Below are 115,343 nucleotides of genomic sequence, written 5' to 3'. Positions count from 1 at the left end.
GATACAATCGCTTCCATTGTTGGTTTGCTTTTGTGCAAATTCATATCGGGAAAGCCATACAGTGTCTGCTTTAGACTTGACCATACCCTGAGCCGTTGCCAGAGTATGACCAAGAATAAATAATAAGAGAATCTGAAAGCGGAGTTTACCGCTACAATTAGCTTGTTTGACACTGAATGCTTGCCTCAGCATCATTTTGAGCATTGGTAATGTTGGTGATGGTAACTGTTGAACCGCCAAAATCACCAAAAGCTGTAACTACGATGTTTGGAGAATTGGGCTTCAAAGAATACACCCCGTCGAAAGGTGTTGTCGACTGACCTGCATTGTCTACAATAATACCACTTGCCGGAGCTCCCGAAATAGCAAATTTTAATACATTACTTCTGCTGGCGTTAGCAATGGTGATGGTAGAGTTTGTACCGTTTGCCGTATTCCAGGTACAGAATTGACCTGATTTAATACTTGCACTTCCACTTTGGTTGATTACTGGATTTTGTGATGCCATAATTATTAGTTTTAAGGTTTAAAAAATATTTTAAAATTACTTATGTCAAAGAAGTCAATTATTAAAAAAATATCACAGTCTGGCTTTTTAAAATTTGCCTTGTTGATGTAATAGAAGATTCATTAAAGAACAACTCAAAGTAAAGAAAATAAAATAATACACCATTAGGTGAAAATACTTAATTTATAAACTGCGTATTTATACTTAACTGATTATCAGCGTTATGCAAACGTATAAAAACACGTGCATTTAAGGAACTGAGCTTCCTGTAAATAAATATTAGAGGTAAATAAACCTAATAATCATAGCGGTCTGGCAGGAGATTCAGTATATCTTTTTTATGTAATTAATGGTTTTATTCGGTTAAATATTTTCAGATAACAGACAAATTTTATATTTGAAAATCTGTTCTTTACAGTTGTTTAAGAAGAAAAAAAGCAATTTCTTTTTACAGCAATAAAAAAATCTATATATTTGCACCAGTTAAAACAAGCGCTCTTTATCTTACTTCAAAAGTTACTCATTTGGTAATATTTTGAATATAACAGCAGCAAAAGCATACGGATAAGTATTTTTCTGAAAAGTATGAATTATATCCGCATAGCAAAAGTTTTATCAGTTTACTTTTAAAAATTGATCCGGTAGTTCAGCTGGTTAGAATGCCGCCCTGTCACGGCGGAGGTCGCGGGTTCGAGTCCCGTCCGGATCGCAGAGAGTCTTCTAATTTTAGAAGACTTTTTTTATTTATATCATTTTATATTTTCAGATTAATCCATAAAGAGTTTTATATAATTTTCTGAAAATAATTCCCGACATTTATACAGAATAAACCCTAATTTTTTAAATTTCCATTAGCAGAAATATCAAGATTAAAGAGAAAATAGCGGATGATTACATTAAACTTTGATTGGAACAATAAGGAAGAACTGAAAGAAAATCTTCTGATATGGGCTTATAATGAAAGTTTAATACTGTTTGAAGATGATGAAGATGTTCTTTTTTTTGATAATGAATGGATGGGAATCATTTTTCCGTACATATTTGATGAAAAATGTGCCAAAAGAGGCTTTATAATTCTTATTCTTAAAAACTATATCAGAGATTGTTTTTTACGGAGAAGATCATTATCGGAATTAGAAACTATTCAGAAATTGTTTGTTAGCGAAATGCAGACTTATTGTTCTGTAAAAAAAGATTCTCTCATTCAGGATTGTATAGAGTACTTTATGGTTTGTAAAAGCAAATTAGAAAAAGGTCATAAACACACAAAATAATTCTGAATTTCTGTTTTACCCGTTTTTCAACATTAAACTTTCCGCCAATCATTTATAAACAAAACGTTACAAGGTATTTAACAGCTTATTTAATATTTACCACTTTTTATATTTATATTTTTTCGATAGAATTTAGCTAATTGAATTATTTATTAAAAATTAGTAAAATTTTAAAATTATTCTTCTTTTATTTTAAATAAATATGTATATTCGTTAAATAATCACAAAGTTAGATGAGAATTATTCAATTAATCACACAAAGTTGAATAATGTCATTAAAATTATTTCGAGAAACCTGTAAGTAGTTGCTGTTCTGCAATCTATTCCAAATACATTTTAATGAACATTTAACTTATTAGAGTATAATAATAAGTAATAAGCCTTAAAGCTATGAGGTTAATGTTTATTGTATGTTCAGTCCTGATTTCACCACTGCTTTTATCTCAGGTAGGGGTGAATACTCCTAATCCTGATCCTTCAGCGGCACTTGATATTGTGGCAAAAGCATCAGATAAAGGAGTTCTCATTCCGCGCGTTCCTCTTCAGAGCGTTACGGACGTTTCTACCGTTCCTAATCCTGCAGTCAGCCTGCTTGTTTATAATACAACGACAAACAGCGGAATTACCAAAGGCTACTATTATTGGGATGGCAGCAAATGGCTCAGATTTAATGACAGTTCAAAAATTTTCTACGGAAACTCAGATCCTGCTATTCCTACGACCAACTCTACGGGAGATATATTTGTTAATAATTCTACGGGAACTCTCTTTGTGTATAATGGCAGCAATTGGATTTCGCAAATGTCCGGAACGGAGATTCTTTCTGTAAAAATTATTGCAACAGATGGTCAGACGGAATTCCCGACTCCCTGGAATGTAAGTTCTTCTAATACAAAAGTCTACAGAAATGGCGTAAACATAGATTTTCAGGTTCTTTCTTCATTTAATATAAAACTGGAACCCGGAGTATCCTGCTATGCTAACGATGAAATAAAAATTTACAAATTCTTATAAAACTTTAAAATTACTTATCATGAAAAGGTATCTACAAACTTCAGCAATCCTGGTATTCATTCTTTCATCTTTCGGAATGGTAAATGCGCAGCAAACGACAGGCGATGTAACCCAAAATTCGGCTAATGGTGCAGCACAGGCTCTTAACGGAACAATAAGAGTAATAGACAACAAGGGGACAATTAAATACCTGCAGGCTAAAAACGGGATTACAACGCTTACTAATACAACGAATAATGTAACAACTACAACCTGGCAACTGGGAGGTACGCTTACAGATGACACAACTATTGATCTTAACGGCAAAAAGTTCGGATTAGCGAAAGTCCTTCAGAACACCAATGCAAATCAGGCAGGATCTAATGTTCCTTCAACTTCTGCAACATTGGGAACTTCAGGGTACACAATTCTGGTAAGAGATGAAGCTACAGGAAATGTTTTAAAAATGCTTGCAACAGATCTTGTACAAAGCGGACAGGAAAAATTTACCTCTGCGGCTGGCCAGACTTCTTACAATTTAACGGGATCTCCTGCATTGCCTGCTTATTCACAGGTATGGGTATACAGAAACGGAGCAAAATTAATTGCCAATGAAGATTATACAGTCTCAGGATCTGTGGTAACTCTCGTTCCGAACAGTACTGCTCCTAACAACTGGTCTGTACTGGCGGGAGACATTATCGAGGTTCAGTATCTGAAATAAGAGATTTCTTTAGAATAATAATTGATCAAAATTTTATTGATAACATGAGACTGGCAAATTTTTCAATTTTATTTTGTTTGTTTTTGTCTTTTTCACTCTATGCACAAGTGCGGGTAGTTGATAACAAAGGTACCCTTAAACAGATTGATGAGTCAAAATGGACTTTATCCGGAAGTAATATTTACAATAAAAACTCTGGGAATGTGGGTATTGGTGTAACCAATCCTACTGAAAAGCTTGACGTTAATGGAATCGTAAAATCTGTCGGAGCTGCCTATACCAGTGCAGGTCTTATTAATAAAATTTTATATGCAAATGCTTCTGGTAATGTAAGTCCTCTTTCTTTAGGCTCAGGACTTACATTCTCCGGCGGTATTCTTAATACCGTTAATAACGGAACTGTAACAAGTGTAGGGCTCAGTATGCCTGCTGCGTTCAGTGTCTCAAATTCTCCCGTTACCGGATCGGGAACCATTACTGTTTCGGGTTCTGGTACAGCTGCACAATACATCAGAGGAGACGCAACGTTAGGAAACTTTTTATTATCAGGTTTAAATGATGTTACTTTGTCTGGTCTTACAGCAGGACAGATTTTGCAGTATAATGGTTCAGTCTGGGCTAATATATCTCCAAATTCTGCTCTTACCAGAGGAAATTTAACGACAACCACTACTGGATTGTCCGTAAGCGGAGGTACTAATGCTGTTTTAGGAAGCGGAGCAGCAGTCGATTACAATTTAGTGACTGGTATCGGAGGGCTTTCCGCAGGAGCTCAGGGAGTCTTGGGAGGAATAGGAAATACAAACACGTATATTGGTGCGGACGGACAGAAACATTTGCTTCCTTCGGCATATTCTTTACCAATTGCAAGTTCCACAACTCTTGGAGGGGTAAAGATTGGTTCAGGAATTAATGTTGCGGCAGACGGTACAATATCGGCGGCGAATACGGGGACAGTTACAAGTGTAGGACTTAGTATGCCTTCTGCATTTAGTGTTTCCGGCTCTCCGGTTACCAATTCGGGAACGATTACCGTTTCCGGTTCGGGAACAACTGCTCAATACATTAGAGGAAACGGAACTCTGGGAAATTTCGCATTGTCAGGTTTAAGTGATGTATCTCTTTCCGCTATTGCAGCAGGGCAGATTTTACAATATAACGGATCTGGCTGGATTAATACATCACCAAATGCAGCGCTTACAAGAGGTAATATAACGACATCAACAGCGGGATTAACTCTAACAGGCGGTACCAATGCTGTATTGGGGAGCGGAGTAACTTTAGACTACGATTTAGTTACTGGCATCGGTAACCTTGTTTCAGGAACTCAGGGAGTCTTGGGAGGGACAGGAAATACAAATACCTATATTGGTGCAGATGGGCAGAAACACTTGTTGCCTTCAGCATATTCTCTGCCTGTTGCAAGTGCCACAATTCTTGGAGGGGTAAAAATTGGCTCAGGAATAAATGTTGCTTCGGACGGAACGATTTCAGCCTCAAATACAGGAACTATAACCAATATTGCCACAGGAACAGGACTTACGGGAGGACCCATAACCACTACAGGAACCATATCTTTGAGTAATACTGCGGTGACTGCAGGGGCTTACGGAACCGCTTCTACTGCTGTTCCTACATTCACGGTAAATGCACAGGGACAATTAACTGCAGCAGGAACTTATCCAACATCAGGAATTTCTATAGCAGGTGACGTTACCGGAACTTTAGCAGCTTCCACAGTTACGAAAATTCAGGGACGAAATGTTGCTAATACGGCTCCTGTAAACGGACAGACATTGGTTTACAACACCACTACCAGCCAATGGGAACCCAACAATTATACCTTTCCTCAGTTGCTGGTAGATGCTTCGAGAACCACAACATATACTCCCGCTGTTGCCTATGTTGTTATCCCCTACAATACAACAGCAGTAAATGTAGGAACTTCCTATAATACAACCTCAGGAAATTTTACGGCTCCGGCGACAGGAACGTATCAGATTATCGTAAATAACAGTTTTAATGCAAATACAGCTGCCAACCATGCAATTACAACCAGAATTGTTGTAAATGGCACAACAGACACAGAATCATCCTGTTCGGCATCTCCATACGCAGGAAGTGGCGTTAACATTACAAGTTCACCATCAACTGTGGTTAGTTTAACATCAGGACAAACTGTTACCATTCAGGTCGGAGGGCTGGTAGGAAATGTTACGGCTTTAACAGGTACCGGACAGCACAGATTGAAAATCATCAGATTAAATTAATTTTATGAATTAGTCTTTTTCATTGGCTGTCTATATTTTATGGAGTGAGTTCTCAGTTTATTTCCTGTATAATAGTTTTTTAGTTACATATCAGTGAATTATCAGATAAGCTTGAAAATAATGAGCTTTCAGAATGGATTATCTGCTCACCGTATTTTTACGGTAAATGAACGCTGTATTTTTTTTATCCGATTTTAGGTCTGATATTTGTACTGAGTAGAAAAAATTATCTGCCATTTTTATTTATGAAAAACAGACTTGTGAAAAAATCATTTCTTTACGCATTCTTTATTACTTTAATGATGGTTTCCTGCAAAAAGGAAATTGAAAAAATCAGCGATAAAATCAGTGATACAACATCATCAATGAGTGAACCCGATTCTGAAAAAGATTCTATAATTGTAAAAAAAGATTCTGTAATAGAAAAAGAATCTTTACCACCCGCAATGCAGGAAGATGGTTTTTATAATGCTTTTATTTTCCCAAAAGACAAAAAAATGAAAGATTCTCTCTTCGGAATCTTCAATGAAAAGTATACTGAAAAGGAGCGTTATGCTATTTTAGCTTTAAACAGGCTGGATTCTAAAAATAAATGGAATGCCGATACTCTGGTTGTTCCGGCAAAAATTGATACCACATTGATGGAGTATTCTCCTTTCCCGATGCAGCTTGATGTACTGAGTCCGGTGAAAAAGTTTGTAATATTCTCTTACCCTATTCAGGCTTACGGAGTATATTCAAACGGAACATTGGTAAAATGGGGTCCTACAAGTATGGGGAAGAAAACCGCCAAAACAAAGACAGGTCTTACTTTTGCCAACTGGAAAAAGCAGCTGGCAATTTCAACTGTAAGCAGCGAGTGGAAGTTACCCTATAATTTCAACATCTTTAATCTCGACGGAATTGGATGGCATCAGTATGATCTTCCGGGTTATCCTGCATCGCACTCCTGTTTAAGATTATTAATGAAAGATGCAAAATGGCTTTACGGTTATGCAGATACGTGGGTATTAAATCCGGGTGGTGCAACTACAAAAGCAAAAGGAACTCCCGTAATGGTGTATGGAGATTACGGCTGGGGCAAAAGAAAACCTTGGAGAAAACTTCTGAACGATCCGAATGCAAACAGCGTTTCTGTGGAAGAAATGACTAAGATGATAGAGCCAAACATCGAAAAAATACTCAAAGAGCAGGACAACAGAGAAAAAGTGGTGGATTCTATAAAAGCGGCAAAAGCTGTATTGGAACAGATGCCGCAAACAACCAAAACTGTTGCTCCTTAATCGATCTTTTCGAATTGCAGTGTAGATTCTTCGGCAAATCTTCTGAGCTTCTGCATTTCATCCTTCCCTTTATACTGACCGAAACGTGCTGCTGTATACGTCAGTGCAATGCAGAATAACATAATAAAGGATGCGGTAAGCGCCCATGGAAATTCCTGACTGTTGATTTGCTTTTCAACATAATACATGGAAATAAAAACCATCCAGAGGATCGAAAAAACAAAATATAAAAACATAAAAAACGTCCAAACTGCGGAACTGGGTCCGAAAACGCCCCGTATCGCAGTTTTTTCGTCTTCAATTTCAATCCTTAAAGACAACCTTGGTTTCCAGTAGGTTTCATAATCTGTTTCCACACAGATGGTTGCAACTTCTTTATTAATGTTGCCGGAAAATTCATCTTTATGCTCTTTAAGGTATTTTTTCAGATTTTCTGCATATTCTTCTTTGGTTAAATGAGTGAACATCTTAAATCGCGGTCTGGTTCTTATTTTGTCCAGTGTAGTTTCTTCGGTTTTCATATCATTCTTGTTCTTGGTAAGGTATCGGATCTTCGAGAGTAAAGCTCAAAGTCATTTGTTTATTTTTTCTTTCAATCAGCATGTCAATGGTTTTTCCTTCGTCAGATTTCATCAGTTCCATAATTTTATTCAGAGTCATATCTTCTGTTTTTTTGCCGTTAATACTAATCAGGCGGTCATCTTTCTGAAGTCCTGCTTTAGCTCCCGGAGAATCTTTACGGACTCCGGCAATGGAAAAAATAGGTTTTAAGACAAAATTATACTGCAGATTGTTATTAATGATTTCAATGCCATTGGAAGGACTTTCTTTGCTTTTAGCGGGAAGATTCACCACATCTTTTGTCCATTCCATTCCGTCCTGCTTAAAATCCAGACCGCTCATATTGAAATGAAAAGGATCATCGTAATTACCGTTCTTTTTTAAATACATTTTCTGATCAGAATAATCGAATGCAACGGTAAAACGTCTCATGATATCTCCGCCAATTGAGCCTTTTCTGTTTTCCACCATATTTACGTGCTGAATGGAGTATTCATCAGGCATTGCCGTTAATGGCTTTTCAAATTTAAAATCTCCGAGATACAGGTTGTGAATTCTGCTTCGTTTGCCATACACATCACCATTAAAACCTCTTCCCAGATAATCATCAATATTCGGTCTGTTGTATACAAAATCTTTAATGAGGGCAGGAAATAGCCACATCGGATCACTATTTCCCAGATCAATCAGCAATTTTGAAGGTTTTCTTTCTCTGGTCATTTCAACATCAGCCACAACATAAGGCTTGTTTTTTTCGATGCTGATATCCATCTCTCTGAAATTTTTTATCTTTTTTTGAAATAGATTTTTATCGTTGTAAATGGTAATTTTTTTAGATGCATAATCAATCAGGACAGGATGGTCTTTAAAAAAATGATAGCCGATAATTCCATTCACCGGAATTCCTACATGTGAGGAAATATTAAAATCCTGATCGGTAATGATATAAACCGTCATTGAATAATTCACGAAATTTTTTCCGATTTTCGCAATATTATTGTCGGAACGTAATCCGTCGATGCTTGCACTGCCTCCTAAACCTGCAAACTTTATCTTTTCAACATTCTGAAGACTGATTTCTTTATTTTCCAGACTGAAAATTGAAGTTTCTGCCACTCCCGTATCCAGTAAAAAAGTAAGATTAACCCCATTAATGTTAACGGGAATAAAGATTAAATTGGCAATAAGCTTAAAGGGAATAACTGTTTTTTTGGCATCCTTTATTTCAAAAGAGTTCTGAGCATTCATTAAAATGCTGAACAGCAACAACACAAAAAGATACCTCAGTTTCATTTACTGAATTTACTGAATTTATCAATATCAGCAATAAAAAAACATTCCCAAAATGAGAATGTTTGTATTTTGTTTAATAATTTAAAACGAATGTTTAGATTTCGATAATCTATTTGGAGAAAAAATCCATCAGATCCATATAATTTTTCTGGTTCACTCCATGACCGCTCATATATTCTCTGAACGTAAAATAACAGCTTAAATCATACAAAAGATCTGCCGCTTTTCTTCCCCATTCCAAAGGAATTACGGCATCATCTGTTCCGTGAGAAATAAAGAAGCGCAGTCTTTCCAGTTTTTTCTTATCCCTTACAATGTCGGTGAGTAATTTTTCTTCCGGATAAGTGCTTAAACACGCCACAAGATTAAACATTTCAGGATATTTCAGAGCCAGAGCATAACATAAAATTCCTCCCTGACTGAAGCCGCAAAGGTGAGTCTTTCCTTTGGTAATTCCATAGCTGTTTACAATTTTAAGAATGCTTTCCGTAACGCTGTTTAAAGATTCTGTAGCCTGCGGAACATCAATAAAGTTGTCAGGATTATTAAAATCGATATCATACCATGAAAAGCCTTCAAACTGGGTGTTTCTTGGAGCTCTGAAGCTTACGATAATCCAGTCTTTAGGAAGTGTTTCCCTGAAGCTGAAAAGATCCTGCTCGTTGCTTCCATAGCCGTGAAGCATGAAAAGAATCGTGGTGTCGGAATTAATATTTTCGGGTTCTCTTACAATATAATCTAAATTCATAAGGCAAAGATAATTATTAATGATGTATTTATCCTTAGCAGCATCAAAATAAGACCATTTCAGAGACACGGACAAACTGTCTTAAAAACTATTGTCCAGTCATTCAATATTCAGGCAAAAACAACGGTGTAAATATTTATTGAATTGATATTATTTGCAAATCATTGTTGGAAATTTTTCATAAAAGTTATTTTTATATTGATAAAAAACCTATATTTGGAACATTAAAAATCTATTTGGAGAAATGAAGCAATTTTACAAATCAAAAAGTTTACTTAGACTTTCTTTTTTATTCGCTGTATTATTTTCGGCAATTTTAGTTGTTAATTCTTGTAAGAAAGATGACGAGGACGGATTTACAGATCATATTATTCAATTTGAAGCTAAAATAAATACAAAAGGTCCAAATCCACCTGCAAATCCACCAGTTACAGGAACTTTCAAAACAGTAGTTACACAAATCGGAACAGGGCAGAGTACTACTTTCAATCCTACAGGAACTACATGGTCCAGCGGAGAGCAGTTTGTAAGCTCAAGCCAGGCTCAGCTAAATTTAGCAGCAAATGCAGTTCTTCCTTATTCAGATTCTGAGCTAATCATCAATATTTATGTAGACGGTGAAGTTGCAAAAACTAAAAAAGTAGTAGGATCGGGTACGCAGAGTGCATCACTTTCTTACAGCTTCTTAGAATTATAAGAAAAAATTATTCAAAATACCAAGACCATCTGAAAAGGTGGTCTTTTTTTATTGACATTACCTAAAAAATCGGGGGCGCAAAATTGAAAATTTTGCGCCCCCGATTTATACTATATTATTAACTTTTAAATTACTTTCACAATAAAATAGCTCTTCTTTCCTTTTTGAAGAAGTAAAAACTTGCCGTCAATCAGATCACTTTCATTGGCAGTGTAAACATCATTAATTTTCTGTTTGTTTACGGAAATAGAATTTCCTTTCAGCTCTCTTGTCGCTTCGCTTTTCGATTTTAAAAATCCTGATTTTTCAGATAAAAGATCTACGATATTTACGCCTAAAACATCATTCTTCACCACTTCTTTTTGCGGAACTCCGTCAAATACTTCCAGAAAAGTTTCTTCATCAAGACTTACCAGATCTTCTGCGGTTGAACGTCCGAAAAGAATCTCAGATGCTTTCAATGCCTTTTCGTATTCATCTTTTCCGTGAACCCATACCGTAACTTCCTCAGCTAATTTTTTCTGAAGTTTTCTTTCGTGAGGAGCCGTTTTATGATCTTCAATTAAAGCTTCAATTTCTTCCTTCCCTAAAAATGTATAGAATTTAATGAATCTTTCTGCGTCTTCATCCGTTGCATTCAGCCAGAACTGGTAAAATTTATAAGGAGAAGTCTTCTTTTTATCCAGCCAGTAATTTTCTCCGCTTTCAGACTTCCCGAATTTAGAACCGTCGGCTTTTGTAATCAGAGGAACCGTTAATGCAAAAGCTTCACCCTGCGCTTTTCTGCGGATAAGTTCAGTTCCGGTCGTGATGTTTCCCCACTGGTCAGAACCTCCCATCTGAAGTTTAACGCCGTTATTTTGATACAGATGTAAAAAATCGTATCCCTGAATCAACTGATAGGTAAACTCCGTAAAACTCATTCCTTCTGCACCCGATTCTCCCGAAAATCTTTTCTTCACAGAATCTTTCGCCATCATATAGTTTACGGTAATATTTTTCCCTACATTTTTGGCAAAATCTAGGAAAGATATATTTTTCATCCAGTCGTAATTGTTTACCAGTTCCGCTTTATTCGGCTCGCTTCCCGAAAAATCCAGAAATCTGGAAAGCTGATTTTTAAGACAGTCTACATAATGAAGCAAAGTATCTTCATCCAGAAGATTTCTTTCCGCAGACTTTCCTGAAGGATCCCCAATCATTCCTGTTGCGCCACCCACCAAAGCAATCGGTTTATGACCGTGCTGCTGAAAGTGAGCTAAAATTTTGATCTGAATAAGACTTCCGATATGCAAAGAATCTGCGGTAGGATCAAAACCGATGTAAGCTGTTGTCATTTCCTTATCCAGTTGTTCGTCCGTTCCGGGCATCATGTCGGCAAAAAGCCCGCGCCATTTCAGTTCTTCAATAAAAGAGTTCATTATTTTCTGATTTAAAATTTTAATGTGCAAAGATAATCATTTCAGAGCAATAAGGCGAAGACAGAAACTTTCAATTCAGGATGAAAAAGAAGCTAATTTTTTAGGAGCTGTTTCCTGCTCTCCGCACTCGCTATTTTGATTGATATAGGTTTCGGCGGCAAAGCCGCCGAAACCTATATCAATCAAAATGAGCTCAGACAAATGCTGCGATCAGGGCTAAACCTCGGTCGGTAATACCATTTTTACCAAAAAATCATTTGATTTCCTGCATTGTATTTTCAGCGAAAATCAGTTATATTTGTTACTAATGAACGACGAACAATTATTTCCTCTCATTCAGAAAGCGAAGGAAAAAGACCAGAAAGCCCAGACAAAGCTCATCAACATTTTTTGGGTTGATGTTTTTTCTTTTGTAATGAAAAAAGTTCATGACGAAAATGATGCTGACGAAATCACCGTAAATGTTTTTTCAAAAGTCCTTTCAAAGCTGGAAATGTACGATCCGCATTTTCAGTTTAAAACATGGGTTCTCACCATCGCGCAGAATACCATCATCGATTTTTGGCGGAAAAAATCTAAAGAAAATCAGGACCCTACAGAAAATCTGGATGAAGTAAAAAACCAGTATGCCAAATCTCCTGAAGAATTAATGATTTCCGAAGAAGAACAAAAGAAAATCATAAAAACAATAGAATCTTTAGATGTCAATTATCAGGAAATCATTCGTTTAAGATTTTTCGAAGAAAAAAGCATCAAAGAAATTGCTGAAGAATTAGGCATTTCTGTCGCCAATACAAAAGTTAGGGTGATGCGCGCAAAAAAAGTTCTGGCAGAATTACTGAAAAATAATGAGTTTGAGGATCAGTAATCACAAAATCTCCATCTTCAGTCATAAAACATAATGCACTGAGGTTTATCATATTCTGAATAAATTTTTAATAATTGCTAAAAATCATATATGATTAAACGTTTACATTTTCTAAATTCGTATGAAAATTAAGAAATATGACTTTTGGAATTGAGGCTGCAAGCTATTATGTACCTTCATTATATTTGAAAATAAAAGATTTAGCAGAAAAAAGAGGAATCGAACCTGCAAAACTCGAAAAAGGATTGGGATTGCATAAAATGGGCTTTCCCGATGTTCATGAAGATGCCGCAACATTTGCAGCAGAAGCATTATTTAAACTCATACAGGATTATAACATCAATCCGAAAGAAATATCAAGAATCTATTTAGGAACAGAAAGCGCTTTGGATGCCGCTAAACCAACCGCTTCTTACGCTATGCAGATGGTAGAGAAAGTTCTGGAAAAAGAATTCGGAGAACGGGTTTTCAGAAATTGTGATGTGGTAGACATGACTTTTGCATGTATTGGAGCAGTAGATGCGCTTCATAATTCTTTAGATTTTGTAAGAGCAAACCCTGATAAAAAAGCGGTAGTCATTGCAAGTGATTACGCAAAATACGAACTGGCTTCTTCCGGAGAATATACACAGGGTGGAGGAGCAGTTGCGGTTCTAATTTCTTCAAAACCTGATCTCATTGAAATTGAGAACAATTGGGGAGTTGCCACAGAATCAGTGTTTGATTTTTTCAAGCCGCGTCGTCATTTCAAAAAAGAAGATTTAACGAATGCTCCCGAAAGTTTTCCCGAAAAAATAGAAATTTTCACGGATGAACCTGTTTTCGACGGACAATATTCCAACCAGTGTTATCAGGACAGAATTAGAGAAGCCTACGATCATTATAAAGAAATTACAGGACTTAATAAGCCTTACGAAAACTGGAAATATCTGATCTTCCATCTTCCCTACGCCTTCCACGGAAAGAGAGTTTTCACAGAAATTTACAGCTTAGAAAACGGTTTGTCTTACGAAACTCCTGAAGAGCAAAAAGCAGTGGCAAAATCTGATGGTTATATTCAGTTTATTAATGATAAAATTGAAAAATCTCAACGTGCATCTTCGGAAATCGGAAATATGTATACCGCTTCCATTTTTATGGCTCTACTTTCCGCTTTACAGACATCTTTTAACGAGAATGAAGAGTTGGCAGGACAGCAAATCGGATTTTTAGGATACGGAAGCGGATCAAAATCCAAAGTTTTTGCCGGAAAAGTTTCAGAAAACTGGAAAAAGGTGGCCGAAAAATGGAATTTATTTGAAAGCTTAAAAAACAGAACAGCAATTGATTTTGGGACTTACGAAAAACTCCACAGAAAGCAACTGCGAAATTCAGTTAACGAAAACTATAAAGGTTTCGGTTTAACATCAGTAGAATTGGAAAATCCTGTTTTAAAAGGAGCGAGATATTATGATTATCAAAAATAAAAACTTAATGAAAAACACTCTATCTTTGGGGTGTTTTTTTATTATAGCGTGAAAATAGAAAGAGTTATTGAAGAATTTAATCAATTGGATGAATATCTTAACAGAGAATATATTCTAAATATTTCTCCAGAAGAAATTTTAGCAACTTTGGATGATTTGGTGTTATCAAAAGATGATTTTCCACATGAAATATATAATTGTTATGATCTTAATGAAAATCAAATTCAAAAATTAAGACCATTTTTAACGGAAGAAATCTATCCTGATTTTGATAAGTATACGTATCAATTATCTTGTTATGAAGATAGATATTAAAATTAATCCCAAAGCCCGATTTTATCCTGATAGCTCTTCGGAGTTACTCCCACTAATTGCTTAAATACTCTCGTAAAATAATTCGCATCCGAAAACCCTGTCTGATAAGCTGTTTCCTTAATGCTGTTCTGGTTCGCCAAAAGTTCTTTTGCCCGATTGATTCTTTCCTGCAAAATAAACTCATTCGGAGAAGTTCCCAGTTCGTCTTTAAACATTTTAAAGAAATTAGATTTGCTAACATATGCCATTTTTGCAATGCTGTCTATCGATAATTTCTGATGAAGGTTTTTCTTAATATAATCTACGGCAAAACCAATTCTGGATTTATTTTTTACAATATTTTTCTCCACCATGCTTCTCGCTTGTGTCTGCATCAGGCGGATCAGAAGTTCCTTCAAAGCAAAATCTGCCATAATATCTTTCTGTGAATTGTCGTCCATCGCAATTCTCATGATATTATTGGTTGCCGAAGCCAAAGACTGATTATTAAACAGAAAATATTCATCCAGTTCAATATTCCAGCGCGAAGTTTCGTCTACTTTCGGAAGATGATAATTGAGGTGATTAAGAGAACTCTCTATGAATTCAGGATTCAGGCTTAGAGAAATACACTGGGAAGGTGTTTCATCGGCTTCAGGAAAATCGATCACCATTGTTTCTCCCGGCGAAACCAGAACACTTTCTCCCGGATAATAATCGAAATATCCCGTTTTATGATCTATTTTCATGTGCTTTTTGCCTCGAAGCATTGCCGTGAATGCAATCGTTTCAAAATGCAGTTTTACATCGAAAGCAGCCTTATGCGTTTCGTAGATACTGAATTCACAATTGTTTAGATTGAATTTTGTCTGATTTTCAACCAAGTGCATAAGCTGGTTTTCCCTTTTCAATTCAGGAGCTTCTAATAAAATCTTGTTATTGTTCATTTCTAAACATTTTTAATAGCCTGTTTACTCAAATATAGAAAATAATCGGCTTATAATACTGTTAATGAAATAATAAAATTCTCAGTCTGCACGATTTTGAAGTTTTTTTGTACGATTGTGCTATCCGAATCTCTAAGGGAAGTGTAATTTGGCAATAAATAAAAATTAAAATTGTACGAATATGAGCACTACAACACAACAACAATCAGGCACACTATTGCAATGGCCTGAATTTAAAAAAAGATATGACAACTACATCAACGGGCAATTTACAGCTCCGGTCAACGGACAGTACTTCGATGTAGTTTCCCCCGTTGACGGTAAAAATTTCACACAGGCAGCGCATTCATCCAAAGAAGATCTTGAACTGGCGGTAAATGCGGCCGAAAAAGCATTCCAGACATGGAAAAACACTTCTTCCACAGAAAGGAGTATCATCTTAAACAAAATTGCCGACAGGATCGAGCAGAACTTAGAATACATCGCAACCGTTGAAACTATTGATAACGGAAAAGCGGTAAGAGAAACTTTGGCAGCAGATATTCCTTTGGCAATCGATCATTTCAGATATTTTGCGTCCGTTATCAGAGCAGAAGAAGGTTCTCATAACGAACTGGATAAAGATACCGTTTCATTAATCGTTCACGAACCGCTTGGAGTAATCGCACAGATCATTCCGTGGAATTTCCCGATCTTAATGGCAGTCTGGAAATTAGCTCCGGCTTTGGCAGCAGGAAACTGCGTTGTTTTAAAGCCCGCAGAAAGTACTCCGATTTCCATTATGGTTCTTATGGAACTCATCGGAGATCTGCTTCCGGCAGGAGTGGTAAACATTGTGAACGGTTTCGGAGCAGAACTGGGAAGAGCTTTGGTAACCAACCCGAAAGTAGCAAAAGCAGCCTTTACAGGATCTACAGCAACCGGTAGACTGGTCATGCAGTACGCAACAGAAAATATCATTCCTGTAACCTTAGAATTGGGAGGAAAATCTCCAAATGTTTTCTTTAATTCGGTAATGGATGCGGACGACGAATTTTTAGATAAAGCCATTGAAGGCGCAGTTCTTTTTGCTTTGAATCAGGGTGAAATCTGTACATGTCCGTCAAGATTACTGGTTCAGGAAGACATCGCAGATGCTTTCATTGCCAAAGTGATCGAAAGAGTAAAAGCCATCAAAGTCGGAAATCCTTTAGATAAAACCGTAATGATGGGAGCACAGGCTTCACAGATTCAGAAAGACAAAATCCTTTCCTACATCAAATTAGGAAAAGAAGAAGGTGCAGAAGTGCTTGTTGGAGGCGATGTAAATCACGTCGGAGAAGGTCTGGAAAACGGATATTATATTCAGCCGACCATCTTTAAAGGAAACAACAGAATGAGAATCTTCCAGGAAGAAATTTTCGGACCTGTTCTGGCGTTCACCACCTTCAAAGACGAAGAAGAAGCATTAAAAATTGCAAACGACACCATTTACGGTCTTGGAGCAGGAGTTTGGACAAGAGATGCCCATCAGCTTTATAACATTCCGCGTCATATTGAAGCAGGAAGAGTTTGGGTAAACCAGTATCATGCATATCCTGCAGGAGCACCATTTGGAGGATACAAACAGTCGGGAATCGGTCGCGAAAACCACAAAATGATGTTGGATCATTACCGTCAGACCAAAAATATGCTGATTTCCTACAACAAAAACAAACTAGGTTTCTTTTAATCTTAAATATTAGGGCGTGCCCGTTTTCCCCGTCTCGGCAACGGGGAAAAACGGTCGGGCTATTCAGGGCTCCACTTCGTTTCGGTGCTCCGTTTCACTCCGCACCGGCTCGTTCCTCGCCGCCCTTCCTATCCCTCACGCGAACAACCATTCGTCCTGATCCGGAATTTTCGGGTGAGCAGGAATGTTCATGTCATTTAGACCCTTATCAGGAATTTAAAAAACCAGACTAAACTTAAAACCAACTCAAAAAAATAAATAATGATTCCAAAAACAATGAAAGCAGCAGTTGTTCAAGGCTATGGACAACCCCTGAAAATAGAAGAAGTTCCCGTAAGAGAACCCGGAAGATATGAAGTACTCGTAAAAGTAATCGCCTGTGGCGTTTGTCATACAGATTTACATGCGGTGGACGGCGATTGGCCTGCAAAACCGAAAATGCCTTTAATTCCGGGACATGAAGGAGTAGGGATCGTGGTTGCATGTGGTCCTGAAGCTTTTGTAAAAGAAGGAGATGCAGTGGGAGTTCCGTGGCTCTATTCCGCTTGTGGATGCTGCGATTACTGTATCACAGGCTGGGAAACACTTTGCGAAGCCCAGAAAAACGGAGGATACAGCGTTGATGGAGGTTTTGCCGAATATGTCATTGCAGATTCACGATATGTAGGACACCTGAAACCGGATGTTAACTTTTTAGAAATTGCACCGATCCTTTGTGCAGGAGTTACCGTATACAAAGGCTTAAAGGAAACGGAAACAAAACCGGGAGAATGGGTTGCCATTTCGGGAATCGGTGGATTGGGACACGTTGCTGTTCAGTATGCAAAAGCAATGGGAATGCATGTCGCCGCCATTGATGTTGCAGATGATAAACTGGATCTGGCTAAAAAATTAGGCGCAGATCTGGTCGTGAATGCCAAAACAACAGATCCCGGAGAATACCTCCATAAAGAGGTTGGCGGAATGCATGGTGCGTTAATTACAGCAGTATCTCCGATTGCCTTTAAACAGGGAATTGATGTTCTTCGAAGAAAAGGAACCATTGCTTTAAATGGTCTTCCGCCGGGATCATTTGAACTTCCGATTTTTGAAACCGTATTAAAAAGAATCACGGTGCGCGGTTCCATCGTAGGAACTCGAAAAGATCTTCAGGAAGCACTGGATTTTGCAAATGAAGGACTGGTGAAAGCAACGGTAACCCCGGCAAAATTAGAAGATATTAACGATGTTTTTGATAAAATGAAAAAAGGGCAGATCGATGGCAGAATCGTTCTCGATATTGCAGGAAGTTAGAATTAAACAGAATTTAAGGTTTCGGCGAAATGAAATTTCGCCGAAACTTTTTAACTTTATGTAAGAAAAATAATGACGAGTGAAACGGAGGCGTTAAGAACATGATTTTTGCGAATGGATCAAAGAAGAGATAATGACATTCTGAAATACCGAAAATGTCGTCATTCTGACGAAGGAAGAATCTAAACCTGATGTTATAAAGATTCTTCATTCCACTTCTGAACTACGTTCGTAGACCTTTAATTCAATAAAAATAAAGAAAAATGCAAACAAAAATAGCAAGACTCTCAGCAACCGAAAAAGCTTTGGAAGTCATTTGGGAACTGGAAAAAAAATATGGTGACCTGATGTTTTATCAGGCAGGAGGATGCTGTGAAGGAACGCAGCCGCAGTGTTTTGAAAAAGGAGGATTTTACCCGAGAATGAACGATGCGATGATCGGTACGATTAACAATCATGAATTCTGGATCGACCGTGATCTCTTCGAATACTGGAAATACTCACATTTTACACTCGATGTTGTCGATGGTTTCGGACCGGGCGGATTTTCTTTAGAAACGCCTCTGGGAAAAACATTCAAAGTCATTTACAGACTTTTCAAGCCGGAAGAACTGGAGAATTTAGAACCGGTGAAACGGAGTGAATAATTATCGTGTATTTTTTAACATATTATTTTTCTGAACTATAAAATTTAATTCTCTTTCAAAATCGTATTTTCCCCTAGTAATATTTCTTTTTAGAGTAAAATAATAATTTATAACTCCAATTATTGGTATAATTACTATAAAAGACATATCAGAACTGCCTTGGAAAGGAATATTGAAAAATATAATTAAAAAAATTATCAGAAAAATTAAGGATATACCGGAATATTTTATGGGAGTGAATTCCATTCTAATGAGTATTTTTCCGTTATCATCATTTATCGTACCTCTTATATAAGGATTTGGAGAACTCATATCAAAAAGATGTCTTCTTCTCATAATCAAAAATTCGTTTTTATTCAAATATCCTTTATATTCATATCTTTTTGGAATTAAATATTCTGAATTTTCAAAAAAACTAAAATTACTATGATAAATAAGCTTTTTTAATATATACATGAATTCAGCTTTATCCATTGTAGTTTCAAAGATTAATTCATCATATAGCCCGATACTTTTGTAAAAAGAATTCATACAGAAATCAATACATAAAATTATTTAGAAAACATTTGTGCAATTCGTGAAAAAACATTCGTGCAATTTGTGTTCAGATAAAAAAATCAAACCTTCACAAACCTGCTCACAAACATAGAAGCTACCAATTGTCCGACCGCATTTAAAACCGTTGCCAAAGGATCAACCAGAGTTCCGATAATCATTACTGCCGGAATTGCTTCTTGCGGTAATTTGTATACCGAAATCATCAGCATTTCTCCGATATATCCTCCGTTCGGAATTCCTCCTGCAACAATGCTTACAAACACGGTAATTCCTAAAGCTAGAAGAAGATTCATAGGATCAAAAAAATCCCTTCCGATGATTAAGAATGCCACATAAATCTTAATGATTGACGACATGGAAGAACCGTTTTTATGTAAGGTTGTCCCAATCGGGATTACAATATTTGAAATCTGGCTCGGAATTCCGATTTTTGAAGCTGCCAGTAAATTGGCAGGCATCGTGGCGAAGCTGCTGCAGGTACTCAAAGCGGTTAAAGTAGGGAAAACAGCATTCGTCCAGAAACTTTTAATTCCGTTCTGACCTTTTGCCATAAACGCATAGAGTGAAAAGAAGACCAGAAAATAGACTACTCCTGCAATATAATACAACCCTAAAGGTTTCGCATAAAATCCGAAAAGCTGAGGTCCCAGCGTAGCAACCTGATACGCAAAATAAGCGCCCAAACCAATCGGGGCGACTTTCATAATCAACAAAAGCAGTTCTTTCATCACTTCATAACCCGAAGCGATAAATGAGCGGAAAGCCTGTCCTTTTTCTCCCGCTTTTCTGGCGGAAAATCCTGTCATGAAAGCAAAAATTAAAAGAGCCAGCATATTTTGTCTTGAAAAAAGCTGTGTAAATTCTCCTACCGTAAAAAATCCTACAATTCTGTTTCCCCAACTGTCATTACTCGTTGCTTCCTCCACGATTTCCGAGCTTCCCGAAACTCCGGAAACGGGAAAAAGATAAACGGCACAAATTGTGAAAATTGCAGCAGTTAAAATAAAAAACAGAAAGGTAAAAGCCATGGTTACCATTATCTTTCCGAACTTAGACTGTTGCTCCAGTGAAGCAATAGAATTGGAAACGGCAAAGAAAACCAGCGGAACTACACTTACAAACAGCAGGTTTAGGAAGATATCTCCCAAAGGTTTTATATAATCCACAATATCGGGAGCAACAATTCCGATGATGCTTCCGACAATGATTCCCAAAAGTAAAAGTAAAATTCCCGAATAGTTTTTCAACACTTCTTTCATGCGTTGCTTTTTAACCAAAGATAGCTTAATTTTTAACATTCCGTTATATAAAATTCAGTCATAAAATCCTTAAATTTGAGTAAACATCGTTTCTATGGCTTATATAGATTACTATAAAATTTTAGGCGTAGACAAGAACGCAACGCAGGAAGATATCAAAAAGGCATATCGTAAACTCGCAAGAAAATTACATCCCGATCTCAATCCTGATGATAAGGAAGCCGAAAGACAATTCAAAGAGCTTAATGAAGCCAATGAAGTTCTGAGCAATCCCGAAAACCGTGCAAAGTATGATAAATACGGAGAACACTGGAAGCATGGCGAAGAATATGAAAAAGCCCGGCAACAGCAGCAAAGACAATATCAAAATCAGGGAGGAAACTTCGGAGGAGGATTTTCGGAAGCTGATTTCGGCGATGGGGAAGATTTTTCAGATTTTTTCCAGAGTATGTTTGGCGGAGCAGGAGGAGGTTTCGGAAGGAATTCAAGGGGAAGTGCGTCGGGAAAATTTAAAGGACAGGATATTCAGGCAGAATTAACTTTAACCTTGAAAGATGCCGCAACAACACATCCTCAGACTTTTGATATCAATGGCAAAAAAGTAAGAATTACGATTCCGGCAGGAGTGTATGACGGTCAGCAGATTAAATTAAAAGGTCATGGAAATCCCGGTTTCAATGGCGGTCCAAATGGAGATTTATACATTACTTTCAACATTACTCCTGATCCGAATTTTGAAAGAGCCGGCAATGATCTGAAATCTAAAGTTTCGATTGATCTGTACACCGCGGTTTTAGGAGGCGACGTAAAAGTAAATACTTTCGACGGAAGTGTAAATCTGAAAGTAAAACCTGAAACACAGAACGGAACAACGGTGAGACTAAAAGGAAAAGGTTTTCCGGTGTACAAGAAAGAGGGCGAATTTGGTGATCTTTTTGTGACGTATGAAGTGAAATTACCGACCAACCTGACTGAAAAGCAGAAAGAACTTTTTGAACAACTTAAAAATTCCTAAGCCATGAGTGAAAGAATATCGCGGGAAGAACTCGTAAAAATATATAACGTAGAAATTACTTTTTTTGATGAATTGGTGAACTCAAGATTGCTTACTATTCACACAGAAAATGAAATCCGTTATCTGATGTATGAAGATTTGCCCATGTTTGAAAGATTTACAAACTGGCATTATGATCTGGAAATCAATCTTCCGGGTTTGGAAGTGATCCATGAAATGCTGAAAAAAATGGAAGATCTCAGACAGAGGAACCGTGAACTGATGAATAAACTTTCGGCGGTTGGAGATAAATATGAGGATGGGTAATTTAGTTGATAGCTGAGGCATCATGATTGATAATTGATGATTGGAGTTATGAAAAAACAAGAGATCAATGAAGAGATCATCATTTAATTAAATTTTTCATTTAGCTTTGCATCAGAAATTACTGTTTATGACTGAAGAAAAAGTTATTGTTTTAAAACCTAAAAGGAAAGACTTCGAAGAAATATATTTCAGCGGAAATCAGGGAAGTTTGTTTTTTTCATCGACTACCAGAGGAAAAACGATTACAACGATTGTAGTTGCCGTAATTTTACTGATTGTTTTTATTTTCAAAAATGATTTTACCAAAGAAAAAGCGGGAATTTTATATTTTGTAAGTTTTTTGTTTTTGCTGTGTGCGGTTTTTCTTTCTGTAAGCATTAATAAAGTTTCGAGATGGAAAAAGCAGGTAAATAATTACTTAAATAAGCTTGAAAACTGTAAAATCTACGAAATCCGGTTTGATGAAAATTTCTTTACCGTAAATATCGATGGCGAAAAAGAAACCAGCGAGTGGAAAGATTTTACTTATTTTGACAGCAATAATGAATTCATTACCGTTGAAGGAAAATACAGCTATATGTTTCCCAGAAAATCAATGAGCGAAAAAGAATACAGCTTTCTGAAGCAGGTTTTAAAGAAAAATATTTCAGAATAAAACAACAAAAAACTCAGAGTGCTTTGCTCTGAGTTTTATTTTATCATGAAAAGCTGATTAATCCAGCCAGCCCATTTCCTTCATCCAGTCGTCGTTGTAAATTTTTCCGACGTATCTTGAACCATGATCGTGAAGAAGAACCACAATCACATCATCTTTCGTAAACTGATCTTTCATCTGTACCAAAGCAGAAATCGCGCTTCCCGCAGAATATCCGCAGAAAATACCTTCTTCTTTAGCCAGTTTTCTTGCATACACCGCTCCGTCCTTATCCGTTACTTTTTCGAAATGATCAATTACAGACATATCGTAGTTTTCAGGAAGAATATCTTCGCCAATTCCCTCTGTAATGTAGGTATAAGCATTTCCTAAATTGATTTCCCCCGTTTCGTGGATCTCTTTTAAGATCGATCCGTAGGTATCTACTCCGATTACTTTAATGTCAGAATTTTTCTCCTTAAAGAATGTTCCGCAGCCTGTAATCGTACCTCCTGTTCCTGCTCCTACAACGAAATGCGTTAGTTTTCCTTCTGTCTGTTCCCAGATTTCAGGCGCGGTAGATTCGTAATGAGCAGCTCTGTTGGATAAATTGTCGTATTGGTTTACATACCATCCGTTTTCCGTTTCTTTAGCCAGTCTTTTGGAAACAGAATAGTAAGAACGCGGATCGGTAGGTTTTACATCTGTCGGACAAACGATAACTTCTGCTCCTACGGCACGAAGAATATCACATTTTTCTTTAGACTGTTTAGAGTTAGTTACAAAAATACATTTGTACCCTTTGATGATCGCGGCAAGAGCCAGTCCCATTCCTGTATTTCCGGATGTTCCTTCGATAATCGTTCCTCCGGGTTTTAATCTTCCATCTTTTTCAGCATCTTCAATCATTTTCAGAGCCATTCTGTCCTTCACAGAGTTCCCCGGATTGAAAGTTTCCACCTTTGCCAAAACCAGTGCCGGAAAATCTTCACCCAAAACTTTATTAAGTTTTACAAGAGGCGTATTTCCGATGGTTTCGAGGATGTTGTTTGCGTATTTCATAAATGTCTTTTAAAGCGTTGCAAAGATACGGCTTTCAGATAATTAATAATTAAAAATGAATAATTAATACTGTTTTCCCAATTTCAACCCCAAAACATACACTCTCTTACCCGCAAACTCTCTCATTTTCAAACTTTCCTATACTCCACTCTCATACTCTCCAACTCAATAAGGAGCTGTTTCCCGCTATCCACTGTATCTTTTTTGTTACGGCTTCCGCTTCACTCCAGCCGCAACAAAAAAGGATGTCGTTTCTATCGGGGCTAGGAATTCAGGATTTCAAACAGGAATTACACGCAAAGAAAATTCCACTCCTTTGGAGGGGTGGCGAAAATTTCAGAGAAATTTTTGACGGGGTGGTCTGAAAAGTATGATAATAAGCCAATTGTGAATCGTCAAAGAGTCAATGTAATGGCTTTACAAAAATTCAGTGTTAAAAAAATTCACCATTCACTTGCGCAGTAAAATTCACCATTCAATTTATTAATTATACTTAATCGCCTTCACCGGAGAAATCTTACTGATCAGATAACTCGGAATTATTAAAGCCAACCCTGAAATAATCAGAATTCCGGCAGAAATTGAAATAATGGCAATCGGATTAAGATCTACCGGAACTGTACTTACGTAATAATTTTCCGGATTTAAGGTAATCACTCCAAAAACTTTCTGAATAAAAAGCAGTCCGAGACCAATCGCATTTCCATACAGCAATCCCGGAATCATAATAATTAAAGTATAATTGATAAAAGTAGCCCTGATCTGTGAATTGCTTGCTCCTAAAGTTTTCAAAAGACCGATAGAATTGGTTCTTTCAATAATCAGAATCAGAAGAACCATAATGATATTAATAACCACAACGATTAACATGATGATTATAATCAGAGCAATATTCGTATCAAAAATACTGATCCAGTCCGTAATCTGAGGATATTTTTCAGTAGCTTTCTCGGCATAATTTTTATAACCGATCAGTTTTTCAATCTCAGGAAAATCACGGTCAATATCATTTACATTTTTAAAGAAAATATCCAGTCCGCCCATTTCATCAGGCTTCATATCCTGAATTTTTCTTACATGATTAATTCCTCCCAGAACAAACTGATCATCGATCATTTTAATATCCGTTTTATAGATTCCTACCACTTCAAATTTTCTGTAGATAGGCTTTTGATCTGCTTTTGAAAACACTGTTACAATGCTGTCTTTCACTTTTAGATGAAGATCATTGGCAATTTTCTGGGAAATGGCAACACCGTTATAATAGCCTACTTCCGTTACTTTCGGAGAAGTTCCGGCTACCAGAAATTTTTTAAATCTAAGACTGTCGAAATCTTTTCCTACTCCCTTGAAGATAATTCCGGCAAAATTGTGCTCATTTCGCATGATTCCGGTAACCGTAGCATATTTCTGCACACTTTCCACATCCGGAAGCTCTTTTATTTTCTGGATATTCAGTCCCTGATTATCAAGAACAGAAGTGTTGTAGGAAGAGTTTGATCTCGTTGATCTTACCGTAAGGTGTCCGCTGAAATCTGCAAGTCTTTCCTTAATGGCTTTCTTCGAACCGAATCCTGTGGAAACCGTAATGAGGGAAACTATAATTCCCAATGCCACAGAAAGTCTGCCGATGAAGATGATAACCCTCGAAAGGTTATTTTTGTTATCTTTGGAAAACGCTATTTTTTTCGAGAAATATAAAGGAAATTTCAAACTTATGAATTTAGATTTCAAAATTAAAAATTTACTTCTTATTTGCCTAATTTTTTTAGGAGTATTCAATCAATATTATTCTCAGACTCAAGATAAAAAAGATTTTAGAACGGGAGCAGATCAGCCGGAGCTGTATCTGCCTTTGCTGAAAGGAAAAATTGTAGGAGTGGTAACCAATCAGACCGGACTGATGAGCGATAAAACGCACGTTGTGGATTTTTTAGTAAAAAACGGGATCAGAATCCGATCGATCTTCGCGCCTGAACATGGTTTCAGAGGTGATGCAGATGCAGGAGAAAAGGTAAAGAACGGAGTAGACGTGAAAACCGGAATTCCCATCGTATCATTATATGGTAAAAACAAAAAACCTACTCCGGAACAACTGAAAGAGATGGATGTTCTGGTGTTTGATATTCAGGATGTTGGAGTGAGATTTTATACTTACATTTCAACACTGACCTATCTTATGGAAGCAGCCGCTGAAAATAATATTGAAGTGATTGTTCTGGATAGACCCAATCCGCATGACGGTTATACAGACGGTCCTGTTTTAAAGAAAAAATGGACAAGTTTTGTGGGAATGCACGAAGTTCCTGTTGTATACGGATTAACAATAGGAGAGTACGGGAAAATGGTAAATGGAGAAAAGTGGCTGAAAAACGGAGTTCAGGCAAAATACACCTTGATTCCGATGAAAAACTATCATAAAAAGCTGCGATACCAGATTTCAGATAAGCCGTCTCCAAATTTACCCAACGATAAAGCCATCAATTTATACCCGAGTTTATGCTTTTTTGAAGGAACGCAGGTTTCCGTGGGAAGAGGAACAGATTTACCGTTCCAGATTTACGGATCTCCATGGACGAAAAATCTTCCTTACCAGTTTACTCCGAAACCAAGTGCAGGAGCAAAAGATCCTTTCTTAAACGGAAAATTGTGCTACGGCGAAAACCTTTCAGATTATAGAAAAGATTTAAGAGAACTGAATCTGGAATGGGTAATAAAAGCGTACAAAAACTATAATAATCCTGATTTGGACTTTTTCCTGAAACCAACCACAGGAAGTAATTTGTGGTTTGATACTTTAGCCGGAACTGATGAATTGAGAAAACAGATTGTTGCCGGGAAATCAGCTTCGGAGATCAAAACATCGTGGAAGTCGGATTTGGAAAAGTTTGAGAAAATCAGAAAGAAATACGTTGTTTACGAAAACTGATGAAATGTGAATCGTCAATTGTCAATTTAGATTCACAAATAAAATGAATTCACTATTGACAATTGACAATTGAAATTTTTTAATCAAAATCCTGCGGCGGAGTTTTGTCATTTTTTCCTTTGTTCATGATGACAAGACCGATCGAGAGACCGATAACGCCTGCTGCACCGATCATTAAAGCTCTTTCCAGCTTATCTGCCTGATCGTTTCCAAGATAGTTCATCAGAAAAAGAATCCCGAAAGTGATGATGCAGATAATAATATGATTTTTACCGAATAGTTTCATTGTTTTATTTTAGTTTATAAGAAATCATGACGCCGCCTCTGTAAGGAAGAATTTCCCCGCTTTTGTTAAAGCCTTCCGCTACATCGTAACGTGCGCCGGTTGAACGGACATAGCCTTTGTAAAAGTCCTGAGAAGTTCCGATTCCTGCATAAATATCCATGTTCCAGTTTTCAGCAAGTTTAAACTGATAGCCTCCTGTAATTCCCAGTATTATTGAATATCCTTTCTGGTAAACATCTGAATATTGATAGACATTTCCATTTTTTTCATCAACAAAAGTACTGTCACTCCAGTAATTCCATTTTTGTGCTATAAAGCGGGAACCTGCAATATTTCCTCCGATATACCAGTGTTTAAAAGCTTCATCAAAGTAATATCTTCCTTCCAGCGAAACGGAGTAATACTGCAATTCATGCCCGGCAAAAGATTTCCACGGAGAAATTAAAACATCGCCCTGTACTGTGAATTTTTTATTTAACTGATGTTCTAATCCCAGGTTGATAACTCCTACGGGTATTAGTAAAGCATTTCCTTTCAGATATACACTTTTTTCAGAAGTCTGTTGTGGTTCCTGTTCCTGTGCATGGAGTGTTCCTAAAAAAAACAAGGTCAAAATCCCTGCAATCAATCTTATTTTAAGCATTCTATTTTATTTGTTTTAATAACTCATCAGCTAAAGTGGAATCTTTCTGAGCCTGAGCAGCCATATTTTTAGACATTTCTGCGTATGTTTTTGCCATTTCTTTATTTCCGGTTAGAAAATAAAGCTTTGCAAGAATATAAGTATTTTCAGAACTTTCGCCTCTCATTACGGATTTCTCAGCCCACTCCGCCGCTTTTTTCAGGGATGACTGAGTTTTTATATGTTCAGCAAATACCCACGCTGCTTTTAATAATTCATTAGGTTCAAACGCTTCTGAATTTCTGTAATAGGCTAAAGCTGCTTTCTCGTATTCCGGAAAATTCGAATTTTGCTCATAATAGCCAAGTTTCATCTGGTTGAGTTTCACTTCCGCATCATGCTTTCCTACAAGAGGTTCCGCATTTTTCATGAAGTAATCTTCATTGATTTTTTTATTCTGCTGATCAATAGACTGTTCTACAATTTTGCCAAGCTTGATCTGATTGTCAAATTCTTTATACGTTTCTTCAGGTAAAAACTTTATGATTTCCGCTTTTCTGTCTGCGAAAACTTTGTAATTTTTGTCTTCAGTAGATTTTAAGAAATACAGCAGCAGTCCAACGTCATCTTTTGTAAACTCTTCAGTAGGTTTTTTATTTTCAAAATACCTTTCAGATGCCTGTTTTGCAAAATTAAAGTCAGAAGAGGAGTTCAGTTTCATAATATTAATGAGGAACTCTGGATCTTTTTCACCTTTTGCAAAACGTTCCTTCAGTGAACCTTTTTTATTGTTGGGAGAATTTACATCCTGCGCCATCGTCAGAAACATGCTTCCTTCCATATATCCGAAATTCTGGGAAACAAGCTCTCCGTCGCCATTCAGAAAAAGATAAGTAGGATAGGAGCGTACTCCGTATTTTACAGCAATATCTCTTCCTTCACCTTTTTCCATATCAAATCTTGCATTTACAAAATTTGCATTGAAATAATCTCCCACCGATTTCTGCGTAAAAACATTTCTTTCCATCATTTTGCACGGACCGCACCATGAAGCATAGGCATCCAGAAAGACAATCTTTTTTTCTTTTTTTGCCTTTGCAATAAGGTCTTTAAAAGGCAGTTCTTCAAATTTAATGGCTTCCTGAGCAAATGCCGTAACAGCAGAAAATAACAATAAACCGGAGATAATCTTCTTCATTTCCAATTAGAATTTGTTGGCGAATATAGTATATTTTGGCTGTATATCGATAAAATAGTATGCTAATTATATTATAAAAAAAGAGATTGCCATGTTTCGACAATCTCTCGTTTTAAATTTAAAGCTGATTAATTTTATCTTATGAAAATTTATCTTGTTTACTCAGTATATTAGTTTTGTTGATAGGATAAAATCTTTTACTCATGTTTGCTTTTGGTTTTAGCAATTCTGACTTAAAGGAACATAGCCGCAGCAACCTTTATTATTGTAGAACCCTTGTAAATCGTCACATTGCTCTTTGGTAATTTCACAGGTTCTTATATAACAGGAAGAACTTCCTCCTAATATTGAAATTTGCTCATTTCTGGATAATTTTTTTGCGTTTTTTAGTTTTAAAATTGAATTTTTCATAATAAATTAATTTTTAAGATTGTTATTGTTTAGAAATTTTGGTTAATTAAGCTGTTTTACTTTTAGTCACAGATGTAATAGGCTTCACATCCTGAAAAAGAATCATATGGTGGAATTTCTCCTTTATAACAGCATTTGTCATAGCCTTTTATAGCTCCGCCATGGATTTTTTTCAGTTCTTTCGCCTTCAGAGGCCGCAGATTCTTAATTGTCTTTTTCATAGTAATTTTAAGATTTTAGTTAAGAGATTTAATTGTTTTTCTGTATCAATATTACAGTTATTCCGGCTGCTGCGTGTTTTATTTCTACAAAAAACAGCTTACCGTATATCAATTACTATTTGGCATGATAAAAGAGTAAATAATGAATCTGTAAACGTGATAAAAGGGAAAAATTAATTGCTAATGAATGGTCTGTAAGTTCTTCCGATCGGCAGCTTTTTTCCATTAACTGTAATTTCGCTGGCAGACATTACTTCAATTTTGGATCTGGAAACAATATAAGATTTATGAATTCTAATGAAATTATTTTCGTCAAGATCTTTCTCAAATTTACTGATGGGCATTTTTACCGTGTAAACTTCCTGTTTTGTATGTATTTTAATGTATTCTCTGATGCTTTCAATATAAAAAATATCCTGAAGAATAATTTTTATTTTTCGTTTTGCAATATTGACGAAAATAAAATCCCGGTCTTCTATTTCGAGAATGGCTTTTTCTGCATTCATCAGATGCTTAAATTTTTCTATTGAATCCTGAAATCTGGTGTAAGAGATTGGTTTTAAAAGATAATCTACAATATTCAGCTCATATCCTTCCAGTGCATATTCGTGAAAGGCGGTTGTTACAATAACGTGAGGACGATTTTTGAGTCTTTTTAAAAATTCAAAACCTTTTATTGCAGGAAGATGTAAATCCAGAAATATCAAATCTATCTGATGTATTTTAAGAAGACTGTTGGCATAAATTGCATCCGAACATTTTCCAACAATGTGGAAGTCTTTATTTTGAGAAATGAAATGCTCCATGATTTCCATGGCAATAGGTTCATCTTCTATAATCAGACAATTGTATTTTATTTCAGGAATCATTTTAATCGAATAATATTTTCAAAGTGACCGAATAGAGGTTGTTGCTTTCATTAATTTCCAGACTATGTTTGGGATATAACAAATCCAGCTGTCTTTTAATATTTTTTAAACCAATCTTAGTGCTTTCTTTTTCCGGATTTTCTTCTTTGGAATTTTCAATACTATAAACCAGAACTTTATTTTTAAGTTCAAGATTAATGGTGATAAAAGAGTTGAATCTGCTTTCCGAAGCACCATGTTTGAAGGCATTTTCAACAAATTGCAGAAGAATTAACGGAGAGATTTCCTGCAATTGATCGTCGATTGAGTCATTGAATTCTACCTTAATCAGTTTGTGTCTTATTTTCTGTATATCAATAAAATCCTGAATATTCTCTATTTCCTGATTGAGATATACTTTGCTTTGGGCGGAATCAAAGATATTGTACCGCATTATTTTTGCCAGTTTCAAAATAATTTGGGGTGCTTCATCTGATTTTTTAAGCGAAAGTCCGTAAATATTATTAAGTGTATTGAAAAGAAAATGGGGATTTATTTGGGTCTTAAGCAATTTTAGTTCTGCATCTGTTTTTTCTTTCGAAATTTCGATTAATCTTTTTTGTGTTTCACTTTGCTGAACAAATTTTTCAAAGCCCAGCATGATGGCGATGGCAAAAACGATATTCATGGCTGCAACAAAAATTCCGCCTAATGAAAATCTTGTGGTGTCTTCCGGAACAGAATAATAGTAAGGAAATATGAGATCATGGGATATTATTCTGAAAAAAACTACTGAAAATGTTACAATTATAATTACAGCAAAAATCCGTAGTGCTTTATTTCTGAGAATTTTTATTTTACCGTCTATCATTGTCAAAACTAAATATGCTGCCGGAATTTCTGCAAAAAGAAAAGTGAATTCTGAGATTACAGACAGATAGAGTGTTTTTTGCCATGAAAATTGTTTAAAGCTTTCATGTATATACACAAATGATGCATTAATCTCAAAGAGATAATAGGCAAGCCAAAAGAAGATATGATATTTGTTTTTCTGAGTCAGTTTCAAGATTCTAAATTATTTTAAAATAAAAACAGATAAAATTCAAGTTTTTCTTTTAAAAATAATAATAAAATCTACGAAATGCTTATTTAAATCTACAAACAAAAAAGAATTTTTTAATTGAAAACAAAAAAAGTCATCCCAGATGAGATGACTTTAAGTGGTTTCTCCAGGAATCGAACCAGGGACACATGGATTTTCAATCCATTGCTCTACCAACTGAGCTAAGAAACCATTTAATTTTTGCTTCTTTTTTGAAGTGGTCAAAAGTAATAATAATTATTAATCTTGGCAAATTTTATTTAAAACTTTGAAAATAAAACCACCTTTTTACAGGTGGTTTTTTAAGTGGTTTCTCCAGGAATCGAACCAGGGACACATGGATTTTCAATCCATTGCTCTACCAACTGAGCTAAGAAACCATTCTTGTTACTTCGTTGTTTTAAAGTGATGCAAAAGTAGTAAGTTTTAGTATATGAAGCAAGTATTAACAAGACTTTTTTTAACAAAACTTAAAAACCTACTGATTTTCAACTGAATTATTTTCCTGTTCGCGTCTTATCTGTTCGCTCATTTCCTCTAATACAGGCTTAATCGTGCTTTCCGGAAGATCACTTATTCGTATGTACATCAGTCCGTCGATCGCATCATTAAAGTTGGGATCTACGTTAAAGGCGATAACTTTAGCATTTTGCTTAATGTATTTCTTAATTAAAACAGGCAATCTAAGTTCCGGTTCCAGATCATCAATGATCTTATCAAGCTTATTAAGATCAGATTCCATTTCCTCAAAAAACAGATGTTTATCCCTGTCGCGAAGTTTTACTTTGTATTCGTTTCTTGGAGTAATATACTGTGCAACTGCGGAATCATAATAATTCGAACGCATAAACTCGATCATCAGAGATTTGGAAAATTCTGAAAATTTATTGGAAATACTTACACCTCCCATCAAAAATTTATGATCAGGATTTCGTAAGCAGACATGTACAATTCCTCTCCATAAAAGGAAAAGCGGAAGTGGTTTCTGCTGATATTCCTGACAGATATACGCACGTCCCATTTCGATTACTTTCTTGAAAAAAGGATGGATATCCTGTTCAAATTCAAATAAAGAACTTGTATAAAACCCTTTAATTCCTGATTTTTTCATTACTTCTTTTCCCAGAGCCATTCTGTACGCTCCTACAAGTCTCTCTGCAGCACTGTCCCAAAGAAAAAGATGGTGGTAATGTTTGTCGTATTCATCAAGGTCGAACGGAAGATTACTTCCTTCTCCTACTGCACGGAAGGTAAGCTCTCTCTGTCTTCCGATTTCCCTCATTATTGAAGGAATTTCTTCGTAAGTGGTAAAATAAACTTCATAATTTCCGTTGCTGAAAAACATCTTATCAGTTCCTTTCAGCTTATTGATGTCTTTTAAAATATCTTCTTTCGGAGTTTCGTCGATGATATTCTGAACAATATTTTCTTCTTTTAATAAAGGGAATTTTACCGAAAGATTTTTAAGATTAATGCTCTGCGCCAAAGATTTTCGCTTCTCGTAGTAAGATTTCATCATATACACCTTACGTTTCAGAAATTCTCCCAGTTCCTCAATGGTTTCCATATCGTCCATTGCTTTTACAGAGATAGGTTTTCCGATCCTTATCCTGATAGGTTTTTCCCGGTCATTCATCATTTCTGCGGGCAGCATTAAAGTCTGCAGATTCGGGTGTATTTTTGCTACCTGATAAAATATTCTGCTGTTTTTTGCATGAAAATACATAGGAACAACCGGCACTTTTGCCATTCTTATAAGCTTTAACGCCGGTTTTTCCCACTCCTTATCCAGAATTTCGCTGTAAGGATTATTTTTATTAGAGACCTCTCCTGCAGGGAAAATTCCTACACAGCCTCCGTTTTGCAGATGTTTTAAGGTCTCCCGCATCCCGGAAGAGCTGCTGTAAGCTTCTTTTCTGCCCTCAAAAGGATTTACGGCAATTACGTACGGTTCCATCGGTTTGATTTTTTCCAGAAGGAAATTTCCCATTACCTTAAAATCCGGACGTACTTCCGACAATACTTTACACATTAAAATCCCGTCAATCGCACCAAGCGGATGATTGGAAACCAGAATGAACGGTCCCGTCTTAGGAATTTTTGCCAGATCTTCTTCAAAAGCGATGTAGCTTAAGTTGCGCTCTCTCACAAATGAGTCGAAAAAGTCTTTGCCTTCCTTATCTTTTAGTTTGTCGTATAATTTATTTACTTCGTTGATTTTAGCAATGCTCATCACAGCAGATGCTACAGGATTCTTCAGAAATCCTATTTTACTTAAGCCGGAAGCCTTAATCAGATCGTTTTTCGAAATTAAACTCATATTGTGTTTAGTCGCAATTAGTTTTTATTGTGTTACCATTTGAAGCGTATTTTTCGCAATCTGCTCCAATAATACACTTTTTTCCTGGTAAAATTTATCTATGTTCTCTATTTTCGCATTTCTTACGGTAAATAAAGATACATTTTTTATAACTTCTGTTTTAAATACTTTTTGAAGTTCTTCATTTAATTCATCCACGGTATTAAATTTATCTTCAAGACATAAAGCCAATGAAATTGCAGAGTTCTGCATCAGGGAAACTTTAATTTTATACTTGGATAAATACCCGAATATCAGACTCATATGGTCTTCTGCGATAAATGAAAAGTCTCTTGTGGAAATTTTCAGCAAAGTCTGGTTTTCCTTTAAAATATAAGATTCTTCGCTTTGGTTCTTTTCCGAAGCACCTACTTTTGTTCCTTCCTTCGTAGGATCTACAAAAGATTTTACGTAAAAAGGAATGTTTTTCTGCTGTAGCGGCTGTAATGTTTTCGGGTGAATCACACTTGCGCCGTAATAAGCCATTTCAATTGCCTCTTCGTAAGAAATATGAGAAAGTAACGTTACATCTTTGAATTTTCTCGGGTCTCCCGTCATTACTCCCGGAACATCTTTCCAGATCGTCATAGCTTCTGCATTTAAACAATATGCAAAAATTGCAGCAGAATAATCAGATCCTTCTCTTCCCAAAGTCACCGTAAAATTATTGCCATCCGAACCGATGAACCCCTGCGTAACGTAGCAGATTTCTTTATTTAAATTAGAAATAAATTCTTCCGTCTTTGCCCAGTCTACAACACCTTCTCTGTAAGAATTGTCTGTCTTTACATAATCTCTTGCATCAAGCCACTGATTGGTAAACTGAATTTCGTTCAAATATTCGCTCACAATTTTTGTAGAAATCATTTCCCCGCAGCTTACCACCTGATCATAAACAAAATCGTAGTTCGGAGATTTGTTTCTTCTTAAAAAAGAATCAATATCATCAAAAAATAAATTGATTTCCGCAAACACCCCATGATTTTCAGGAAATAATCCTTCCGCGATCTCAATGTGTTTTCGTTTTATCTTTTCAATTTCAGTTTGATAGTTTTCCTTCTTGAAATAAAGTTCTACAACTTTCTCCAACTCATTCGTCGTTTTGCCCATTGCTGAAATTACCAGCAGACATTTGGCAAATCCCTGGCTTTTTAAAACCATGGCTACATTTTTTACACTTTCAGCATCCTTTACCGATGCTCCACCAAACTTGAAAATTTTCATTAAATTGTTAATAATAAAATTGTTAGATAAAATTTGTGGGAATATTTTACGGGTGACAAAATTATGCATTTACAACGAGATATGAAAGAGCACAATATCGCTACGGGCTTAAGATTTTATTAAAATTATCAATTCACAGAAATTATTCCGATTGCTTCAATAAAATGGGATTGGTATTTTAAGACAAATATTTTTCAAGTCAGATTTTTGCGATTGTATTTGTTTGATAGACAGGTAATAAGGTCTTTTATTAATTATTCTTTTAAATTGTAATAAATTTTACGAAATTTGGAGAAAACGTAAAAAGCAAAATATGTCAGAGCAACCATTACAGACTTTAGGAGAGTTTCTTATTGATAGACAGGATGATTTTCAGTACTCCACGGGAGAGTTTTCCCGCCTACTCAGCGCGATAAGACTGGCTTCAAAAGTAGTAAACAGAGAAGTAAATAAAGCAGGAATTGTAGACATCGCCGGTGCTGCAGGAAATCAGAATGTACAGGGAGAAGAACAGCAGAAACTGGATGTAATTGCCAATGAAATTTTTATTACCGCTTTGTCTCAGAGAGAGGTTGTCTGTGGAATTGCTTCCGAAGAAAACGACGATTTCATCGATATCAAATGTGGCGAAAACGGACATTTAAGCAAATATGTGGTGCTGATTGATCCTCTTGACGGTTCTTCAAATATTGATGTCAATGTTTCGGTAGGAACCATTTTCTCAATCTACAGAAGAGTTACAGAGCCCGGAACTCCGGTCCAGTTGGAAGACTTTTTACAGAAAGGAGTTAACCAGATCGCAGCGGGTTATGTAATCTACGGATCTTCCACAATGATTGTGTATACAACAGGAAACGGTGTGAACGGATTTACACTGGATCCTTCTTTGGGAACGTATTATCTGTCTCATCCGAATATGACTTTCCCAAAAACAGGAAAGATTTACTCCATCAACGAAGGAAACTATATCAAATTTCCTCAGGGCGTAAAAAATTACCTTAAATATTGCCAGATGGAAGAAGGTGACAGACCGTATACTTCAAGATATATTGGTTCTTTGGTTGCAGATTTTCACAGAAATATGTTGAAGGGCGGAATTTATATTTATCCGTCTTATTCACAGGCTCCGAACGGAAAACTGAGATTATTGTACGAATGCAATCCTATGGCTTTCCTTGCAGAACAGGCAGGAGGAAAAGCAACAGACGGTTTCAGAAGAATCCTTGAAATTGAACCGACAGAGCTGCATCAGAGAATCCCGTTTTTCTGCGGAAGTATTGATATGGTGGAGAAAGCGGAAGAATTTATGCGAATTGACAGTGTAAAATAATGAAAGCAGAATATTCAAGATATTTATTAGAATTCAAACGCCCGAGTGGAACATCTCGCGGCGTTTTGCTTGAAAAAGAAACCTTTATTCTCAAAATTTCAAAAAACGGAAAAGAAGGAATAGGAGAGTGTGCAATCTTCAGAGGTCTGAGTTTTGACGACAGACCGGATTATGGAGATAAATTAAAATGGCTTTGTGAAAATATTCAGCAGGATTCCGAGTTTTTAAAAGAAGAATTAAAAGAATTTCCGTCCATTTGGTTTGGTTATGAACAGGCTGTTCTGAATTTGAAAAACGGTAAGAATCTATATTTTCCAAGTGAATTTACAGAAGGAAAAACTCCGATTGTTATCAATGGTCTGATCTGGATGGGCGATATCAATTATATGGAAGAGCAGATTCAGGATAAACTGGAAAAAGGTTTTCACTGCATTAAACTCAAAATAGGAGTCAACTGGAAATCCGAACATGAAATTCTTCAGAAACTGAGACAAAAGTTCTCAAAAGACAGGCTTGAACTTCGGGTAGATGCAAACGGAGGCTTTAAGAAAGAAGAAGCAAAAATTGTTTTACGGCAATTAGCCGATCTGCATATTCACTCCATCGAACAGCCGATAAAAGCAGGAAACCGGAATGATATGGCAGAATTATGTCTTGAAACGCCTACGCCGATTGCTTTGGATGAAGAACTGATCGGGATTACAGATTTTAGTGAGAAAAGAAAATTACTCGAAACCATAAAACCTCAGTATATCATTTTAAAACCTGCTTTAGTAGGAGGTTTTTCCGGATCTGACGAATGGATTTCTCTTGCGGAAAGTATGAATATAGGATGGTGGATTACATCAGCACTGGAAAGTAATATTGGGCTTAACGCAATTGCTCAGTATACTTTTACAAAAAAAAGTCCGATGCCGCAAGGATTGGGAACCGGAGCTTTATTTGTTAATAATTTCGAATCGAATCTCGATCTGAAAGGAGAATTACTGTGGTTTAAAAATTAGATTTCACAAACAGGATTGTTGTAATGTTCTTCATCCCATGTTCTGCAGCATCTTAATTTAGGATTCCAACTAAGGCAGCCGATAGGAACTATACCTCCTTTAATTGTTTTTAATTCACTTTTTTTAAGTTTTTTTAGATTTTTCATAGAAACATTTTTTTTGGTTTGTTATGTAAATATGAAATTCTTTTTTGTGATGTGCAACACTTTAACATATATTAACACACATTAAAGTGAATTAATATACCTCGGAAAATATATTAAAAGTTTTCAAAGCTCAGATGAACTTTGTTTGTCAAGAAAATGATTTTGAAGTTTTTATGTAGTAATTTTCAGTCGTATAGTTTTGGTGTTTATGGTTTAGTGATTGGCGATTAAATGACATCTTTTACAAAAATCGCTTTCTTAATGTATTCTAAAATTAAAGAAAACTTACTTTTAACTTTTTCCATAATATAAAATGTTAATATTTTTGTGGTAATAAATTTACAATCTTTATGCCAGAATTCAATGCATAATTTTTACTTTTTTAACATTTTTTTTCAATAATATATAAACTGTTGTGTAAGAGGTGTTTGTAAATTTTTTTTCCAATATTTTAAATTTCGCAGGTATAAAGTTCTTTCAATCTCCCAATTCATAGAAAGTATTAACGTTATGTTCATTTAAAAATTTGAATCTTTTAACAAAAAATGCTCTTCAGGAAATAAACGTTCAGAATTATACTTTTACATTATTATTTCCATAAACCCTGAAAATTTTATAAATTTGCAAATTGTCGTATTCTACGGCATTTAAAAGCGAATTTTAATGGAAGAAGAAAAAAAATCACTCAATTTTATTGAGCAAATTATCGAAGATGATTTGGCAAACGGTCTGGGAAAAGATCAGCTCCGTTTCCGTTTTCCGCCTGAACCAAACGGTTATCTGCATGTAGGTCACACCAAAGCCATCTGCATCAACTTCGGTTTGGGTGAAAAATACAATGCTCCCGTGAACCTTCGTTTCGACGATACGAACCCTGAAAAAGAAGAACAGGAATTCGTAGATTCTATTATGAAAGACGTTGAATGGTTAGGTTTCAAATGGGATAAAGTTTTGTACGCCTCCGATTACTTCCAGCAGCTTTACGATTGGGCAGTTCAGTTGATAAAAGAAGGAAAAGCTTACGTAGATGAGCAGCCGTCTGAAGTGATTACCGAGCAGAGAAAAAATCCGGCAGAACCGGGTGTGGAATCTCCATTCAGAAACCGTCCTGTAGAAGAATCTTTAGATTTATTTGAAAGAATGAAGAACGGTGAATTCGAAAGCGGTTCTATGTCTCTTCGTGCAAAAATCGACATGACTTCACCGAATATGAACATGCGTGATCCTGTGATGTACAGAATTCTGAACAAACCTCACCACAGAACAGGAACGGACTGGAAAATTTACCCAATGTACGACTGGGCGCATGGTGAATCTGATTATATTGAACAAATTTCTCACTCATTGTGTTCTTTAGAGTTTGAAAACCACAGACCTTTGTACAACTGGTACTTAGATCAGGTGTACGAAGAAGGAAAAGTGAAAAACAAGCAGAGAGAATTTGCGAGAATGAACGTTTCTTACATGATTACTTCCAAAAGAAAACTACAGAGGCTGATTGCCGAAAATGTAGTGAACGGTTGGGATGATCCGAGAATGCCTACCATTTCCGGAATGAGAAGAAAAGGATTTACTCCTGCTTCCATCAGAAATTTTATTGAAAAAGTAGGAGTTGCCAAAAGAGAAAATCTTATTGAGCTTCAGTTACTGGAATTCTGCGTTCGTGAAGACCTGAATAAAGTCGCAAAACGTGTAATGACGGTTGTGGATCCTGTCAAATTAGTCATTGAAAACTATCCGGAAGGAAAAGAAGAATGGCTGGAAACAGAAAACAATCCTGAGCAGGAGAATGCAGGAACAAGAGAAATTCCGTTCTCCAGAGAATTATATATTGAGCGTGAAGACTTTAAAGAAGAAGCTAACAACAAATTCTTCAGACTAAAGTTAGGCGGAGAAGTTCGTCTGAAATCTGCTTACATCATTAAAGGTGAAAGAGTAGAAAAAGACGAAAACGGAAACATTACGACCATTTACGCAACCTACGACGAAAAATCCAAGTCAGGAAGCGGAACAGAAGAAAGCTTAAGAAAAGTAAAAGGAACCATTCATTGGGTATCTGCGAAACACGCAATTCCTGTGGAAGTAAGAAATTACGACAAATTATTCACTGTGGAACAGCCAGATGCAGAGAAAGATGTAGATTTCCTAAACTTTATCAATCCGGATTCTGTAACTACCATTCAGGGATTTGCTGAACCAAGCTTAAAAGATGTGGCAGTTGGAGAACCTCTTCAATTCCAGAGAATTGGCTATTTCACGAAAGATCAGGATTCTACGGATACAAACTTTGTATTCAACAGAACTGTGACGTTAAAAGACTCTTATAAGCCGGAGTAAAAATTTATTATACATATAAATAAAACAGGGCTTAATTTTTAAGCCCTGTTTTTTGTTTTTAACCCTAACGAAACAAAAACGATAACCAAAAAAATAGGGCTATCCGTGAAAAGCATTTGCGTCATTCGTGTTTAAAAAATAATTAAAATTAAAAATTGTGAAACTTATATATCTATATACCAACTCATTCAAAGGGCTTTCCAAAGAAAGCTGGATGCTTGCTTTGGTCATGCTCATCAATCGGGCAGGCTCCATGGTGCTTCCTTTTCTGGGAGTTTACATGACCGATCATTTAAAATTCAGTATCGAAAATACAGGAATTGTACTCAGCTTTTTCGGAATCGGTTCGGTAATCGGTTCTTGGCTGGGCGGATTTATTACAGACAGAATCGGGGAGTACAGAGTTCAGTATCTCAGTTTATTGCTCAGTGTGCCTTTATTTTGTATGATTCCTCTATTTAAGACAGAAATAGGAGTGGCGACCATTATTTTGCTGCAAAGCATTGTAAGCGATTCCTTCCGTCCTGCAAATTCGGTTGCCATTACAAAATATGCGAAACCCGAAAATATCACCAGAGCATTTTCCTTAAACCGGATGGCAGTCAATTTAGGATTTTCCATTGGTCCCGCTTTGGGCGGTATTTTATCGGCAATTTCCTACGAATTTTTATTTTTAAGCAATGCTTTTACAGCTTTGGTGGCGGGAATTTTATACATCGTCTTTTTCAGAAAACGAAACATTCTGGCAAAATTAAAAGCCCGAAAAGTACAGGAAGCCATAGAAATTAAAAAAGAAAATTCCCCTTACCGCGATGGTAAATTTCTGGTTTACTGTTTCTTCTGTATGCTTTTTTCAATCTGCTTCTTCCAGTTGTTCAGTACGCTGACTATTTTTTACAAAGACACGGCGCATTTAAGTCAGCAAAGTATAGGATATATTTTGGGATACAGCGGCTTTTTAGTCGTTTTACTCGAAATGGGATTGGTACAGGTTGCTGAAAAATATTTCAGCCTTGCCGTAACCATGCTTTTGGGAACCTTCATCTGCGGATTTGCTTATGCCATGCTTGGTTTTGATTACAGTATCCTGACTTTAGTGATATCCATGAGCCTTCTCTGCGTAGGAGAAATTTGGGCTTTGCCATTTATGTCAACCATCACAGCATTACGCTCCGGAAAAAACAACAAAGGAGCTTACATGGGCTTGAACGGAATTTCATTCTCCATCGCCTTTATTGTAACACCTACTTTGGGAACGTTCATCGCCGAAAGATTCGGATTTACCATATTATGGATCGGGACAGGAGTTTTAGCCACAATCATTGCCATTGCATTTTATTACATTGTTCCCTGGATGATTGGCGACAGAAAACACGCAGAATCTTAAATATTTTGGGCGTGTCCCTCATTCCGGAGCTAAGCCTCATAGGTTTTTAAAACCTATGAGGCTTCCCATAGAATTCGGGTCGGGCTGCTTTGGGGTCCGCTTCGCTTCCGTACTCGTTCGTTCCTCACTCGCACCGGCGCCTTCGCCGCCGCCCGCCGCATCCCTCACGCGAAGGAAGACACACCCTAAGAAATTCAGTCCGTCACAGAAAATGTTGACGGACTTTTTATTGTAACGGAGTAAGAAACAAATTTGGCTTTAGCCAAAACGCATCATCAATTTCGTCTGAAGCCCAACTCACATTATTTTAAACAAATCTTCTGCGAATTTATATTTTCCGATCAGAAAAGTATAGTTTTTGCTTCCCTTCATTCGATGACAAAACTCTGCTTTCTATTTTCATTTTGTTCCGTTTCCCTGCTGTTTTCTCAAGAAAGAGATTCTGCAGCACTGATTTCAGAAGTCAGGATCGATGCCTACAAGAAACACACAACTTTTATTTCGTCCACAAAATCGGTTGCTGTAGTTTCAGAAAATCTGCTTAACCAGAATACACCCGAAAGAATGCTCGAATCCATCAATCAGATTGCAGGAGCCAGAATGGAAGAGCGTTCTCCCGGAAGTTACAGGATTTCCCTTCGCGGAAGCACTTTGCGATCCCCTTTTGGCGTTCGGAATGTGAAAGTTTATCTCGACGATTTCATCCTGTCCGATGCTTCGGGAAACACCTATTTTAATGTTGTTTCTCCTGAACTCATCAACCGGATGGAAATATATAAAGGCCCTGAAAGCGGAGATTACGGCGCTGTAACAGGCGGAACTGTTTTGCTTCAGACCAAAAAATCAGACCAGATTTCCGCAAATCTGGCAATTGGAAGTTATGGAACTTTTAACCAGAGTTTTGATCTTTCCAAACACATTGGGAAACACTTTTTTCAGGTTTTTCAGAACTATTATCAGACCGATTCTTACCGGCAACAGTCGAAGGTTGAGCGAAAGCAGATTTTTGTAAAAGACCATTTTCAATATTCAGAAAATGGATTGCTCAAAGCCATGATTTTGTACGCTGATCTCGATTATCAGACTCCGGGAGGACTCACGTTAGAACAGATGCAGATCAACCGAAAACAGGCAAGACCTGCAACCAAAACAGTTTCGGGTGCAAAAGAACAGGAAGCCGGAATCCGCAATAAAATGATTTTGGCAGGAGTTTCAAATGATTATCAGTTCAGTCCGGAATTCTCCCATTTTATTTTAATTCAGGGTTCTTACGTAGATTTTGAAAATCCGTTTATCACCAATTATGAAAACCGTTTTGAAAAGAATTTTGCACTAAGAACACACCTCAATTATGAAAGAAACTGGAAGACGATTTCATTATCTTACCGATTGGGATTTGAAGGCGGAATCAATGATATTTTGGTCAGAAATTACGATAATAACAGAGGAACAGAAGGAAATCCGCAGAATTTTGATCAGATTAAAAATACTTCGGGGTTTTTCTTTCTTTCTCAGAAACTGAATGTCAGCGAAAAATTATTCACCGATCTTTCCATCAGTTTAAATTCAAATTCTTACGACTGGAATCGGATATATCCCCGAAATGAAGAAGGAATAGTTCATTTTAAAAACCAATGGTTGCCCAATTTCGGGTTTACCTATCTTTTGGGAAAAGGCTTTTCGGTACGCGGAAAAATAGGGAAGGGGAATTCTGCACCGACGAATGAAGAAATCCGCTCTTCAAATCAGCAGTTTAATACAAATTTAAAACCCGAATTCGGCTGGAATAAGGAAATTGGGATTCGAAAACAATTTGGCAGCTCCGTTTTTGTGGAAGGAAATTATTTTGATTTCCGGATGAAAGATGCAATTGTGAGAAGGCAAAACGAAACCGGACAGGAATACTTCGTCAATTCCGGAAAAACCGTTCAAAAAGGGGTTGAAATTTTAATGGAATCGAAGAATTTCAATCTGAAAAACAACTTTTTAAGCCATTTTAAATTCAGATTTTCGGGAAGTTTTTACGATTTTATATTTAAAAATTATCAGCAGAACGGAAATGATTTTTCAGGAAATGAAACCACCGGAGTTCCCAAAACAACAATCAACAGCTTGCTGAATTTTACGTTTTTCAGAAAACTTTCGGTAGATTATTCCCATTTTTACACCTCAAAAATTCCTTTGAATGATGCCAATTCTGTTTGGTCTGAATCAAATTTAATCGGAAATATTCAATTCAGATTTCCTATAGATTTTGAAAAAACGAGAGTCAATGTATATCTTCAGATTCAAAATTTATATAACGAAGAGTATGTTTTAGGTTTCGACATTAATGCTTTCGGAAACCGTTATTACAATCCGGCTGCCAAAAGAAATTTTGTATTGGGAATGAAGGTTGATTTTTAATGTCATTGCGAGAAGCGAAGCGACGAAGCAATCTCACGTTATTGTCCGCAATTTGTAATCATTAAAAAAACTTTGGATTCTTTACTGAGTGAAAAGTTTATACTGAGCTTGTCTAAAACTAAACAGATGCTTAATTAAAACTAAACAATAAAATAGATAAAAATTGCTTCGTCACGTTGTTCCTCGCAATGACATTATTTCGAAAGAATGTTTTTCACAATCATTTCCGCATGAATTCTCGAATTTTCAATAAACCAGAGATGTGTATCTTTTCCTCCGCAAACCACACCCGCCAAATACATATTCGGAACATTGGTTTCCATGGTTTCAGGATGATAAAGCGGGTTCAGACAATCGCCCTGCAATTCGATTCCGGAATTTTTTAAAAAATCAAAATCAGGAAGATAGCCGGTCATTGCAAGAACAAAATCATTTTCAATTTCCTGCAATTCACCTTTTTCATCTTTAAAAACAACGGAGTCTTGTTTAATTTCCATCAATTCGGCATTGAAATGAGCAGCAATACTTCCTTCCGCAATTCTGTTTTCAATGTCCGGTTTCACCCAATATTTTACACTTTTTGAAATTTCGGAATGTCGGATAATCATGGTGACTTCCGCACCTTTTCTGTAGGTTTCCAAAGCGGCATCGACTGCCGAGTTGCTCGAACCGACCACAACAATTTTCTGTTTTGCGTAAGGATAAGGTTCTGTATAATAATGTCTTACTTTGGATAAATCTTCTCCGGGAATATTCATCAGATTCGGAATATCATAGAATCCTGTTGAAATAATAACGTTTTTCGCTAAATATTTTTCTTTCGAAGTTTCAATAGTGAAAATGTTATTCTCTTTGGAAACTTTTTCTACCTTTTCATATAAATTGATGTTGATATTCCGCTGTCTCGTAATTCCCTGATAATATTCCAATGCTTCCTGTCTTCCCGGTTTTGGCGCTGTTGAAATAAACGGAATTCCATCGATTTCCAGTTTTTCGGAAGTCGAGAAAAACCGCATATACAAAGGATAATTGTACAGAGAATTAACGATGGTTCCTTTTTCGACAATCAGATAAGAAAGATTATTTTTCTGTGCTTCCAGTGCACAGTTCAGTCCGATTGGTCCGCCTCCGATGATAAGAATATCTAAAATTTCCATACAACAAATGTAAGGAAAACCCATCAACAAAGGCTTTTTCAGTAAAAGCAAAAAACTATTCTTTTCATAATGACCATCTATTCGAAAAATATGAAATTCCTTCAACAGTAAACTTTCAAAACGATTCTAAAAGCATGGCATTTATTTTGGTAAATGATAATCAGACATTAAAAACATGAAAAAAATAATCATTTCCTTGCTGGTTTTATCTGTGGTTGCGTGTAAGAAGAACCCTGAAAAATTCGTTAATGATGAGGTTAATGCTAAAGGCAAAACCATTACGGATAGTTCAATCAGTAGTAGAACGAAAATTACCAAAGATCAGGCTTTAAAAAAGATCAATGAGGACATTATACAGGCTTTAAAGGATAAAAACTTTAAGAAGTTTGCGGAATTTATTCACCCTGAAAAAGGAGTCCGTTTTTCGATGTACGCTTTCGTGAATCCAAAAGAAGACAAGAAATTTTCAAAAGCAGATTTTATCAGATATCAACCTATCAAAACACTTTTCACTTGGGGAACAATGGATGGTTCCGGAGATCTGTACAGAGCGACTATCCATGATTATTTATCAGACTGGGTGTACTCCAAAGATTTTGCGACAGCGCAGGTTTCTTTAAATGAGTTTCAGGGAAAAGGCAATTCTCTGAATAATGTAAAGGAAATTTATCCAAATGCAGATTTTACGGAAAATTTCATCAAAGGCTCAGAAGCCAACTCCGAAATGGACTGGGAATGCCTTCGTCTGATTTTTGAAGAATTTCAGGGAAAATATTATCTGATTGGTGTTGTTAACGATCAGTGGACGATTTAGAATAAATTAAAAAAATTCGACAGATCTAGTTCGATGTTGCAAATACTCAGTGCAATATTTAAACAATGTATAATTGTTGAATGTAATTTTCATTTAGAAAGAAGTTCAACGATCCTATGTCATTCTGACGAAGGAAGAATCTCATAAATAGCTGTTTTATAAGCAACTGAATTGTTAATAACTTATTCCGGTAGAGACCCTTCGACAAGCTCAGGGTGACATCTCTAATACTAACATAATATGATGTCTATACAGTAGCGTTAATATGTAAAATTTTCGTGATTATAAAATTTCCGCTAATTTTTTAGTTAAATTTTTTCTTGAAAACTGTTCAATATTTTGTGTGTTTTCCGAGAGATTTTCGTCTTTCCAAAGTTCAAATTTTTCTAAAATAAATTCTTTAATTTTCCCGGAATCATCATAACTGAAATGTTTTCCAGCCTTTGTTTCATTTAGAATTTTAGAAACATCTGCATCTTTGGGTCCAAAAGAAATGATTTGCTTTCCTGTTGCCAGATATTCAAATATTTTTCCGGGGATAATTCCTTTGGAAGAATCGTTCGGAAAGTTGGTGATGAGCAGGATTTCCGAAGTCTGCATTTCTTCAATCGCTTTATCGTGAGAAAGATATCCTAAATTCAGAATGTGATTTTTCAGGTTTGAATCTTCTAATGAATTCAGAATTTTATCATCAACTCTTCCTGCAAACTTCAAGGTAAATTTTTCAGCAAATTCAGCATTTTCTGTAACCAGATCATTAAGAACTTTCCAGAGATTTTCAGGGTTTCTCAACTGTTCCAGAACTCCGATGTAACTTAATGTGAATTTTGCTTGAGTGTTGGAGGATTTAAGTGTTTGAGTGTTTGAGTCTGACTCGTCAAAACCATTCGTAATGCAAAGTGCATTGGCTCCGTTTTTACGGAAATTTTCAGCATCGGTGTAGCTTGTTGCTAAGGTAATGTCTGCATTTCTGAACACTTCGCTTTCCAGTTGACGGTGCTTTTGATCGGAACTTTTGGTCAGTTTTAGGTGTTTGTAATAAGAGATTTCTGTCCACGGATCACGGAAATCGGCAATCCATTTCAGGTTGGGAAGTTTCTTTTTTAAATTTAAACCAATTAAATGTAAAGAATGGGGTGGTCCCGAAGTTACCACAACCTCAATCTGATTCTCTTTTAAATATTGTTCCAGAAATTTTACGGAAGGTTTTACCCAGAAAACTCTCGCATCGGGAATGAAAAAATTGCCTCTTACCCAAATCGAAAGCTTAGATTTCCAGCTTTGATTTTTACCGACATCAAACTGTCCCGCTTTAAATTTTTTGTTGCTTTTGTTCAGCTTTTCAGCCAGTTGGTAAGGTTCCCAGATTTTTGTTTTTACAATTTCCAGATCTTTCGGAACATCTTTCATCAAACTTTCATCCAGCAAAGGATAACTCGGGTTTTCCGGTGTATAGATTACAGGTTTCCATCCGAATTCAGGTAAATATTTTGCAAATTTCAGCCATCTCTGCACACCGGGACCTCCCGCCGGAGGCCAGTAATAGGTGATGATGAGTATTTTTTTTGGTTCCATTAATAATGAATTCTGTTGTCATTCTGAATGAAGTGAAACGGAATGAAGAATCTCATTTAATTTCATTATCCAGCAATTTTCAGATCTGATTGAATTTCTAAATCTTTTCCATTTGTCTTTTGTCTCTTTTGCGGTAAAGAAAATAAATTCCGACGCCACTCAAAAGAACAAACAAACCAAAACAGATAAGCGAGATCCATTTTCCTTTTTCGATAACTTCCGGTTCGAAGACCATTCTCACATTGTGATTTCCCGCAGGAACGTGAACGGCACGAAGAAGATAATCAGCCTTAATGTAAGGAACTTCTTTTTCATCGATGAAGAATTTCCAGCCGTGAGGATAATAAATTTCAGAAAAAACTGCCAATTGCGGAGTCTTGGACTGTGATTTAAATTCCAGTTCGTTGGGTTGATATTTCGTTAAATTGATGAAGGCTGTTGAGTCTGCCTGAACAGGTTTTCCGTCAAAGTATTTCTTATCGTCTATTGAAATAACAGCGGTTCTTTTGCTGTTGATGGTTCCGATTGCTTTAATTTCCTGATTGGGAGATTCTACGAATTTAAGATCGCTTACAAACCATGCGTTTCCGTTGGCTTTTGGATTCGGCATTGCCTGAGGTTGTTCAGGACCGCCTAAAACCAAATATTTTGCATTCAGAAGATTCAGGATATTCGGAACTTTTACAGAATCCATGATCTGGAAATATTCGTTGATTACATCATCGTATCTTCTCAGTTTTACCGCGTGATAACCTCCGATAGAAGATTTGAAATAAGAAGTGTTTGTTTCGCTGAATGTTCCTAAAATATTATTGAAAATTCTGTAATGCGTCTTATCTTTTTCGGCGATGGTTTCTAATGTTTTGTTCACATTTACATTCGCTAAAATAGGTTCCAGATTTGGATTTCCCTGAACTTTTTCAGCCATCAGATCGGAGCTTTCTGTCTGGAAAGGATTTTCAGCAAAGATTTTATCAACATAATTATCATCGTTCAGATAACGTTTGTTAACTGTCCAAAGATCGAATAAGCTGACTACTCCGATAATTACCAGAGCAATGTTCTGATTCAGCTTTTGCTTTAAAACAAGGAATAAAGCAGCAACTGCAATAGCAACATAAATGAATGCTTTAATAGCATCGATTCTGAATAATTTAAATCTTTCGTCTATAAGATAATCCAACAGGAAGGGAGGAAGATAAGTTTTTTCGTTTTCGGTATGAAATCCTAACAGAGATTTTCCGAAAACCAGTAAAATCAATACAAATCCTAAAGTTCCGCCGCCTACGTAAAGAAGTATTTTTTGTTTGTATTCCTGTGTGAGTGTTTGGTCTGTGAAGAATCTGTATAATCCGATGATCGCAATTAAAGGGAATAATAATTCTACAACCACCAAAATAGAAGAAGGTGCTCTGAATTTATTATAAAACGGCACGAAATCGATGAAAAAGTCTGAAAGTGCCATAAAATTACTTCCCCAAGCTAAAAATACGGTAAGAATAGAAGCTCCTAAAATCCAGTAGCGGTATTTTTTCCATGCGATGAAGAATCCTAAAAGCGCAAGAAAACAAACAATAGCTCCCTGATAAGCAGGCCCCGAAGTTCCCGGCTGATCTCCCCAATAGGTTAGATTCCCGAAACCTTTGGAAATTCTGTCATATTCAGCTTGTGAACTTACGTTTTCCTGAACCAATTCCTGAATTTTAGCCATCATTTCCTTTCCTTCCGGTTCCTGACTTCCGCCTCCCATTAATCTCGGGATGAAAAGGTTTAAGGTTTCAAGCTTTCCGTAGCTCCACATCAGCATGCTTTCTTTATCCATTCCGGAATCTCCGCCTGTATTGCTGCTGTTTGTAAGAATCTGCTTTCCACGAACGGTTTCTTTGATGTATTCTGAATTCGCCATGATTCTCTGAGAATTCATTCCGACTCCGATTAAACATGAAGCGGCAACAATTCCGGACGAAATCAGGAAGTGTTTCATTGGCGTTTTTTTCAGGATACCTCTTATCAGCTCAGAAAGGAATAAAAATCCGAGAGCCAAAAAGAGATAATACGTCATCTGAGGGTGGTTTGCAGCAATCTGAAGCCCCATAAATAGAGTAGTGACGATGAATCCCCAAACGTATTGTTTCCGGATGTAGACGAGTAAAATTCCGGCTAAGAGCGGTGCGAAATATTCAATGGTATTGATTTTTCCGTTGTGTCCCGCTGCAATAGCAATATAAAAATAGGTGGAAAGTCCGAAAAAAGTAGCTCCTAAAAGGGCGTATTTCCAGTTTCTTACCACAACCATTCCCAAAAGGAAAAATCCTGCGGAAAGAAGAAAAAGATAATTAACCGGTCTTGGCAGAAAATTCAGTTTGGAATCGATTTTTTTGATGATGTCTCCGTTAAACTGACTTCCCATCTGATACGTCGGCATTCCTCCGAACATGGAATCGCTCCAGTAGGTTTCTTTTCCGGTATCGGCTCTGTAATCGAGAAGCTCTTTTGCACCGCCCCGATATTGCACGATATCATGCTGGAAAAGCTGCTTTCCCGTAAAAACAGGAGTGGAGTATAAAAATGCTAAAACGATAAATACAACTAATGAAATTGCAATATAAATCAGGTTTTTATTTTTCGCCATGTTGATGGTTATTATCTAAATATTTTTCGGAATTGTTACCTTTTGCTGTTGTTTTCTTTTACCTCTTCATAATCAACGGTTTCTGCGTCCCAGTTGATTTTTTTCTTCGTATTGTCTGAGTTTTTAATGTTCTGCTCCCCTCTGTTTTCATTTCTGTTCTGGTTAAACAGATAGCTGTGAAATTTTTTGAAAAAGATTCTCTTCAGAATATTCCACACAAAATAAATAATAATGGTTGCGAGTACAAACTCAAAAATATGTTTCATCATAATAAAAATATTTAAGGTTTAATGTTCAAAGCCGTTATTACGCTCCGACATTTCAACTTTAAAAAGTTCTGCTTTATTTAGCAGAAGGATTTACCATTACGGAAGAATTGGAAACGCTCGTCATAGACTGGGTTTCTTTTCCGTTTGAAATACTTTCAATCTGTGTCGTTTTTACAGAAATATTCTGGTTTTTAATCCATCCTGTATTCTGGTCAAACGTAATCGTTCCGTTCTGCGTAAGTTCCGTGCTTAAGCTGTGGGTAACTTCTCCCTGATTCTGTTTATTAACTTTCTTTGGAATTCCTCCGGTTACCGAAATTTCTGCCACACCGTTTCCTACACTTTTCAGAATGTAGTGAGAGGTCACTTTAATATTTCCCTGTGCATCAGCATTTTCGCTGTTCGTCCATTTTTCGCCGATTTTTGCACCTTTTTTAGGAATAATCGTTAGATTTTTGTTGAACTGATCTCTGAGAACTTTTTCGTTAAAAGATTCCTTAAGACTTGCAACTACGCTTTCTTTCTGGTTTTTATCTTTGATCAGTGATCCTACAGAATTGGCAACTTTAGTGTAAACAGCATCAAAACCTGTAATTGAAATTACATTTCCTTTGGTGTCCATCTTCATGTTCAGTTTATTTCCGGTCAATGCTCTGTTGATATTCCAGATCATCTTCAGATCATCCTCTTTCGGGATCGGCAGTTTGGTATCCACTACGATTGTTTTTCCCTGTGCTGTCTGAGAGCTTCTTTTAGCGATTAAATTTAAGGTAATATCATAAACATTTCCTTTAATATCATTCACTGTAAAAGACATTTCGTCCGTAGATTCGCTCGTTCCGTTCAGAGTTTTCCCTTGAGGATCAGTCATTGTTTTCGTATCTCTCTGATACGTTGTTAAAGGATAAGTTTTTCCTTTTTCCAGTTTAAAAGTCTGCGTATACACTCCCGCTGAATCTTTAATCGCCGGATTTTCCTCTACTTTTGCTACAGAATCTGCCGGAACTTCCACTGTAATTGTTTTTCCGGTTTTAGGATCTACTTTTGTAATTTTTGCCGTTTCTTTTTTGTTGCATGAAACAATGGCTATGGTTGAGATAAGCGCTAAAGCTGCTATGTTTTTCATTCGATTTTTTTAATTTATTTTACTGCTGTTTTTTAATATACTTTCTACAATATCCTGTAGCTTTCCCTGGGATTCTCCGTCGGATTCATTGGATAATATAACAACTCCCATGTTTTTTGAAGGATAAATTTGAAGAACACCGGAAAAACCAAATGTTCCTCCTGTATGATAAATTGTTTTTGTCCCGTCTTCATAGGTATGGATTCTCCAAAATAATCCTGTCTGATCGCCTTCAGTTTTTACAACAGGAGTATGTGACAAGGCTACATATTTATCATTTTGACTGAGGTGATACTGCATATATTTTACCAAATCTTCTGTGGTAGAAAGAATCCCTCCTGTCGGAGCCATGATTGTTGTAATATTTCTGGGCATTACTTTACCCTTTTCATTATAACAGGTCATGAGCTTTACTGAATCTGTACTAATTATTGTATGATTCATTTTCAGAGGTTTGGTTATATATTCCGAAAGTAATTTTTCATAGCTTTTATGATATACTTTTTCCAGAATATCGCCTGCGATCTGTGTTCCTGCGTTGGAATATTTATAATCTGTTCCGGGCTTAAATGCCATTTTTGCTTCGTAAAGATTTTCATAAAATTTCTTTTTAGAATAATTTTTATAAAACTTTGACAAAGCAAAAGCTACAGAATCCATTGGTTTTTTAAATGTTTCCGACTGATCGGGCAAAAACTGTGGTAATCCTGAGGAATGATTGGTAAGATGTGCAATTGTTATGGGTTGCTTATCAAACTCAAGATTTGTGTAGTTGCCATTTAAATATTTGCGGATATCATCATTCAGTTTAATTTTTCTATCTCTCAGTGCGTGCGCGAGAAGTGTTCCTGTAAATGTTTTGGTTATTGATGCAATTTCATAAACACTTTTTGAAGTCGGAAGTTTTGACTTTCCTAGTTCTGTTGTCCCATAATTGTAAAAATAACTTTTACCGTCTTTAAAAATCCCTATGGAAATCCCAACACGAGCCGGATCTTCCATATAAACAGATGCTTCCCTTTGAACCAGCTTATCGAGATTGGTTGTCATAGGATTATCTGTAGGGATATTTTTGTTTTGAGCATTACAAGCTATTGCAAAACAAAAAGGTAAAAGAATTTTAATTTTCATATTTTACGCTTTCGAAGCGGTAATCATTTTCTGTCTCACTGCTTCATATAAAATCGCTCCGCACGCAACAGAAACATTTAAAGACTGTGTTTTTCCCTCGATCGGAAGTTTTATTTTTTCATCAGAGTGGTGAAGAACTTCTTTGGAAATTCCTGTTTCTTCATTTCCCATAACGATTGCGCAGGGTTCTGTAAAATCAATATCATAAATTAATTTTTCAGCCTTTTCGCTTGCTGCAAAAACAGAAATTCCGCTTTGCTGAAGAAAATCTACCACATGAGCCAGATTCGGAGCTTTACAGATTTTCACATTATAAAGAGCTCCAGCTGAGGTTTTTATCGCATCGGAATTAATCGGGGCAGCTCCTTTTTCGGGAATAATCACCGCATCTACTCCCACACATTCTGCGGTTCTGCAGATGGCTCCGAAGTTTCTTACATCCGTTAATCTGTCCAGAATCAATAAAAAAGGAGTTTTTCCGTCCTCAAACAATTGAGGAACCACATCTTCCACTTTATGAAAAGGAACATCCGAAATAAAAGCAACCACTCCCTGATGATTTTTTCTCGTAAAACGATTCAGCTTTTCTACCGGAACGTAATTGGGACGGATTTTATTTTTCGCCAGTATGGCTTTAAGTTCAGCATAAATAGGTCCCTGTAATGCATTCTGCAAAAACACCTTGTCAATTGTTTTCCCCGCTTCTATAGCTTCAATTACGGGACGCAGCCCGAAAATAAAATCGTCTTTCATTGAATAAATTTTATGTTAAAGGTTCAAAGTTCAAAGTTCTATGTTTAAAGTTTAATGTTTTGAGTTCTCGGTTTTAAAGTGAATCCGGTTCATATCAAGAATTTTAAACTTTAAACCAGAAACAATTATGTTTTGTACTTTGTTCCTTTTAAATCTGTTATATTTAAATATTTAATAAATGAGCCAATTTTTCGGCTTAATACTTCAGTCTGTTCTCTTAATGTTTCAAATTTTTCCTCAGAGATAAAATTTCTGTCAAAAACCCGGTATAACTGTGATCTTGTTTCGCCACAAGAAGCTTTTGCTATTGAAAGAAACTGAATAAATTCTCTGTTCCCGTTTCTTTCAAAACCTTCTGCGATATTATCCATTACAGAACCCGAAGAACTATCAATCTGATTGCAGAGTTTAAAATTATTTTTAAGATTAGTAGATTCAATAATTCCGTAAATTTCTTTACACAATTCGCGCGATAATTTCCAAATTTCTAAATCTTCGAATCTATTTACTGTTGCCATGAACCTTAAACTTTAAACTAAAAACCTTGAACCTCTAATATTTTTCCCCTAAAATAGCTCTCTTCTGCGCCAAAGCATAGCCATAATGCAGACCTTCGTGCATATTGTTAAAAATAATGGCATCCTGAATGCTTTTCAGATCCAGCCCAAAACTTGTGGTGTAAGGCGTATAATCCGAAAAGAAATCACTGTCATAATCTTTCATCAGGATTTTTGAAGTTTCGGTTAATAAAAACTCCAGATCTTCCACTTCAGATTTCTGCACATCCAGATTCGGAAGCGTTCCTTTTTTATAAGTTTCGATCCAGTATTTATCAATTCTGAAAGGATTTCCGCTTAGGTAATAATGCAGCAACTGCTGTGTAGCAACCGTATGAGCAATGTTCCAGTAAAGATTATTATTGAAACCGTCCGGAATCAGTAAAAGATCTTCGTGAGAAGTGTTTTGCAGAATATCCAGAAGGTTTTTTCTTACTTGTCTGTGCGCTTGAAAATGATAATTCATTTTACAAAAATTTTAATCTCCAAAAATAGTTTAATAAACTGGAAATGACAATTTTTGAACGGTGGATTAAAGCAAAATTTATATATTTTTAAGAAAAATAATATTGATTGTATTGAGTTTTAAGCCTTCATCTATTCAGGATCCTGCATCAATGCCGGAATATTTAACAAACTTTAACTCAAAAATGGCATTTTTTGTGTTGATTAATGCAAGTATTTATTGGAAATTTACCCATTATTTTAAATCAAGATATGTCAGAGATCAATCAAGCTGAAGATATTCGTCAATTGACGGAGCAGGTAAAAGAAGCAAACTACTTTTTTTCTCTTTTGAGACAGGAAATCAACAAGGTTATTATTGGACAGGAATATATGATAGACCGTCTTCTGATCGGTCTTTTAGGCAATGGTCACGTTCTTTTGGAAGGTGTTCCGGGACTGGCAAAAACTCTGGCGATAAAAACTCTGGCTGAAGCGGTTCACGGAGAGTTTTCCAGAATTCAGTTTACGCCGGATCTTCTTCCTGCGGATGTTGTGGGAACAATGATCTACAATGTAAAAGACAATGATTTCTCCATAAAAAAAGGGCCCGTTTTTGCGAATTTCGTTTTGGCGGATGAGATTAACCGAGCGCCTGCGAAAGTGCAGTCGGCTCTTTTGGAGGTGATGCAGGAAAAGCAGGTAACCATCGGAGACGAAACCATGAAGCTTCCAAAACCGTTTTTGGTATTGGCAACGCAAAACCCGATCGATCAGGAAGGTACTTATCTTTTACCGGAAGCACAGAGCGACCGTTTTATGCTGAAATGTACGATTGATTATCCAAAACTGGAAGACGAAAGAACCGTAATGAGAATGGTTTCCACTTCACATCAGCCAACTGTAAAACCTGTGATTTCACTTGAACATATTGTTGCGGCGAAAGAATTAATCAATCAGATCTATCTTGATGAAAAGATTGAAAAATATATTCTGGACATGGTTTTTGCCACCCGTTTCCCTGAAGATTACGGACTGTCTGAACTTAAAAATTACATCAGTTTCGGGGCTTCTCCGAGAGCATCAATAAATCTTGCGATTGCTTCCAGAGCGTATGCTTTCTTAAAAGGAAGAGCATTTGTAATTCCGGAAGATGTAAAATCGCTGGCAAAAGATGTTCTGAGACACAGAATCGGATTAACTTTCGAGGCTGAAGCGGAAGAAATTTCTTCAGAAGAGATCATCAACAGAATTCTGGCTAAAATTCAGGCTCCGTAATGAGTGAAGTAGTTATTAGAAAGGCAATTCAGGAAGATTGTGAACCAATGCTGGAATTGATTAAAGAACTGGCGGATTATGAAAAGGCTTTGCATGAAGTTACCTTAACTTTAGATCAGTTTATTGAAGACGGATTCGGAAAATCTCCTGTTTGGGGCGCTTTTGTAGCAGAATTTAATGGGGAAATTGTCGGGATCTCTTTGTATTATGACAGATATTCGACATGGAAGGGAAGAAGGTTGTACTTAGAAGATTTGGTGGTGACGGAAAACCTGAGAGGAAAACAGATCGGCAAGAAATTGTTTGAAGCTACCATAGAATACGGAAAATCTAACCAATACAGCGGAATGGTTTTTCAGGTGCTCAACTGGAATGAACCTGCCATTAATTTCTACAAAAAATACAGCCCGAAATTTGATGACGAATGGCTGAATGTATCTATAGAATTTAAATAGTAGGGAAGTTGTAAGCATGATGATGGAAGTTTACAAAATCTCAAAAAAACGCTCATACACTAAAACACTCAAACAAAGGAAATGCAGATAAAAGATATTGTAAAAAAAGTTAAGCAGATAGAAATCCGGACCCGAAAGAAGACGGAAGCTACTTTAATGGGGCAATATCACAGTGCTTTTAAAGGACAGGGAATGACGTTTTCGGAAGTTCGTCCCTATCAGTTTGGAGATGAGATCCGCAGGATCGACTGGAACAAAACAGCTCGTTTCCGCGAACCTTTCGTAAAAGTAATGGAGGAGGAACGTGAACTGACGATGATGCTGGTTGTGGATATTTCTGCTTCAATGGATTACGGAACTAAAAATCAGCTGAAAAGACAATACGTTGCAGAAATTGCAGCAAGTTTAGGTTTTTCAGCAGCAGGAAATAATGATAAGGTAGGTTTAATTTTGTTTGCGGATAAAGTATACAAAGTAATTCCGCCACAGAAAGGAAGAAAACATATTTTATCCATTATCAGTACCATTCTAACAGCAGATTATGTTCCTGCCATTTCAAAAATTGATAAAGCAATGGAATACATGATGGGAATTTTCAAAAGAAAATCTTTGGTATTTCTGTTTTCGGATTTTGAAGATGAATATGACTCTAAAATGCTGAGAGTGGCTTCCAAAAAACATCAGTTGCTTGGAATGAGAATTTATGATGAAAAAGACAATGAAATTCCGGATGTGGGATATACTTTATTATATGATGCGGAAACCGGAAAGCAGGTTTGGGTAAATACTTCAAGTGTAAGATGGAGATATAATTTTGCTGAAGCCAAAAAGCAGAAAATTAAATCTTTAGAAGAAGATTTTGCCAACAGCTCGGCAAGTTTTATGAATATTAATACAGGTTCGGATTATTCGAGATTGCTGTATAACTATTTTCAGAAAAAATAAAAATAGACACTTTTTGTCATTACGACGAGGAACAACGAAGCCATCTTTTTTAATACAGATTCTTCCTTCGTCAGAATGACAAAAACGACGTTAAAATTTAATAATAAAATTGAAAAAACTTTTATTTATATTTTGTTTTTTAATCTGTGCAAATGTCTTTTCGCAGATCCTTTCTTCCAGTGTTGAGAAGAAAACCATTGCTTTGGGAGAAGTGAACCACATCGTGATCACCATTAATAACCTGAACAATGAAAAAGTTTCTGCAGCTCGCGAGAATGAACTGCTGCCTTTTCATTTCGAAGAAATTAAAGACAGTATCGCACAGACTCAGGATGTTTATTACAGAAGGATTGAATTTGCTGTTTTTGATGAAGGAAAATTTACCATTCCCGAACTGGAATTCAAAGTCAACGGAAAAATTCTGAAAACAATTCCTTACGAAATTGATGTTATTAATACGGCTCAGAAGACCGATCAGATTAATGACATTATGAACAACAAAGAGGTAAAACTTGAAGCCACCGATTATTGGGAACTGTATAAATTTTACATATTAGCCGCCATTGCGGTGATTTGCCTCATCATTGCGATTATCATGTTCATAAAATACGGACGAAAACCAAAAGATTCGCCGGTTGTCGCCACAAATCAGACCCTGAAGGAACTGGATTCCCTTAAAAAGAAAAAATATGTGGAGAACGGAAATTACCGTTCATTTTATGTTGAACTGATCGATATTTCCCGAAAATTCATCGCAAAACAATACCGCGTTCCGGCAGATGTTTTGTTAACGGATGACCTTATTGATGTGATGAAGAAGAACAATACCATTTCTCAGGAAAATGAAAAAATAGTGGAAGACGTATTTTTAAGAGGAGATCTGGTGAAATTTGCGAAAACATTTCCGGATCAGGCAACCATGGAAAAAGATTTTGCCGACATCAGAGATTTTGTAAAAAGATCATCAAAAGATCTTGAATTTGAAAACTTGAGAAAGGATGCCTGATTTTGAATTTTACAGTCCGTGGTTTCTGTTGCTTTTTGCGCTGTTTATCCCTTTGTTATTCAGGGATGCAAGCCGGCAGAAAAGAAAAGGGATAAAAGTTCCTACGGTAAAAAATATGGACGAAAGCGGCGGGATTCATTTTATTATGTTTATCCTGAGAATTTCGAAGTATATTATTCTTTCTGCGCTCATTATTGCCATGGCAAGACCGAGAACTTTTACGGTTTCTCAGGACAGAGACGATACAAAAGGTATTGATATTATGCTTTCTGTGGATGTTTCCCTGAGTATGCTGGCAAAAGATTTAACACCCGACCGTTTAACGGCATTGAAGGATATTGCAATTAAATTCGTTAATAAAAGACCGAATGACAGAATTGGTCTCGTTGCCTATTCCGGAGAGGCATTTACGAAAGTTCCGGTAACTTCCGATCATCAGGTTGTTGTGGATGAACTGAATAATCTTAATCCTTTGGAATTGCAGCCGGGAACTGCCATTGGAGAAGGACTTTCCGTTGCGGTTAACCATTTGAAAAACAGCAAAGCAAAAAGTAAAATCATCATTCTCATGACGGATGGTGTGAATACCATTGAAAATGCAATGCCTCCTGCAATTGCTGCGGAACTGGCTAAAAATAACGGAATTAAAGTATACTCCATCGGAATCGGAACGAACGGATATGCTTTGATGCCTACACAAACCGATATTTTCGGAGATCTTGTCTTTACGGAAACCGAGGTGAAGATTGATGAGCCTGTTTTAAAAGAAGTAGCACAAATGACGGGTGGAAAATATTTCAGAGCCACATCAAATACAAGTCTTGAAGAAGTGTATGACGAAATTAACCAACTGGAAAAATCTGATGTAAAGGTGGCGAAGCTTTTCAATTATCAGGAATATTTTAAAATTTTCCTGTGGATTGCTTTGGGAATGCTGTTTTTAGACGCTTTACTGAGATGGGTGTTTTATAAAATTTTAAGTTAATGGATTGGTATTTAGGAAATTATTGGTTTTTATTATTGCTGTTGCTTCTGCCGCTGTTAGCTTCCTTTTTAATCCGTTTTCTGAAATGGAAAAAAAAGAAAAGAGAAATTTTTGCAGACAGCCAGTTTCATGAGCAGTTATTTGAGAAAAAATCAGGTTTTACCAAGTTTTTTCCGGCACTCTATCTTTTGGGGACCCTGTTTTTAATATTTTCAATTATCGATTTATTAAGCGGCTCGGAAGAAGTGAAATCCAGTCAGAAATTAAACAATGTAATTTTCATGCTGGATGTTTCCAATTCGATGAATGCGGAAGACATCAGTCCGAGCCGTTTAACGGAAGCAAAAAATCTCATGCTTCAGACGATGCAGAAAATGAAAAGCGATAAAGTGGGAATGGTGATTTTTGCAGGACAGGCAACCTCCATTATGCCTTTAACCACAGATTATAATTCAGCAGAAACCTATATCAGCGGAATCGAAACAAACTCCATGCAGATTCAGGGAACAGATTTCCTTAACGGAATGAAGATTGCGGCTGAAAAATTTAAAAACGTAAGCAAAGACGGACGAAAAGTTGTTTTGCTTAGTGACGGTGAAGATAATGAAGGAAATGATGATGCAGCGATACGACTGGCTAAAAAAGAGGGAATTATGATTACTTCCGTCGGAATCGGTACTGAAGAAGGCGCTCCGGTTCCGGAATATGTTTTCGGACAGTTAATGGGATATAAAAGTGATATCAACGGACAGACTGTTATCTCCAAAAGACAGACGGAAGCGCTGAAAAAAATGGCTGATGCAACCGGAGGAAGCTATATTGACGGAAATAACATCAATGAAGCTCCGGACAGAATTTTAGACGCTCTGAAAAAGAAAACAGGATCATCTGAAACGATGGTGAAATCACAAAATGCGAATCATTATTACCAGTATTTTCTGGCAGTTTCTCTATTTTTCTTCTTTCTGATTTATTTATTTAATCCTAAAAGAGATTTTAATGTTTAATAATCCGGATACATTGTCTCAGAATCAGACTATTACTTTAACCCAATTTTAACAAATAAGACACTGTTTATTAACATTTAAAGGAATAATTTTGCACATAATGAATACTAAAATCATTTTTTTATCGTTTATAATTGCTTTCATCTTCCCGGGAAATCTTTTCGGGCAGAAAAATTACAGGACTTTAGTCTATGAAGGCAATGAAAAATTCAACGGTAAAGATTATGATGGCGCGTCTGTAAAGTATCTGGAAGCAATCAGAACCAACAGCAAAGATTTTACAGCGCACTACAATTTAGGAAACGCATTATATAAAAGCAAAAAATACGAAGAAGCAAAAGCAGAATTCGAGACGGCTCAGAAGCTTTCTCAGACGCTTCCGGATAAAGCAGCCGCTCTTCATAATTTGGGGAATACCTATATGCAGATGAACAAGCCTGAAAAGGCAGCAGAATTTTACAGACAGTCCCTGAAACAAAATCCATACAGCGAGGTAACAAGAAAAAATTACGAGATTGCCAAGCTGAAGGATAAAGAAAACCAACAGAAAAAACAACAGCAAAATAACTCCGGTAAAGGAGGCGGTGGTAAAGACCAACAGCAAAATGATGATCAAAAAGGAAAAGATCAAAAGCAGGATCAGGGACAAGGTCAGCAGAATAAAGGAGACGGACAGGGAAATGATCCCAACCGTAACCAGAATAATGAAGGCAAAATCCCTAAAGGTCTCGAAAATCAAATACTCAACAAAGTAAGCGATAAGGAAAAAGAAACCGCCAGAAGAATTTTGAATAAAAATTCTTATTCGATGCCCGAGAGCAACGAGAAAGATTGGTGATGCAGAACAGAATTATTTACATATTACTTTTAATGTCTTCCGTAATTTCTTACGGACAGGTAAATCTTTCTGTAACTCCTGACAAAACAACGTATAACGGTAAGGAAATAGTAAATCTGAATATTGTCCTTGAAATGAATGGTGGTGAATATAATCAGCAAACACCATTACGTTCACCGGACTTGTCAAAATTCAATATCATAGGAAGCGGTTCTGCCAGTAACGGTTATGTAGATCCTGAAACCAATACCGTAATTTCCCAATCTATTACAAGATTAGCTCTTGAACCCAAACAGAAAGGAAAAGTAAAGATCGGATCTTTCCTGATTACCATCAATAATAAAATTTATAAAACCGAACCTTTTGACATTTTTATTAAAGATGTAGAAAAGAAACCGGTTGCAGCCAACAATGCTTCAAAAGACGTTTATCTCAATATGGAGATTGACGACCGTGAAGTGTATCAGGATCAGCCAACAATTGCTGTTCTGAAAGTGTATTCAAAAAACATGGATAACTTCAGAAGAGTAAGAAACATTCATCTTCCTGAGCAGGAAAATCTGGATGTTTTTCCGGTAAGTTTTACCAAGTCTGAGATTGATCCTTCCGATGCAGGAAATATGGCGTCGCAGATTCTTGCCGTATTTATGGTTTTTCCGAATGAAGCCGGTTATGTAGATATTCCGGGGGTTTCGGCTTCGCTGAATTCTTATGCTAACAAAAATAAGCTCGTTTCCAATAAAGTAAAGATTAATGTTAAAAAGCTTCCTGAAGGTTCTCCGGAATGTTTTAAGAATGCAGTCGGGAATTTTAATGTAACCGTTGTTAATACTTCAAAAGAAAAAATTGAGGTTAAAAAACCGATGAATGTTCTGGTAAAAGTAAGCGGAGAAGGGAATCTTAAAAGCATGGAGCTTCCTAAAATTGCGCAATCTCCGGATTATGAAGTTTTCGCACCTAAGATCATTTCACGCGTAACGGTAGGAACGGAAGGGATGAAAGGAGAGGTATTAGCCAATTATCTTGTAATTCCTAAAAAAGCGGGAGAAATTAATATTAAAACAGAACAGTTTGCCTTTTTCGATCCTTCCAGCAAAGAGTATGTAGATCTTGGACAGCAGTCTTTAGCAGTAAATGCTTTTTCTCATGATCAGATTCTTGAATCCCGTACAGCGGTTGAAAAAGTGAATGAGTATACCAATACTTTTTTAGAAACGGTAAATACGCCTGTTTTAAAAACAACTTCATTTAAAGTAAAAGAAAAAAAGAAATTCCACTGGAATGTTCTTTTTATCAATATTGCTATTTTATTTTCCTTATTCGGAATGTATCTTCTGTTTAAAACATGGCAGAAGAAAAACAAATTATCTAAAGAAATTCAGGCTCCGATGCCTTTAGGTTCTGTTGCTGAAACGGAAAATGAAATCCGTGAAAAGTTTAAAACCGACATCAACGATTATTTTGGCTATTTGGAAAATCTTAAAGATAATGAAGATTATCAGAAGTTTTTTCAAACCTTTGATGAACTTGATCAGGAAGTGAAAAATCAATATTCTGTAAATCCTGCTGATCATTTAACAGATTTGCTGGAAAAAGAAAAAGGCTCGTCAATTGCCGAAGAATACAGGAATCTTATTCAGAGAGTACAGGTTGAAAAATATGCTCCGATAAAATCTTCGGAAGGAATGGATGAACTTTTGTCCTCCATTGTTAATTTGTATTCTAAGATTAGCAAATAATCAATTTATTTTCATATTTTTGCGAAATTATTAATTGCAAGGAAATGGAAATATTTAATGATTTTTCGATAAAAGAGATTATTACCTGTTTTATGGTTCTTTTTGCAGTGATTGATATCATTGGTTCTATCCCGATTGTGGTAAGTTTACAGCAGAAATTTGGGCAGATTGAAGCTGAAAAAGCATCCATTACCGCAGGAGCCATTATGCTTGTTTTTCTTTTCGTGGGAAACAAAATTCTGAAATTTATCGGTGTTGATGTTAATTCGTTCGCCATTGCGGGAGCTTTTGTGATTTTTATCATAGCCCTGGAAATGATTCTTGGAATTGAGATCAACAAAACGTCTGAAGCAAAGGCTGCATCCATCGTTCCCATCGCATTTCCGCTGGTTGCAGGAGCAGGAACCTTAACGACAACGCTTTCTCTGAAAGCCGAGTTTCATGACATTAACATTATTTTTGGAATTATTCTCAACACAATTTTCGTATATTTGGTGCTGAAATCTGCAACGTGGCTGGAGAAGAAAATGGGCGATGCAACACTTGCCATTTTACAGAAAGTTTTCGGAATTATCCTGTTGGCGATTTCAATTAAATTATTCACCGCGAATTTTGCGCAATTGGTGCAGAATTACATTAATTTTTAAGAGTTATGCAGAAGTTTTATAAAGTATTTTTGGTACTGTTCATCGTGTTTATCGCAATTAATCTTTATGCTTTAGACTGGCAATCGGATATTTTATCTGAAGATAACCTGAAGTTTGTTTTCTCAATAGCTTCAGCAGCGATAGGTCTTATTTTGCTTTTTGTAATGAATACATGGAGCAAGATCGGAGTAAGAAAATAATTGAATTACAATTTTATATAAAGCCTCTTTCAGTCTGAAGGAGGCTTTTTTTATTTCTGTTTCTTGTTGAATTTTAGCTCTCAAATAATAAAAATCTAAACTAAAGAGCTTTGCTCCTTTAGGAGCAGAATCTGTGTAGAAATAAGAATAAGTCTATCAATCAATCCATAAGATTGATATCTATGATACGATACATTTTCTAAAGATAGCGTTCCTACGGAACGCAAAACGTCCTCCTAATATGATTTCTACACAGATAAAACTCTATAGAGTTTTCTGGCATTTTACTTTAAACAAAATGTTGAATCTTTTGCCTTTTTTCGGTCAAATAAAATTTAAAGAAATTTATTATTTCAAAATCACCAGATTTTTCAGAACAGCTTCCGATTTTAGCTCCGTTTCTGTCCATTCTTTTTCGGTATTGCTTTGTGCGGTAATTCCACCGCCTACAAATAAATGAACCGCATTTTTATAAAGTTTTGAACAGCGAAGATTAACAAAATACTGTACCGTTTCATCAGTCTCAATTTTAATATATCCTGCGTACAGTTCGCGCGGAAATTTTTCAATCTTCTGAATTTCTTCTTTACAAAAATCTTTCGGAATTCCGCAAACAGCAGGAGTGGGGTGTAATTCCTGAATAATCTGATCTAAGTTTTCAGGCTTAATTTGGGCTTTAAAATCGGTTCGGAGATGCTTGATATTTCCTGAAATATGATCGTAGGTTTCAGATTCCGTTACGTTTTCAGAATACTGATTTAAAATATTTCTGATGTATGACGTTACAGGTTTCTGTTCCTCAATTTCCTTTTCCGACCAGTTTTCAGAAACGGGAAGCGTTCCTGCGAGACTCATCGTTTCAAATTCGTGCGTTTTTTTACTAAATTTTCCTAAAACTTCTGAAAAAGCACCCATCCATGAATGTTCGTCATTGATAAAAATATATCGGAATGCATTTGGATAGGATTGGCAAAGATGATTAAAGCTTTCTTTCAGATTAATTTCTTCAAAATCAGTAAAAATTTTTCTTCTTGAATAGACCAGTTTCGGAAGCTGATTTTCTGTGATAACCTCAATTACTTTTTCAAGATTTTTTAAATATTCTTCCTTCGTTTCGGCAACAAATCCGCTTTTATCCTCAGGTAAAATATCACTTGAAATTGCTGTCTGATTAAAATTTTCAGGGTTTAATTCAATAATTTTTCCTCCAAAATCCAATCGTTCCAATCCATCAAAAGAATAAAAACTGATAGGGTTTTCGCCGGAATTTTCATCTGTGGAATACAGTTTTTCGTCGAATGGAAATTTGAAATAAATCATTGTTTGAAGCTTTTTAGAAAATCAGAGTCGGGAAATAATATAAGAAATTCCAACGTTGATTTTTCTTTCTGCAAAGGTATTACTAGTCTTAAAAATCTCAAAATCAAAGTCAGGATTTTTTAAGGAAATATTTTTGATGCTGTAATGCTGATATTCCGTAGAAATGATGAAACGTCGCAGTAATCTGTACTGAAGCCCCAAAGAAAATCCGAGATTGGTCTGGGTACTTTTAAAATCTTCCAGTTTGGTTAAAGCGCCATTTTCAGGAGTCAGAAACTGCATTTTATAAGTCTGATTATTTAGCAGAATTCCTGCAAACGGACGGAAGTTTTTCCAGTTATACATCAATTTACACTGAAGAGCAAATTCAAAATGTTTATTGTTAAATTGTTGAAATAAAAGTGCCTGATTATTTTTTGTAAAATAATATCCGTTGAGAAAAGTGCTTTCTTTATTGGCATCAAGATCAAAAGATGAATTCCAGTGATACGCATTGGCAGAAAGCCAGACTAAAAACTGAGAATCGAAGAAACTTTTGGAAGCCCAGATTCCGATATTTTCTCCGAACTGCGGTTTATTTTCTAAAGACCAGTTTGCACTTTTTATGCCAAATCCGCCTTCAATTCCGTACTGAAAGGTCGCCGGTTTTCGCAATCTTGCTCTTCTTGAAGCCCTCTGTTTGTCGATTTCCTGTTTGTAAGCATCCGTCACAAATTTCGTTTCCTGAACGGTTGGTGTTTTCATCATAACATCATTCAGCCTGAATTTTAAAGGTTTCATGAGATATACGGTATCATAAACGACTACTTTTTCGTAAACGTAAACCGTATCTATTTTCTTTTTCCTGATTTTCTGTGCAAACGAAAAGTTAACACAAGCAAGGAGAAAAAGAAGTATTATTTTTTGGAAGAACATATTCTGCGTTTCAATTTATTTTTCAATAAATACGGTGTCTCTTTTAATGATTTTTTTAACGACAATTATTTTCTGCGGAGTTTCTTCAATGGTGTCGTTTGCAGTCGTTTTTTTTAAAACCGGTCTGCTTTTCAATCCTGTTTCATCGTCGTTTATTTTTGTTTTTGAAGTGTTTTTCTCTTCAATTATATTTGTTGCTGAATGATTTACAGCATTATTGTCTGATTTTTCTTTTGAATCAGAATTGGTATTTACAAAGTGGTTTTTTGTCTCTTCACCTACTGTTTCATTATCCGTAAAAGTTGGTAAAGCTGAATTCTGATTCGTTGAGAAAAAAGAATTCTTCGGATTTATAAAAAAAACGGACAGAACGATGATGATTAAAAACGTTCCTCCAATTATTATTTTCTTTTTCAGGCTTTTACCGGATGATGAAAATGCAACATTATTAATTTTAAGATCGGAAGGAATCTGCAATTTTTTTGATGGCTGAATGGTAAAATCTGCAAATTTACTTTTAAAAGTCTGCGCCCAAAGTAATCCGCCAAGTCCGAAAACAACAAGCAGTTGCGCCATTTTTTTCTTCGGTGTATTTTGATTGACAAAATTCTTCATCAGGTAATTCTGAACCGATTTTTTCGCTCTCAAAAGGTGAGATTTTGAGGTGTTTACGGTAATTCCCAATAAACCGGAAATTTCTGCATGAGAATGATTTTCAATAAAATACAGATTGAAAACAGATTTGTGATGCGGTGGAAGACTGTCGATGGAAGACAGCAGTTCTTCACTGGTGAAGTCGTAAACGAAAACGTTTTTTTCTTCTGATAAATGATGGTCCATTTCTGAATAGGTATCTGGGATTTCCGTAGGTTCTGTAGTTACAAAAGTATCTTTGCTGTGTTTGCGGATGTGTTGCAGTGCATTGTTTACCACAATTTTTTTCAGCCATGCAAACAGAGCTTTTTCATCATTCAGCTGATCGTTTTTCTGGATTGCGGTAATGAAACTGTCCTGCACGATGTCTTCCGCCGTGTAAATATCATCGACATATCTTCGGCATATTCCCAGAAGTTTCGGGGAATAATCGAGATAAATTTTCTGCCAGTTGAAGTTGCTGTTTTGCTTCATAATTTAATTCGCGACAAATAGTAAGTTATTATTTACCGGAAGTTTTATTAAAATTTAGACCTTTTCAAGATAAAGTTAAATCTTTATATAAATGAATAAGGTCAGTAAAAATAAATTTAAAGTTTTCATGGTTATTATTTTAATTGCTTGTCCTTAATTCATCATAATGCTTTAATTTTAACGCAAAGATCGCTAAGATTTTTTTATATACTAACTGTTTTTAAGCTCGCAAAGGTACTTCGATAAACTCAGCATAAACTATTCACTCAGCAAAGAACCCAAGTTTTTTTATCATAATGAATTTCGGACAACCACTTTATTTTCTTATAAGATGCAGAAAAAATAAAAGGTTGCAGTAAGAAAATAAAAAAAGCTCAAATTTTTTTTGAGCTTGATATTTTCAGTGAAAATTAAATCTTATCGGTTGATGATATTGTTCGTCATCGTGGTGTGATTGATGAGCTGACCTTTTTCATCGCGGATCTCTATTTCCGAAACGTGCATCGTTTTTCCTTTTCGGATAAATCTTGCAACGGCTGTTACGATTCCGTCTTTTTTACTTCTTAAATGGTTGGAGTTGATGTTGGTTCCCACTCCGAAGTATTTTGAACCATCAATAAAAATATTAGACAGGCTTGATCCCATGGTTTCTGCCAAAACACAGCTCGCGCCACCGTGCATAATTCCGAACGGCTGATGAATTTTTGGTGAAACAGGCATTGTTGCAGTCAGTGTTTCATTTTCAACATCAATATCTGTGAACTTAATATCCAGAGTTTTTGCAAATGTTTCTCCGCCCCAGTTGTTGATGAATTCTAATATTTCTTCCTTGCTTTTATCTTTTATATACATATTTTAATCGGTAATAAGTAATTGGTAATGAGTAATTTTGATAACATCTAACATCTAACATCTAACATCTAACATCTAGCATCTAGCATCTAGCTTCCATCTTCCTGCATCTAGCTTCTATCTCCTAACCTTTAGCCTCAGAATCATTTCCCATGATATTCGGATTCCAGTTTTCCGGGATTTTAGGAACTATATCATTTTTTATGTAATAATCCTGAATTTCCTGCATAATTTCGGTAAACGGTGCAGATGCAATTCTTTCGTAGGGAATGGTATACCCAAGATAAATGATTTTTCTTTTAAAATCTCCCGCCGCAAGAACGATAGGAACTTTTGCTGCTAAAGCCATGTGATAAAAGCCTTTTCTCCATTTCGGAACCCAGCTTCTTGTTCCTTCGGGAGTGATGACCAGACTGAAATCGTCTTTTTCAAACTGTTTGGCTACGAAATTCACCAGATCATTTTTCTGGCTTCTGTCGATCCCGATTCCGCCCAGACCTTTTACAACGCTTCCGTACCATGCTTTGGTGTGTGCATCTTTGATGATGATTTTTAATGGTTTTTTCAGAGACCAGTAGGATAGGTTTCCTAAAATATATTCCATGTTGTGCGTGTGAGGCGCAACTACAAGAATACATCTGTTCAGAACGTTTTCGTCGCCCTGAAGAACGACTTTCCAGCCCATTAATTTTAGCAGCAGTTTGCCGATCAGCTTTCTCATATAGTTTAGATTAAAAACAAAAAAGTATAACCAAAGTGGTTATACTTTACAAATATATTGAAATATTATCGCTCTTAAAACAGACTGCTGATTAAATCAACAATTTTCATTACAATTTCTAGTGCCAGTTGTACCATGATTATTGAATTTTTATTGAGTGTTTTGGTTTTAATTTTTTACTACACAAATGTAAAGATTTTTATTGAAACAGCGAACAAAATCTTTATATTTTTTCGTTTTCAGTGAGAGAAGAAGAGTGTGAATTTCAAACGGTTGTGTTATTCATTCACACCTTCTGCCACTCTCTGCAGTTTAGTTATTTGGTTTGTATGGAAATTTCGTTTTTATCTTTATCCACTTTGAAGTCGATGTTGGCTCCTTTCATCTTTTTGATGCTGCTTTTCATGGAGTCGATTACCTGATCCGCCTTATTGCTCGGAACTTTTTTTCCGTTAACGATAATGCTGTCTTCATCATCAGAATTGTATTCGATCGTAGAACCATTTACGGTAATTTTATTTTTTTCGATTTTAATTTTTCCGTCTTCGTCTCTTTCCTGATCGTCATCATTAATTCCGTCTGCGTTAAGATCTCCATCGAAGCTGATTCCGTCTTTTTTCACAGGGATCACTACGGTTTTCAAAGGGAGTACCAGTTCATAATCTATGCTGTAATCTCTGAAACGGTGTTCGTAAGGATATTTAATGTAGTTCGGAAGAACAATTCTGTTATTCACTACTTCTACAGGAACGCTTACATTTAATGGAAGATTGTATCCTTTAGCTTCTTTTTTAATGATTAAATAAGGTGTTTTGATGTCTGCTTTTCTCGTTACATCCACATGCATCCAGTCTCTTTCGTATACAGAAACTTTGTCTGAATAAAGATCATCATCATATCCTTTAAAGTTTTGAGGAATAGAAACCTGTTTGAAATCTACATAAATACTGTCTGATTGTGTATTGATCGCAATTTCTTCCGTATCTTCTTTATGACCTTTCAGGAACATTTCTCTTTTTGCCATGCTGAATCCGAAATAAGTACCTAAACTGATGAGTGCAAGGAACAAAGCTCCGATTACCCAGCCTGTGTTTCTCAGTTTTGTTTTAGGCGAAATTAATTTGATGCTTAATAATCCGAATAACATCGCAGGCAATAAACTTCCTAAAGTAATAAGTGCCATAAGAATGTATTTCATATTATCGTTATCGAAATAGAAATTCATCTGGCTTACCGGAGGGAAATCGCTGTCTGCTCCCATGAAACCGAATACTACAAATACTCCGATGAGACAAGACAAAGACATAAACCCGAAAATACCTCCTAAAATATATCGTAATACATTCCAAAGTCCGCTTCCGGCGTTATTGATGTAGGGTTTGTTTTCGATATAGATTTCTCCGACTCTCTGAGTAGATTCATTGGCAAACTGTACCAGTTTATTAGACTCATTCTTAAGATTGTCGAAGTTCATAGGCTTTCCCTTCATTTTCAGGAAATCTGATGCGGTTTCTGCTTTTGGCAAAACTGCCCAAAGAATAACGTAAAGTAAGAAAACCAAGGTTGAAGAAACGGCTGCTGTGAAGATTCCCAGGATGAAAACACCAAGCCAGATCGCTCTCATCGCAGTGATGTCCATTCCTACGTAATGTGCCAAACCTGCGCAAACACCGGCAATTTTTTGTCTTTCAGGATCGCGGAACAACTGCTTTTTATCAGAATATCCGATTCCGGAAGTTCCTGTTTTCTTTGCATTTTTTTCAGAATAATATGCTTCTTCCTGCTCTTCGATTTTTTCCGGGCTTCCGATCTGTGCAATTACTCTTTCTACATCCGAGTCGTTAATTACTTCACGTTTTGCCATAGAATCTTTGAAGATTTCTACCATTCTGATTTCTATGTCATGCATTACCTCATCTGCTTCCGAAGCGTCCAGAGAGCTTCTCAGAGCATTCAGGTAATCGCTAAGTTTTATATATGCGTGTTCTTCTATGGTAAAAGAAAAACCTGCGAGTCCTATTGAGAGTGTCTTGTTCATAGCTTTGTTTTTAATTTTTTTGAGTGATTTGGTTGACTGAATTGGTTAATTCGTTCCAGGTATTTTGAAGTTCATCTAAAAATAATTTACCTTTTTCTGTAATCTGGTAATATTTTCTGGGTGGTCCTCCCGTAGATTCTTCCCATCTGTATGAAAGGAACTCACCGTTTTTTAATCTTGTTAAAAGAGGGTAAAGTGTTCCTTCTACGACATCCAGTTTTCCTTTTTTCAGTTCATCTATTAAGTCGGAAACGTACATTTCGCGATGATTGATGAGACTTAAAATACAGAATTCCAGAATTCCTTTTCGCATTTGCGCTTTGGTATTTTCAGTATTCATCTTTAATAAGTTTTGTTAATTAGTTGTATAATTTTCGAAACCCGGAACCTAGCTAGTTGTACCAGTTTCGATTTTACATTACAAAGATATGTAAATAAAATGGTATTATGCAATACAAAGTAGTGAAAAAATTTAAATTAAATATTTAACTAATTGATAATCAGTTTAATTATTTTTTTAATGGAAAATTTTGGAAATATGAATTTTTGGAAATTCAGGTTAAATTTTTAATAATTTTACCTTTTAAGCTCACTGTTCTTAACGTAACCAAAGCTTTTTTCTGTAATTCTTTATGATATGATCTAAAAGTGTAGCTTTTATAGAATCTACGGACGATAAGTGCCATTTCCATCATGGCAAAGTGTTCTCCGATGCAGAGTCTCGGTCCCGCTCCGAAAGGATAATAAGCGAAATTTTTAGCATTTTCATCATCAAAACGTTCCGGAATAAAAGAATTCGGGCTGTTCCAATATTCTGGATTCCTATGAAGTCCGCTGATGTAAAGAATAATGAAAGTCCCTTTTTGCCATGAATAATTTTTAAAATGATCATCTTCTAAAGCCTGTCTGTCGATTGCCCATGCCGGAGAATGCAGCCGCATTGCTTCTTTGATAATATTTGTGGTATAAGATTTTTTCATTAAGCTTTCTGTCCCGAAAGCGTTTACTCCTTCTGCGACAATTTCAGCCTTTAGCTTTTGTTCAGCTTCAGGGTTTTGACTGATCTCAAAAAAGATAAAGCTTAATGCATTGGCTGTTGTTTCGTGTCCTGCAATGAAAAGAATGAGCATTTCATCAATAAGCTGTTCATCAGACATCGGAAGCTGCGTGTCTTCATATCTCGCCTGAATAAGCATATCCAGCAAATCATTTTTTTCTTCCTTCGAATTTCTCCGTTTATCCAGAACACCCTGAATAATATTTTTGGCTTCAGTACTTTTCTTGATCATTTTATCGATAACACCAATACTTTTCAAAAACTGTGAATAGAAAGGTATTCTTACTTCTTTGGCAAAAACTTCCTGAACTTCTGTAATAATTTTCCCAAGTTCTTTTACGCTTTCTTCATCAATATCTGAACTGAAAAGTGTTTTTGCAACAATATTAAAAGTAAGGGTGTGAAAAAAATCATACAGATCAATTTCAGGTTCATCAGGAAAAGAGGTAAAAGCTTTATTTATTTCTTCGTTCATGATAGAGATCAATTCAGCAATTTTAGCTTTACTAAAACCGGGCTGTATAAGTCTCCTTTGTTTCAGCCAGTCTTTACCATTGTTGGTAAGCAGTCCTTTCCCGAGATATTTTCTTAAGGTAACAGACTGGATATCAGATTTAAAATAATTTTTCTGGTTTTGTTTTAAAATATATTCTACGAGTTCCTTATCCTGAGAAAAGATAAAATTCTTATTCGTTAAAGTAGCTTTAAGATAGTAAGTATCTCCTGCAATGGCATGATTTCCACTGATTACTTCCAAGGGATTATTTACTCCGTAAAAAAGAGAATACAGTTTTCGTTTTCCTTTGATTTCTGCAGGATAATTGTAATTTGGCGTCATACATAATATTTAAATAAATGTAATACTAATCTGTGAATTAAAATAGGTTTAAAGTCAAAAGTCTTATTTTTGTACAGCTTTTTTATCATCAATCCCGTAAAATGGATGATGAAATTCTAAACAAAATAAATATGAAGATACAAAAGGAAATCGATTTTATTCTGGCTGTTGATGCCCTGAAAAATGTACAGCGAAGAAATTATAATGCAGATGATTCCAGAAGGGAAAATACGGCAGAACATTCGTGGCAGATTATTATTCTGGCACAGATTCTGTTTCCTTATGCGAAAAACAGAGCGGATATTGATCTTTTGAGAGTGATCAGAATGCTGTCGATTCACGATTTGGTTGAAATTGAAGCAGGGGACACCTTTATATTTGATGAAGCTGCCATGGTCGGAAAATTTGAAAGAGAGAAAGTTTCGGCTCAGAAGATCTTCGGAATTTTGGATGAACCGCTGCGCTCTGAATTTTTTAACCTTTGGCTGGAATTTGAAGAAGAGCAGACTCCCGATGCTGTTTTTGCCTGTGCAATTGACCGCATTATGCCTTTTATCTTAAATTCCCACACTTCAGGAAAGAGCTGGACAGAAGCCGGAGTCACGGAAAAACAAATCAGAAATATGCTGGAAAATGCCATTGTAAGGGCTTCCGATGAACTGGGAGAAGCTTTTCAGATGTTGTTAATTAAAAATCTTGAGACCGAAAAGGTATTGAAATAAAGGTTTCGGCGGGCAAAGCCCGCCGAAACCGCTTTAAAGAACATTTTGAAAATATTGGGTTCCGGCGACCGAAGGTCGCCGGAACCTTTTTATAATATTTGAATTGGCTTCTTAAATTCATCAATCGCTACAAAAGTAAAATCTCCTACAATGGCTCTTTCCCTTTCATAAGAATACATCTGTTCCGTAAAAATTTCTACATTTACTTTCATGCTTGTTTTTCCTACATGAACAACTTTTCCGATTAACTCCACAATCGTTCCTGCGGGGATCGATCTTTTAAAATCAATTTTATCGCTGCTTACGGTTACCACGCGTTTTCTTGCAAATCTTGTTGCTGCAATAAAAGCCACTTCATCCATTAGCTGCATCGCCGTACCTCCGAAAAGAGTATCGTAATGATTGGTTGTGTTCGGGAAAACCGCTTTAAAAATTCGGGTTTCGGATGCTTCAATTCTTTCTTCTGTAGTCATATATCATTATTATTAAAGCGAAATGAAAATATCGGAACAACAGAAAAAGCAGAGACAGAAATCTCTGAGTATCCATTAGATCAATAAACTTCAAATCGCGAAAGTTTTTTTGTTGTTAAGAAAAAGGCAGGTCTCCTGACTTGTAACCTCTTTATTTCCTTCCCATGACCCTGCACAGTGGATTTTTAATAAAGAATTCCGTTACTTACAGTTGCGCGACAGTTCGTGATTTTCACACGATTCCCTTTTAATCTGCAGTTAAGCAAAACCAGTTTCCTGAAAAGTGATAAGCTTATAAAATCTAAAGTCACACTTTTCGATGACAAAAATAATGATTATTGACGAATTATTCAGGAGTTTTATAAATGATCTGGCTTTCAGCTTTTCCCTGCTTGATTGTCCAGATCGTTGTATAGCGGTTTTCGCCCGAACCGTTAATCATATAAAGAAAAATATGATCGTTATCGATAGCGGTTACGCCCACGTTTTCAAAATCCATGGCAGGCTGAAACATATTTTTAATGGCATCTCTTACAAAAACAGAACCTCTTCCGGGTTGCTGAACGCGTACAGATTTTATTTCCATTAAACCTTCCGGCAATTCTTTTCCTACGCCCCAGGCTTTTACCTTATCTATTTTAACGATGTTTCCGTTAGAATCTTTTTCCTGCTTTTTGATTTGTGCATAAGAAGGATAAACATCAATGATAACTTTTGTTCTCTGGTTTCCGGGAATTTTAGGATTGGTATCATCGGTAAAAATCAGAGACTTTCCGTTTTTCGATTTAGAAGGCGTAAATTTTGGTAAATTATCAACGAAAACAATACGGTTTTTATTCACCATTCCTTCCTTGGTGATGCTGTCATATCTTACGAAAGGTTTTTCAGTATCTTCTTTTTCAGGATATTTTATCCAGATCCATTCTGTTTCTCCCGGCGCAGGCTTTTCGTAAATAAAAACATCTCCGGTTTTCATACGGATCTTGTCAATTATTTTTCGGTAATAGTCTTTATGGACACGCACCATGGCATAACCTTCTTCAGCTTTTACCACGCCGAAAGGCACTTTATTCTGTCCCTTCGCAAAAGCAAAAGAAAAAATACTGAACACTGAAAGATAAAAAGCTTTTTTTCCGGAAACCATCATGAAAATTTGTTTGAAAGTTCAAATATATAAATTAAATATTCTTCGGAAGATAATTATACTGCTGTAATTCCTTAAAATCTTTAATCTGCTTCAGATACGAATCAGAAAGCAGATAAATTTCATCTGAAATATCCAAAACCTCCTGATAACGGTGATCTGAAATAATAAATCCCTTATACTGAGACTGTTCTTTGATCAATTTTTGAATTTCAGAAATCATTTTCGGTGATAAAGCGTTAAAAGGTTCATCCAGAAGAACAAATTTCGAATCGGAATAGACCATTAAAATAACCTCAACAATTTTTTTCTCGCCGCCGGAAAGACTTCCTGAAGTTTCATTTAAAAAAGGTTTTAACAAATCTGATGCAATGAGCTGATCTGCATTTTCTTTAGTACAGAAAAGAGAGATCAGGTTTTTTATTTTAATACCTTTCGGAAGAAATGAGTATTGAGGTAAATAAGCAATTCTTCCTTTCCTGTCCATCTGATTTTGCAGAACTTTATCATCCACTCTGATAAACTGAGAATCGCCTTTCTCTGTTCCGAAAATAATTTTTAAAAGAGTAGATTTTCCCGTACCGTTTCTTCCCAGCAAACCGATAACCTTTCCCGTTTCACAACTGATGTAGATATCTCTTAGGATTTTCTTTTCATTAAAAGATTTTGTGAGGCTGTCAATATGTAATCTGCTCATATCAGTTTTGTAAATATATTAATGATTACACTTAATGAAAAAGTAAAGATCCAGAGAAATAATCTTGAAAACCCGAAATTGGCAAAGAAAGAATATTCTTCTTTTAGCCTCAATTCATAGATGAGGTAATGAAAAACCGGAAGAAATAATAAGAAGCATAATCCAAAATTGACAGTGGTAAAACCAAGCAGGATATTCATCAGCAAAGAAAAGAGAACAGCAGGAATCAGTAATTTTACATAGAAAATCCAGAGAATCCTTATATTTTTAACCATATATCTGTTTAAATTAATTTTGAATTCAACCAAAGTTACAAAAGACAGTTACAAAGCTTTTATTAAAGCATTGTAAGCTCTTAAGTTTTTTGGTATGTGTGCCAAATGTTGCTAAATTTTCTCTATATCTTTTTTTGATAAAAACAAATAAGAATAGATTCCAAAGAAAAGAAAAACAACTGAAAATAAAGCGGCGGCAATATAAAAAGCATCTCCGAAACTGTACGCAATATTTATTTTTCCATCCATTCCCATTCCTGTAGTATGTTCCATATCTTCCATCTTTGCTTTAAAACTGAGATAAAATCCCAAAAGACCAAGAAGTCCGGCTACAGAAAATCCAAGATGATAAAGATATTTGTTTCGTAAGGTTTTCATCAATTGCACAGCAATTCCGGCAACTGCCATTAGAAAAGAAAGAATAACAAACAGATTCGGCGAAATATCTCCTTTGTCACTTTCTTTCTGAGAATCATCGGATGAAGACGGACGATCCTCCTGATTGCTTACGGAAGATGCGTAAGGAGAACTTTTTTTAATGCTTTCTCTCATTCTTTCGTCCATTTTTTGCTTAGAAACTCCCGTTATCAGATCAGTTCCCTTTACAGACATTAAAGTAACATTACCGCATTTCACAAGGAAAAAGGGAAATAAAAAACAAAGGATAACTACAGTATAGCTCGGTATCGGCAGAAAGTCGGACAGCATTTTTAAGGTCTTCATAAATTATTGTTTGGGGTAAAAATATAAAATTTAAAATAAAAGAGCGTCCTGAACAGACGCTCTCATGAGATATTTTGTAAGTACATTACTCTTTTCTGAGCTTTGCTTTTACATTATTTTCTGTAATCATTCTTCGCAATCCGGTAATCTGCTCCTTTGTAAAATACTTTTTCGGGATCATATTCATCGTCTGTGCGCTTTGGTAGATCAGAAACCATTCTTTATTTTCCTTCACTTTATAAACCGTATTCCATGCAAATTCTGCATCAAAAGTTTCTCCTTCCGTACGGATTTTCTCTTCCGTAAAAATGTACGTAATGTTTTCCTGAATCTTTTTATTGGAGCTGAAAGCAAATCTCAGCCGCAAAAAAGACCGGATCACGATAAACAGAAACATAATTCCGAGCCACATTGAAGCCGAAAGCAAAATTTCCTGTTCAGAATTGCCATCCGCAAACAGTTTTACAATAAAGAAAAGCAAAATCAGCAAAGGAAAAGCAATAAGCCTTATTAAAGAACTTTTGAGATGAAACATCAGAAAATCCTTAAAACTGATATGAGTTTTTACCGTTATCATTTAAATTCTTTCCAGTTCGTCTGCGTCAATTGTTGTTTTGAATGTTCCGTAATTTACGATCACTTTATTTCGTGAAATTTTTTCAATCGTTCCCACACTTGTGCTGCCGGAAATACGGACGCGTTGCCCGACTTTCATCCAAAGAGCGCGGTCGGTTTTGCGTTTTTCTTCCAGTTTCTCATTGGTTTCCGTAATTTTTTCAATCACTTCTTCCTTTTTAAGCTGTTGGGTAATCTTCCTTTTTACAACCTGCAGACGTTTAGATTCATCTTTATCTGCACCCAGTTTTCTGAATTTTTCCTGCTCAAGAATTTTTACAAAATCTTTTACCACATCTTTTCTGGATTTCCCTTTTACGTAGCTGTCGATAAAAGCCTCAATTTTGTTCCCGAACTGCAGTTTACGATGCTCTTCTTCATATAATTTCTGGAAATTGAATAGCTTCTGCTGAAGCTGCTCATTCAGTTTCTGAAGGTTATCGCGTTTGTCTTCTACAGATTCCTTTCTTTCGGCAAGATCGGTTTTAAGCTTTTCCACTTCATATTTTTCCTGCTGAAGCTTTACAATCGTTTTATCCAGATTTACAATATCATGTTCCACCTTTTTCTTGGCAGAATGAATAATAAATCTCGGAATTTTATTCTTTTCCGCCACCTCAAAAGTAAATGAACTTCCCGCTTGTCCCACTTCCAGTTTGTACATCGGTTCCAATGTTTCTTCATTGAATAACATTGCTGCATTCTGAGCATTCGGAAGCTGTTCCACAACAAGTTTAATATTGGTGTAATGCGTCGTAATGATCGCAAAACTTTTTTTGTCATAGAAAAACTCAAGGAAACTTTCTGCTAAAGCACCTCCCAGTTCAGGATCGGAACCTGTACCGAATTCATCAATCAGTAAAAGCGTATTGGCTTCTGCTTCACGGATGATTCCCGACATTTTCTTCAATCTGGATGAATACGTTGAAAGATGGTTTTCAATCGACTGATTATCCCCAATATCGGTCATGATTTTATCAAAGAAAAACATTTCCGATTTTGGATGGGTAGGAACCAGAATTCCGCTCTGGATCATGAGTTGAAGCAACCCAACCGTTTTCAGCGTAATGGATTTTCCTCCCGCATTCGGTCCGGAAATACAGATGATTCTGTTGTGTTCCGTTAAACTCAGCGTCTGAGGATAGATCGTTTTATTTTCCGCTTTATTCCTTAAAAACAGCAAAGGATGGAACGCTTCTCTTAATCTTAACGTTTTATGGCGGTTGATTTTTGGTAAAACACCATTGATGAGTTCTGCAAATTTAGCCTTCGCTCTCGTTAAATCAAGATCGAAAATATACTTCTGATATCTCCAGAGCTGAGGTTGGAATTCCGCCAGTTCTGAGGTAAGCTGTCTTAAAATCTTATCAATTTCTTTTTTCTCTTCCTCCTCGCTTTCACGAAGTTTGAAATAATGCTTTACTACGGAATCCGGCTGAATATAAGTGATGGAACCGGTTTTTGAAAGTCCCAAAACTCTTCCCGGAACTCTTCTCTTAAAACCCGATTTTACCGCTAAAACTCTTTGGTCATCAATAATCGTTTCGCGGATATCATCCAGGAAATCACTCTGTCCGTAAGTTGTTAACGCACGGTTGAAATTTTCCTGAATCGCTTTTTTCGCGTGCTGAATTTCACTTCTTAACCCTTTTAAAGCAGGAGAAGCTTCACTTTTTACCTCACCGAAACGGTTGAATACTTTATCAACTTTATCAATAATTTCTTTTCTGAATTCCAGAACAGAAGCATCTTCCATGAGAGTAGGGAAGGTTTCCGGCATGGTCGGGAAGAACTTCTGCAGTTTCCCGATTTGCTCCGTGATGGTTTTGATTTTGATGAAAGCGCTGTTTTCCAGTCGGTAATTTTCGATCAGCATTAGCTTCAGCTCACTTTCGATATCTTCATATTCATCAAACGGAATTGCATTTGAACTTTCAAAACTGGAAAGATATTCGGAAGTTTTTTTCAATGAAAGTTCTGCCTCGTCTATTTCCATCGGACGAAGTTGAAGAATTTTTTCTCTTGTTTTCGGAGAATACGCAAAGGGAGAAATTTCCGCGAGCAATTGCGGAAACTCTAATTCGTTTAAATCTTCTTTATTTATATACACACTGCAAAGATAATTAATTTGAAAATGAAATAATTTGAGAATGTGAAAATGATTTATTGATTTGATCTCTTTTATCAATATAAGCTTCGGCAAGTTTAGTTTATACTTTTAACGCTTCGATTGTATTTGAAATGTTACCATTTTGTAAAGCTTTTCTGAAATCATTAATGTGCTGTATAATTAAGTAATGGCTGATTTAATTTTAAACCTCACAGGTTTCAAAAACCTGTGAGGTTTGTTTATCACTATTTAACAATTAGATTTAATTTGAACTTTAGGCTGACTTCTTTAATAAAATTTTTTGTGATTTTTGAGTCAGAAATTAATGAGTTTGATTACTAAGTTTATTTTAAAACCTCACAGGTTTCGAAAACCTGTGAGGTTTACCACTGTTTAAGAATTAGATTTAATTTGAACTTTAGGCTGACTTTTCGAATAAAATTTTTTGTGATTTTTGAGTCAGAAATTAATGAGTTTGATTACTAAGTTTATTTTAAAACCTCACAGGTTTCGAAAACCTGTGAGGTTTACCACTATTTAAGAATTAGATTTAATTTTTGAACTTTAGGTCGATTTCTTTTAATAAAATTTTTTGTTATTTTTGAGTCAGAAATTAATGAGTTTAATTACTAAATTTCTTTTAAAACCTCACAGGTTTCAAAAACCTGTGAGGTTTGTTTACAACTTTTTAACAATTAGATTTAATTTTTGAACTTTAGGCTGACTTTTCGAATAAAATTTTCGTGTTTTTTTGTCGAAATTAATAAGGTAATTTACTAAATTTATGTAAGTTTGAAATATGAAGCTAGAAACCGAAAGATTAATTCTCAAACCCATCGACGAGAGTTATACAGAAGACATTCTAAAGATCAGAAGCGATGAAACCATCAACCAGTTCGTACACCGGAATCCTCCTAAAAATAATTATGATGCGCTTCAGTTTATTTTAACCATTAAAGAAAATACCCGAAATCAGAAATCTTTTTACTGGGGAATTTCTTTAAAAGACCAACCAAATCTGATTGGAACCATTTGTCTTTGGAATTTTTCCGAAGACCGAAAAGAAGCAGAAGTCGGTTATGAATTATTACCGGAGTATCACAGAAAAGGAATCATGTCGGAAGCCTTGGCTGTAATCGTGGATTTTGCATTTAAAAATTTACATTTGCAGGAAATTGTTGCGATGACGCACAAACTCAACGAAAATTCAAAAGGACTTCTTTTAAAACATGATTTTGTATTGCAGGAAGATAGGAAGGATGAAGATTTTCCGGAGAATCTGGTTTTTAGTTTGAAGAAGAAAAAAAAGAATTATTGGTTTTCTTATCGAAGAGGATAATGTATCTACCGTGGGTTTAGATTATTCTATAATAAATTTTATGAAGAGAAAAACTTGAAGACTCATTAAACTGGCTTAATCAAAATTCTGCTGGAAATGATAGGGTTGTCTTGAGACTGGATAATGGAGATTATGTTGATGTTTTAGGGTAGTATTTTCAAAGAATTGATAAGGTTCTTTGAATAAAAAAAGTATGATTAATAGTTGATAATTAAATAAATTTCTTTGTCATTTCGACGGAGGAGAAATCTCTTTTTATTTTAATCATTAAATTTGCATAGATTCTTCATTACGCTTTGCTTCATTCAGAATGACAGGTTGGCGTAAAAATTGAATTTTCAAATTAATTCATTCTCAAATTTTCAAATTAAAAAAATGACCTGGACAGAAATATTAGCCCCCATAAAAAACACCCCATACTTTACCAACCTTTGGGAAAAAGTAAAGCAGGAATATGCAGCCACTAAAGTTTTTCCACCAAAAAATCAGATTTTCAGAGCGTTGGAAATTACGCCTTTTGAAGATATTGAAGTAGTGATCATAGGACAGGATCCTTATCATAATGATTATCAGGCAAATGGTTTGTGTTTTTCCGTTTCTGAACAGGTTGCCGCGCCGCCTTCTCTGAAAAATATTTTTATTGAATTAAAAGATGATTTAGGTATTGAAAGAACTTCAAAAGAATTGGACGATTGGGGAAAACAAGGGGTTTTACTGTTGAATGCAACATTAACCGTTCGTGCCCATTCTCCGAATTCACACAAAGATTTAGGCTGGGAAAAATTTACAGATTTTATCATCAAAGAAATTTCAGATAAAAAAGAAAATGTGGTTTTTGTTCTTTGGGGCGCTTTTGCACAAAAAAAAGCCGAACTCATTGATCCGGCTAAACATTTTATTTTAAAATCTGCGCATCCTTCTCCGTTTTCCGTGTATAGAGGATTCTTCGGAAGCAGACCTTTTTCAAAAATTAATGAATATCTTGTTTCAAAAGGGAAGAAACCTATTTCATGGTAGGATTTTCTCCTCCTTTTTTAATGGTAATTCCTATTTTGTACTTTCCGTTCAAAGCTTTTGCCCCGTCTTCTGAAGAAGGATAAGGCTGAACATCCGTTAAAGAAATGGTATATCCGTTAAATGCAGCCGACTGATGATAGTTTCTGCCTTCATTATCCATAGTAGCTAAATTAAGAACCATTGGTCGGGTTGCAGTTCCCATTACTTCAACCTGCGCTACGGCAACTCCCGCCCAAATGCAGTTTACTCCTTTTGGACAGCGGCTGTCTTCCGATATTCCTTTAAAGGTTACATTCATTTCATATTCTTTCAGAAATTTATTTTCTCCTTCATTGAAATAAATGATTTCGCCATCTTTATTGGTTACTTTTGTAACGCCTGTTTTATCCGTATTCACTTTTAATTTATTTTTCTTTTGAGCATTGCAGTTCATTAAAAATAACGAACCTAAACTCAGGATAAGGATTTTATGAAACATAATTTTTTATTTTAGATAATATTAAGCATATTAAATAATACCACCAAAAACATTGCCACACCTACCACGAAACTAAATCCTGTTCCGTAAATAAATCCTATAAATGCTCCTTTTGTAGACTTCAGAGCTTTGTTTATATCCTGACTGTCGTGAAGAAGCTCTCCCACAAAAACTCCTGCAAACATTCCTACCAGAAATCCTAAAGGAATCGGTAAGAAAATTCCTACAATGGTTCCGATAACCGAACCAATGCTTCCCCAGCGTGTTCCGCCGTATTTCTGCGTGGTTTTTGCCGGAATAACGTAATTTAAAACAACAGAAGCCGCAGTGAGCATTACAAATACCCATACATAGATCATAGACAGATCTGCATCTGTACCGTATTTATAAATCAAAAGTCCGCAAATGCTTAATAATAACCCCGGCAAAACAGGAAGAAACGTTCCTACAATACCTAAAACCAAAAGAATAAGACAAAGGATATTAATTAATGTTGTGTCCATAAGTTGAAATTTATTGACAGTATATAACAAAAGTGACTCCAAAGAGCCACTTTATATAATAATGAAAAAAATGGATTAAAGATTCAGGATTACGTACTGTAGAATAACACCTGCATTGCCGATGTTTCCTGCAGCATGGTTGTGGAAACTCGTATAATAAATAAAGCCACTGTTGGATGATCCGGAGCAAGGACCTACAGTTGCTCCTAATGCAACAAGATAAGGAACCAGAGTCTGCGGAACTGAAATCGTGATCTGGATATTAGTTCCCGGAATTGTAACGCAAACCGGAACAAAAGTGGTGTTCGGTGCATTTCCGATTGGAGTTACAGGAATTCCTGTAGCTGTAAAATGATTCGTTCTCAGCATCAATGCCTGATTGGCTCCGTCTTTTACCAGAACTTCCCAGTATGAAGAATCATAACTGGTAATTTTTTGCCATGCTCCCAAATCAAAATCAATATTAAGATTGCTGAAACCAAGAGCAGAAGACAATCCTGCGTTGCTTACCACAGCCGGAACAATTCCCGAACTTCCGTTATTCACAGAACATAGTTTTGAATCAGGAACAAATCCTCCCGCTGGAGCGCAGCCTGAAGTATTATCTGTTCCGCCTACCAGATAAGAAACATCCCAGTCCGAAGCATAGATACTTCCTCCATTAGCAACGAAAATAGCAAGATTTGCATCAATTGCAGGGAAAAGTACCTGATTGGTGGAATACTTTCTGGAACCGCAGTTCAGGAAGATAATATCATATTGTGCAATGGTATTTAAATTCGTAAGATCATTATTCGTGATTTCTGTTGCGGTATATCCTAAAGAAAGAATAATATCTTCAATTTTATCATACGAGCCTTTTACATAAGCAATTTTAGCCACCTGATTCAGTTTGGTCTGGGACAGATCAAGCGTTAAAGTTTCGTTATTTTTTACAGTCGCAGCAACTTCTGTACGGAAATTGCTTCCATTCCCTGTCTGAATGTGAATGGTGTGATTGCCGACCGGAGCGTCCAGTGTAAAATTACCATCCGCATCGGAAGTTGTGTAGTAAATCTTATATTTATCATCGAAAGTAAAAACAGAGGCACCACCAATGGCTTTTGCGCCGTTTTGAGACATTACTTTACCGGTTACCTTTCCGGTTTTTACTGTATTGTCTGCCGTTGCTTCTGTGGGAGAAGAAGAATCTGAGTGACAGGAACCCAGAGAAAAAAGAATGATAAAAATAAAGAAGAGGTTAAATTTTTTCATAAATTACAGTTTTTAATTAAAAGACTAAATTAATGATTTTATTATTAAATATGTTTTATTTTTAAAATAATTTTAAATAATTGTTAAATAATTTTTGATTGTTTTGTGAAAAATTCTTATTTAATCGGTGTTGGGAGGGTTTAAAATTTTATTAAATTTGTTATAATGAATGATCAGTTACAGGAAACTAAAAATTTTATACAGGATTTAAGCGAACAGCTTTATATATACATTACCAAAATTTCTCCGGCGGGTCTGGACTGGGTTTTTCATGCCTTTACAAAGCTTGCTATATTAGTTGTTCTATTTTTGCTGGTTGATTTTCTTGTAAAACCTGTGATTAATCTTATCTTCCGTTTTTTTCATAACGAAGAAAAATATCCGGTTGTAAAATCAGTTTACCAGTCCAGAGTTACCAATTCTGTGGCTCATCTTTTTGCTCTGGCTATTGTTGTAGGAATTCAGACTTCTATATTTCCGCCAAAAGCGATTCCTAGAACCAACGTCTTTATTATACGCGCCATCAATCTGGGATTTGTTTTAATTCTGGCGGGGATGCTTTACAGAGGATTAACGGCCTTTAGAAATTATTTTGCCATCAAACAGGATTATTACAAGATTATGGCATTGAATGCGATTTCTGAAACAATGAAAATTTTAGGAATCTTCATTTTTTCTATTGTAGGAATCTGTGTGATTTTCGGGATTAAAGGAGCTACGATTGTTGGAAGTTTAGGGGCAATTACGGCAGTTCTGGTACTGGTTTTCCGCGATACCATTCTTGGATTTGTAACCGGAATCCACGTTTCAACTTCTAAAAGTCTTAAAGTAGGGGACTGGATCAGTATTCCCAAATACAATATCGAAGGAAATATTTCAGACATCAGTCTTTTAACGACGAAGATTATGAATTTTGATAAAACCATTTCTTCGATTCCCACCTACGATCTTTTAACCACTGAGATTAAAAATCTTCAGGTGATGTCAGAATCAAACACCAGAAGAATTAAAAAATCAATCTACTTTAATATCAATTCCTTTAAATTTTTAACGGAAGAAGACATTGATCGCCTGAAAGACATTAATCTGATTTCAGAATATCTTGAAGGAAAAAGTATTGAGCTGAAAAAAGAAAAAGAGACTTTGAAGCACAGTGATAAAATAGTGAACGGAAGACAGCTTACCAACATTGGTGTTTTCAGATACTACGCAGAAAAGTACCTGCAGAATGATCCCGATGTGGATCAGGATGGGGCGATGATGGTTCGTCAGTTGGATATTACTCCTCAAGGTCTGCCTTTGGAAATCTACTGTTTCGCCAATGATTCGCGTTGGGAACATTTTGAGCAGATTCAGGCGGATATTTTTGATCATTTACTGGTTGCTTCAAAGGAATTTGATCTTCAGGTGATGCAGATCAGTGTTAAGGTGTAATGAAAGCTTATTATTTGAATGTAAAATTTCATGAAATAATAAACCCACTTTTAAGTTGGGTTTTTTTATTTTTGCAGTATGACAAAACTAAGTGTAAACATTAATAAAATTGCGACGCTGAGAAATGCAAGAGGAGGAGAAACACCCAGTGTAACGGAAGCAGCCGTAAAAATTCAGGAATTCGGAGGACAGGGCATTACCATCCATCCAAGACCCGATGAAAGACACATTACAAGAAAAGATGTTTATGATCTGAAACCTCTGGTAACCACGGAATTCAATATCGAAGGAAATCCTCACCGTTCTTTTATCGATATGGTTCTTGAGGTAAAACCGGAACAGGTAACGTTGGTTCCCGATGCAGATGATGCCATTACTTCAAACGCAGGTTGGGACACGAAAAAACATCTGGATTTTCTGACGGAAATTATCGCAGAATTTAAAAATGCTGGAATCCGTACTTCAATTTTCTTAGATCCGACTCCCGAACTGGTAGAATATGCTGCCAAAACAGGAACCGACAGAATTGAACTCTACACCGAAGCTTACGCTAAAAATTATACCCAAAATAAAGAATCTGCCATAAAACCTTATTATGATACGGCGGTTGTTGCTACAGATTTTGGATTGGGAATTAATGCAGGACACGATTTAAGCTTGGAAAATTTAAAATATTTCGCCGATACCATCCCGAATTTGCTCGAAGTTTCCATCGGTCATGCCTTGGTTTCAGAAGCATTATATATGGGAATGGAAAATACAGTTCAGGCTTATCTGAAGAGGCTGGCAAAATGGTAAATAGGCTGGAAGCTGGATGTGTAAAGCCAAAGGCTTGATAAGTGTTGTCTGAACTATCTGCTTCCGGAACCCACTTCTATCCTAAAAACAAAACGTATGGAAATTTTAAATTCAAAAATATTTGGCGAAAATCTTTCGCCGACACCGCTTTTGGTATTTCACGGTTTATTTGGAATGCTGGATAACTGGGGAACTTTCGGGAAAGATTTCGGAGAGTTTTTGCCAACGCACCTTATTGATCTCCGCAACCACGGAAGAAGTTTTCATTCGGCTGAGATGTCTCACGACGATTTAGCGGATGATATTCTTCGGTATATGGAGCATTACGGGATACAGAAAGCTCATATTCTGGGACATTCTTTAGGTGGAAAAGCAGTAATGCAGTTTGCTATTAAATATCCTGAAAAAGTGGAAAAGCTTATTGTTGTAGATATTTCTCCGAAAGCATATCCTCCACATCATCAGGGGATTATCAAAGCTTTGGAAACCGTGGATTTTAATACGGTAAATTCCAGAAATGATGTGGAAACCGTTTTAAGCCAGTATATTCCTGAAAGATCAACAATACAATTCCTTACAAAAAATCTGTATTGGGATGATAATAAAAAACTGAACTGGAGATTTAACCTGAAAACCCTTTCTGAAAAATACAATCAGTTTGTTTCCAATGCGATAAAATTCGGTGTTTTCGAAGGAGAGACATTGTTTATTGCAGGCGAAAAATCAAATTATATTCTTCCTCAGGATGAGTTTGCTATTAAACAGCAGTTTCCCAAAGCTCAGTTTTCAACAGTTAAAAATGCAGGACATTGGGTTCAGGCTGAAAATCCTGTAGATTTTGCTAAAATTGTAAAAGAATTTTTGAATATTGTGTAACATAATGCGTTTATTGAGGGTTATTTGTTAAAATTTTCTTAAAATATAAATTTATTCTACTTTGTGTGATATTTTTTAATATTTTAGTCGAAGCTAAATCACTAAATATTAATATCATGGAAAATAAGAAAAACAAAAAGCCGTTTTTTGCATCATTTTTAGAAAAACAGATCGCAGAACCAGAAAAAATCAAAGGAGGATCTGAAACTGTTGCGACAGCTCCATTGAGAGATAATGTTACAACGGCACTTCAGGACAGCGTTACAAAACCTTCCAATGATAATGTTACCATGAAGTATCCTTCAGACAGTGATGAAGGGGGTACAGAAATCTAAAAAATGATTTAACTGTATAAACTCTAATCACAGACATTATGAAAAGAAGCGACAAGAAAAAACCGTTTTTTGCTTCGTTTTTAGAGAAGCAGATTCAGAATCCTGAAGAAGTTCAGGGCGGCGGCGGAATAATAACAGGATTAATGGATGATTCTTTTACGTTACCCGCAAAAGATTCTGTTTTTACCTTAAAAACGCTGGACGGACCTGTAACCACAACACCCATTAAAGACACTCCTGTCACACTGAAATATCCTTCAGACAGTGACGAGGGAGGATTTAATCCAGGTAATCCTCCGGGAATTGAATAGTCATAAAAAATACCCAAAATAAACAACTATGAAAAACAAAGATTCAAAAAAGAAGCCTTTCTTTGCTTCATTTTTAGAAAAGCAATTACAGGATCCTGAAAAAATTAAAGGAGGTGGAGATGTAACTATTGCATCACAGGACAGCATTACAAAACCCGCTGTAGATACAGTTACAAAGCCAATCTATGATATGGCGCAGACTATGAAATATCCTTCCGACGGAGATGATGATTCTCCATCTGTTTAATGGATTTTTATTTTCAGATCGCATTAAAAAATCATATTAAAGGAAACTTACGCTCTAAGTTTCCTTTTTTAATAAAAAACGACAGATGATTCTTTGTATAACGCATTCTCAGGACTTTTACAATATTGATATCTTTTTTGAATATTTAAAATCTAAAAATATTCCGTGTTTCCGACTGAATTCAGATAAAATCAGTCATTACCAGAAAATCAGCATCAACGAAAGCTGTTTTGAATTAACTGATGAATCCGGCAATACCGTAAATTCAAACGAAATTAAAGCAGTATGGCACAGAAAATCGTGGGGAATCTCTGTTCCTGATGAACTGGATGAAAGCTATACAAAAATTTTCCTGAAAGAATATGCTGCCCTCAGAAACAATCTTTTCACTTTACTGGAAAACATTCCGTGGATCAATCCGTTTGAAAATGAAAATAAGATTGACGGCAATAAAATGCATCAACTAAAGATTGCCAAAAAAAACAATCTTACTATTCCCGAAACTATTTTTTCAAACGATTCAGAACAAATAACCGAGTTTTTCCATCAGAAATGTAACGGAAAAATGGTGGCAAAACTTCATGGCGCGCTTTCCAAGTCGATGAACGCAGAAAATTTCCTCTCTACCAATATTATCGATGAAAATTCTCTCGAAAATATAGACGATATAGAATACTGTCCCATGATTTTTCAGCCCTACATTGAAAAAGAATATGAACTGAGAATACTTTATCTTGACAGAGAATTTTTTACCGGAAAAATCAATAACAGCGAAAATGCCGACTGGAGAATAGCCAATAAGAATTATTTTTGGTCAGAATATCACTTACCGGAACATATTAAAATCGGTCTCACCTCAATGATGCAGGAAATGGGATTGTACATCGGAGCAATCGATATGATAAAAAGCAAAGACGGAAACTACTATTTTCTGGAAGTAAATCCGCAGGGAGAATGGGGAATGCTCCAGAAAGAACTCAATTTCCCAATTGCGGAAAGAATTGCCGATAACCTTATAAAAAGAATGAAAACCAATGAATAAAATTTTAATAATTACCCATACAGGAGATAATTTTTCCATAGAAAAAGTAACGGAATATATTGCTGAAAACCATTGTGAAGTCATCCGTTTCGACGTCGATTTATACCCTTTGCAAAATAAATTATCTACCCGTTTTGAAGACGGAAAGTGGATCAGTATTTTAGAAACTCCTGAAAAAAGACATCGTTTGGACGATATTTCCGCGGTCTGGTACAGAAGAGCCTACAATATTGGATCTGGTCTGAAAGAAGAGCTGGATTCTAAATTTTACGGTGCAGCCATGGGAGAGATCAGAACGACACTATTTGGGTTTTTAGAGTCTATTGATGTCTATGCATTAGGGAAACCAAGTGTTTACAGAAGAGTAGACAGCAAGGAAGAACAATTGAAAATAGCTCATAAAATTGGACTTAAAATTCCGGAATCCTGCCTTACGAACAATCCGGAAGAAGCGAAACAGTTCATTGTAAAACATAAAAATGTAGTTGCCAAAATGCAGACCGGATTTGCTATTTATGAAGACGGTGTTGAAAGTGTTGTATTCACTAATGTGGTAAAGGAAGATAAACTGGAAGAACTGGATACGCTTTTATACTGTCCGATGCAGTTTCAGAAAAAAATTGAAAAGAAAAAAGAGCTCCGCATTACCATTGTAGGAAGAGAAGTTTACGCTTTTGAAATCGATTCCCAACAGTCGGAAGCCGCAAAAATAGACTGGAGAAAAGACGGGGTAAATCTTATCGATAAATGGATTCCTGCGGAACTTCCGACAGACATCGAAGCAAAATTGCTGGAACTTTTAGACGTTTACAATATCGATTACGGAGCTATTGATATGATCGTTTCGCCCGAAGACGAATATTATTTCATCGAAATCAACTGTGCCGGAGAATTCTTCTGGCTGGATAATCTCACCGAAGGAAACCTTATTTCCAAAAGTATTGCCGATATCTTATGTGATAAAGCTCCAAGAAGAAACAATATGGTTTTGGTCTAAAATTCTTCTAACACAAGATGATACAAAAAACGGGCGAAAGTCCGTTTTTTTATTTAATGATCATCTTATTTATTGCTCAAAATGGAAACACCAAAACTTTTGCTGTTTTTATCCATTTAAAAAACAGAAATCTCCCTTAAAAATCGCAAATTTGCATAACGTAGAATATTATCATAATTTAGTAAGCAATCAAGTAAAAAAAATTGATGGTTTTTGTAACGGGAGCAACCGGAATTTTAGGCAGAGTAATCGTTTTGGAACTTCTTAAAAAAGGAAAAAACGTTCGTGCAGCAAAAAGACCGACGAGCAATTTAAACGAAGTAAGGCATTCCTATACATTTTATACGGAAAATCCCGATGATTTTTTCAACCGAATCGAATGGATCGATGTAGATTTTGATGATATTCTCTCTCTTCAGGAAGCCTTAAAAGGAATTGATGAGGTGTATCACTGCGCTGCTAAAGTGGGTTTCAATCCCAAAGACAGCAAAGAAATTTACCACACGAACATTAAGGGAACAGAAAATTTACTTTATGCCTGTGAAGGTGCTGAAGTGAAGAAATTCCTTCATGTAAGTTCTATTGCTGTTCTCGATAATTTTAATGAAAAAGGTGAGCTGGATGAAGAATCCGATTTTAACCCGAAAGAAGACCATTCTGCTTATGCAATCTCAAAACATATTTCTGAAATGGAAGTCTGGAGAGCTTCTGCTGAAGGGTTAAACGTCGTTATTGTAAATCCGGGAATGATTATCGGAAGCGGAAACTGGGGAAACAGCAGTGGCGATATTTTTCCCACTTTCGAAAAAAACAGTTTTACTTTTTCAGGAGGAACAAGCTATGCGGACGTGAGAGATGTTGCCGCAATCTCTGTTGAACTGATGGAGAAAAATATTTTTGGAGAACGGTTCATCATCATTTCCGAGAACAGAAGATATACAGAATTAGGAAAGCAGATCCGAAAGAAACTGGGGCTGAAGGAAGCGAAACTCCTGTCACAATTTCAGCTGAATATAGGAGTTTTGGCAAATACATTATTCGGATGGCTGATTCCGGCTTTAAGAATGGCGACAAGATCCAATGTAAAAGCAATTTCTGAGATGAATATTGTTTCCAACGAAAAAATAAAAAGCAGATTGAATTATCAGTTCATTCCTCTTTCGGAAAGTATTGATTTTCATTTAAATAATTATATCAACGATAAAAAGATAAAGCAATGAATCTTGCAGAGGCAATTATCTTAAAAAATACAGAAAAGCATCCCATAAAATCTGCTATCGGATTTAAAAAGAAAGATGCGGGCTGGAAAGAACTGAGCTGGAAAAAATTCAGTGAAATTGTATATAAAACAGCCAATGCGCTTAAAAATGCAGGCATTCAGGAAAATGATAAAGTAGCCATTTATTCGGATAACTCATCGGAATGGATGATTTTTGATCTCGCAGTGTTAGCAATCGGAGCCATTACGGTTCCAATCTATTCTACTAATAATGCAGAACAGGCAGAATATATCATCAACGATTCGGAAGCGAAGGCTATTTTGGTGGGAGATCAGGCTCAGTACGATGCGTGTCTGGAAATTTTGAAAAAAGAAAGTACAAATCTACAGACTATAATCATTTCTAAAAAAGCAGTCTGGATCAAAAAAGAATTCAGCAGTTTTTATCTTGAAGATTTTATTGCCAAAAGCGCTCCCAAATTAGAATTCTGCAAGAAAGAATATGAAGATATTGCCACGCTTATCTACACTTCCGGAACTACAGGAACGCCGAAAGGAGTCATTCTCACGCACGGAAATTTCATAAAAGCTTTTGATGCCCATTTTGAATTTTTTAAGTTTAAAAACTTCGAAGAAGAACTTTCTCTGGCATTTTTACCATTAACCCACGTTTTCGAAAGAAGCTGGAGTCTTTTGTGTCTTTACGGAGGCGCAAGAGTTTATTTCCTTGAAGATCCGAAGAATATCGCCAATGCTTTGGAAGAGGTAAAACCGACCATGATGTGCGCGGTGCCGAGATTTTTCCAGAAAGTCTACGCCGGAGTTTTGGAAAAGGCAGAAGAAGGTTCATCGCTGAAGAAAAAAATCTTCAAATGGGCTTTGGAAACCGGATCGCAGACCGCAGAATTAAGAAGAAGAGAACAGCCGGTTCCGTTTGGATTAAAAATAAAAGAAAATATTGCCGAATCTTTGGTTTTTAGTAAAATTAAAGAAAAAATGGGCGGAAGATTATGGTTTCTGCCTTGTGGCGGAGCTTCATTATCTCCTGAAGTGACGAAGTTTTTTGAATCGGTTGGAATTCATGTGACGGTTGGCTACGGTTTAACGGAAACTACGGCAACTTTAACCGCTTTTCCTTTGACGAATTTTGAACACGGAAGCTGCGGAAAACCTCTTCCGGGCTTGGAGATCCGAATCGGGGAGAACGACGAGATTCAGGCAAAAGGAAACGGAATCATGAAGGGATATTACAAAAAGCCTGAAGAAACGCAGAAAGTTTTCACCGAAGACGGCTGGTTTAAAACTGGAGATGCCGGAACCATCGACAGCAAAGGAAATCTTACCATTACAGACCGATTGAAAGATCTCATGAAGACTTCCAACGGAAAATACATCGCGCCGCAGCAGATTGAAAATATCTTGACCAACAACAATTTCATTCAGCAGATTTTCCTGATTGCGGAAGGAAAACAGTTTGTTTCCGCGTTGGTTGTTCCAAACTTTGAATTTTTAAAAGAATATCTTAAGAAAAATAATATTGCTTTCACCAATTGGGAAGAAATTGTAAAAAACGAAAAGATACACGATTTTTACAAAGACAAAATTAAAGAGCTGCAAAGCCATTTATCCGATTACGAAAAAGTGAAAAAATTCACTTTGATGCCTTCGGAATTTGATATCAATACAGGAGAAATTACTCCGACATTGAAGGTAAAAAGAAATGTAGTGCTTAAAAAATATGCAGATCTTATTGAGAAGATGTATTAAATTTTTAAGGCTGAGTGAAGATAGAGCTGTAACAGCTGTACATTAAGCAGATCTCACCTTGCAAAAATTGAAATTATGACAACACAGGAATTTTTAGGAAAAAAAGATTTTACAATAAACAATCAGACGGTTTCAGAAAGCTGTCCTTCCAATATTGCCTTAATTAAATATTGGGGGAAATACGACAATCAGATTCCCGCCAATCCAAGCATCAGTTTTACATTAAATCATTGCAGAACGAATACTTCGATGGAGTTTTCTGCCAATGAATCTTTTTCTGTGCGGACTTTTCTTGCCGGAAATGAAGAAGTAAAATTTGCTGAAAAAATTGAAAAATATTTCAGAAATATCGAACAGTATCTTCCATGGATTTTACAGGGGAAATACATCATCAGAACCGAAAATACTTTTCCTCACAGCTCAGGAATTGCAAGTTCGGCTTCCGGTTTTGGGGCGATAGCTAAATGTCTGATGAATCTTGACGAAACATTTTCAGGAAAAACTTCGGATGAAGAATCGTTGAGAAAAGCCTCTTTTTTAGCAAGATTAGGAAGCGGAAGCGCCTGCAGAAGTCTTTACAACGGATTGGTTGTGTGGGGCGAATCTCAGGTAAAAGGAAGTTCTGATCTTTTTGCAGTACAATATCCGAACGAAGAAATCCATGAAATTTTTAAAGATTTTAACGATTGGGTTTTACTCATTCATGAAGGGCAGAAAAGCGTTTCTTCCACCGTTGGTCATGGTTTGATGAATACCAATCCTTACGCAGACAGAAGATTTCAGGAAGCAAGGGAAAACTTTGGTCCGATGAAAGAAATGTTAGCCAGCGGAGATTTGCAGCGTTTTATTAAACTGGTAGAACACGAAGCATTAACACTTCATGCCATGATGATGATTAGCGATCCTGCATTTATTTTAATGAAAACAGGAACTTTGGAAGTCATCAATAAAATCTGGGATTTCAGAAAAGAAACCGGTTTGCCACTGTTCTTCACGTTAGACGCAGGAGCCAATGTTCATCTTCTCTTCCCGAATGACGGCTCAGAAGGAAAAATAAAATCTTTCATTGAAGCCGAACTGTTACAGCATACGCAGAATAACGGAGTGGTGAAAGATGTGATGAAGTTTTAGAAGTAATTCAAAATATCAGGGTTAAAGACATATTTAAAATCTTTAACCCTATTTTATTTCTCCAAAATTCCTCTTATTTTATTCGCGTTGGAAATCAGCTCTTCCAGATATTCGAAATTCTCTTTTTCCAGAGCGGCTTTAAACTTTCTTAGCTGAGCAATATGTTCATTTAATACATCCAGAACATTTTCTTTATTTTGTTTAAAAATCGGAACCCACATTTCCGGATGAGATTTTGCCAGACGAACAGTGCTGGAAAAACCGGAACTTGCCAATTGAAAAATGGTTTCTTCTTCTTTCTCTTTTTCTAAAACCGTATTGGCTAATGCGTAAGAAGTAATGTGGGAAATATGCGAAATGTAAGCGGTGTGAACATCATGATCTTCCGCATTCATGTAAATCAGATGCATATCAAGACTTTCGACAATTTTTTCAACCAATTCTAAAGCATCTTTCGCAGATTCTTCTTTATCGCAGATAACGCCGGCTTTTCCGGAGAAACTTTCTGAAACTGCCGATTTTGGTCCGTTATTTTCCGTTCCCCACATCGGATGGAAAGCTACAAATCTCGATCTTTTCGGATGGTTTTTTACCGCATTTACAATTCCCGCTTTGGTAGATCCTGCATCCATTACCGTCTGATTTTCCGAAATCAGGTCTAAAATATTCGGTAGTAATTTTCTCGCGGCATCTACAGGAATGGCAAGAATCACCAGATCAGAATTTTTGATTCCGTATTCCAGATCTACTTTTGCATCGATTATTTTGAGTTCTAATGCTTCATTCAGATGCTCATTGCTGTTATCAATACCGTAGACGAAATCGGCAATTCCTTTTTGTCTTAATTTTAATGCAATCGAGCCCCCGATTAATCCTACACCAATTATACTTATTTTCATCGTTTAAATTTTAAAATAAAAAACCCCGCCCAAGGACGAGGTTTTGTTTTATCTATATGAAATCCTTATCCCAGATCTGAGTTAAAAATTCCGTAATAATATGTTCCGTTGTTTGTAATCACGAGACAAAGGTAAATAATTTTTTTTTAATCAGGACTAAAAAGTGAATTGTGAATTTTGCTTCATGAGTCAAATTTTTTACAGGTCAATTAACTGCGTTGTCAATTCGCTGTGTAGTTAATTTATTTCATTGTGAATTTAAGAATTAACCATTGCTTGTGTAGCAAAATTCACTATTCAAATCATTAAGGATTGCTGATAATCAATGTTGAAGGAATATCCGATAACCAGATACTTTTCGTATCGATGAGGTTTTTCCAGCTTTTGCTGCTGATGAGCATTAAATCCTGTGAATTCAGAAATTCTTTCTCAATTTTTTTCTCATTGTATAGCGTGATGTGATTCGGCGCAACCTGTTCGATGCTTCGGATGAGTTCTTTCACTTCAATATTATTCCGGATCTGTCCTGCAACATCTAAGATAATAATTTGGGAATTGTTATTATTGATGAGTCTTTTCGCATATTCAAGCAGATAAAAATCACTTAAATTAAAGATCGGGACAAAAACTTTGTCTGCGGACGTGAATTCTTTTTCCACCAGAATCCCAACAGGAATATGGGTTTTATCCAGAATCTGTAACGTAAAATCGTCAAAAGGCGAGTTGTTGAAAATGTTGCCTTTCCCTTTTACCGTATTTAAAAGTTTTTCCGGATTAATAATTTTTGTCGTGAAACCAAGCAGTCTTCCCAGTAAACTTCCTTCATACATGGATTTTCCGAGCATGATGAGAAGAAGGTCATAATTTCCTTTGTTGGTAATATGCGTAAGGTCGTTTTCAATATCATTGGAAGCTTTAAAAAGTGTGGTAACTTCAAGATTCAGATCATTGGACGTTTCTATTACATTTTTAAACTGCTCATTTTCGTATTCATTAATATCATAAGCGTGCATTTCGTTCACAGGAGCAATATTCATTGCGGTTATGCTTTTATTGCCGTTCATTTTATTGGTAAAATCATGAGCCAGTTTCAGCAGCGTACTTCCGGATTCCGGATGGTCAAAAGACAATAAGACTCTGTATTTCGCATCATTTTCCGGAGATTCGTCTTCATCTTTTTTAGATTTAAAAATAAAATTGATGAAATCCAGTGCCGGTCCTGTCATGAAAGTTGTAAACAGCGCCATAATTACCATCATCGCAAATATCTGAGGACTTAAAACGCCCAGATCATAACCGATATTCAGGACAATAAGTTCCATTAAACCTCTGGTGTTCATTAAGGCTCCGATCGTTAAACTTTCTTTCCAGTTGATGCCTAAAAATTTTGCGGTTAATGCACTTCCTGCAAACTTTCCGATTACTGCGGTTAAAATAATGAATCCTGCCGTAATCCAGAGATGACTGTCATTCAGTAGCCCGATTTGGGTACGAAGTCCTGTAAATACAAAGAATAATGGAAGCAAAAGCACTAAAGCGACATCTTCCACTTTATCAATAAACAAAGTTCTGAATTTTGCATTTTCAGGCATGATCGCTCCTGCCATAAAAGCTCCGAAAAGCGCATGAATCCCAATAACTTCCGTAGCATAAGCCGAAAGAATCAAGGTTAAAAAGAAAATCGCAACCATGGGTTTGTTGATGGTACTTTTTCCTGCCTGTAAGTCACCGATTCTTTTCAGGAATGGTCTTACGATTTTAATCATGAAAAATACATAGGCAATTGCCATCAGAATTACATAGAGTGAACTTTCGAACGATCCTGCTTTTACGATAGCAATTACGGCTGCTAAAATACACCATGCCGTAATATCATCGGCTGCAGCACAGGTAATAACCACAGTTCCCAGTTTGGTTTTCTGAAGATTTCTTTCCTGAACGATTCTTGCCAAAACAGGAAATGCCGTGATGCTCATGGCAATAGCGATAAAAAGCGCGAATGAGGTAAACTGAATTCCTTCCGGCGCAAATTCTTTATAAATGAAATAAGACAGACCAATTCCCAAGGCAAAAGGGATTATAATACTTGCATGACTAATTACAACGGCATCATGTGCTTTTTTTCTTAAAACACTTAGATCCAGTTCCATTCCCACAATGTACATGAAAAGGATAAGCCCGATCTGGCTTAAAAACTGAAGATTTCCTAAAGATTCTTTCGGGAAAAGAAATGCCGAAAATTCCGGGAAGTACATTCCTACAAGGGAAGGTCCCAGAACAATTCCTGCGATCATTTCACCGATCACGGAAGGCTGCTTGATCTTCATACAAATCCAGCCGAAAAGTCTTGCAACAAGAATAATCGTAACGATTTGCGCCAGTAATAAAGCTAAAGGATGGTGAAGATTGGTCTTGAATGATTCTAAAAAGTTGTCCCAACTGGAACTGTTGTTTGTTTTTGTAATGATCTTTTCTCCGATTTCCAAAGTCTGCCCTTCAATGATGAAAAAATACATCAGTGATGAAAAAACAATAATGGTGGAAATATAAAAGATGATATTTCTGTATTTTCCCCAATTCATGATTCCAAATTTTAGACAAAATTGCTAAGAAAATCGGAAAAAAAAGATGATTTTTAATCAAATGTAATGAAAAGAAAGAATTTTGCAGTGAAATCTAATGTCCCAATAAATCGGAAAGAGATTTCCTGTAGGTTTCCCCGATCTGAAGCTTTAAAAAGCGGTCATTTCCCAGAGAAACAGTAGTAATAATTTCGTTGGTAGAAAATACTTTTACAGCAGATAAAGCGATGATTTCTTTTTTGTTGACCTGCGCAAAATCTTTTGCAGGAAGCATTTCCAGAAGGTTTTTGAAATTCAGGTTTTTTAGAACAATATTGGTTCCGTCCTTAAGAAGGATTTCCTTATCACGACTGTCGATTTCCGAAGTTTTGATGTAGGCGATCTGGTCCGTAAAAATTACGGTTTTGCCGATGTTGGTATTCCACTCGATAAAATCTTTTTTATGGGTTTTCCGGAGCAATTCTGCTGCTTTTTCGAAAGCCTGGGTTAACCTTTCTTTTTTGATGGGTTTTCTTACATAATCCACAACATTCAGGTCGAAAGCTTCGGCTGCATATTCTTTGTAAGCGGTGGTAAAAATGATTTTTTTTGAGCCTGAAATGGCTTCTGCAACCTGCAATCCGTTTATTCCGGGCATTTCGATGTCTAAAATGCAGACGTTGCAGTCGATGTTTTCAATTTCGTTCAGAAAAATTTTAGGATCATTAAATGCTTTTACAACTTCCACATTTTCAATCTGTTCGCATAGAAGTTTTAAATAGCTGATTGCCAGTAATTCATCATCAAGAATAACGCATTTTATCATAGAAATCTCCCAAATTGATTGTTAATTCTGCCGTGAAGATACCGTTTTTTGAACTTTTCTGAAGCGTGTAAAAATTATTGTAGATCATTTTCAGCCTTTGATCCAGAGACTGGCTTCCGAAGCCGCTTTTTTCTTTTTCGAGAACATTTTTCAGAGAAGCTTTATTACTAACTTTCATCGTGAAAACTCTTTTTTCAAGTTCAAGCTGAATGGAAATAAAAGAGTCTGAAGCAAGGAAATCGGTGTGTTTAAAGGCATTTTCAATCAAATCTACCGAAAGAAGAGGGGCAAAAACTTTCTCTTCGTAAATTTCATCCGATTTGTTGATTTTCGATTTAATTCTGAAATCAAAAAGAGGATTTACTTTAATTTTGTTGATCTCGATTAAGCTTAAAGCAAAATTTAATTCTTCTTTTGGGCTTACGAATTTGTTGTTGCTTTCGTATAGAATATAGTCTAAAACATTCGCGAGCTTATCGAGCGACATATACGTCTGATAAGCATGAGACTGCACCGAATTCAGGATGTTTTTAAATAAATGCGGGTTCAGTTTTGTTCCGATGTGTTCAAGCTGTACTTCATTGAGTCTCTGCTGAATCATTTTATTGGCAGTCGAAAGCTTGGCATTTTTTACTTTAAATTTCTGATTTTGGCTGAATAAATAAATGCTTACCGTTAAAAAAAAGAAAACAGCAAATACTCCGATGAATATCCAATAATCATGAATCATGTAGTAATTGCCTTCCATGGATTGAAAATTTATTTACTTCTTTTTATTTCTATTTTAAACCAAAACTCGGTATTTGTGACATGTCATGCTGAGCTTGTCGAAGCATCTTTATTTTTTATTTAAACGCAAAGTTTTAATAAAGATAATTCTAATTTCAAAGGGAGCAAAGGCATAAATGCTTCGCAAAGCGGACTGATAATTTATTTCAGTTTCTTCAAAGAATTCACCGTTACGCTTTCCTCACATTTTTCAAAAGTGATTTCATAAGCGGGATTATCTTCAGGATAGGTGAGAAGATAATCAGGACAGGGTTTTTTCTGTGCGTGGCTTCTGTCGAAATCAATCTTTCCTTTGGTGATGATACTGTCTTTCAGAAATTTTTCATCAACTTTTAATGTCGCCATTTCTGCTTTTGCTGTTTCAGAATATTTAAAATCTTTAGACAGGGTTTCTGCAATAACGCGGCTGTTGGGAAGATAACCGCTGCAGCTTGCGCCTTTTTTGTTTAAGATAAAAAATACAATAATACATCCCGGTACAAGACCGATTGCATAGAATTTCAGTTTTTTCATTAGAAAATTAAAAGATTGATATCGTGATAAGTAAGTCCGAAACGGTCGCAGATGATTTTCTTCGTGTGTCTGCCTTTGTACATATAAAGACTTTGCTTCATTTCGTTTTTGCGAACCAGCATATTTTCGAAACCGCCTTCTTCGTCGTAATTTAAAATATAGGAAAGAAAGAAATTTGAGATCGCTTTTGTGGTGGTTCTCGGCATTCTTGAAGTAAGATTCGGAAGTCCGCAGTGGATTACGCCGTGTTTGATGATGTACGGATCTTCCATGGTGGTAAGTTCGGAAGTCTCAATTACTTTTCCGTTGTCGATGGTAATATCGATAATCACACTTCCTTTTTTCATTTTCATTACCATATCTTCGGTAACGATGGGCGTCATATTCAGTCTTGGAAGGGCTCCGATCACAACATCGGCTCTTCTTAACGCTTTTTTCAGCTCTTTCGGATCGATAATGGAAGTCGGAACTCTGCTGTCAACCAAAGTATGAAGTCGTCTTAATTTAGAAAGGGAATTATCGAAAACTCTTACACTTGCGCCTAAACCGATGGCTGCTTTTGTTGCAAATTCTCCAACGATTCCTGCTCCCAAAATAACCACTTCAGCGGGTCTTACTCCTGTAATTCCGCCCAACATTAAACCATTGGATAAAGCTAGAAGTTCGGAAGCATAAAGAATGGAAACCGTTCCTGCAATTTCGCCGACTAATCTTACTAAAGCTAATTGTTTGTATTCGTCTACAATGAATTCGAATGCAATGGCATTTACTTTTTTCTCTGCCAGTTTCAGGAAATAATTCTTATCCCTCAGGTTGATCTGTAATGCGGAAACCAGATAGGTATTCGGACGCATATAATCAATTTCTTCTTCTGTTGGCGGATTTACCTTTAAAATTAAATCCTGTCCGAAAGCTTCTTTAGGATCGTTTGTAATTCTGGCTCCCGATTCAGAATATTGAAGATCTGTAAAGAACGAACCTTGTCCGGCTCCGGATTCTATGATAATTTCGTGACCACTTTCTACCAAAACCTGTACCGCATCGGGCGTAATGCAGGTTCTTCTTTCATTCAGGGAAGTTTCCTTCGGAATTCCTATGCTGAATTGTTTTCCTTTTTTAATGACCTCCAGTTTTTCTTCTTTCGGCATCAGTTCCTCTTCGGTAAAAGGAGTAAAAATGTTTGTAGTACTCATCCTTTTAAATAATTAGGTTCTTACAGATCGTTATTTTACATTCAAATTCAGGAGCAAATATACATAATATTTACTCGAATGAAATTTCTCTGTTTTCTCCGGTATTAATGATACTCATTTCGTGGTATTTAAGACCGTAAAGATCTTCTTCATATACTTCAGGCCATTCGATAATGCAGAGAAATGAATGGTCTAAATATTCTTCCATTCCGATATCATAGACTTCATCAATATTTTTTAAGCGGTATAAATCGAAATGATACACTTTTCCTTTCGGGGTACTGTATTCGTTAACAATGGAATAGGTAGGAGAGTTTACTTCATCTGTACTTCCCATATTTTTAAGGAGAAACTGGGTGAAAGTTGTTTTTCCGGCGCCCAGATTTCCTTTTAAAAGTAAAATGTTATGCTCTAATTTTGAAATGACGGTTTCGGCAATATTCTGCCAGTCTTCCATATGTTGAATCGTGAATTGCATATTTTTAAAACAAAGATAATTAATTACGGTAAAAAATTTAATTCTTTATTTTAGAATTATTGAGATAAACATTATAAAAATGTTTTGTCCTTTCCTTTGCTTTTTGAGGATTTCTAGATCGGTTGTATCTTAGAGGAGCTTCGTATAATGCTAAAATTTCAGCCATTTCCATGGGTTTCAGATCTTCGACATCCTTTTTAAAAAGAGACTGGGAAACTTCAGATAAACCTTTTCTGTTTTCTAAGAAATTAAAACTGCTGAAATTAAATTGAAGACATTCTTTCTGGCTAAATTTGTTTTCAATAAATCTTGCTACAATAAACTGATTCATGAAATAATTTATTCTTTTTGTATGCTTAATTTCTAAAGTTGGTAAAATTCTGTAAGACATTTGATTACACGGGCATTCTTTTCGAGGAACTTGTGGATTAGTTAGTATATCAAACATGTAACTCCATGAATTTGCGGATAACGAATTCGGATAAACGGTATTATAAAAATTTGAAAAGTTATTAGGAATTTTTTCGCTGCTTCTGATGTTGAATGTGATTGTTCTTTTGTCGTTGGTCTTTAAGATGAACATTCCTCCAAACTCTAGATACAAAAGGAATACAATGAAAATAGTAACAGTTATAATAAAAAATCGTCTGAAATATTTCATAAATAAAGAATGTCGTTATAGTTTGATTCAAAAATAAATAAATTAAATTGTTTTAAATCAATAAATTATGTGGGCTAATAAAAATCTTCTTTACAATCCTATTATAGAAAGAATATAATTTTTATATATTTTTGCAGCATGATTTCCAAACAGACCATAGATAAGATTTTTTCTACAATCCGCGTTGAGGAGATTGTGGGAGAATATGTGCAGCTCAAAAGAGCAGGGTCTAATTTCAAGGGATTAAGTCCTTTTCATGACGAGAAAACACCGAGTTTCGTTGTTTCGGCAAGTAAACAGATATGGAAAGATTTCTCCACCGGAAAAGGTGGGACAGCGATCTCTTTCTTAATGGAAATCGAAAATTTTACCTATCCTGAAGCACTTCGTCACGCGGCAAAAAAATACGGAATTGAAATTGAAGAAGATCAGAAAGATTTTTCCGAAGAAGCAAAAAATGCACAGTCGGAAAGAGATTTATTGTACAAAATTCATGAAGTTGCCAACGATTTTTTCCAGAATTTCCTTTGGGAAGTGGAAGAGGGGAAATCAATCGGTCTTTCTTATTTTAAAGAGCGTGAACTTCGTGATGATATCATTAAAAAATTCCAGCTCGGCTATTCACCTGAAAAAAAGAACGCCTTTACAGAATATGCTTTGGAAAAAGGCTATTCAAAAGAAATTCTGGAGAAATCGGGTCTTTCAATTTTTCCTGAAAATTCTCCCGCCGGAATCGACCGTTTCCGTGAAAGAGTAATATTCCCGATTCACAGTTTTTCGGGCAGGGTTTTAGGATTTGGGGCCAGAATTCTTAAAAATAACGTAAAAACAGCCAAATATCTCAACTCTCCGGAAACGGAAATTTATCATAAATCTAACGTTCTTTATGGTTTAAACCAAAGCAAGCAGGCAATTTCGCGTAAGAATGTCTGTCTTTTGGTGGAAGGTTACATGGACGTTATTTCGCTTCACATGTCGGGAATCGAAAATGTGGTGGCAAGTTCCGGTACATCTTTAACGACGGAGCAGATTAAACTTATCAAAAGATTAACGGAGAATGTAACTATTCTTTTTGACGGAGATAATGCAGGAATCAAAGCCAGTTTCAGAAGTATCGATATGCTTCTGACGGAAGGGATGAATATTCGGGTAATGCTGTTTCCGGACGGAGACGATCCCGATTCTTTCGCCAGAAAACATCCGCAGGAATACGTGGAAAAATTCATCGAAAATGAAGCGATGGATTTTATTGATTTTAAAGCCGAAATTCTTTTCAAGGAAATTGGAGACGATCCGATTAAGAAAGCTGACGCGATCAGAGACATTGTGAAGTCGGTTTCCTTTGTTCAGAATGCTTTGAAAAGGGAAGTCTATCTGAAGCAGGTTTCCACAAAATTCGGACTTTCTGAGCAGAGTCTGTTTAATGAGCTGGATGTTCAGAAACAGATCGCCCAAAATCAGACGCATAAAGCACAGATTAAAGCTGAAGCGCAACAACCTGCGAAGCTTGAAGTGGTTAGTGATCCGAGAGATTATATTGATCCGGTACTTTTCAATGTGACAAAACTTGAAAATGATCTCATCAACCATATGCTCAATTACGGAGATGTTGTTCTTCACCGCACTGCGCCGGATCAGCAGAAGTATGATATTACGGTGATTGAAGAAATCCTTCACCATTTTGAAGAAGACGATTACGAATTTCAAGTGGAACTGAACAGACGAATCGTAGACTATATAAAAGAAGGAATTGAAAAAGAGGAACTCAGAAAAGGAAATTTCTTTTTCGGATTAATGGATGAAGAACTAAGTAAAGCAGCCGTTAATTCCATGAATATTTACAGTGAGCTGAACGACTGGACCACAAGAAATATTTTTTCACCCAATTACGGAGATAAAATTCCGGAACAGGTGGCAGGAGATATTCTGATTCATAAATTCAGATACGTTAATTTTCTGATATCAAAAGCAAAAGGAGAATTGGCAGAATATGCAGAATCCGATGAATCTAAATATTTTGAACAGCTTAAGAAAATTCAGATGCTCACGATGGTTTCCAAAGAACTGGCTAAAATTTTAAATTATTCTGCAATTACAGGTATTTATACTGACAGATAATGGCAAATAATTTTTTAATTATTAAAACTTTATGACAAAAAGTCTTATAAAATTTTAGGAATAAAAGTTGTAAATTCAACCTTGTAAAAATTTAATACACAAAGCAAACATATGGACATTAAAAAAGAATTCAGAGATTTCTCTGTAAAACATTTAGGAAATAACGGTTTGGTAACCGATCAGTATATGGGAATGTACGGTCCTACAGGTCTTACGCCGTACATCATGGAGGAAAGAAGATTAAACGTTGCACAAATGGACGTTTTCTCCCGTTTAATGATGGACAGAATTATTTTCTTAGGAACAGGAATTGATGATCAGGTGGCGAATATCGTAACCGCTCAGCTTCTTTTCTTAGAGAGCGCAGATCCTTCAAAAGATATTCAGATTTACATCAATTCTCCGGGTGGAAGCGTTTACGCAGGTTTAGGAATTTACGACACGATGCAGATCATTAAGCCGGATGTAGCAACAATCTGTACAGGTATTGCAGCTTCAATGGGAGCGGTTCTTTTGGTTGCCGGAGAAAGCGGTAAGCGTTCTGCTTTAAAGCACTCAAGAGTAATGATTCACCAGCCTTCGGGAGGCGCTCAAGGTGTTGCTTCTGATATGGAGATCAACTTGAGAGAAATGTTAAAGCTTAAAAAAGAGCTTTACGAGATCATTTCCGAGCACTCAGGACAGACTTATGACTGGGTAGAAAAAGCTTCAGACAGAGATTACTGGATGACTTCCGAAGAAGCAAAAGGATACGGAATGGTAGATGAAGTTTTACAGAGATCTAAAGACAAAAAATAAATTTTGTAAAAATAGTAAGAAGACGCATCAATTGATTTTGGTGCGTTTTTTTATGGAGACCTGAAGCTTTTATGAATTTTTTTAGGAGCTTTTTCCGGCTTTCCGCACTCGCTGTTTTAATATTTGAGGGTTGCGGGGGCGGGGGCGCCGCCACCCCCAAATATTAAAACGAGCTCAGACAAATGCTGCAATCCGGGCTAGGATCGAAGTCGGATTTATCAATTTTCACCTCAATATCGATAAAAGTAATTTACAGACCGAAAATAAACACTTTAACAAATTTTATAAAATGTAAGGGTAAAAACGGTATCATTTTTTCAAGATGATGAGTACAACACTTAAATCATAAAAATTATGTCAAAGAAAATTGCAATTTTAGCAACACACGGATTTGAAGAAAGCGAATTGAAATCTCCAAAAGAACATTTGGAACAGCAAGGCTGGACAGCCCACATCATCAGTCCGGAATCCGGAACCATTAAAGCATGGGCAGAAAAAGACTGGGGAAAAGAATACAATGTCGATAAAACTTTAGATGAAACGAGCGCTTCAGATTACGATGCATTGGTTTTACCGGGAGGAGTAATCAATCCGGATCAGTTAAGAACCAACGAAACGGCTTTATCTTTTGTAAGAGACTTTTTCCAGCAGCACAAACCCGTTGCAGCTATTTGTCACGGACCGCAGATTCTTATTAACGCGGAAGTGGTAGAAGGAAGGAAAATGACATCGGTAAATTCAATCAGCAAAGATCTTAAAAATGCGGGAGCGAATTGGGAAGACAGCGAAGTTGTAGTAGATCAGGGTTTGGTAACAAGCCGTACTCCGAAAGATCTTCCCGCCTTTAATGCAAAGATGGTAGAAGAAATAAAAGAAGGCAAACATGAAGAACAGACCATCTAAAATACAAAAGCACAAACTTTAATTTTACAAACTCTGATTATAACAGATCCGGCGGCATCGAAGATGCCGCCGGGTTTTATTCTTAAAGAATACTCCGATGCTCTGCCTCGGGGATTATTTATTTTTAGCTTTCCGTATACTTTCTCTTTTTATAGAATATCCTGTAAATTAAAAATGTCTGTATGAAAACATTTCCTAAAAGTATCAGGAATACCTTATAAAAAGCAATTGGTGCATAAAAGGGCAGTAACGGATCAAACAATACTGCAGGTGAGCTCGCCAAAACTTTTATGACTGACAACGGATACTGCAAAAATTCAGGTTTTATCCCGATGAAAAACTGATCGTAGATAAACACATAAAGAATATCAAATAACAGTATTCCCAGAAAAAGCAGTATAAATTTTTTCACAGCTTATTGTCTGCTAATTAAAAGCCTCAATAATTTTAGAAAAATCTTCCAGTTTTAAAGCGGCTCCACCGATCAGACCTCCATCGATATCAGGTTGAGAGAATATTTCCTTTGCATTATCCGGTTTTACAGAACCTCCGTAAAGAATAGAAACTTCATCAGCAACTTCCTGTCCGTATTTTGCTGCAATAATACTTCTGATGTGTGAATGGATTTCCTGTGCCTGTTCTGGCGTTGCTGTTTCTCCGGTTCCGATTGCCCAAACCGGTTCGTAAGCGATCACTACTTTTTTAATTTCCTCCGCTGAAAGTGTGAAAAGAGCCACTTCAGTCTGGTTTTTTACCACTTCAAAATGCTGTCCTGCTTTTCTCTGCTCCAAAGTTTCTCCGTTACAGTAAACCGGAATCAGACCTTTATCCAAAGCTAATTTTACCTTTCTGTTGCAGTGAGAATCTGTTTCGCCGTGATATTGTCTTCTTTCAGAATGCCCGATTAAAGAACCTGTTGCATCAATAGATTCCAGCATATCCACAGAAATTTCTCCTGTGTACGCACCGCTTTCATGTTCGCTGATGTCCTGTGCGAAAACGCCGATTTCATCCTTTTCAAAAACATCTTTCGCCATCATCAGATACAGAGATGGAGGTGCGATCCATACTTCGCAGTTGGTTGTATTGTTATTTTTATAGCTTAGTAACTGAACCATTAGCTGTTGGGCATCAATTACATTTTTGTTCATTTTCCAGTTTCCTGCAACTATTTTTCTTCTCATAGTTTCTTATTATTTTAAAGTTAAAAACTAAAAGTCAGAAACGGATTTCTAACTTCTAATCACTCAATTATCGATTAATATTCCAAAGATTTTTCAAAAGCGTGTAAAAAGTATGCTCTTCATCAGTTACTTTATTATCCGCCTTAATAAGCGTTTTGGCAAACTGGATGAAACTTGTTCTTTCCTCTTCCGTAGAATCGTCGTAGAAACAACGTGCGTGAAATTCAAAATGATCTTTCCATTCTTCCGGCTGAAGCAGGGCAATGGTTTCAAGTTCATTATCAAGATTCATTTTAAAAGGAAATTCATCGGCTAGATACTGCTGAACAAGCATTCCTTCTTCCGGAGCAAATTCCCCGTCTACAGAAGAAAGAATCATCAATAAATGGTAACCGGCAATGGGTTTGTTAGACTTTTGCATTGATATAGTTTAAATTTTAGTGTTTTTTTATTTCAGATAATCTTTTGCAGGCTGTTTATCCACAATTTTTCCGTTTTCAAGAACCAGAACAAAAGGATTGCTTCTTGCGATGGTTTTAATGGCTGTAGCATCCATCATCAAATTTTTAATGGTTTTAAAGGTATTCGGAAGCGTTGAAACCCCGTAAACAGCAGGTGTACCCTGATTTTTTACTTTAGCTTCAAGTTGCCTGATCATTTCCGGAGAAACGTTTTGCGGATCGTAAGTGAAAATTAAAATAGCTCTTGGAGCATTGATAATCTGCTGAGTAAGATCCGTTCCTTTGGTATCTTCAAGCTTGAATTTTGCAATTTCAGATTTGTAGCCTTCTTTTACCAGAACAGATTCATTCTTTCCTTCTTCTATTTTCCACGGTGATCCTTCTGCCCAATATTCTGTCTTTTTGATATAATCGTCCTGATTCACTTTTATAACTTCTCCTGTTTTAGAGTTTTTCAGGGAGTAAAACGTCTTATATTGGGACGGATTTTTAGCAATTTTAGCTTTTTCAGCTCTCAGATCGGTTCCGATTTTATAATCGCGGAAATCGATAACAGGTTCATGAATAATTCCATAAGCACCCACCACAATCATGGCAACAGAAAAAACGCCCAGAAGAATATATTTAAATTTATTTCCTGTCTCTTTTTTTGCACTGTAGCTGTACGCATCTTTTTTCTTAAAATCTTTTCTGTAAAGAATAAAAACAGCAATTAATCCTACCAGAAGTACAATATCTTTCATGAAACTCTGCCACGGCGTAAATTTAATGGCATCTCCGAAACATCCGCAATCGGTAACCACATTGTAATAGGCAGAATAAAAGGTAAGGAAACCAAAGAAAATACAAAGTGCAATTAATGCAGAAAGCGTGAATTTAAGTTTCAGTTTAATCAAAAGCATAAAGCCCAGAAGAAGTTCCAGCACCACAACAAATATCGAAAGCGGCAGTGCAAACTTTTCGAAAAACGGCATATTAAAAACATTCGGGGCAAAATATTCTTCCATTTTAAAGGAAAAACCAACCAGATCCACTGCTTTTACAAACCCTGAAAGGATGAAAATAACCGCAAGAAGAAATCGTAATAAACCTTTTATCATAATTAATTTGTTTTTTTATTTTACACTGGCTGCTTTTTCAGAAAATTTGATCAGGCAGAACACTGCATAATTCAGCATATCAAAATAATTGGCATCCAAACCTTCGGAAACAAGAGTAACGCCTTGATTGTCTTCTATTTGCTTGGTTCTCAAAACTTTCTGGTAAATAAGATCTGTTATAGAGGAAATTCTCATATCTCTCCACGCTTCACCGTAATCATGGTTTTTTCTTTCCATTAATTGCTGTGCTTCGGTCGCATAATGATTGTAAAGCTCTAAAATCTCTTCTTTATTTTCATTAAAATCGTTGGAAAAACCTTTTTCAAGCTGAATCAGTCCGATGATGGAATAGTTCACAATGGCTATGAATTCATCTTCTTCACTTTCATCTACCATTTTTTTGTCAGTCATTTGTAACGTGCGGATTCTGTTCACTTTAATATAAATCTGATCCGTAATTGAGCTTGGTCTTAAAACCCTCCACGCTGCACCGTAATCCTGTAATTTTTTGCTGAATAATTCGCGGCACTGACTGATAACTTTCCCGAACTGTACTGATGTTTCTGACATAAATTCTCTTAATCTTTCAAATATACAAAATAGGCAGGAATCAATAGGTTTTTTTGAGTTATGAATTATCATTAATTGGTATACCGCAGATAAATTCAATGACTATAAAAGCCATTCAAATAAAAAAGAGTAAAAATTACTTCTTACTCTTTTACTGTATTTTAAAACTGTTTCACTAAATTTAAGTACTCCACACTTTTTTTTATCTGATAAAGTGGTAAAGTTTCAATAAGTTCTTTTGCTTTTGCTTCATCAACCTCTTTCAGAATAATAACGGCTGCATCTTTGGTCTGTGTTAAAAACAGATGTTCAAGAATCCCTTTTTCTTTCCAGTCTGCTAATACTTCCTGTTCGTGTTTTAGGATCTGCTGAAAATTCTCAGGGAGATTGTTTGTGTCTATGGCTAAAATTACCTGTATTCTGTTCATGATATGTTAAATATATTTTGTTATATGTTCTTTATATTTCTTTAGATCGTTTTCTATATCAGGGTTTTTGAAAACATCATAAAATGCAAAGGTAGGCTGCGGTTCTACACCAAGAAACTGCAAAGCTGCCGTAAATGGTTTTGTAAAATCTTCCATGGATATATCACTTAATAATTGTTCCGGAGCTCCGAAAGTTTCTTCAGGAGCATTCCATGTATTCACAATCATTCCCCTGCTTTTTAATAATCCGCCGGTGCCATATTTCCCGCCGTTATTTCTTCCGTCTCCTGCGTATATTTTTCCATAGCCGCTCATCAGTACAGTATCTATATATTCTTTGGTTTTTGCGGGCATTCCGAACCAGTTAATAGGGAAATGAAACAAAATAAAATCTGCATTTATCCATTTTTCTACTTCCTGTGGCACGTCATATCCTTTGTCTATGGTTGTTTCCAGGATTTCATATCCTTTTTCTCTGAATGCGGTTATACTTTCTTCAAAAATTGTCTGGTTAAGTTTACCTTCGGCTATTTGTGGCCATCGTACGTGTCCGTTTATTACTAAAGCTTTCATTATTTTAATAGTTTTAAATATTTAAATATAATTAAGATTAAAAGAATTTCAGTTACAAAATTAAATCCATTACTTTATATTTGCAAGTAGTTATCAAAATGTGAAGTAGTAACAAAAAGTAATGTATTATTGATATTCAGCGGTTATGAACGAAAAAAAATCTAAATTTACAGATTGTCCTATCACAAGAACGGCGGAAGTTCTGGGTGGAAAATGGTCTTTGCCCATTATTTTTGCGCTCATGAAAGAAACAAGTCGCTTTAAAGAACTGGAACGAAAAATTGAAGGAATAAATACCCGAATGCTTGTAAAAGAACTTAAACAGCTTGAAGAAAACGGAATTGTTTTGCGAAAAGTTTATGCAGAAGTTCCTCCTAAGGTTGAATATTCACTTACAGAGAAAGGCAAGGCTCTGAAAAGTGTTTTAGTTGAAATGAAAAACTGGGGAAATCAGTTTCTTACGGTTTAAACTCTATCTTTATTTACCTTACATTTATTATGGCATATTTACCATCAAATAATTATCATTCAATAAACTGCAACGGAAGAATCGTAGATTTGTCGGCTCCGAAAATTATGGGAATTCTCAATCTCACTCCGGATTCTTTTTCAGACGGTGGAAAATTCAACAGTGAGAAATCAGCTTTGGAACAGACCGAAAAAATGTTGAAAGAAGGAGCGGAAATAATCGACATCGGACCTCAGTCTACAAGACCGAATGCAGAATTTCTGAACTCCGCAGAGGAAATCCGAAGAATCGGAAATATCATTTCTCTAATTAAAAAAGAATTTCCGGAAGCTTTGATCTCTCTGGATACGTTTTACTCGGAAACCGTAAAGTTTGGTTTCAACGAAGGCATTGATCTTATTAACGATATTTCCGGCGGTCAGTATGATGATAAAATGTTTGAAACTGCGGCGAAAACAAAACTTCCGTATATTCTGATGCATGTAAATCCTACGTATGAAACGATGCATGATAAGATAATGTTTGAAGATATTATTCTTTCAGAAAATCGATATTTTTCAGAGAAAACGGCAGAATTGCTCAGGTTAGGAGTAAAAGATCTGATCCTTGATCCCGGTTTCGGGTTTGGTAAAACGGTGGAAGATCAAATGAAGATGACTGACGAAGTACAATATTTAGGATTTGGAAAATTTCCTTTACTGATCGGTATTTCGAGAAAATCTTTCATTTACAAACCTTTAGGGAAATCTCCTTTGGACATTAATGAAGAAACTCAGAAATTGCATCTGAAAGTTTTGCAGCAGGGCGCAAAAATTTTGAGAGTTCATGATGTTATGGAAGCCAAGAAAACTTTGGATATATTTTTGAGGAGCTAAAATGATCCGAATCTTCGGATTTTCATGATTAAAAAACAAAAAGCTGTCTCAAAAGCCGAAAAAATTGACTTTTGAGACAGCTTTTTTATATCACTACATTTATCTTTCCAGTGTAAAATTAGAAATCACTTTCGGACGTTCGATTTCATTGGCTGCTTTCCATGAAGTTCGGTACATCCATTCCGTCATTTTATACAGCTTTTTGTAATTAATATTTTCCGATTCATCTTGCGGCGTATGATACTGATCGTGCAGAACACTCGTGAAAAATATTGCAGGAATTCCTGCCTTTGCATAGGGTAAATGATCGCTTCTGAAATAAAAATATTCTGCATGCTTCGGAGAATCCCAATCTTTCAGATACCTGAATTTCGTACTCTCATTATTGGCATCTTCAGCCATTTTTACCAATTCTTCAGAATTTTTGTGAGGCGCATTTCCGCCGAGAAGCGCAGCTTCATTATTATCATTTCTCCCGATCATATCACCATTAAGAACGGCAACAATATTTTCTTTTGGTACAACAGGATGCGCTGCATGCCATCTCGAACCCAGTAAACCTCTTTCTTCAGCACCATGAAAAACAAAAAGAATACTGCGTTTTGAAGGTTGTTTTTTATAGGCTCTTGCCATTGCCAGCATCGCAACACAGGTACTTGCGTTATCATCTGCGCCGTTGTAGATCGTATCGTTTTTTACGGGATGTCTTATTCCGTCATGATCCTGATGTCCGCTGATTAAGACATATTCGCTTTTAAGTTTCGGATCTGTACCGTCTATTTTTCCGATGATGTTTACGGAAGGATATTTATAAGTTTCTGTGATGAGGTGCAGCGAAATTTTAGGATTGTTTTTTACCCAGCCAGAATTTTCTCTTTTAATCCATAAAACCGGAATATTATTCGTTACACTTTCTCTTAAACCTTCTACTCCGTAAGAACCTCTGGTCATTTGCGGTAAAACTTCAACCCAGCTTTTGTCTGATGTTTCGTCTGTAATGAAGATGATTCCTTTTGCTCCCAGTTCAAATGCTTTGTTATAGTATTTTGTTCTTACAAAACCGGGATATCTTCTTACGAAAAGTGTCATTTCCTTTTCAATATTCTTGTCAGATGCATTTACGGCGAGAATTTTCCCTTTAATATTTAATTTTGATAAATCTTCAGGTTCGGCATTTCCGGCATAAAGAATTTCAGAATCAATGTCTGCATTTACGGGTTCCGCAACAAGAAAATCTTTCCATAATTTTAAAGAATTGTCACCAATTTTCAGGCTGCTCTGCGGAATTACCTGATGTCTGTACATATCGAAAAACTGAAAGAAAGTTCCGTTATCTCCGGCTGGCTTCATTCCCGTTTCTTTGGCTCTGTCGGCTAACCACATAGATACTTTAAGCTCATCTAAAGTTCCTGCTTCACGCCCCAGAAACTGATCGGCTGCAAGATCATACATATCCTTGCGAAGATCGCCTTCTTTGATAGCAGAAACCAGAGGTTTTTGATAGGATTGAGCAGTAAAAGTCCCAAAAACAAACACACTGATTGCAGATAATAGGTAATTTTTCATCTTGAATTTTTTAATGATTTGATTGCACTTTTAAAATTTAACACAAAATAAACAAAAAATGATGTTTAAGTTGAGGTTAAACTTTAAATAAGAAGAAATACGTTTCTAAAGTTTAATTCAGATTCGCAAGCTTATCTGCAAACTGTTTTGAAAATTCTTTTCGGTCTTCCTCCATTTTTTCCGGTGTGGAAGGAAGGATATAATTAAAAAGGATTTTATCTTCGTTATCCAGAAAAATAATTTCCTTTTCGTTTCCGTCAATCATTTGGGTAAAAATTTCCCACATTGAAGTATCTTTTAATTTCAGTAATTCAAAAAACTGATCTGCTTTTATTTCGATTTTCTGCATTTATCTTTATTTTTAGCTGTTTAATTTTTTAAAAATCCAGAATCTTTAATTTAAACTGAATCGCAAAGTTTTGTTTAAAATTAGGAGTGGTATAATATCCTACTCTGTAAAATAATCCCAGATTAAAGTAGGTTGAAAGAAAATTATTCCATTCCAGACCGACTTCCTGATATAAATGATTCAAAGGACGGAATCTGAACTGATGGTAATCAGGATGCCTCATATTTCCCGTTGTTCCTCTTAAAACAAAGTCGAAGCTTGAAATATTCTGCCCGAAACTTTTAAAATACCAAGGAATTTTGTGTGTAAAATAATAGGCAATAAAATGGTCATTGTAATATTTACCGCCTTCCAGAGTAGCAAATCCTAAGAAGGAAGTTAAGTTAAAATTAAAATCTTTCCTTGAAGAAGCAAGTCCGTTCATGGTGAAATTTTTCCAGATTGGCGCCTCTCCGAAAACCATTCCGCCATACAGTCTGAAACCTGTGGTTCCGAACATTGTTTTGAAATTATGAACCAAAAGCGCATCAAACCGGGTATAATCGAAATCTCCGCCAAAAATTTTATAGCTCTGTTCATAATTAAAGTACACTTCGGGATATTTCTGATCGATCAGTGATTTTCCCTGCGGCGTCATAATATTTGTAGAATTGGGAGAGTATTTTAGCGTAAATAAGGTATTAAAATTATCAAAAGACGGACCTCTTCCGCGGAAAGAATAATCAAACATTGCTTCTTCCAGATTTCTGCGTGCAGCAAAAACCAGGGTTAATCCGTTGGTAACATCATTCAGATAAGAAACAGAAGCTCCTTTATAACGGTAATAACGGTCGTTATTAAGGTTATTTCCATAGTTTGCCGTCCTCATTTTAAAGCTCCAGAGCCTTCTGTAGAACTCGCCGGAAGCCGTCACATCATCGTAATAATCCAACCGGAAATAAGAATCCTTTTCCAGTGTTGTTTTGATGTCGAGCCCGATTCTGTATTTCCATTTATCATCTTTAAAACCGTAGGCAAAAATGTAATCCGGAGAAAAATACGGATTGAAATTTTCATTAAGTTTTGCTTTTAACCCAACTCTGAAGCCTTCATAAAGATTATAATTCACGATCTCATCCACTGCAAAATCAACGACACCGACTTTAATCTGTCCGTTAAGAAAAAGACCGCCCAAAACCCTTGCTTTTTGATCGATGTTGTAAATTTTTCCAAGGCTGTCAATGGTTTTATACGTATTTCTTTCCCTTTCGGTGAGAGGATCGGTTCTGTATTGGTCTAAGGTTTTTCCATCAATATTTTTTACTGAAAAAGTGTAGCCTTTAAAGTCATTCTGATTATTTTCTGCAGGGGAACGATAATCGAAATATCTAGACGTGAGAAACGCATAAGTTCCGAAGGTTTTTTTGCTTTTTCTGTCAATTTTTTGCTCGGAATTTTCGTTTTCCATCTGCATATTGCTCATCTTCAGCTTTACGGTTTCGTATGCCAGAAACCATTTGTTGTTGAAGAAAATCCACGAACTGGTAATAATGCCGTCGTTTTTATTTTTGCTGAAATTTTCAATTTTTTTTACGCCGAAGGTTTCGGTATCCACATAAATGGCTCCGTTGTATTTCCTTTTTTTATCGGGCTTTTTGTAATTCACTTCCCTGAAACGGATAACGAAATTTTTTCTTCCGTCGATTTCAATCGTATCTGTGAGAAAAAACCTGTAAAGTCCGCGGTTTTCTTTTTTCACCTGATCCGGAATTTTGTCTCTGTTGCTCTGCTGAAGCGAAATCATTTCATAGATGGGCTGTTTAAGACCGGAAATTCTGTTATCCAGAATATTGATCTTCTCACCGTATTTTTTAGAATACAGAAATTCCTGAGCTCTTTCCCAGAGAAACAGTTTGCTTTTCGAGAAAATTTTTCGTGCGGTAATGTTGTTTAATGAATCTTTTTCTCTCCTTTTTTTGAACATTCCGGTTTCTTCGAAGAACTTATTGTACTGTGCAATGCTGTCTTCGTCGATGTCCAGAGAAATTTTTTCGTAAGATTTATAATAATAGGAATCCAGTGTTTTCGGAGAGTTTTCATGGAAGTACTGGTTCACTTTATTGAGGATTTCCAATGCTTTGGGATCACTCTTATCTTCTATGATAACGGTTTCAATAGAAGTAACTTTCGATTGTGAAAAACCAAAAATACAGATTGAAAAACATAGAAACAGTAAAATCCTTTTCATAGAAAACCTTGCCAAAATTACTAATATTTATTGTCCCGCAAAAGTTTTGTTAATTGATATTAATGTGGTTATTGATTGGAAATATCTTTCAGAAAAAATAAAACTCCCGAAACAATGGACTGCCCCCAAAAAGTTAGACACTTTTTAGGGGCATTTTTATTTATGGGATTATCAAAGTATAGTTTAGAATTTAAGTTAGATTGCATTGAAAAAATTTCGAGTAATC

117 protein-coding genes, 3 tRNA genes and 1 riboswitch (1 of these 121 running past the window's edge) are annotated in these 115,343 nt (G+C 36.0%); of the genes, 52 read left to right on the top strand and 68 right to left on the bottom strand.

The annotated features are described in order from the left end of the window. Both WFH39_RS16775 and WFH39_RS16770 read right to left on the bottom strand, forming a co-directional pair. Positions 1-84: the start of a hypothetical protein gene (locus tag WFH39_RS16775; RefSeq protein ID WP_336690714.1), read on the bottom strand. 231 nt of this gene lie to the left of the window's left edge; only the first 84 of its 315 coding nucleotides appear in the window; its start codon is at positions 82-84; the stop codon falls past the left edge of the window. A gap of 73 nt (positions 85-157) precedes the next feature. After that, positions 158-508 carry a hypothetical protein gene (locus WFH39_RS16770; protein WP_214589004.1) on the bottom strand — a complete coding sequence of 117 codons (351 nt, stop codon included), beginning with the start codon at positions 506-508 and terminating at the stop codon, positions 158-160. 635 nt (positions 509-1,143) lie between these two features. Between WFH39_RS16770 and WFH39_RS16765 the strand changes: the two genes are divergently transcribed. From WFH39_RS16765 to WFH39_RS16740, 6 genes are all read left to right on the top strand, one after another. Next, positions 1,144-1,217 (top strand) — tRNA-Asp (locus tag WFH39_RS16765). Between the two features lie 178 nt (positions 1,218-1,395). Continuing rightward, entirely contained in the window at positions 1,396-1,782 is a 387-nt protein-coding gene (locus WFH39_RS16760; RefSeq protein WP_336690713.1) for a hypothetical protein, read from the top strand. A 399-nt stretch (positions 1,783-2,181) separates the two neighbouring features. Next, positions 2,182-2,796 carry a hypothetical protein gene (locus WFH39_RS16755; protein WP_235131420.1) on the top strand — a complete coding sequence of 205 codons (615 nt, stop codon included), beginning with the start codon at positions 2,182-2,184 and terminating at the stop codon, positions 2,794-2,796. Between the two features lie 19 nt (positions 2,797-2,815). Then, positions 2,816-3,499 carry a hypothetical protein gene (locus WFH39_RS16750; protein WP_336690712.1) on the top strand — a complete coding sequence of 228 codons (684 nt, stop codon included), beginning with the start codon at positions 2,816-2,818 and terminating at the stop codon, positions 3,497-3,499. Positions 3,500-3,582: 83 nt separating this feature from the next. Further along, positions 3,583-5,769 carry a beta strand repeat-containing protein gene (locus WFH39_RS16745; RefSeq protein ID WP_336690711.1) on the top strand — a complete coding sequence of 729 codons (2,187 nt, stop codon included), beginning with the start codon at positions 3,583-3,585 and terminating at the stop codon, positions 5,767-5,769. Between the two features lie 260 nt (positions 5,770-6,029). Further along, positions 6,030-7,052 (top strand): L,D-transpeptidase, encoded by a 1,023-nt coding sequence (locus WFH39_RS16740; protein WP_336690710.1) that lies wholly within the window; start codon positions 6,030-6,032, stop codon positions 7,050-7,052. Here the strand turns inward: WFH39_RS16740 and WFH39_RS16735 are convergent. The 3 genes from WFH39_RS16735 to WFH39_RS16725 all read right to left on the bottom strand — a co-directional run bounded on the left by WFH39_RS16735 (position 7,049) and on the right by WFH39_RS16725 (position 9,654). Beyond that, the gene (locus WFH39_RS16735) at positions 7,049-7,573 is read right to left on the bottom strand and encodes a hypothetical protein (RefSeq protein ID WP_271160764.1); all 525 of its coding nucleotides are present in this window, start codon (positions 7,571-7,573) and stop codon (positions 7,049-7,051) included. The genes WFH39_RS16740 and WFH39_RS16735 overlap by 4 nt on opposite strands. Position 7,574: 1 nt before the next feature. Further along, the gene (locus tag WFH39_RS16730) at positions 7,575-8,906 is read right to left on the bottom strand and encodes a PDZ domain-containing protein (RefSeq protein ID WP_235131415.1); all 1,332 of its coding nucleotides are present in this window, start codon (positions 8,904-8,906) and stop codon (positions 7,575-7,577) included. Positions 8,907-9,015: 109 nt separating this feature from the next. Further along, positions 9,016-9,654, bottom strand: a complete 639-nt coding sequence (locus WFH39_RS16725) for an alpha/beta hydrolase (RefSeq protein ID WP_336690730.1) — start codon at positions 9,652-9,654, stop codon at positions 9,016-9,018. Between the two features lie 244 nt (positions 9,655-9,898). Here WFH39_RS16725 and WFH39_RS16720 point away from each other — a divergent pair, with 244 nt between their 5' ends. Further along, entirely contained in the window at positions 9,899-10,351 is a 453-nt protein-coding gene (locus WFH39_RS16720) for a hypothetical protein (RefSeq protein WP_214589013.1), read from the top strand. A 125-nt stretch (positions 10,352-10,476) separates the two neighbouring features. On the opposite strand, the gene tyrS is transcribed toward WFH39_RS16720, so the two are convergent. Beyond that, positions 10,477-11,772 (bottom strand): tyrosine--tRNA ligase, encoded by a 1,296-nt coding sequence (tyrS, locus tag WFH39_RS16715; protein ID WP_336690709.1) that lies wholly within the window; start codon positions 11,770-11,772, stop codon positions 10,477-10,479. A 307-nt stretch (positions 11,773-12,079) separates the two neighbouring features. Here tyrS and WFH39_RS16710 point away from each other — a divergent pair, with 307 nt between their 5' ends. From WFH39_RS16710 to WFH39_RS16700, 3 genes are all read left to right on the top strand, one after another. Next, entirely contained in the window at positions 12,080-12,640 is a 561-nt protein-coding gene (locus tag WFH39_RS16710; RefSeq protein ID WP_235131412.1) for an RNA polymerase sigma factor, read from the top strand. 137 nt (positions 12,641-12,777) lie between these two features. Further along, positions 12,778-14,106, top strand: coding sequence for a hydroxymethylglutaryl-CoA synthase family protein (locus WFH39_RS16705; protein WP_336690708.1), 1,329 nt, complete (start codon positions 12,778-12,780; stop codon positions 14,104-14,106). Positions 14,107-14,154: 48 nt separating this feature from the next. Further along, entirely contained in the window at positions 14,155-14,421 is a 267-nt protein-coding gene (locus tag WFH39_RS16700) for a DUF7683 domain-containing protein (RefSeq protein ID WP_235131410.1), read from the top strand. 2 nt (positions 14,422-14,423) lie between these two features. Here the strand turns inward: WFH39_RS16700 and WFH39_RS16695 are convergent, their stop codons facing one another. After that, positions 14,424-15,347 carry an AraC family transcriptional regulator gene (locus WFH39_RS16695; RefSeq protein ID WP_336690707.1) on the bottom strand — a complete coding sequence of 308 codons (924 nt, stop codon included), beginning with the start codon at positions 15,345-15,347 and terminating at the stop codon, positions 14,424-14,426. Positions 15,348-15,528: 181 nt separating this feature from the next. Here WFH39_RS16695 and WFH39_RS16690 point away from each other — a divergent pair, with 181 nt between their 5' ends. The 3 genes from WFH39_RS16690 to WFH39_RS16680 all read left to right on the top strand — a co-directional run bounded on the left by WFH39_RS16690 (position 15,529) and on the right by WFH39_RS16680 (position 18,998). After that, the gene (locus tag WFH39_RS16690; RefSeq protein ID WP_336690706.1) at positions 15,529-17,058 is read left to right on the top strand and encodes an aldehyde dehydrogenase family protein; all 1,530 of its coding nucleotides are present in this window, start codon (positions 15,529-15,531) and stop codon (positions 17,056-17,058) included. 261 nt (positions 17,059-17,319) lie between these two features. Continuing rightward, positions 17,320-18,351 carry an alcohol dehydrogenase AdhP gene (adhP, locus tag WFH39_RS16685; RefSeq protein WP_336690705.1) on the top strand — a complete coding sequence of 344 codons (1,032 nt, stop codon included), beginning with the start codon at positions 17,320-17,322 and terminating at the stop codon, positions 18,349-18,351. A 263-nt stretch (positions 18,352-18,614) separates the two neighbouring features. After that, complete coding sequence (locus WFH39_RS16680) at positions 18,615-18,998, top strand: DUF779 domain-containing protein (protein WP_336690704.1); 384 nt, start codon at positions 18,615-18,617, stop codon at positions 18,996-18,998. Here WFH39_RS16680 and WFH39_RS16675 read toward each other — a convergent pair whose 3' ends face one another. Further along, entirely contained in the window at positions 18,999-19,529 is a 531-nt protein-coding gene (locus WFH39_RS16675; RefSeq protein ID WP_336690703.1) for a hypothetical protein, read from the bottom strand. A gap of 86 nt (positions 19,530-19,615) precedes the next feature. Beyond that, on the bottom strand, positions 19,616-20,815 hold the full coding sequence (locus tag WFH39_RS16670; RefSeq protein ID WP_336690702.1) for a dicarboxylate/amino acid:cation symporter: 1,200 nt from the start codon (positions 20,813-20,815) through the stop codon (positions 19,616-19,618). A gap of 94 nt (positions 20,816-20,909) precedes the next feature. Between WFH39_RS16670 and WFH39_RS16665 the strand changes: the two genes are divergently transcribed. From WFH39_RS16665 to WFH39_RS16655, 3 genes are all read left to right on the top strand, one after another. Then, positions 20,910-21,830, top strand: coding sequence for a J domain-containing protein (locus WFH39_RS16665; RefSeq protein WP_336690701.1), 921 nt, complete (start codon positions 20,910-20,912; stop codon positions 21,828-21,830). A 3-nt stretch (positions 21,831-21,833) separates the two neighbouring features. Continuing rightward, entirely contained in the window at positions 21,834-22,136 is a 303-nt protein-coding gene (locus WFH39_RS16660; RefSeq protein WP_336690700.1) for a chaperone modulator CbpM, read from the top strand. A gap of 127 nt (positions 22,137-22,263) precedes the next feature. Further along, positions 22,264-22,791 carry a hypothetical protein gene (locus WFH39_RS16655; RefSeq protein WP_336690699.1) on the top strand — a complete coding sequence of 176 codons (528 nt, stop codon included), beginning with the start codon at positions 22,264-22,266 and terminating at the stop codon, positions 22,789-22,791. A 57-nt stretch (positions 22,792-22,848) separates the two neighbouring features. Here WFH39_RS16655 and WFH39_RS16650 read toward each other — a convergent pair whose 3' ends face one another. Together WFH39_RS16650 and WFH39_RS16645 are read right to left on the bottom strand one after the other, a co-directional pair. After that, positions 22,849-23,832: a PLP-dependent cysteine synthase family protein gene (locus WFH39_RS16650; protein WP_076392256.1), complete on the bottom strand. Its 984-nt coding sequence runs from the start codon at positions 23,830-23,832 to the stop codon at positions 22,849-22,851. A gap of 483 nt (positions 23,833-24,315) precedes the next feature. Next, positions 24,316-25,545 (bottom strand): ABC transporter permease, encoded by a 1,230-nt coding sequence (locus WFH39_RS16645; protein WP_336690698.1) that lies wholly within the window; start codon positions 25,543-25,545, stop codon positions 24,316-24,318. A 4-nt stretch (positions 25,546-25,549) separates the two neighbouring features. Between WFH39_RS16645 and WFH39_RS16640 the strand changes: the two genes are divergently transcribed. Further along, positions 25,550-26,761: an exo-beta-N-acetylmuramidase NamZ family protein gene (locus WFH39_RS16640; RefSeq protein ID WP_336690697.1), complete on the top strand. Its 1,212-nt coding sequence runs from the start codon at positions 25,550-25,552 to the stop codon at positions 26,759-26,761. A gap of 79 nt (positions 26,762-26,840) precedes the next feature. Here WFH39_RS16640 and WFH39_RS16635 read toward each other — a convergent pair whose 3' ends face one another. The 11 genes from WFH39_RS16635 to WFH39_RS16585 all read right to left on the bottom strand — a co-directional run bounded on the left by WFH39_RS16635 (position 26,841) and on the right by WFH39_RS16585 (position 35,032). Then, complete coding sequence (locus WFH39_RS16635) at positions 26,841-27,047, bottom strand: hypothetical protein (protein WP_214589027.1); 207 nt, start codon at positions 27,045-27,047, stop codon at positions 26,841-26,843. 4 nt (positions 27,048-27,051) lie between these two features. Then, positions 27,052-27,690 carry a DUF3575 domain-containing protein gene (locus tag WFH39_RS16630; protein WP_336690696.1) on the bottom strand — a complete coding sequence of 213 codons (639 nt, stop codon included), beginning with the start codon at positions 27,688-27,690 and terminating at the stop codon, positions 27,052-27,054. Position 27,691: 1 nt separating this feature from the next. After that, complete coding sequence (locus WFH39_RS16625) at positions 27,692-28,867, bottom strand: thioredoxin family protein (protein WP_336690695.1); 1,176 nt, start codon at positions 28,865-28,867, stop codon at positions 27,692-27,694. Between the two features lie 219 nt (positions 28,868-29,086). Then, a complete protein-coding gene (locus WFH39_RS16620) occupies positions 29,087-29,278 on the bottom strand; it encodes a hypothetical protein (RefSeq protein ID WP_336690694.1) in 192 nt (63 codons plus the stop codon). Positions 29,279-29,340: 62 nt separating this feature from the next. Continuing rightward, entirely contained in the window at positions 29,341-29,499 is a 159-nt protein-coding gene (locus WFH39_RS16615) for a hypothetical protein (RefSeq protein WP_336690693.1), read from the bottom strand. A 173-nt stretch (positions 29,500-29,672) separates the two neighbouring features. Further along, positions 29,673-30,368: a LytR/AlgR family response regulator transcription factor gene (locus tag WFH39_RS16610; RefSeq protein WP_336690692.1), complete on the bottom strand. Its 696-nt coding sequence runs from the start codon at positions 30,366-30,368 to the stop codon at positions 29,673-29,675. A gap of 1 nt (position 30,369) precedes the next feature. Beyond that, positions 30,370-31,413, bottom strand: coding sequence for a sensor histidine kinase (locus WFH39_RS16605; protein ID WP_336690691.1), 1,044 nt, complete (start codon positions 31,411-31,413; stop codon positions 30,370-30,372). Between the two features lie 155 nt (positions 31,414-31,568). Next, positions 31,569-31,641: transfer RNA gene (locus tag WFH39_RS16600), tRNA-Phe, on the bottom strand. 115 nt (positions 31,642-31,756) lie between these two features. Then, a tRNA-Phe gene (locus tag WFH39_RS16595) sits at positions 31,757-31,829 on the bottom strand. Between the two features lie 98 nt (positions 31,830-31,927). Beyond that, the gene (locus WFH39_RS16590) at positions 31,928-33,769 is read right to left on the bottom strand and encodes a lysophospholipid acyltransferase family protein (RefSeq protein WP_336690690.1); all 1,842 of its coding nucleotides are present in this window, start codon (positions 33,767-33,769) and stop codon (positions 31,928-31,930) included. Between the two features lie 24 nt (positions 33,770-33,793). Then, the gene (locus tag WFH39_RS16585; RefSeq protein ID WP_336690689.1) at positions 33,794-35,032 is read right to left on the bottom strand and encodes an aspartate kinase; all 1,239 of its coding nucleotides are present in this window, start codon (positions 35,030-35,032) and stop codon (positions 33,794-33,796) included. Between the two features lie 313 nt (positions 35,033-35,345). Between WFH39_RS16585 and fbp the strand changes: the two genes are divergently transcribed. Continuing rightward, positions 35,346-36,362 carry a class 1 fructose-bisphosphatase gene (gene fbp, locus WFH39_RS16580; RefSeq protein WP_076392274.1) on the top strand — a complete coding sequence of 339 codons (1,017 nt, stop codon included), beginning with the start codon at positions 35,346-35,348 and terminating at the stop codon, positions 36,360-36,362. After that, on the top strand, positions 36,362-37,366 hold the full coding sequence (locus WFH39_RS16575) for an o-succinylbenzoate synthase (RefSeq protein ID WP_336690688.1): 1,005 nt from the start codon (positions 36,362-36,364) through the stop codon (positions 37,364-37,366). The genes fbp and WFH39_RS16575 overlap by 1 nt, the downstream gene beginning before the upstream one ends. On the opposite strand, the gene WFH39_RS16570 is transcribed toward WFH39_RS16575, so the two are convergent. Continuing rightward, positions 37,363-37,512, bottom strand: coding sequence for a bacteriocin-like protein (locus WFH39_RS16570; protein ID WP_214589038.1), 150 nt, complete (start codon positions 37,510-37,512; stop codon positions 37,363-37,365). The two genes, WFH39_RS16575 and WFH39_RS16570, sit on opposite strands and share 4 nt — an antisense overlap. A 663-nt stretch (positions 37,513-38,175) precedes the next feature. Between WFH39_RS16570 and WFH39_RS16565 the strand changes: the two genes are divergently transcribed. The 3 genes from WFH39_RS16565 to WFH39_RS16555 all read left to right on the top strand — a co-directional run bounded on the left by WFH39_RS16565 (position 38,176) and on the right by WFH39_RS16555 (position 43,642). Further along, a complete protein-coding gene (locus WFH39_RS16565) occupies positions 38,176-39,849 on the top strand; it encodes a glutamine--tRNA ligase/YqeY domain fusion protein (RefSeq protein ID WP_336690687.1) in 1,674 nt (557 codons plus the stop codon). A gap of 154 nt (positions 39,850-40,003) precedes the next feature. After that, positions 40,004-41,236, top strand: coding sequence for an MFS transporter (locus WFH39_RS16560; RefSeq protein ID WP_442891748.1), 1,233 nt, complete (start codon positions 40,004-40,006; stop codon positions 41,234-41,236). Positions 41,237-41,488: 252 nt separating this feature from the next. Further along, entirely contained in the window at positions 41,489-43,642 is a 2,154-nt protein-coding gene (locus WFH39_RS16555) for a TonB-dependent receptor (RefSeq protein WP_336690685.1), read from the top strand. Positions 43,643-43,836: 194 nt separating this feature from the next. On the opposite strand, the gene WFH39_RS16550 is transcribed toward WFH39_RS16555, so the two are convergent. Then, positions 43,837-44,799, bottom strand: coding sequence for a YpdA family putative bacillithiol disulfide reductase (locus tag WFH39_RS16550; protein WP_336690684.1), 963 nt, complete (start codon positions 44,797-44,799; stop codon positions 43,837-43,839). Between the two features lie 175 nt (positions 44,800-44,974). Here WFH39_RS16550 and WFH39_RS16545 point away from each other — a divergent pair, with 175 nt between their 5' ends. Further along, positions 44,975-45,613 carry a hypothetical protein gene (locus WFH39_RS16545; RefSeq protein WP_336690683.1) on the top strand — a complete coding sequence of 213 codons (639 nt, stop codon included), beginning with the start codon at positions 44,975-44,977 and terminating at the stop codon, positions 45,611-45,613. Positions 45,614-45,895: 282 nt separating this feature from the next. Here the strand turns inward: WFH39_RS16545 and WFH39_RS16540 are convergent, their stop codons facing one another. From WFH39_RS16540 to WFH39_RS16505, 8 genes are all read right to left on the bottom strand, one after another. Continuing rightward, the gene (locus tag WFH39_RS16540) at positions 45,896-47,188 is read right to left on the bottom strand and encodes a glycosyl transferase family 1 (RefSeq protein WP_336690682.1); all 1,293 of its coding nucleotides are present in this window, start codon (positions 47,186-47,188) and stop codon (positions 45,896-45,898) included. Between the two features lie 97 nt (positions 47,189-47,285). Continuing rightward, positions 47,286-49,820, bottom strand: a complete 2,535-nt coding sequence (locus WFH39_RS16535; RefSeq protein ID WP_336690681.1) for a YfhO family protein — start codon at positions 49,818-49,820, stop codon at positions 47,286-47,288. 35 nt (positions 49,821-49,855) lie between these two features. Then, positions 49,856-50,089 carry a hypothetical protein gene (locus WFH39_RS16530; protein WP_410492755.1) on the bottom strand — a complete coding sequence of 78 codons (234 nt, stop codon included), beginning with the start codon at positions 50,087-50,089 and terminating at the stop codon, positions 49,856-49,858. Between the two features lie 73 nt (positions 50,090-50,162). Then, entirely contained in the window at positions 50,163-51,215 is a 1,053-nt protein-coding gene (locus tag WFH39_RS16525) for a DUF6263 family protein (protein ID WP_336690680.1), read from the bottom strand. A 9-nt stretch (positions 51,216-51,224) separates the two neighbouring features. Further along, positions 51,225-52,346, bottom strand: a complete 1,122-nt coding sequence (locus WFH39_RS16520) for a serine hydrolase domain-containing protein (RefSeq protein ID WP_336690679.1) — start codon at positions 52,344-52,346, stop codon at positions 51,225-51,227. A gap of 3 nt (positions 52,347-52,349) precedes the next feature. Further along, entirely contained in the window at positions 52,350-53,099 is a 750-nt protein-coding gene (gene rlmB / locus WFH39_RS16515; protein ID WP_336690678.1) for a 23S rRNA (guanosine(2251)-2'-O)-methyltransferase RlmB, read from the bottom strand. Positions 53,100-53,224: 125 nt separating this feature from the next. Then, positions 53,225-53,617, bottom strand: a complete 393-nt coding sequence (locus WFH39_RS16510) for a four helix bundle protein (protein ID WP_087709449.1) — start codon at positions 53,615-53,617, stop codon at positions 53,225-53,227. Positions 53,618-53,651: 34 nt separating this feature from the next. Then, positions 53,652-54,122 (bottom strand): DinB family protein, encoded by a 471-nt coding sequence (locus tag WFH39_RS16505; protein WP_076392302.1) that lies wholly within the window; start codon positions 54,120-54,122, stop codon positions 53,652-53,654. A 251-nt stretch (positions 54,123-54,373) separates the two neighbouring features. Between WFH39_RS16505 and WFH39_RS16500 the strand changes: the two genes are divergently transcribed. The 10 genes from WFH39_RS16500 to WFH39_RS16455 all read left to right on the top strand — a co-directional run bounded on the left by WFH39_RS16500 (position 54,374) and on the right by WFH39_RS16455 (position 63,200). After that, complete coding sequence (locus WFH39_RS16500) at positions 54,374-55,378, top strand: AAA family ATPase (protein WP_076392594.1); 1,005 nt, start codon at positions 54,374-54,376, stop codon at positions 55,376-55,378. Continuing rightward, entirely contained in the window at positions 55,378-55,833 is a 456-nt protein-coding gene (locus WFH39_RS16495) for a GNAT family N-acetyltransferase (protein ID WP_336690677.1), read from the top strand. The genes WFH39_RS16500 and WFH39_RS16495 overlap by 1 nt, the downstream gene beginning before the upstream one ends. 81 nt (positions 55,834-55,914) lie before the next feature. Beyond that, on the top strand, positions 55,915-56,778 hold the full coding sequence (locus WFH39_RS16490) for a DUF58 domain-containing protein (protein WP_336690676.1): 864 nt from the start codon (positions 55,915-55,917) through the stop codon (positions 56,776-56,778). Between the two features lie 109 nt (positions 56,779-56,887). After that, positions 56,888-57,784 carry a BatD family protein gene (locus WFH39_RS16485; protein ID WP_442891746.1) on the top strand — a complete coding sequence of 299 codons (897 nt, stop codon included), beginning with the start codon at positions 56,888-56,890 and terminating at the stop codon, positions 57,782-57,784. Continuing rightward, on the top strand, positions 57,777-58,769 hold the full coding sequence (locus WFH39_RS16480; RefSeq protein ID WP_336690675.1) for a vWA domain-containing protein: 993 nt from the start codon (positions 57,777-57,779) through the stop codon (positions 58,767-58,769). Before WFH39_RS16485 ends, WFH39_RS16480 begins: the two co-directional genes overlap by 8 nt. Then, positions 58,769-59,776 (top strand): vWA domain-containing protein, encoded by a 1,008-nt coding sequence (locus WFH39_RS16475; protein ID WP_336690674.1) that lies wholly within the window; start codon positions 58,769-58,771, stop codon positions 59,774-59,776. Before WFH39_RS16480 ends, WFH39_RS16475 begins: the two co-directional genes overlap by 1 nt. A gap of 100 nt (positions 59,777-59,876) precedes the next feature. Next, positions 59,877-60,614, top strand: coding sequence for a tetratricopeptide repeat protein (locus WFH39_RS16470; protein ID WP_076392314.1), 738 nt, complete (start codon positions 59,877-59,879; stop codon positions 60,612-60,614). Beyond that, positions 60,614-62,353: a BatD family protein gene (locus tag WFH39_RS16465; RefSeq protein WP_336690673.1), complete on the top strand. Its 1,740-nt coding sequence runs from the start codon at positions 60,614-60,616 to the stop codon at positions 62,351-62,353. The genes WFH39_RS16470 and WFH39_RS16465 overlap by 1 nt, the downstream gene beginning before the upstream one ends. Positions 62,354-62,397: 44 nt before the next feature. Then, positions 62,398-63,000 carry a MarC family protein gene (locus WFH39_RS16460; RefSeq protein ID WP_076392318.1) on the top strand — a complete coding sequence of 201 codons (603 nt, stop codon included), beginning with the start codon at positions 62,398-62,400 and terminating at the stop codon, positions 62,998-63,000. 5 nt (positions 63,001-63,005) lie between these two features. Continuing rightward, positions 63,006-63,200, top strand: a complete 195-nt coding sequence (locus WFH39_RS16455) for a hypothetical protein (RefSeq protein ID WP_076392320.1) — start codon at positions 63,006-63,008, stop codon at positions 63,198-63,200. 348 nt (positions 63,201-63,548) lie between these two features. Here the strand turns inward: WFH39_RS16455 and WFH39_RS16450 are convergent, their stop codons facing one another. The 8 genes from WFH39_RS16450 to WFH39_RS16415 form a co-directional block, all read right to left on the bottom strand. After that, the gene (locus WFH39_RS16450; RefSeq protein WP_336690672.1) at positions 63,549-64,520 is read right to left on the bottom strand and encodes a chorismate-binding protein; all 972 of its coding nucleotides are present in this window, start codon (positions 64,518-64,520) and stop codon (positions 63,549-63,551) included. A 21-nt stretch (positions 64,521-64,541) separates the two neighbouring features. Next, complete coding sequence (locus WFH39_RS16445) at positions 64,542-65,435, bottom strand: hypothetical protein (protein ID WP_336690671.1); 894 nt, start codon at positions 65,433-65,435, stop codon at positions 64,542-64,544. Between the two features lie 15 nt (positions 65,436-65,450). Then, positions 65,451-66,563 carry an RNA polymerase sigma factor gene (locus WFH39_RS16440; protein WP_336690670.1) on the bottom strand — a complete coding sequence of 371 codons (1,113 nt, stop codon included), beginning with the start codon at positions 66,561-66,563 and terminating at the stop codon, positions 65,451-65,453. 417 nt (positions 66,564-66,980) lie between these two features. Then, on the bottom strand, positions 66,981-67,415 hold the full coding sequence (locus WFH39_RS16435; RefSeq protein ID WP_262911587.1) for a PaaI family thioesterase: 435 nt from the start codon (positions 67,413-67,415) through the stop codon (positions 66,981-66,983). Between the two features lie 124 nt (positions 67,416-67,539). After that, complete coding sequence (locus tag WFH39_RS16430; protein WP_235131373.1) at positions 67,540-68,136, bottom strand: 1-acyl-sn-glycerol-3-phosphate acyltransferase; 597 nt, start codon at positions 68,134-68,136, stop codon at positions 67,540-67,542. 316 nt (positions 68,137-68,452) lie between these two features. After that, positions 68,453-70,174, bottom strand: coding sequence for a PspC domain-containing protein (locus WFH39_RS16425; RefSeq protein ID WP_336690669.1), 1,722 nt, complete (start codon positions 70,172-70,174; stop codon positions 68,453-68,455). Positions 70,175-70,184: 10 nt separating this feature from the next. Next, on the bottom strand, positions 70,185-70,514 hold the full coding sequence (locus WFH39_RS16420) for a PadR family transcriptional regulator (protein ID WP_072952756.1): 330 nt from the start codon (positions 70,512-70,514) through the stop codon (positions 70,185-70,187). Positions 70,515-70,728: 214 nt separating this feature from the next. Further along, a complete protein-coding gene (locus WFH39_RS16415; RefSeq protein ID WP_336690668.1) occupies positions 70,729-72,069 on the bottom strand; it encodes a cytochrome P450 in 1,341 nt (446 codons plus the stop codon). 131 nt (positions 72,070-72,200) lie between these two features. On the opposite strand from WFH39_RS16415, the gene WFH39_RS16410 reads away from it, so the two are divergent. After that, complete coding sequence (locus WFH39_RS16410) at positions 72,201-72,791, top strand: HD domain-containing protein (RefSeq protein WP_214589062.1); 591 nt, start codon at positions 72,201-72,203, stop codon at positions 72,789-72,791. Between the two features lie 89 nt (positions 72,792-72,880). On the opposite strand, the gene WFH39_RS16405 is transcribed toward WFH39_RS16410, so the two are convergent. From WFH39_RS16405 to WFH39_RS16375, 7 genes are all read right to left on the bottom strand, one after another. Further along, a complete protein-coding gene (locus WFH39_RS16405) occupies positions 72,881-73,264 on the bottom strand; it encodes an acyl-CoA thioesterase (protein WP_076392338.1) in 384 nt (127 codons plus the stop codon). 108 nt (positions 73,265-73,372) lie between these two features. Then, positions 73,373-73,552: riboswitch (cobalamin riboswitch) on the bottom strand. A 58-nt stretch (positions 73,553-73,610) separates the two neighbouring features. Continuing rightward, entirely contained in the window at positions 73,611-74,411 is an 801-nt protein-coding gene (locus tag WFH39_RS16400) for a hypothetical protein (RefSeq protein ID WP_336690667.1), read from the bottom strand. A 31-nt stretch (positions 74,412-74,442) separates the two neighbouring features. Beyond that, the gene (locus WFH39_RS16395; protein ID WP_336690666.1) at positions 74,443-75,105 is read right to left on the bottom strand and encodes an ATP-binding cassette domain-containing protein; all 663 of its coding nucleotides are present in this window, start codon (positions 75,103-75,105) and stop codon (positions 74,443-74,445) included. Further along, positions 75,102-75,380, bottom strand: a complete 279-nt coding sequence (locus WFH39_RS16390) for a hypothetical protein (RefSeq protein ID WP_336690665.1) — start codon at positions 75,378-75,380, stop codon at positions 75,102-75,104. Before WFH39_RS16390 ends, WFH39_RS16395 begins: the two co-directional genes overlap by 4 nt. Positions 75,381-75,491: 111 nt before the next feature. Beyond that, on the bottom strand, positions 75,492-76,103 hold the full coding sequence (locus WFH39_RS16385) for a hypothetical protein (RefSeq protein WP_336690664.1): 612 nt from the start codon (positions 76,101-76,103) through the stop codon (positions 75,492-75,494). A gap of 85 nt (positions 76,104-76,188) precedes the next feature. Further along, positions 76,189-76,680 carry a YcxB family protein gene (locus tag WFH39_RS16380; protein WP_336690663.1) on the bottom strand — a complete coding sequence of 164 codons (492 nt, stop codon included), beginning with the start codon at positions 76,678-76,680 and terminating at the stop codon, positions 76,189-76,191. Further along, positions 76,681-78,828 (bottom strand): endonuclease MutS2, encoded by a 2,148-nt coding sequence (locus WFH39_RS16375; RefSeq protein ID WP_336690662.1) that lies wholly within the window; start codon positions 78,826-78,828, stop codon positions 76,681-76,683. 799 nt (positions 78,829-79,627) lie between these two features. Between WFH39_RS16375 and WFH39_RS16370 the strand changes: the two genes are divergently transcribed. Together WFH39_RS16370 and WFH39_RS16365 are read left to right on the top strand one after the other, a co-directional pair. Next, entirely contained in the window at positions 79,628-80,167 is a 540-nt protein-coding gene (locus tag WFH39_RS16370; protein WP_336690661.1) for a GNAT family N-acetyltransferase, read from the top strand. A 375-nt stretch (positions 80,168-80,542) separates the two neighbouring features. Beyond that, on the top strand, positions 80,543-81,184 hold the full coding sequence (locus WFH39_RS16365; protein ID WP_336690660.1) for a uracil-DNA glycosylase: 642 nt from the start codon (positions 80,543-80,545) through the stop codon (positions 81,182-81,184). On the opposite strand, the gene WFH39_RS16360 is transcribed toward WFH39_RS16365, so the two are convergent. The 3 genes from WFH39_RS16360 to WFH39_RS16350 all read right to left on the bottom strand — a co-directional run bounded on the left by WFH39_RS16360 (position 81,171) and on the right by WFH39_RS16350 (position 83,419). Beyond that, entirely contained in the window at positions 81,171-81,662 is a 492-nt protein-coding gene (locus WFH39_RS16360) for a hypothetical protein (protein WP_336690659.1), read from the bottom strand. The genes WFH39_RS16365 and WFH39_RS16360 overlap by 14 nt on opposite strands. Before the next feature lie 11 nt (positions 81,663-81,673). Then, positions 81,674-82,165, bottom strand: coding sequence for a DUF456 domain-containing protein (locus tag WFH39_RS16355; protein WP_336690658.1), 492 nt, complete (start codon positions 82,163-82,165; stop codon positions 81,674-81,676). Positions 82,166-82,240: 75 nt separating this feature from the next. After that, the gene (locus tag WFH39_RS16350; protein ID WP_336690657.1) at positions 82,241-83,419 is read right to left on the bottom strand and encodes a carboxypeptidase regulatory-like domain-containing protein; all 1,179 of its coding nucleotides are present in this window, start codon (positions 83,417-83,419) and stop codon (positions 82,241-82,243) included. Between the two features lie 165 nt (positions 83,420-83,584). Between WFH39_RS16350 and WFH39_RS16345 the strand changes: the two genes are divergently transcribed. The 11 genes from WFH39_RS16345 to WFH39_RS16295 all read left to right on the top strand — a co-directional run bounded on the left by WFH39_RS16345 (position 83,585) and on the right by WFH39_RS16295 (position 93,576). Further along, the gene (locus WFH39_RS16345; protein WP_336690656.1) at positions 83,585-84,853 is read left to right on the top strand and encodes a mechanosensitive ion channel family protein; all 1,269 of its coding nucleotides are present in this window, start codon (positions 83,585-83,587) and stop codon (positions 84,851-84,853) included. Positions 84,854-84,931: 78 nt separating this feature from the next. Further along, positions 84,932-85,651 (top strand): pyridoxine 5'-phosphate synthase, encoded by a 720-nt coding sequence (locus tag WFH39_RS16340; RefSeq protein ID WP_108411010.1) that lies wholly within the window; start codon positions 84,932-84,934, stop codon positions 85,649-85,651. 96 nt (positions 85,652-85,747) lie between these two features. After that, positions 85,748-86,527, top strand: a complete 780-nt coding sequence (locus WFH39_RS16335) for an alpha/beta fold hydrolase (RefSeq protein ID WP_336690655.1) — start codon at positions 85,748-85,750, stop codon at positions 86,525-86,527. Positions 86,528-86,643: 116 nt separating this feature from the next. Beyond that, positions 86,644-86,862: a microviridin/marinostatin family tricyclic proteinase inhibitor gene (locus tag WFH39_RS16330; RefSeq protein WP_214589079.1), complete on the top strand. Its 219-nt coding sequence runs from the start codon at positions 86,644-86,646 to the stop codon at positions 86,860-86,862. Between the two features lie 38 nt (positions 86,863-86,900). Beyond that, positions 86,901-87,173, top strand: a complete 273-nt coding sequence (locus tag WFH39_RS16325) for a microviridin/marinostatin family tricyclic proteinase inhibitor (RefSeq protein ID WP_336690654.1) — start codon at positions 86,901-86,903, stop codon at positions 87,171-87,173. 28 nt (positions 87,174-87,201) lie between these two features. After that, positions 87,202-87,420, top strand: coding sequence for a microviridin/marinostatin family tricyclic proteinase inhibitor (locus WFH39_RS16320; protein ID WP_076392378.1), 219 nt, complete (start codon positions 87,202-87,204; stop codon positions 87,418-87,420). Between the two features lie 85 nt (positions 87,421-87,505). Continuing rightward, positions 87,506-88,462, top strand: coding sequence for an MvdC/MvdD family ATP grasp protein (locus WFH39_RS16315; protein ID WP_336690653.1), 957 nt, complete (start codon positions 87,506-87,508; stop codon positions 88,460-88,462). Beyond that, positions 88,455-89,459 carry an MvdD family ATP-grasp ribosomal peptide maturase gene (locus tag WFH39_RS16310; protein ID WP_336690652.1) on the top strand — a complete coding sequence of 335 codons (1,005 nt, stop codon included), beginning with the start codon at positions 88,455-88,457 and terminating at the stop codon, positions 89,457-89,459. Before WFH39_RS16315 ends, WFH39_RS16310 begins: the two co-directional genes overlap by 8 nt. 206 nt (positions 89,460-89,665) lie before the next feature. Continuing rightward, complete coding sequence (locus WFH39_RS16305; RefSeq protein WP_336690651.1) at positions 89,666-90,679, top strand: NAD-dependent epimerase/dehydratase family protein; 1,014 nt, start codon at positions 89,666-89,668, stop codon at positions 90,677-90,679. After that, on the top strand, positions 90,676-92,445 hold the full coding sequence (locus WFH39_RS16300; RefSeq protein WP_336690650.1) for an AMP-dependent synthetase/ligase: 1,770 nt from the start codon (positions 90,676-90,678) through the stop codon (positions 92,443-92,445). Before WFH39_RS16305 ends, WFH39_RS16300 begins: the two co-directional genes overlap by 4 nt. A gap of 75 nt (positions 92,446-92,520) precedes the next feature. Beyond that, on the top strand, positions 92,521-93,576 hold the full coding sequence (locus tag WFH39_RS16295) for a diphosphomevalonate/mevalonate 3,5-bisphosphate decarboxylase family protein (protein ID WP_336690649.1): 1,056 nt from the start codon (positions 92,521-92,523) through the stop codon (positions 93,574-93,576). 53 nt (positions 93,577-93,629) lie between these two features. Here the strand turns inward: WFH39_RS16295 and WFH39_RS16290 are convergent, their stop codons facing one another. The 8 genes from WFH39_RS16290 to WFH39_RS16255 form a co-directional block, all read right to left on the bottom strand. Further along, positions 93,630-94,475, bottom strand: coding sequence for a prephenate dehydrogenase (locus WFH39_RS16290; RefSeq protein WP_336690648.1), 846 nt, complete (start codon positions 94,473-94,475; stop codon positions 93,630-93,632). Positions 94,476-94,780: 305 nt separating this feature from the next. Beyond that, entirely contained in the window at positions 94,781-97,057 is a 2,277-nt protein-coding gene (locus WFH39_RS16285; RefSeq protein WP_336690647.1) for a cation:proton antiporter, read from the bottom strand. Positions 97,058-97,151: 94 nt separating this feature from the next. Next, entirely contained in the window at positions 97,152-97,862 is a 711-nt protein-coding gene (locus WFH39_RS16280) for a LytR/AlgR family response regulator transcription factor (protein WP_336690646.1), read from the bottom strand. Next, a complete protein-coding gene (locus tag WFH39_RS16275; protein WP_336690645.1) occupies positions 97,840-98,610 on the bottom strand; it encodes a histidine kinase in 771 nt (256 codons plus the stop codon). Before WFH39_RS16275 ends, WFH39_RS16280 begins: the two co-directional genes overlap by 23 nt. A 182-nt stretch (positions 98,611-98,792) precedes the next feature. Beyond that, positions 98,793-99,164, bottom strand: coding sequence for a hypothetical protein (locus WFH39_RS16270; protein WP_336690644.1), 372 nt, complete (start codon positions 99,162-99,164; stop codon positions 98,793-98,795). After that, a complete protein-coding gene (locus WFH39_RS16265) occupies positions 99,164-100,357 on the bottom strand; it encodes an alanine dehydrogenase (RefSeq protein WP_235131345.1) in 1,194 nt (397 codons plus the stop codon). Before WFH39_RS16265 ends, WFH39_RS16270 begins: the two co-directional genes overlap by 1 nt. 70 nt (positions 100,358-100,427) lie before the next feature. Further along, positions 100,428-100,835: a tRNA (adenosine(37)-N6)-threonylcarbamoyltransferase complex ATPase subunit type 1 TsaE gene (tsaE, locus tag WFH39_RS16260; protein WP_336690643.1), complete on the bottom strand. Its 408-nt coding sequence runs from the start codon at positions 100,833-100,835 to the stop codon at positions 100,428-100,430. A gap of 37 nt (positions 100,836-100,872) precedes the next feature. Next, on the bottom strand, positions 100,873-101,226 hold the full coding sequence (locus WFH39_RS16255; RefSeq protein ID WP_336690642.1) for a transglycosylase domain-containing protein: 354 nt from the start codon (positions 101,224-101,226) through the stop codon (positions 100,873-100,875). A 408-nt stretch (positions 101,227-101,634) separates the two neighbouring features. Here WFH39_RS16255 and dnaG point away from each other — a divergent pair, with 408 nt between their 5' ends. The 3 genes from dnaG to WFH39_RS16240 all read left to right on the top strand — a co-directional run bounded on the left by dnaG (position 101,635) and on the right by WFH39_RS16240 (position 105,315). Beyond that, positions 101,635-103,614, top strand: coding sequence for a DNA primase (gene dnaG / locus WFH39_RS16250; protein WP_336690641.1), 1,980 nt, complete (start codon positions 101,635-101,637; stop codon positions 103,612-103,614). Positions 103,615-103,725: 111 nt separating this feature from the next. After that, positions 103,726-104,412 carry an ATP-dependent Clp endopeptidase proteolytic subunit ClpP gene (gene clpP, locus WFH39_RS16245; protein WP_214589093.1) on the top strand — a complete coding sequence of 229 codons (687 nt, stop codon included), beginning with the start codon at positions 103,726-103,728 and terminating at the stop codon, positions 104,410-104,412. 354 nt (positions 104,413-104,766) lie between these two features. Next, on the top strand, positions 104,767-105,315 hold the full coding sequence (locus WFH39_RS16240; RefSeq protein WP_336690640.1) for a type 1 glutamine amidotransferase domain-containing protein: 549 nt from the start codon (positions 104,767-104,769) through the stop codon (positions 105,313-105,315). 124 nt (positions 105,316-105,439) lie between these two features. On the opposite strand, the gene WFH39_RS16235 is transcribed toward WFH39_RS16240, so the two are convergent. The 7 genes from WFH39_RS16235 to WFH39_RS16205 all read right to left on the bottom strand — a co-directional run bounded on the left by WFH39_RS16235 (position 105,440) and on the right by WFH39_RS16205 (position 109,631). Beyond that, positions 105,440-105,727, bottom strand: coding sequence for a hypothetical protein (locus WFH39_RS16235; protein WP_336690639.1), 288 nt, complete (start codon positions 105,725-105,727; stop codon positions 105,440-105,442). A 13-nt stretch (positions 105,728-105,740) separates the two neighbouring features. Further along, positions 105,741-106,499 carry a triose-phosphate isomerase gene (gene tpiA / locus WFH39_RS16230; protein WP_336690638.1) on the bottom strand — a complete coding sequence of 253 codons (759 nt, stop codon included), beginning with the start codon at positions 106,497-106,499 and terminating at the stop codon, positions 105,741-105,743. 67 nt (positions 106,500-106,566) lie between these two features. After that, a complete protein-coding gene (locus WFH39_RS16225; protein ID WP_076392410.1) occupies positions 106,567-106,920 on the bottom strand; it encodes a TerB family tellurite resistance protein in 354 nt (117 codons plus the stop codon). 27 nt (positions 106,921-106,947) lie between these two features. Then, positions 106,948-108,060, bottom strand: coding sequence for a BT_3928 family protein (locus tag WFH39_RS16220; RefSeq protein ID WP_336690637.1), 1,113 nt, complete (start codon positions 108,058-108,060; stop codon positions 106,948-106,950). A gap of 15 nt (positions 108,061-108,075) precedes the next feature. After that, the gene (locus WFH39_RS16215; RefSeq protein WP_076392414.1) at positions 108,076-108,630 is read right to left on the bottom strand and encodes a DUF1599 domain-containing protein; all 555 of its coding nucleotides are present in this window, start codon (positions 108,628-108,630) and stop codon (positions 108,076-108,078) included. A gap of 161 nt (positions 108,631-108,791) precedes the next feature. Then, positions 108,792-109,058, bottom strand: a complete 267-nt coding sequence (locus WFH39_RS16210; protein WP_336690636.1) for a hypothetical protein — start codon at positions 109,056-109,058, stop codon at positions 108,792-108,794. Positions 109,059-109,064: 6 nt separating this feature from the next. Continuing rightward, positions 109,065-109,631: an NAD(P)H-dependent oxidoreductase gene (locus WFH39_RS16205; RefSeq protein WP_336690635.1), complete on the bottom strand. Its 567-nt coding sequence runs from the start codon at positions 109,629-109,631 to the stop codon at positions 109,065-109,067. A 145-nt stretch (positions 109,632-109,776) separates the two neighbouring features. Between WFH39_RS16205 and WFH39_RS16200 the strand changes: the two genes are divergently transcribed. Continuing rightward, on the top strand, positions 109,777-110,100 hold the full coding sequence (locus tag WFH39_RS16200) for a winged helix-turn-helix transcriptional regulator (protein ID WP_214589100.1): 324 nt from the start codon (positions 109,777-109,779) through the stop codon (positions 110,098-110,100). A 29-nt stretch (positions 110,101-110,129) separates the two neighbouring features. After that, a complete protein-coding gene (gene folP, locus WFH39_RS16195; protein WP_336690634.1) occupies positions 110,130-110,975 on the top strand; it encodes a dihydropteroate synthase in 846 nt (281 codons plus the stop codon). 99 nt (positions 110,976-111,074) lie between these two features. Here folP and WFH39_RS16190 read toward each other — a convergent pair whose 3' ends face one another. The 3 genes from WFH39_RS16190 to WFH39_RS16180 all read right to left on the bottom strand — a co-directional run bounded on the left by WFH39_RS16190 (position 111,075) and on the right by WFH39_RS16180 (position 115,117). Continuing rightward, entirely contained in the window at positions 111,075-112,541 is a 1,467-nt protein-coding gene (locus tag WFH39_RS16190) for a M20/M25/M40 family metallo-hydrolase (RefSeq protein WP_336690633.1), read from the bottom strand. 112 nt (positions 112,542-112,653) lie between these two features. Next, positions 112,654-112,890: a hypothetical protein gene (locus WFH39_RS16185; RefSeq protein ID WP_076392418.1), complete on the bottom strand. Its 237-nt coding sequence runs from the start codon at positions 112,888-112,890 to the stop codon at positions 112,654-112,656. Positions 112,891-112,918: 28 nt separating this feature from the next. Beyond that, positions 112,919-115,117 carry a hypothetical protein gene (locus WFH39_RS16180; protein WP_336690632.1) on the bottom strand — a complete coding sequence of 733 codons (2,199 nt, stop codon included), beginning with the start codon at positions 115,115-115,117 and terminating at the stop codon, positions 112,919-112,921. Positions 115,118-115,343: the final 226 nt, after the last annotated feature.

The organism is Chryseobacterium sp. MMO-72 (genome assembly GCF_037146035.1).
Lineage (GTDB): Bacteria > Bacteroidota > Bacteroidia > Flavobacteriales > Weeksellaceae > Chryseobacterium > Chryseobacterium indicum.
Note: the sequence above shows the minus strand (reverse complement) of the source record. Positions and strands in the feature narration are given on the sequence as shown.

What these genes read in the sequence shown, in the direction of transcription:
- WFH39_RS16770 (WP_214589004.1), bottom strand. Translation starts at nt 508, where the DNA reads ATGGCATCACAAAATCCAGTAATCAACCAAAGTGGAAGTGCAAGTATT.
- WFH39_RS16760 (WP_336690713.1), top strand. Translation starts at nt 1,396, where the DNA reads ATGATTACATTAAACTTTGATTGGAACAATAAGGAAGAACTGAAAGAA.
- WFH39_RS16755 (WP_235131420.1), top strand. Translation starts at nt 2,182, where the DNA reads ATGTTTATTGTATGTTCAGTCCTGATTTCACCACTGCTTTTATCTCAG.
- WFH39_RS16750 (WP_336690712.1), top strand. Translation starts at nt 2,816, where the DNA reads ATGAAAAGGTATCTACAAACTTCAGCAATCCTGGTATTCATTCTTTCA.
- WFH39_RS16735 (WP_271160764.1), bottom strand. Translation starts at nt 7,573, where the DNA reads ATGAAAACCGAAGAAACTACACTGGACAAAATAAGAACCAGACCGCGA.
- WFH39_RS16730 (WP_235131415.1), bottom strand. Translation starts at nt 8,906, where the DNA reads ATGAAACTGAGGTATCTTTTTGTGTTGTTGCTGTTCAGCATTTTAATG.
- WFH39_RS16725 (WP_336690730.1), bottom strand. Translation starts at nt 9,654, where the DNA reads ATGAATTTAGATTATATTGTAAGAGAACCCGAAAATATTAATTCCGAC.
- WFH39_RS16720 (WP_214589013.1), top strand. Translation starts at nt 9,899, where the DNA reads ATGAAGCAATTTTACAAATCAAAAAGTTTACTTAGACTTTCTTTTTTA.
- tyrS (WP_336690709.1), bottom strand. Translation starts at nt 11,772, where the DNA reads ATGAACTCTTTTATTGAAGAACTGAAATGGCGCGGGCTTTTTGCCGAC.
- WFH39_RS16710 (WP_235131412.1), top strand. Translation starts at nt 12,080, where the DNA reads ATGAACGACGAACAATTATTTCCTCTCATTCAGAAAGCGAAGGAAAAA.
- WFH39_RS16705 (WP_336690708.1), top strand. Translation starts at nt 12,778, where the DNA reads ATGACTTTTGGAATTGAGGCTGCAAGCTATTATGTACCTTCATTATAT.
- WFH39_RS16695 (WP_336690707.1), bottom strand. Translation starts at nt 15,347, where the DNA reads ATGAACAATAACAAGATTTTATTAGAAGCTCCTGAATTGAAAAGGGAA.
- WFH39_RS16690 (WP_336690706.1), top strand. Translation starts at nt 15,529, where the DNA reads ATGAGCACTACAACACAACAACAATCAGGCACACTATTGCAATGGCCT.
- adhP (WP_336690705.1), top strand. Translation starts at nt 17,320, where the DNA reads ATGATTCCAAAAACAATGAAAGCAGCAGTTGTTCAAGGCTATGGACAA.
- WFH39_RS16680 (WP_336690704.1), top strand. Translation starts at nt 18,615, where the DNA reads ATGCAAACAAAAATAGCAAGACTCTCAGCAACCGAAAAAGCTTTGGAA.
- WFH39_RS16675 (WP_336690703.1), bottom strand. Translation starts at nt 19,529, where the DNA reads ATGAATTCTTTTTACAAAAGTATCGGGCTATATGATGAATTAATCTTT.
- WFH39_RS16670 (WP_336690702.1), bottom strand. Translation starts at nt 20,815, where the DNA reads ATGAAAGAAGTGTTGAAAAACTATTCGGGAATTTTACTTTTACTTTTG.
- WFH39_RS16665 (WP_336690701.1), top strand. Translation starts at nt 20,910, where the DNA reads ATGGCTTATATAGATTACTATAAAATTTTAGGCGTAGACAAGAACGCA.
- WFH39_RS16660 (WP_336690700.1), top strand. Translation starts at nt 21,834, where the DNA reads ATGAGTGAAAGAATATCGCGGGAAGAACTCGTAAAAATATATAACGTA.
- WFH39_RS16655 (WP_336690699.1), top strand. Translation starts at nt 22,264, where the DNA reads ATGACTGAAGAAAAAGTTATTGTTTTAAAACCTAAAAGGAAAGACTTC.
- WFH39_RS16650 (WP_076392256.1), bottom strand. Translation starts at nt 23,832, where the DNA reads ATGAAATACGCAAACAACATCCTCGAAACCATCGGAAATACGCCTCTT.
- WFH39_RS16640 (WP_336690697.1), top strand. Translation starts at nt 25,550, where the DNA reads ATGAATTTAGATTTCAAAATTAAAAATTTACTTCTTATTTGCCTAATT.
- WFH39_RS16635 (WP_214589027.1), bottom strand. Translation starts at nt 27,047, where the DNA reads ATGAAACTATTCGGTAAAAATCATATTATTATCTGCATCATCACTTTC.
- WFH39_RS16630 (WP_336690696.1), bottom strand. Translation starts at nt 27,690, where the DNA reads ATGCTTAAAATAAGATTGATTGCAGGGATTTTGACCTTGTTTTTTTTA.
- WFH39_RS16625 (WP_336690695.1), bottom strand. Translation starts at nt 28,867, where the DNA reads ATGAAGAAGATTATCTCCGGTTTATTGTTATTTTCTGCTGTTACGGCA.
- WFH39_RS16620 (WP_336690694.1), bottom strand. Translation starts at nt 29,278, where the DNA reads ATGAAAAATTCAATTTTAAAACTAAAAAACGCAAAAAAATTATCCAGA.
- WFH39_RS16615 (WP_336690693.1), bottom strand. Translation starts at nt 29,499, where the DNA reads ATGAAAAAGACAATTAAGAATCTGCGGCCTCTGAAGGCGAAAGAACTG.
- WFH39_RS16610 (WP_336690692.1), bottom strand. Translation starts at nt 30,368, where the DNA reads ATGATTCCTGAAATAAAATACAATTGTCTGATTATAGAAGATGAACCT.
- WFH39_RS16590 (WP_336690690.1), bottom strand. Translation starts at nt 33,769, where the DNA reads ATGAGTTTAATTTCGAAAAACGATCTGATTAAGGCTTCCGGCTTAAGT.
- WFH39_RS16585 (WP_336690689.1), bottom strand. Translation starts at nt 35,032, where the DNA reads ATGAAAATTTTCAAGTTTGGTGGAGCATCGGTAAAGGATGCTGAAAGT.
- fbp (WP_076392274.1), top strand. Translation starts at nt 35,346, where the DNA reads ATGTCAGAGCAACCATTACAGACTTTAGGAGAGTTTCTTATTGATAGA.
- WFH39_RS16575 (WP_336690688.1), top strand. Translation starts at nt 36,362, where the DNA reads ATGAAAGCAGAATATTCAAGATATTTATTAGAATTCAAACGCCCGAGT.
- WFH39_RS16570 (WP_214589038.1), bottom strand. Translation starts at nt 37,512, where the DNA reads ATGAAAAATCTAAAAAAACTTAAAAAAAGTGAATTAAAAACAATTAAA.
- WFH39_RS16565 (WP_336690687.1), top strand. Translation starts at nt 38,176, where the DNA reads ATGGAAGAAGAAAAAAAATCACTCAATTTTATTGAGCAAATTATCGAA.
- WFH39_RS16550 (WP_336690684.1), bottom strand. Translation starts at nt 44,799, where the DNA reads ATGGAAATTTTAGATATTCTTATCATCGGAGGCGGACCAATCGGACTG.
- WFH39_RS16545 (WP_336690683.1), top strand. Translation starts at nt 44,975, where the DNA reads ATGAAAAAAATAATCATTTCCTTGCTGGTTTTATCTGTGGTTGCGTGT.
- WFH39_RS16540 (WP_336690682.1), bottom strand. Translation starts at nt 47,188, where the DNA reads ATGGAACCAAAAAAAATACTCATCATCACCTATTACTGGCCTCCGGCG.
- WFH39_RS16535 (WP_336690681.1), bottom strand. Translation starts at nt 49,820, where the DNA reads ATGGCGAAAAATAAAAACCTGATTTATATTGCAATTTCATTAGTTGTA.
- WFH39_RS16530 (WP_410492755.1), bottom strand. Translation starts at nt 50,089, where the DNA reads ATGATGAAACATATTTTTGAGTTTGTACTCGCAACCATTATTATTTAT.
- WFH39_RS16525 (WP_336690680.1), bottom strand. Translation starts at nt 51,215, where the DNA reads ATGAAAAACATAGCAGCTTTAGCGCTTATCTCAACCATAGCCATTGTT.
- WFH39_RS16520 (WP_336690679.1), bottom strand. Translation starts at nt 52,346, where the DNA reads ATGAAAATTAAAATTCTTTTACCTTTTTGTTTTGCAATAGCTTGTAAT.
- rlmB (WP_336690678.1), bottom strand. Translation starts at nt 53,099, where the DNA reads ATGAAAGACGATTTTATTTTCGGGCTGCGTCCCGTAATTGAAGCTATA.
- WFH39_RS16510 (WP_087709449.1), bottom strand. Translation starts at nt 53,617, where the DNA reads ATGGCAACAGTAAATAGATTCGAAGATTTAGAAATTTGGAAATTATCG.
- WFH39_RS16505 (WP_076392302.1), bottom strand. Translation starts at nt 54,122, where the DNA reads ATGAATTATCATTTTCAAGCGCACAGACAAGTAAGAAAAAACCTTCTG.
- WFH39_RS16500 (WP_076392594.1), top strand. Translation starts at nt 54,374, where the DNA reads ATGTCAGAGATCAATCAAGCTGAAGATATTCGTCAATTGACGGAGCAG.
- WFH39_RS16495 (WP_336690677.1), top strand. Translation starts at nt 55,378, where the DNA reads ATGAGTGAAGTAGTTATTAGAAAGGCAATTCAGGAAGATTGTGAACCA.
- WFH39_RS16490 (WP_336690676.1), top strand. Translation starts at nt 55,915, where the DNA reads ATGCAGATAAAAGATATTGTAAAAAAAGTTAAGCAGATAGAAATCCGG.
- WFH39_RS16480 (WP_336690675.1), top strand. Translation starts at nt 57,777, where the DNA reads ATGCCTGATTTTGAATTTTACAGTCCGTGGTTTCTGTTGCTTTTTGCG.
- WFH39_RS16475 (WP_336690674.1), top strand. Translation starts at nt 58,769, where the DNA reads ATGGATTGGTATTTAGGAAATTATTGGTTTTTATTATTGCTGTTGCTT.
- WFH39_RS16470 (WP_076392314.1), top strand. Translation starts at nt 59,877, where the DNA reads ATGAATACTAAAATCATTTTTTTATCGTTTATAATTGCTTTCATCTTC.
- WFH39_RS16465 (WP_336690673.1), top strand. Translation starts at nt 60,614, where the DNA reads ATGCAGAACAGAATTATTTACATATTACTTTTAATGTCTTCCGTAATT.
- WFH39_RS16460 (WP_076392318.1), top strand. Translation starts at nt 62,398, where the DNA reads ATGGAAATATTTAATGATTTTTCGATAAAAGAGATTATTACCTGTTTT.
- WFH39_RS16455 (WP_076392320.1), top strand. Translation starts at nt 63,006, where the DNA reads ATGCAGAAGTTTTATAAAGTATTTTTGGTACTGTTCATCGTGTTTATC.
- WFH39_RS16450 (WP_336690672.1), bottom strand. Translation starts at nt 64,520, where the DNA reads ATGATTTATTTCAAATTTCCATTCGACGAAAAACTGTATTCCACAGAT.
- WFH39_RS16445 (WP_336690671.1), bottom strand. Translation starts at nt 65,435, where the DNA reads ATGTTCTTCCAAAAAATAATACTTCTTTTTCTCCTTGCTTGTGTTAAC.
- WFH39_RS16440 (WP_336690670.1), bottom strand. Translation starts at nt 66,563, where the DNA reads ATGAAGCAAAACAGCAACTTCAACTGGCAGAAAATTTATCTCGATTAT.
- WFH39_RS16435 (WP_262911587.1), bottom strand. Translation starts at nt 67,415, where the DNA reads ATGTATATAAAAGATAAAAGCAAGGAAGAAATATTAGAATTCATCAAC.
- WFH39_RS16430 (WP_235131373.1), bottom strand. Translation starts at nt 68,136, where the DNA reads ATGAGAAAGCTGATCGGCAAACTGCTGCTAAAATTAATGGGCTGGAAA.
- WFH39_RS16425 (WP_336690669.1), bottom strand. Translation starts at nt 70,174, where the DNA reads ATGAACAAGACACTCTCAATAGGACTCGCAGGTTTTTCTTTTACCATA.
- WFH39_RS16420 (WP_072952756.1), bottom strand. Translation starts at nt 70,514, where the DNA reads ATGAATACTGAAAATACCAAAGCGCAAATGCGAAAAGGAATTCTGGAA.
- WFH39_RS16415 (WP_336690668.1), bottom strand. Translation starts at nt 72,069, where the DNA reads ATGACGCCAAATTACAATTATCCTGCAGAAATCAAAGGAAAACGAAAA.
- WFH39_RS16410 (WP_214589062.1), top strand. Translation starts at nt 72,201, where the DNA reads ATGAAGATACAAAAGGAAATCGATTTTATTCTGGCTGTTGATGCCCTG.
- WFH39_RS16405 (WP_076392338.1), bottom strand. Translation starts at nt 73,264, where the DNA reads ATGACTACAGAAGAAAGAATTGAAGCATCCGAAACCCGAATTTTTAAA.
- WFH39_RS16400 (WP_336690667.1), bottom strand. Translation starts at nt 74,411, where the DNA reads ATGATGGTTTCCGGAAAAAAAGCTTTTTATCTTTCAGTGTTCAGTATT.
- WFH39_RS16395 (WP_336690666.1), bottom strand. Translation starts at nt 75,105, where the DNA reads ATGAGCAGATTACATATTGACAGCCTCACAAAATCTTTTAATGAAAAG.
- WFH39_RS16390 (WP_336690665.1), bottom strand. Translation starts at nt 75,380, where the DNA reads ATGGTTAAAAATATAAGGATTCTCTGGATTTTCTATGTAAAATTACTG.
- WFH39_RS16385 (WP_336690664.1), bottom strand. Translation starts at nt 76,103, where the DNA reads ATGAAGACCTTAAAAATGCTGTCCGACTTTCTGCCGATACCGAGCTAT.
- WFH39_RS16380 (WP_336690663.1), bottom strand. Translation starts at nt 76,680, where the DNA reads ATGATAACGGTAAAAACTCATATCAGTTTTAAGGATTTTCTGATGTTT.
- WFH39_RS16370 (WP_336690661.1), top strand. Translation starts at nt 79,628, where the DNA reads ATGAAGCTAGAAACCGAAAGATTAATTCTCAAACCCATCGACGAGAGT.
- WFH39_RS16365 (WP_336690660.1), top strand. Translation starts at nt 80,543, where the DNA reads ATGACCTGGACAGAAATATTAGCCCCCATAAAAAACACCCCATACTTT.
- WFH39_RS16360 (WP_336690659.1), bottom strand. Translation starts at nt 81,662, where the DNA reads ATGTTTCATAAAATCCTTATCCTGAGTTTAGGTTCGTTATTTTTAATG.
- WFH39_RS16355 (WP_336690658.1), bottom strand. Translation starts at nt 82,165, where the DNA reads ATGGACACAACATTAATTAATATCCTTTGTCTTATTCTTTTGGTTTTA.
- WFH39_RS16350 (WP_336690657.1), bottom strand. Translation starts at nt 83,419, where the DNA reads ATGAAAAAATTTAACCTCTTCTTTATTTTTATCATTCTTTTTTCTCTG.
- WFH39_RS16345 (WP_336690656.1), top strand. Translation starts at nt 83,585, where the DNA reads ATGAATGATCAGTTACAGGAAACTAAAAATTTTATACAGGATTTAAGC.
- WFH39_RS16340 (WP_108411010.1), top strand. Translation starts at nt 84,932, where the DNA reads ATGACAAAACTAAGTGTAAACATTAATAAAATTGCGACGCTGAGAAAT.
- WFH39_RS16335 (WP_336690655.1), top strand. Translation starts at nt 85,748, where the DNA reads ATGGAAATTTTAAATTCAAAAATATTTGGCGAAAATCTTTCGCCGACA.
- WFH39_RS16330 (WP_214589079.1), top strand. Translation starts at nt 86,644, where the DNA reads ATGGAAAATAAGAAAAACAAAAAGCCGTTTTTTGCATCATTTTTAGAA.
- WFH39_RS16325 (WP_336690654.1), top strand. Translation starts at nt 86,901, where the DNA reads ATGAAAAGAAGCGACAAGAAAAAACCGTTTTTTGCTTCGTTTTTAGAG.
- WFH39_RS16320 (WP_076392378.1), top strand. Translation starts at nt 87,202, where the DNA reads ATGAAAAACAAAGATTCAAAAAAGAAGCCTTTCTTTGCTTCATTTTTA.
- WFH39_RS16315 (WP_336690653.1), top strand. Translation starts at nt 87,506, where the DNA reads ATGATTCTTTGTATAACGCATTCTCAGGACTTTTACAATATTGATATC.
- WFH39_RS16310 (WP_336690652.1), top strand. Translation starts at nt 88,455, where the DNA reads ATGAATAAAATTTTAATAATTACCCATACAGGAGATAATTTTTCCATA.
- WFH39_RS16305 (WP_336690651.1), top strand. Translation starts at nt 89,666, where the DNA reads ATGGTTTTTGTAACGGGAGCAACCGGAATTTTAGGCAGAGTAATCGTT.
- WFH39_RS16300 (WP_336690650.1), top strand. Translation starts at nt 90,676, where the DNA reads ATGAATCTTGCAGAGGCAATTATCTTAAAAAATACAGAAAAGCATCCC.
- WFH39_RS16295 (WP_336690649.1), top strand. Translation starts at nt 92,521, where the DNA reads ATGACAACACAGGAATTTTTAGGAAAAAAAGATTTTACAATAAACAAT.
- WFH39_RS16290 (WP_336690648.1), bottom strand. Translation starts at nt 94,475, where the DNA reads ATGAAAATAAGTATAATTGGTGTAGGATTAATCGGGGGCTCGATTGCA.
- WFH39_RS16285 (WP_336690647.1), bottom strand. Translation starts at nt 97,057, where the DNA reads ATGAATTGGGGAAAATACAGAAATATCATCTTTTATATTTCCACCATT.
- WFH39_RS16280 (WP_336690646.1), bottom strand. Translation starts at nt 97,862, where the DNA reads ATGATAAAATGCGTTATTCTTGATGATGAATTACTGGCAATCAGCTAT.
- WFH39_RS16275 (WP_336690645.1), bottom strand. Translation starts at nt 98,610, where the DNA reads ATGGAAGGCAATTACTACATGATTCATGATTATTGGATATTCATCGGA.
- WFH39_RS16270 (WP_336690644.1), bottom strand. Translation starts at nt 99,164, where the DNA reads ATGAAAAAACTGAAATTCTATGCAATCGGTCTTGTACCGGGATGTATT.
- WFH39_RS16265 (WP_235131345.1), bottom strand. Translation starts at nt 100,357, where the DNA reads ATGAGTACTACAAACATTTTTACTCCTTTTACCGAAGAGGAACTGATG.
- tsaE (WP_336690643.1), bottom strand. Translation starts at nt 100,835, where the DNA reads ATGCAATTCACGATTCAACATATGGAAGACTGGCAGAATATTGCCGAA.
- WFH39_RS16255 (WP_336690642.1), bottom strand. Translation starts at nt 101,226, where the DNA reads ATGTCTTACAGAATTTTACCAACTTTAGAAATTAAGCATACAAAAAGA.
- dnaG (WP_336690641.1), top strand. Translation starts at nt 101,635, where the DNA reads ATGATTTCCAAACAGACCATAGATAAGATTTTTTCTACAATCCGCGTT.
- clpP (WP_214589093.1), top strand. Translation starts at nt 103,726, where the DNA reads ATGGACATTAAAAAAGAATTCAGAGATTTCTCTGTAAAACATTTAGGA.
- WFH39_RS16240 (WP_336690640.1), top strand. Translation starts at nt 104,767, where the DNA reads ATGTCAAAGAAAATTGCAATTTTAGCAACACACGGATTTGAAGAAAGC.
- tpiA (WP_336690638.1), bottom strand. Translation starts at nt 106,499, where the DNA reads ATGAGAAGAAAAATAGTTGCAGGAAACTGGAAAATGAACAAAAATGTA.
- WFH39_RS16225 (WP_076392410.1), bottom strand. Translation starts at nt 106,920, where the DNA reads ATGCAAAAGTCTAACAAACCCATTGCCGGTTACCATTTATTGATGATT.
- WFH39_RS16220 (WP_336690637.1), bottom strand. Translation starts at nt 108,060, where the DNA reads ATGATAAAAGGTTTATTACGATTTCTTCTTGCGGTTATTTTCATCCTT.
- WFH39_RS16215 (WP_076392414.1), bottom strand. Translation starts at nt 108,630, where the DNA reads ATGTCAGAAACATCAGTACAGTTCGGGAAAGTTATCAGTCAGTGCCGC.
- WFH39_RS16210 (WP_336690636.1), bottom strand. Translation starts at nt 109,058, where the DNA reads ATGAACAGAATACAGGTAATTTTAGCCATAGACACAAACAATCTCCCT.
- WFH39_RS16205 (WP_336690635.1), bottom strand. Translation starts at nt 109,631, where the DNA reads ATGAAAGCTTTAGTAATAAACGGACACGTACGATGGCCACAAATAGCC.
- WFH39_RS16200 (WP_214589100.1), top strand. Translation starts at nt 109,777, where the DNA reads ATGAACGAAAAAAAATCTAAATTTACAGATTGTCCTATCACAAGAACG.
- folP (WP_336690634.1), top strand. Translation starts at nt 110,130, where the DNA reads ATGGCATATTTACCATCAAATAATTATCATTCAATAAACTGCAACGGA.
- WFH39_RS16190 (WP_336690633.1), bottom strand. Translation starts at nt 112,541, where the DNA reads ATGAAAAATTACCTATTATCTGCAATCAGTGTGTTTGTTTTTGGGACT.
- WFH39_RS16185 (WP_076392418.1), bottom strand. Translation starts at nt 112,890, where the DNA reads ATGCAGAAAATCGAAATAAAAGCAGATCAGTTTTTTGAATTACTGAAA.
- WFH39_RS16180 (WP_336690632.1), bottom strand. Translation starts at nt 115,117, where the DNA reads ATGAAAAGGATTTTACTGTTTCTATGTTTTTCAATCTGTATTTTTGGT.